The organism is Christensenellaceae bacterium, assembly GCA_031260975.1.
In the GTDB taxonomy this organism is placed as follows: Bacteria; Bacillota; Clostridia; order Christensenellales; family UBA1242; genus JAISKJ01.
Map to the genome: position 1 here is coordinate 1 of JAISKJ010000003.1, position 115343 is coordinate 115343.

The 115343-nt window shown below is 40.8% G+C and carries 102 protein-coding genes, 1 tRNA gene and 3 pseudogenes (1 of these 106 running past the window's edge); 84 read left to right on the forward strand and 22 right to left on the reverse strand.

Annotation, left to right across the window (positions count from 1 at the left end; all coding sequences use genetic code 11):
- The first annotated feature begins 399 nt into the window (after positions 1-399).
- The 5 genes from LBN07_00760 to LBN07_00780 all read left to right on the forward strand — a co-directional run bounded on the left by LBN07_00760 (position 400) and on the right by LBN07_00780 (position 5911).
- Positions 400-879 (forward strand): hypothetical protein, encoded by a 480-nt coding sequence (locus LBN07_00760; protein ID MDR0849998.1) that lies wholly within the window; start codon positions 400-402, stop codon positions 877-879.
- A 29-nt stretch (positions 880-908) separates the two neighbouring features.
- Positions 909-1688, forward strand: a complete 780-nt coding sequence (locus LBN07_00765) for a hypothetical protein (protein MDR0849999.1) — start codon at positions 909-911, stop codon at positions 1686-1688.
- A gap of 10 nt (positions 1689-1698) precedes the next feature.
- Entirely contained in the window at positions 1699-2472 is a 774-nt protein-coding gene (locus LBN07_00770) for a prolyl oligopeptidase family serine peptidase (protein MDR0850000.1), read from the forward strand.
- A gap of 75 nt (positions 2473-2547) precedes the next feature.
- Positions 2548-3237: a peptide deformylase gene (locus LBN07_00775; protein MDR0850001.1), complete on the forward strand. Its 690-nt coding sequence runs from the start codon at positions 2548-2550 to the stop codon at positions 3235-3237.
- A 130-nt stretch (positions 3238-3367) separates the two neighbouring features.
- Entirely contained in the window at positions 3368-5911 is a 2544-nt protein-coding gene (locus LBN07_00780) for an ABC transporter ATP-binding protein/permease (GenBank protein MDR0850002.1), read from the forward strand.
- 81 nt (positions 5912-5992) lie between these two features.
- Here the strand turns inward: LBN07_00780 and LBN07_00785 are convergent, their stop codons facing one another.
- Entirely contained in the window at positions 5993-7138 is a 1146-nt protein-coding gene (locus LBN07_00785; protein MDR0850003.1) for an HAD family hydrolase, read from the reverse strand.
- A 156-nt stretch (positions 7139-7294) separates the two neighbouring features.
- Here LBN07_00785 and cls point away from each other — a divergent pair, with 156 nt between their 5' ends.
- The 10 genes from cls (at position 7295) to LBN07_00835 (ending at position 21422) form a co-directional block, all read left to right on the forward strand.
- The gene (gene cls / locus LBN07_00790; protein MDR0850004.1) at positions 7295-8812 is read left to right on the forward strand and encodes a cardiolipin synthase; all 1518 of its coding nucleotides are present in this window, start codon (positions 7295-7297) and stop codon (positions 8810-8812) included.
- Positions 8813-8876: 64 nt separating this feature from the next.
- Entirely contained in the window at positions 8877-9824 is a 948-nt protein-coding gene (locus LBN07_00795; protein MDR0850005.1) for a nucleoside monophosphate kinase, read from the forward strand.
- An 81-nt stretch (positions 9825-9905) separates the two neighbouring features.
- The gene (locus LBN07_00800) at positions 9906-10721 is read left to right on the forward strand and encodes an HAD-IB family phosphatase (GenBank protein ID MDR0850006.1); all 816 of its coding nucleotides are present in this window, start codon (positions 9906-9908) and stop codon (positions 10719-10721) included.
- 295 nt (positions 10722-11016) lie between these two features.
- Positions 11017-11760 carry a hypothetical protein gene (locus LBN07_00805; protein MDR0850007.1) on the forward strand — a complete coding sequence of 248 codons (744 nt, stop codon included), beginning with the start codon at positions 11017-11019 and terminating at the stop codon, positions 11758-11760.
- A complete protein-coding gene (locus LBN07_00810) occupies positions 11747-12340 on the forward strand; it encodes a dipicolinate synthase subunit B (protein MDR0850008.1) in 594 nt (197 codons plus the stop codon). Before LBN07_00805 ends, LBN07_00810 begins: the two co-directional genes overlap by 14 nt.
- Complete coding sequence (locus tag LBN07_00815; protein ID MDR0850009.1) at positions 12337-13317, forward strand: aspartate-semialdehyde dehydrogenase; 981 nt, start codon at positions 12337-12339, stop codon at positions 13315-13317. Before LBN07_00810 ends, LBN07_00815 begins: the two co-directional genes overlap by 4 nt.
- Positions 13318-13343: 26 nt before the next feature.
- Positions 13344-14222 (forward strand): 4-hydroxy-tetrahydrodipicolinate synthase, encoded by an 879-nt coding sequence (gene dapA / locus LBN07_00820; GenBank protein ID MDR0850010.1) that lies wholly within the window; start codon positions 13344-13346, stop codon positions 14220-14222.
- Between the two features lie 24 nt (positions 14223-14246).
- Positions 14247-15467 (forward strand): hypothetical protein, encoded by a 1221-nt coding sequence (locus LBN07_00825; GenBank protein ID MDR0850011.1) that lies wholly within the window; start codon positions 14247-14249, stop codon positions 15465-15467.
- A 136-nt stretch (positions 15468-15603) separates the two neighbouring features.
- Positions 15604-17418 (forward strand): asparagine synthase (glutamine-hydrolyzing), encoded by a 1815-nt coding sequence (gene asnB, locus LBN07_00830; protein ID MDR0850012.1) that lies wholly within the window; start codon positions 15604-15606, stop codon positions 17416-17418.
- Positions 17419-17594: 176 nt separating this feature from the next.
- Positions 17595-21422: a DUF4011 domain-containing protein gene (locus LBN07_00835; protein MDR0850013.1), complete on the forward strand. Its 3828-nt coding sequence runs from the start codon at positions 17595-17597 to the stop codon at positions 21420-21422.
- Between the two features lie 402 nt (positions 21423-21824).
- Here the strand turns inward: LBN07_00835 and LBN07_00840 are convergent, their stop codons facing one another.
- Positions 21825-32591, reverse strand: a complete 10767-nt coding sequence (locus tag LBN07_00840; protein MDR0850014.1) for an Ig-like domain-containing protein — start codon at positions 32589-32591, stop codon at positions 21825-21827.
- A 326-nt stretch (positions 32592-32917) separates the two neighbouring features.
- Here LBN07_00840 and LBN07_00845 point away from each other — a divergent pair, with 326 nt between their 5' ends.
- Genes LBN07_00845 through LBN07_00860 form a run of 4 tightly spaced genes read left to right on the forward strand, consistent with a single transcriptional unit; the run spans position 32918 to position 39004 of the window.
- The gene (locus tag LBN07_00845; protein ID MDR0850015.1) at positions 32918-35071 is read left to right on the forward strand and encodes an RNA-binding transcriptional accessory protein; all 2154 of its coding nucleotides are present in this window, start codon (positions 32918-32920) and stop codon (positions 35069-35071) included.
- 27 nt (positions 35072-35098) lie between these two features.
- Entirely contained in the window at positions 35099-36154 is a 1056-nt protein-coding gene (locus tag LBN07_00850) for a site-specific DNA-methyltransferase (GenBank protein MDR0850016.1), read from the forward strand.
- Positions 36148-37245, forward strand: coding sequence for a site-specific DNA-methyltransferase (locus LBN07_00855; protein MDR0850017.1), 1098 nt, complete (start codon positions 36148-36150; stop codon positions 37243-37245). The genes LBN07_00850 and LBN07_00855 overlap by 7 nt, the downstream gene beginning before the upstream one ends.
- Before the next feature lies 1 nt (position 37246).
- Entirely contained in the window at positions 37247-39004 is a 1758-nt protein-coding gene (locus LBN07_00860) for a hypothetical protein (protein ID MDR0850018.1), read from the forward strand.
- A 73-nt stretch (positions 39005-39077) separates the two neighbouring features.
- Here LBN07_00860 and LBN07_00865 read toward each other — a convergent pair whose 3' ends face one another.
- The gene (locus LBN07_00865) at positions 39078-39932 is read right to left on the reverse strand and encodes an SDR family NAD(P)-dependent oxidoreductase (protein MDR0850019.1); all 855 of its coding nucleotides are present in this window, start codon (positions 39930-39932) and stop codon (positions 39078-39080) included.
- 235 nt (positions 39933-40167) lie between these two features.
- On the opposite strand from LBN07_00865, the gene LBN07_00870 reads away from it, so the two are divergent.
- Positions 40168-40644, forward strand: a complete 477-nt coding sequence (locus tag LBN07_00870; GenBank protein ID MDR0850020.1) for a CinA family protein — start codon at positions 40168-40170, stop codon at positions 40642-40644.
- 64 nt (positions 40645-40708) lie between these two features.
- A complete protein-coding gene (gene metG / locus LBN07_00875; protein ID MDR0850021.1) occupies positions 40709-42421 on the forward strand; it encodes a methionine--tRNA ligase in 1713 nt (570 codons plus the stop codon).
- 144 nt (positions 42422-42565) lie between these two features.
- Here the strand turns inward: metG and LBN07_00880 are convergent, their stop codons facing one another.
- Together LBN07_00880 and LBN07_00885 are read right to left on the reverse strand one after the other, a co-directional pair.
- Positions 42566-42853 (reverse strand): hydrogenase maturation nickel metallochaperone HypA, encoded by a 288-nt coding sequence (locus tag LBN07_00880; GenBank protein MDR0850022.1) that lies wholly within the window; start codon positions 42851-42853, stop codon positions 42566-42568.
- A 120-nt stretch (positions 42854-42973) separates the two neighbouring features.
- Complete coding sequence (locus LBN07_00885) at positions 42974-43636, reverse strand: hypothetical protein (GenBank protein ID MDR0850023.1); 663 nt, start codon at positions 43634-43636, stop codon at positions 42974-42976.
- Between the two features lie 359 nt (positions 43637-43995).
- Here LBN07_00885 and aspS point away from each other — a divergent pair, with 359 nt between their 5' ends.
- The 4 genes from aspS to gatB are packed head-to-tail and all read left to right on the forward strand — an operon-like array spanning position 43996 to position 48442.
- Positions 43996-45282: an aspartate--tRNA(Asn) ligase gene (gene aspS / locus LBN07_00890; protein MDR0850024.1), complete on the forward strand. Its 1287-nt coding sequence runs from the start codon at positions 43996-43998 to the stop codon at positions 45280-45282.
- A 12-nt stretch (positions 45283-45294) separates the two neighbouring features.
- The gene (gatC, locus tag LBN07_00895; GenBank protein MDR0850025.1) at positions 45295-45582 is read left to right on the forward strand and encodes an Asp-tRNA(Asn)/Glu-tRNA(Gln) amidotransferase subunit GatC; all 288 of its coding nucleotides are present in this window, start codon (positions 45295-45297) and stop codon (positions 45580-45582) included.
- On the forward strand, positions 45582-47006 hold the full coding sequence (gene gatA / locus LBN07_00900; protein MDR0850026.1) for an Asp-tRNA(Asn)/Glu-tRNA(Gln) amidotransferase subunit GatA: 1425 nt from the start codon (positions 45582-45584) through the stop codon (positions 47004-47006). The genes gatC and gatA overlap by 1 nt, the downstream gene beginning before the upstream one ends.
- Entirely contained in the window at positions 47006-48442 is a 1437-nt protein-coding gene (gene gatB, locus LBN07_00905) for an Asp-tRNA(Asn)/Glu-tRNA(Gln) amidotransferase subunit GatB (GenBank protein ID MDR0850027.1), read from the forward strand. The genes gatA and gatB overlap by 1 nt, the downstream gene beginning before the upstream one ends.
- 90 nt (positions 48443-48532) lie before the next feature.
- Here gatB and LBN07_00910 read toward each other — a convergent pair whose 3' ends face one another.
- Positions 48533-53995, reverse strand: coding sequence for a hypothetical protein (locus LBN07_00910; protein ID MDR0850028.1), 5463 nt, complete (start codon positions 53993-53995; stop codon positions 48533-48535).
- A 12-nt stretch (positions 53996-54007) separates the two neighbouring features.
- Entirely contained in the window at positions 54008-54982 is a 975-nt protein-coding gene (locus LBN07_00915) for a hypothetical protein (protein MDR0850029.1), read from the reverse strand.
- Positions 54983-55363: 381 nt separating this feature from the next.
- On the opposite strand from LBN07_00915, the gene LBN07_00920 reads away from it, so the two are divergent.
- Positions 55364-55945 carry a hypothetical protein gene (locus tag LBN07_00920; GenBank protein MDR0850030.1) on the forward strand — a complete coding sequence of 194 codons (582 nt, stop codon included), beginning with the start codon at positions 55364-55366 and terminating at the stop codon, positions 55943-55945.
- A 363-nt stretch (positions 55946-56308) separates the two neighbouring features.
- Here the strand turns inward: LBN07_00920 and LBN07_00925 are convergent, their stop codons facing one another.
- Positions 56309-57100 carry a hypothetical protein gene (locus LBN07_00925; protein MDR0850031.1) on the reverse strand — a complete coding sequence of 264 codons (792 nt, stop codon included), beginning with the start codon at positions 57098-57100 and terminating at the stop codon, positions 56309-56311.
- Between the two features lie 381 nt (positions 57101-57481).
- On the opposite strand from LBN07_00925, the gene LBN07_00930 reads away from it, so the two are divergent.
- The gene (locus LBN07_00930) at positions 57482-61123 is read left to right on the forward strand and encodes a hypothetical protein (protein MDR0850032.1); all 3642 of its coding nucleotides are present in this window, start codon (positions 57482-57484) and stop codon (positions 61121-61123) included.
- 155 nt (positions 61124-61278) lie between these two features.
- Here LBN07_00930 and spoVG read toward each other — a convergent pair whose 3' ends face one another.
- Positions 61279-61554 carry a septation regulator SpoVG gene (spoVG, locus tag LBN07_00935; GenBank protein ID MDR0850033.1) on the reverse strand — a complete coding sequence of 92 codons (276 nt, stop codon included), beginning with the start codon at positions 61552-61554 and terminating at the stop codon, positions 61279-61281.
- A gap of 241 nt (positions 61555-61795) precedes the next feature.
- On the opposite strand from spoVG, the gene LBN07_00940 reads away from it, so the two are divergent.
- Together LBN07_00940 and murC are read left to right on the forward strand one after the other, a co-directional pair.
- The gene (locus tag LBN07_00940) at positions 61796-62617 is read left to right on the forward strand and encodes a class I SAM-dependent methyltransferase (GenBank protein MDR0850034.1); all 822 of its coding nucleotides are present in this window, start codon (positions 61796-61798) and stop codon (positions 62615-62617) included.
- A 63-nt stretch (positions 62618-62680) separates the two neighbouring features.
- Positions 62681-64030, forward strand: coding sequence for a UDP-N-acetylmuramate--L-alanine ligase (gene murC / locus LBN07_00945; protein MDR0850035.1), 1350 nt, complete (start codon positions 62681-62683; stop codon positions 64028-64030).
- An 8-nt stretch (positions 64031-64038) separates the two neighbouring features.
- Here murC and LBN07_00950 read toward each other — a convergent pair whose 3' ends face one another.
- Positions 64039-64785, reverse strand: a complete 747-nt coding sequence (locus tag LBN07_00950) for a hypothetical protein (protein ID MDR0850036.1) — start codon at positions 64783-64785, stop codon at positions 64039-64041.
- Positions 64786-64982: 197 nt separating this feature from the next.
- On the opposite strand from LBN07_00950, the gene LBN07_00955 reads away from it, so the two are divergent.
- From LBN07_00955 to LBN07_00965, 3 genes are all read left to right on the forward strand, one after another.
- Entirely contained in the window at positions 64983-65573 is a 591-nt protein-coding gene (locus LBN07_00955) for a hypothetical protein (GenBank protein MDR0850037.1), read from the forward strand.
- Between the two features lie 108 nt (positions 65574-65681).
- The gene (locus LBN07_00960) at positions 65682-66248 is read left to right on the forward strand and encodes a TRAFs-binding domain-containing protein (protein MDR0850038.1); all 567 of its coding nucleotides are present in this window, start codon (positions 65682-65684) and stop codon (positions 66246-66248) included.
- Positions 66249-66257: 9 nt separating this feature from the next.
- Complete coding sequence (locus LBN07_00965; protein MDR0850039.1) at positions 66258-67880, forward strand: hypothetical protein; 1623 nt, start codon at positions 66258-66260, stop codon at positions 67878-67880.
- 38 nt (positions 67881-67918) lie between these two features.
- On the opposite strand, the gene rpmE is transcribed toward LBN07_00965, so the two are convergent.
- On the reverse strand, positions 67919-68122 hold the full coding sequence (gene rpmE, locus LBN07_00970; protein MDR0850040.1) for a 50S ribosomal protein L31: 204 nt from the start codon (positions 68120-68122) through the stop codon (positions 67919-67921).
- A 204-nt stretch (positions 68123-68326) separates the two neighbouring features.
- Here rpmE and LBN07_00975 point away from each other — a divergent pair, with 204 nt between their 5' ends.
- The 5 genes from LBN07_00975 to LBN07_00995 all read left to right on the forward strand — a co-directional run bounded on the left by LBN07_00975 (position 68327) and on the right by LBN07_00995 (position 72935).
- Positions 68327-69559, forward strand: a complete 1233-nt coding sequence (locus LBN07_00975) for a hypothetical protein (protein MDR0850041.1) — start codon at positions 68327-68329, stop codon at positions 69557-69559.
- 141 nt (positions 69560-69700) lie between these two features.
- Positions 69701-70411: a hypothetical protein gene (locus LBN07_00980; GenBank protein MDR0850042.1), complete on the forward strand. Its 711-nt coding sequence runs from the start codon at positions 69701-69703 to the stop codon at positions 70409-70411.
- Positions 70412-70506: 95 nt separating this feature from the next.
- A complete protein-coding gene (locus LBN07_00985) occupies positions 70507-71001 on the forward strand; it encodes an AbrB/MazE/SpoVT family DNA-binding domain-containing protein (GenBank protein ID MDR0850043.1) in 495 nt (164 codons plus the stop codon).
- A 3-nt stretch (positions 71002-71004) separates the two neighbouring features.
- Entirely contained in the window at positions 71005-72573 is a 1569-nt protein-coding gene (locus LBN07_00990) for a polysaccharide biosynthesis protein (protein ID MDR0850044.1), read from the forward strand.
- 89 nt (positions 72574-72662) lie between these two features.
- Positions 72663-72935: an HU family DNA-binding protein gene (locus LBN07_00995; GenBank protein ID MDR0850045.1), complete on the forward strand. Its 273-nt coding sequence runs from the start codon at positions 72663-72665 to the stop codon at positions 72933-72935.
- A gap of 47 nt (positions 72936-72982) precedes the next feature.
- Here the strand turns inward: LBN07_00995 and LBN07_01000 are convergent, their stop codons facing one another.
- Complete coding sequence (locus LBN07_01000; GenBank protein MDR0850046.1) at positions 72983-73204, reverse strand: hypothetical protein; 222 nt, start codon at positions 73202-73204, stop codon at positions 72983-72985.
- A 222-nt stretch (positions 73205-73426) separates the two neighbouring features.
- Here LBN07_01000 and LBN07_01005 point away from each other — a divergent pair, with 222 nt between their 5' ends.
- The 41 genes and pseudogenes from LBN07_01005 to LBN07_01205 all read left to right on the forward strand — a co-directional run bounded on the left by LBN07_01005 (position 73427) and on the right by LBN07_01205 (position 99207).
- Entirely contained in the window at positions 73427-75052 is a 1626-nt protein-coding gene (locus LBN07_01005) for a Na/Pi symporter (protein ID MDR0850047.1), read from the forward strand.
- A gap of 61 nt (positions 75053-75113) precedes the next feature.
- Entirely contained in the window at positions 75114-76361 is a 1248-nt protein-coding gene (locus tag LBN07_01010; protein ID MDR0850048.1) for a phosphoglycerate kinase, read from the forward strand.
- 24 nt (positions 76362-76385) lie between these two features.
- Entirely contained in the window at positions 76386-77915 is a 1530-nt protein-coding gene (gpmI, locus tag LBN07_01015) for a 2,3-bisphosphoglycerate-independent phosphoglycerate mutase (protein ID MDR0850049.1), read from the forward strand.
- 54 nt (positions 77916-77969) lie between these two features.
- A complete protein-coding gene (tpiA, locus tag LBN07_01020) occupies positions 77970-78719 on the forward strand; it encodes a triose-phosphate isomerase (GenBank protein ID MDR0850050.1) in 750 nt (249 codons plus the stop codon).
- Between the two features lie 91 nt (positions 78720-78810).
- Complete coding sequence (locus tag LBN07_01025; protein MDR0850051.1) at positions 78811-79299, forward strand: L-histidine N(alpha)-methyltransferase; 489 nt, start codon at positions 78811-78813, stop codon at positions 79297-79299.
- Positions 79284-79766, forward strand: coding sequence for a hypothetical protein (locus LBN07_01030; protein MDR0850052.1), 483 nt, complete (start codon positions 79284-79286; stop codon positions 79764-79766). Before LBN07_01025 ends, LBN07_01030 begins: the two co-directional genes overlap by 16 nt.
- Positions 79767-79874: 108 nt before the next feature.
- The gene (locus LBN07_01035) at positions 79875-80096 is read left to right on the forward strand and encodes a hypothetical protein (protein MDR0850053.1); all 222 of its coding nucleotides are present in this window, start codon (positions 79875-79877) and stop codon (positions 80094-80096) included.
- Between the two features lie 384 nt (positions 80097-80480).
- Positions 80481-80786: a 30S ribosomal protein S10 gene (gene rpsJ / locus LBN07_01040; protein ID MDR0850054.1), complete on the forward strand. Its 306-nt coding sequence runs from the start codon at positions 80481-80483 to the stop codon at positions 80784-80786.
- Between the two features lie 17 nt (positions 80787-80803).
- A complete protein-coding gene (gene rplC, locus LBN07_01045; GenBank protein MDR0850055.1) occupies positions 80804-81439 on the forward strand; it encodes a 50S ribosomal protein L3 in 636 nt (211 codons plus the stop codon).
- Between the two features lie 14 nt (positions 81440-81453).
- Positions 81454-82080 carry a 50S ribosomal protein L4 gene (gene rplD / locus LBN07_01050; GenBank protein MDR0850056.1) on the forward strand — a complete coding sequence of 209 codons (627 nt, stop codon included), beginning with the start codon at positions 81454-81456 and terminating at the stop codon, positions 82078-82080.
- Positions 82077-82379: a 50S ribosomal protein L23 gene (gene rplW / locus LBN07_01055; GenBank protein ID MDR0850057.1), complete on the forward strand. Its 303-nt coding sequence runs from the start codon at positions 82077-82079 to the stop codon at positions 82377-82379. Before rplD ends, rplW begins: the two co-directional genes overlap by 4 nt.
- Before the next feature lie 17 nt (positions 82380-82396).
- Positions 82397-83224, forward strand: coding sequence for a 50S ribosomal protein L2 (rplB, locus tag LBN07_01060; protein ID MDR0850058.1), 828 nt, complete (start codon positions 82397-82399; stop codon positions 83222-83224).
- An 11-nt stretch (positions 83225-83235) separates the two neighbouring features.
- Entirely contained in the window at positions 83236-83517 is a 282-nt protein-coding gene (rpsS, locus tag LBN07_01065; protein MDR0850059.1) for a 30S ribosomal protein S19, read from the forward strand.
- A gap of 44 nt (positions 83518-83561) precedes the next feature.
- Positions 83562-83909: pseudogene (gene rplV, locus LBN07_01070) on the forward strand (50S ribosomal protein L22).
- Positions 83910-84184: 275 nt separating this feature from the next.
- On the forward strand, positions 84185-84877 hold the full coding sequence (gene rpsC, locus LBN07_01075; protein ID MDR0850060.1) for a 30S ribosomal protein S3: 693 nt from the start codon (positions 84185-84187) through the stop codon (positions 84875-84877).
- On the forward strand, positions 84864-85319 hold the full coding sequence (rplP, locus tag LBN07_01080; GenBank protein MDR0850061.1) for a 50S ribosomal protein L16: 456 nt from the start codon (positions 84864-84866) through the stop codon (positions 85317-85319). Before rpsC ends, rplP begins: the two co-directional genes overlap by 14 nt.
- Positions 85306-85503 (forward strand): annotated as a pseudogene (gene rpmC, locus LBN07_01085) (50S ribosomal protein L29). The gene rplP and the pseudogene rpmC overlap by 14 nt, the downstream one beginning before the upstream one ends.
- Positions 85504-85763: 260 nt before the next feature.
- Entirely contained in the window at positions 85764-86027 is a 264-nt protein-coding gene (gene rpsQ, locus LBN07_01090; protein MDR0850062.1) for a 30S ribosomal protein S17, read from the forward strand.
- A gap of 17 nt (positions 86028-86044) precedes the next feature.
- A complete protein-coding gene (rplN, locus tag LBN07_01095; protein MDR0850063.1) occupies positions 86045-86413 on the forward strand; it encodes a 50S ribosomal protein L14 in 369 nt (122 codons plus the stop codon).
- A gap of 12 nt (positions 86414-86425) precedes the next feature.
- Positions 86426-86743, forward strand: a pseudogene (gene rplX / locus LBN07_01100) (50S ribosomal protein L24).
- A 449-nt stretch (positions 86744-87192) separates the two neighbouring features.
- Positions 87193-87771: a 50S ribosomal protein L5 gene (rplE, locus tag LBN07_01105; GenBank protein ID MDR0850064.1), complete on the forward strand. Its 579-nt coding sequence runs from the start codon at positions 87193-87195 to the stop codon at positions 87769-87771.
- Positions 87772-87782: 11 nt separating this feature from the next.
- A complete protein-coding gene (locus LBN07_01110; GenBank protein MDR0850065.1) occupies positions 87783-87968 on the forward strand; it encodes a type Z 30S ribosomal protein S14 in 186 nt (61 codons plus the stop codon).
- Between the two features lie 14 nt (positions 87969-87982).
- Positions 87983-88381, forward strand: a complete 399-nt coding sequence (gene rpsH, locus LBN07_01115; GenBank protein ID MDR0850066.1) for a 30S ribosomal protein S8 — start codon at positions 87983-87985, stop codon at positions 88379-88381.
- A 10-nt stretch (positions 88382-88391) separates the two neighbouring features.
- Positions 88392-88934 carry a 50S ribosomal protein L6 gene (rplF, locus tag LBN07_01120; protein MDR0850067.1) on the forward strand — a complete coding sequence of 181 codons (543 nt, stop codon included), beginning with the start codon at positions 88392-88394 and terminating at the stop codon, positions 88932-88934.
- Between the two features lie 17 nt (positions 88935-88951).
- Positions 88952-89320, forward strand: coding sequence for a 50S ribosomal protein L18 (rplR, locus tag LBN07_01125; protein MDR0850068.1), 369 nt, complete (start codon positions 88952-88954; stop codon positions 89318-89320).
- 191 nt (positions 89321-89511) lie between these two features.
- Positions 89512-89964, forward strand: coding sequence for a 30S ribosomal protein S5 (gene rpsE, locus LBN07_01130; GenBank protein ID MDR0850069.1), 453 nt, complete (start codon positions 89512-89514; stop codon positions 89962-89964).
- Between the two features lie 10 nt (positions 89965-89974).
- A complete protein-coding gene (rpmD, locus tag LBN07_01135; GenBank protein ID MDR0850070.1) occupies positions 89975-90190 on the forward strand; it encodes a 50S ribosomal protein L30 in 216 nt (71 codons plus the stop codon).
- Positions 90191-90194: 4 nt separating this feature from the next.
- Positions 90195-90638, forward strand: a complete 444-nt coding sequence (gene rplO / locus LBN07_01140; GenBank protein ID MDR0850071.1) for a 50S ribosomal protein L15 — start codon at positions 90195-90197, stop codon at positions 90636-90638.
- A complete protein-coding gene (gene secY, locus LBN07_01145) occupies positions 90638-91915 on the forward strand; it encodes a preprotein translocase subunit SecY (protein MDR0850072.1) in 1278 nt (425 codons plus the stop codon). Before rplO ends, secY begins: the two co-directional genes overlap by 1 nt.
- Before the next feature lie 20 nt (positions 91916-91935).
- Complete coding sequence (locus LBN07_01150; GenBank protein MDR0850073.1) at positions 91936-92562, forward strand: adenylate kinase; 627 nt, start codon at positions 91936-91938, stop codon at positions 92560-92562.
- Positions 92563-92593: 31 nt separating this feature from the next.
- On the forward strand, positions 92594-93337 hold the full coding sequence (map, locus tag LBN07_01155; GenBank protein MDR0850074.1) for a type I methionyl aminopeptidase: 744 nt from the start codon (positions 92594-92596) through the stop codon (positions 93335-93337).
- Positions 93334-93606, forward strand: coding sequence for a KOW domain-containing RNA-binding protein (locus tag LBN07_01160; GenBank protein ID MDR0850075.1), 273 nt, complete (start codon positions 93334-93336; stop codon positions 93604-93606). The genes map and LBN07_01160 overlap by 4 nt, the downstream gene beginning before the upstream one ends.
- A 71-nt stretch (positions 93607-93677) precedes the next feature.
- Positions 93678-93896 (forward strand): translation initiation factor IF-1, encoded by a 219-nt coding sequence (gene infA / locus LBN07_01165; protein ID MDR0850076.1) that lies wholly within the window; start codon positions 93678-93680, stop codon positions 93894-93896.
- Between the two features lie 85 nt (positions 93897-93981).
- Complete coding sequence (rpmJ, locus tag LBN07_01170; protein MDR0850077.1) at positions 93982-94095, forward strand: 50S ribosomal protein L36; 114 nt, start codon at positions 93982-93984, stop codon at positions 94093-94095.
- Positions 94096-94417: 322 nt separating this feature from the next.
- Entirely contained in the window at positions 94418-94792 is a 375-nt protein-coding gene (gene rpsM / locus LBN07_01175) for a 30S ribosomal protein S13 (protein MDR0850078.1), read from the forward strand.
- A 50-nt stretch (positions 94793-94842) separates the two neighbouring features.
- The gene (rpsK, locus tag LBN07_01180; protein MDR0850079.1) at positions 94843-95232 is read left to right on the forward strand and encodes a 30S ribosomal protein S11; all 390 of its coding nucleotides are present in this window, start codon (positions 94843-94845) and stop codon (positions 95230-95232) included.
- Positions 95233-95247: 15 nt separating this feature from the next.
- Positions 95248-95868: a 30S ribosomal protein S4 gene (gene rpsD, locus LBN07_01185; GenBank protein ID MDR0850080.1), complete on the forward strand. Its 621-nt coding sequence runs from the start codon at positions 95248-95250 to the stop codon at positions 95866-95868.
- Positions 95869-95886: 18 nt separating this feature from the next.
- Entirely contained in the window at positions 95887-96840 is a 954-nt protein-coding gene (locus LBN07_01190; protein MDR0850081.1) for a DNA-directed RNA polymerase subunit alpha, read from the forward strand.
- Between the two features lie 73 nt (positions 96841-96913).
- Complete coding sequence (locus LBN07_01195) at positions 96914-97426, forward strand: bL17 family ribosomal protein (GenBank protein ID MDR0850082.1); 513 nt, start codon at positions 96914-96916, stop codon at positions 97424-97426.
- Positions 97427-97741: 315 nt separating this feature from the next.
- Positions 97742-98251, forward strand: coding sequence for an NfeD family protein (locus LBN07_01200; GenBank protein MDR0850083.1), 510 nt, complete (start codon positions 97742-97744; stop codon positions 98249-98251).
- Between the two features lie 26 nt (positions 98252-98277).
- Entirely contained in the window at positions 98278-99207 is a 930-nt protein-coding gene (locus LBN07_01205; protein ID MDR0850084.1) for an SPFH/Band 7/PHB domain protein, read from the forward strand.
- Positions 99208-99255: 48 nt separating this feature from the next.
- Here the strand turns inward: LBN07_01205 and LBN07_01210 are convergent, their stop codons facing one another.
- The 8 genes from LBN07_01210 to LBN07_01245 form a co-directional block, all read right to left on the reverse strand.
- Complete coding sequence (locus tag LBN07_01210) at positions 99256-100110, reverse strand: 1-acyl-sn-glycerol-3-phosphate acyltransferase (protein ID MDR0850085.1); 855 nt, start codon at positions 100108-100110, stop codon at positions 99256-99258.
- 13 nt (positions 100111-100123) lie between these two features.
- Complete coding sequence (locus tag LBN07_01215; GenBank protein ID MDR0850086.1) at positions 100124-100336, reverse strand: hypothetical protein; 213 nt, start codon at positions 100334-100336, stop codon at positions 100124-100126.
- 134 nt (positions 100337-100470) lie between these two features.
- The gene (locus LBN07_01220; GenBank protein ID MDR0850087.1) at positions 100471-101577 is read right to left on the reverse strand and encodes a dihydrodipicolinate reductase; all 1107 of its coding nucleotides are present in this window, start codon (positions 101575-101577) and stop codon (positions 100471-100473) included.
- A 128-nt stretch (positions 101578-101705) separates the two neighbouring features.
- The gene (locus LBN07_01225) at positions 101706-102914 is read right to left on the reverse strand and encodes a glycosyltransferase (GenBank protein MDR0850088.1); all 1209 of its coding nucleotides are present in this window, start codon (positions 102912-102914) and stop codon (positions 101706-101708) included.
- 21 nt (positions 102915-102935) lie between these two features.
- A complete protein-coding gene (locus LBN07_01230) occupies positions 102936-104093 on the reverse strand; it encodes a nucleotidyltransferase family protein (protein ID MDR0850089.1) in 1158 nt (385 codons plus the stop codon).
- Between the two features lie 115 nt (positions 104094-104208).
- Positions 104209-105033, reverse strand: a complete 825-nt coding sequence (locus LBN07_01235) for a hypothetical protein (protein ID MDR0850090.1) — start codon at positions 105031-105033, stop codon at positions 104209-104211.
- A 59-nt stretch (positions 105034-105092) separates the two neighbouring features.
- Positions 105093-106010, reverse strand: coding sequence for a hypothetical protein (locus LBN07_01240; GenBank protein ID MDR0850091.1), 918 nt, complete (start codon positions 106008-106010; stop codon positions 105093-105095).
- Entirely contained in the window at positions 106003-107478 is a 1476-nt protein-coding gene (locus LBN07_01245; protein MDR0850092.1) for an FAD-dependent oxidoreductase, read from the reverse strand. Before LBN07_01245 ends, LBN07_01240 begins: the two co-directional genes overlap by 8 nt.
- Before the next feature lie 219 nt (positions 107479-107697).
- Here LBN07_01245 and LBN07_01250 point away from each other — a divergent pair, with 219 nt between their 5' ends.
- From LBN07_01250 to LBN07_01260, 3 genes are read left to right on the forward strand one after another with little or no spacing between them, the layout of a single operon-like run.
- Positions 107698-108201: a hypothetical protein gene (locus LBN07_01250; protein MDR0850093.1), complete on the forward strand. Its 504-nt coding sequence runs from the start codon at positions 107698-107700 to the stop codon at positions 108199-108201.
- Positions 108202-108209: 8 nt separating this feature from the next.
- Positions 108210-109592: a zeta toxin family protein gene (locus LBN07_01255; protein MDR0850094.1), complete on the forward strand. Its 1383-nt coding sequence runs from the start codon at positions 108210-108212 to the stop codon at positions 109590-109592.
- Positions 109589-110434 (forward strand): PHP domain-containing protein, encoded by an 846-nt coding sequence (locus tag LBN07_01260; protein ID MDR0850095.1) that lies wholly within the window; start codon positions 109589-109591, stop codon positions 110432-110434. The genes LBN07_01255 and LBN07_01260 overlap by 4 nt, the downstream gene beginning before the upstream one ends.
- A 469-nt stretch (positions 110435-110903) precedes the next feature.
- Here LBN07_01260 and LBN07_01265 read toward each other — a convergent pair whose 3' ends face one another.
- Together LBN07_01265 and LBN07_01270 are read right to left on the reverse strand one after the other, a co-directional pair.
- Positions 110904-111329 carry a hypothetical protein gene (locus LBN07_01265; GenBank protein MDR0850096.1) on the reverse strand — a complete coding sequence of 142 codons (426 nt, stop codon included), beginning with the start codon at positions 111327-111329 and terminating at the stop codon, positions 110904-110906.
- Positions 111330-111430: 101 nt separating this feature from the next.
- Positions 111431-111507 (reverse strand) — tRNA-Arg (locus LBN07_01270).
- Positions 111508-111808: 301 nt separating this feature from the next.
- On the opposite strand from LBN07_01270, the gene LBN07_01275 reads away from it, so the two are divergent.
- From LBN07_01275 to LBN07_01285, 3 genes are all read left to right on the forward strand, one after another.
- Entirely contained in the window at positions 111809-112861 is a 1053-nt protein-coding gene (locus LBN07_01275) for a hypothetical protein (GenBank protein MDR0850097.1), read from the forward strand.
- 10 nt (positions 112862-112871) lie between these two features.
- The gene (locus tag LBN07_01280) at positions 112872-113270 is read left to right on the forward strand and encodes an HIT domain-containing protein (GenBank protein MDR0850098.1); all 399 of its coding nucleotides are present in this window, start codon (positions 112872-112874) and stop codon (positions 113268-113270) included.
- 261 nt (positions 113271-113531) lie between these two features.
- Positions 113532-115343 carry the 5' portion of a SpoIIE family protein phosphatase gene (locus LBN07_01285; GenBank protein ID MDR0850099.1) on the forward strand. It continues 465 nt past the right edge of the window, so 1812 of the gene's 2277 nt are visible here — the first part of the coding sequence; it begins with the start codon at positions 113532-113534; its stop codon lies off the right edge, out of view.

The following is a 115343-nucleotide window of genomic DNA, read 5'->3' on the forward strand; positions in this document are numbered from 1 at the left end:
CAAAAAAACTGCTTAAAGCAGTTTTTGGCTAGAAGGTAGCGTGATGGTTTTTTCAGCATAACAAACGACACCGACCTTAATCAATGTTGGGTTCGTTTTTAAAACCACACGCTCCACCATTCGGTTATAAAATGAAACCCTATGTTTTGCAAAAATCCGTTACATTATATCGTATTTTTTTTCTGTCATTGTATAGCCAAACCCTTTAAGTAATTTTAAAGAAAGTGTTTTGAATTTCCAAGATTTGGAAAAGCGGCAATTAACTTTGACTATAAAACTCATTTAATATATGCATAAATATGAACCTTATGTGTTGTCACAGGAGAAAGCGCGTTGCCGCTTTCTTTTTTGTTTTTTCTATGATATAATATTGATAGCAATGAAGAGGAGAAAACAGAAGTGAGTTGTAAAAAATGTCCTAAATGCGAGTTGAATTATATACAAGATAGTGAGGAATTTTGCAGTTTTTGTAAACCTGATAATTTGAATAACTCCATAGGAAAATCTAAGACCAATAGTACGATAAATGAAAGCATGATAAGCTCTTGCTATGAATATGGAAAACGATATGCATTTGGAGAAATAAGTATAACTGAAGCTGTTGCAAAAGTGGTGTCTCTTACAAAAATGAATGCATCCTCTGCACAAGCCTCTATAGTCAATGTTAAATATCTTTTTGAAGGAAAAAGGTATACAAGAACCATGAGTGAGTTTCAGACGAAATGGATGCTTGAGAAAATAAAAGAAGAGTATGGTTGCGAGGCATTTTATATAGCACTAACATCGGTAGAGAAACATTTAGATTATTATGAATCATTGCCTAACGGCGGCAGAAATAAAGAGTTAAGCGAATATATTTGCATAAACAAAAGAAAATGAATATAGCAATAATTTAAAAAGGAGCTTTAATGATATCAAAACTCGTTGATTTTTATATTGACTACGCTCCCTTTTTTAGTGAGTGGGAAAGGTCTTCTGATTTGTGCTTTGGCGTCAGCAAATATGTCAAGGACCATGACAGCAATTTTGTTTTTGTTAGGGGTAATAATCCGGATATTAAAAAAATTGAAAGTTGGTTTAGCAAAAGAAAAATTATTCCGGCAATCTATGAAATTGAAGACCATTTTATTGGAGTTAAAGAAAAACTAAAAGATTATATCATAAAAACACAGGAAAATTGGTTTGTATTTGACAATATAAAAAAGCTGAAAGATAGGTTTGAGAAATTGGTTGTGCCGCCTGAAATTACATTTGAACGGGCGGACGAAAACAGTCAGGCAGTGGTCCGGATGGTGAGTAAGCTTGGATTTTCATCAGTTTCGTTTGACAATCCGTATTCGGATTTGGGCACGGGCTGGCTCATGGAAATGTGGGAACAATTTACCACCCGCCTTTCAAAAACCACATCAATTTATCTGATTAAATATAGAGATGAATACGCAGGGCAATTGGTACTTTCAACGTATAAAGATATGAGTTATATAAGCGGATTTACTATAATACCCAAGTTTAGGAGAACAAGAGTTGCATTGTCGCTGAAACTCATACTAGACCTACTTATCCAGCAAAAAGTCAAGACTATCTTTTGCAAAACAGCCGAAGGCGGGTATCCTGAAAAACTATATAGACACATAGGGCTTAAAAAAGTATTTTGCGGCAAAATCTGGGTAAAACAAAACAAAAAATAAGGAGGATAATATGCAGACAACACTTGTGCGGTTTCACACAAAAGAAAATATTCGTTTAGATGGTTTATTATTTGAGCCGGAGAAAAAAACAAACAAAATAGTTATTCATTTGCACGGCACAGCAGATTATTTTTATAGGCAAAGATTTTTGGATAGTATTGCGAAAGAATTAACGAATATGAATGGAGGGTACTCTCTTCTGACTTTTGATAATCGCGGCTCACACGAAGAATATGAATTTATTATAGAAAAGAATAATGAAAAAACGGGAGCTGTAGTTATAGGGGCAAAGAATGAGATTTTTGAAGATTGCATATTAGATATTGATGCTGCAATCAAATTTGCAAAAAGCCATGATTATAAACAAATTGTTTTATCCGGCCACAGCTATGGCTGTAATAAAGTTGTTTATTATGCAGCTCAAAAGAATTTTGACGGAAAAATTATCTTGCTTGCTCCGTGTGATATGTTAGAACTTTCAAAAACGGATAACCCAAGCGGTCAATATTGGCAAAGACGGGAAGATGAAAATTTTGATTTATTCAGGTATGGCATTAAGACAGTTTCAAATAAGCTTGTTAAACTTAGAAACGACATACTTATTGAAATCGGCAGCGATGATGATGCAATTTTTCAAACCAACAAGCAGGAATGCATTGACTATTTAAAATCTGCTTTTAAAAATACAAAACTGACCGGTCACATAATCAAAGATGCAGGGCATTGTTATACCGGAAAATATTCTGAAGTTGCGCGCAGTATCGCTAATTGGCTAAGATTGTGATATTGACAGTTTTGGTGCAGTTTGTTATAATGAGTTTAGAAAAATAATATAATAAACCGGATTTAAGGAGCAAATATGGTTAGAAGATTTACTGTTGCTGAGGATTATGATTTTTTAAGGCAAAAATCGGCGCAGGTGCTGTTCCCTGATGAGCAGCTTGAAAATGATATAAATGCTTTGAGAGACTTTTGTTATGACAATAATAACAAGGTTTATTCTATGGCGGCGGTACAAATCGGAATTCCAAAGCGCATAATGTTTATCAGGCACAATCAGGAAGTGGACGCAAGACAGGGAGATCAGCAGGATGTTGATTTAATTTATATCAACCCACAAGTAGTAGGACGCAGAGGGCAAACAAAATATTGGGAGCTTAGTGCTTCACTTCAGGATGGGGATATGCGTTTTATCGCCCATGTCGAACGTCCTTATGAAATTGAGATAGAATATCAGGATGAAGAGGGTCTGGGGCACAGTAAAACCATTATGGGTTTTGAAGCAACGATATTTTTGCATGAATATGATCTTATGAACGGAATTTTGTGCACTGACCGCACTGATGAAATAAGACATATGAGCCCCGAGCAAATTAAGTCTGAAATTAGAAGTCAATATGGCTATGATGTTTTGGTTGAAGATGGTGCTTATATAGAAGGGGAGTATGACAAGTATACAGCATACTATGACCCAAAGGGCCTAATTCAATTAAGACAAATAGACCATAATCAAAATTCGGTTTTGCCGTCATCAGAATTTGAAGGCTAACATAATATTTAAAAGTAGATTGCAGCACAAAAAATCACCTTAATTCATTTTTAAAAACTAATAAATTGTGATAAACTATTACTTGATAGTAATAGTTTTTTACATCTTTTTAAGTTTAGCGGAGGAAAAAATGTTAGAGGTAAAAGGTTTAAGTAAGATATACCGAAACAAAAAAGGTAATTGGGTAAGAGCGCTTAATGACGTAAGTATTAAGTTTGACAAAACAGGACTTACATTTATATACGGCCCTAGCGGAAACGGAAAGTCAACCCTTCTTAATATTTTGGGCGGCATTGAAACATGGGACGAAGGGCAGGTAATGCTCAACGGCGTGGATATTACTACGCTTTCAAATAATGAGCTGGACGCTTATCGAAACAGCCGCATCAGTTTTGTGTTTCAGGACCATAACCTGATAACAAGCCTGAGCGTAAAAGAGAATGTAAGGCTTGGCCGAAGCTTTACGGGGAATGTTCCCACAGATGAAGAGATAAGTGAAGTACTTAAAAAACTGAAGCTTGGAGGTTTTGAAGACCGTATCCCCAACGAGCTTTCAGGTGGCGAGAGGCAGAGGGTGGCAATAGCGCGCACACTTATTCAGTCGCCGCAAATATTGTTTGTAGACGAGCCCACAGGTAATTTGGATGAAGAAAATTCAACACAGATTTGGCAGATTTTAAAAGAAATTTCAAAGACAACACTGATTGTGGGAGTATCTCATCAAAAAGAAATTGTGCTTAAATATGCCGACCGCATAATTGAGCTGGATAGCGGAAAGGTGGTCAGCGACAAGGCAGCACAGGGCGGAAAATGGGTGGCTAAAAACATAAAGAACAACGAGGCCGACAAGCCTACCGACAAATCGCAATTAAACTTAAAAGCGGGAAGAATGCCATTTGACCAGGTGTTTAGCATGGCAAGGGTCAACATGGGTCTTAAAAAAGTAAAGACTGCTTTCGTGATTTTGCTTTCAGCTATGTCCTTGGTGTTTTTCAGTATGTTTATAATTCTGGCTGGATACAGCAATACCGTTGCTCAGTCACGGAATGTGTTTGACAGCGGAGCCACTTATGTGGGGTTTAAAAGAACTGACGATCAACAGATGAATTCAAATGACCGGCACGAGTTTGTAACCGAAATATCAGGCGTTAAAAACTTTTTTAGTGTTAACTTTCCAGTTTCATTCGGCCCGAACTTTTCTACCAGCCCCAACAAAGAGTTTTATATAAGCGGCCTTATTGAAATGGCGCCTGTAGCGGGAGAAAACAGTGCCGGAAAGAAAAACGGTCTGGGGCAGAAGATACTTTACGGAAACTACCCCGACGCCAACAATGTTTCCAATATTGCAATAAGTGACTATCTCGCAAATATGCTCAAAGTATATGGTTTCAGAAGTAGCCCCGGCGGTCCGGTTGAGTATATTGACAGCATTGAAGAACTTGTTTTAATAAAAGATCAGAGCGGCATTATTACATACAGTAAGCCCGTTGTAATAAATGGTAGAGCAATGCTTATTCAGGGGATATATGAAACCGACTTTGAAAAGTTTGTAAATAAAAGCACAATGACACTTAAATCTTCAAACGCAGACCTCAAAAAAGAGTTTGAATATAGACTGAACAAGGTATACGGCGTTCTGCACGGCTTTTCGGAATTTGTAGACTATTATCCTCAAGGGGAAGTAGCTACAACTGCTCATAGCTTCAGTTTTATTAGAGGCAGTGCCATCCGAACGGGCAATCACTATCCCACCGGACTGAATTTTGTAATTCCAGAAGGCTCAACCGGAACCATTATGTATTTATATGCTACCGGCGATACTCCGGCTTCTGGTTTGGCCGACGCAATCGGCAATGAGACGGATGCATTTAAAAACATCATTCTGCCGTTGGACCTGTTTAACCTTTTGTTTGAAGAAAGTCTGACTATCTCGGGCACCGACTATCTGTTTAACGAAAACAACATGGATGTTATTTTGAATATTGGCGGCACCAATGATGTAAGCTTCAAGGTTGTGGGTGTTACTGACGCACAGGAAGTTATTGTAAATAAAGCGTACTTTATGCACAAACAGGTTGCTCAAAACGGAAACAGGTATTACGGAATTTATCAGAAAATAAATTTTCCAAGCTTTGAACTTATTATTCCTGTAAACGGCATGAATGTGGAAGCTCTGGCTGAAATAATAGAACTGTTTACCGACAAAAACTATGTGCTTCAAAGCTTTAATGCCCGTGCAATTGAGGATTTTAGTGACAAGATTTCGGTGTTTAACAGCGCAATGCTTATGGCAAGTATATTTACGGCATTATTCTCGCTAATTTTGATATACTTGTTTGTATCCGAAACCATTGAAAATCGCAAAAGAGATATCGGAATTCTGCGGGCTCTTGGTGCAGGCAATCGGGATATTGCGCATATATTTCTAATGAGCAGCGCAATTTTGGCAACACTTATATTTATAGCGACATTAGCTCTCACCGCACTTGCGGTTATTGTGGCAAATATAGTTATGCAAGCTTCATTAGCGCTTTCGTTCACATTGTTTAACCTTGACACTCTTATATTCCTGTGGATATTTTTAATAAGCTTTGGTATTTCATTTGTTGCAACAGCCGTGCCTATACTGCTATTTTCGCGCAAGTCACCTGTTGAAGTTATTAAGAGATTTTAATGAAAGTTACTATGCTTTGATTCTTTTTGTGTAAATGAAAAAAGACCGCCTTACGGCGGTCTTTTGCAGTGCAGGATACCTTTATTTATCCATTGGGTTTTCGTTGAACAAGCTCTTAACTTTTGCTACAGGAGTTGCAAGCGGGGTGTGTATTGCGCTGATTACTCCTAAAAACTTGCTATCACTTTGATTTTCTATTTCTTCTCTTGCTGTTTTTGTATCGGCATATTCATTGGGATGGCCTCCAGCATGTTCATGTTTTATAATTTTTATGACCTGATCAAATTCTGTTGCGGCATAGTTTCCGCTTTTTGCAGCGGGCATTTTTCTGAAACCGATGGCGCATCCGCCTGCATTTTTAACTGCCTCCAAAATTTTGCAGTCGTTGTTGCCGTCACCTATATACATATGTTTCTCGTTAGGTGTTCCTATAAGCTGAGCGTAGCCCCATTCCTTTCCGTTGCTCGAAATTTCGATAGCGGCACTTCCGGGTGTTATTTTGATATTGGTGCCGTTTGCTTGGTTATATTCTGCGGCATATTTTTTAAGATCGCCAAAGATTTCTTTGCTGAAGGTTTTTGAGATTGAAGACATTTGAATAGTTCTCACCTTGTTTTGTTCCAAATCCTCTTCGAACTGCTGTTTTGACACGGCTTCGGTGGGGAAGTCCGGCTGTACTTTTGTTTTTAGATATTCTACAACTCTATCATACAAATTACGCTTTATCCAACTTTCGGAGTGAAACTCAGATTTATGCTGCACAGATAGTGCCCGCTGCCCTTGAGCATCTCCATAAAGATCTTTGTCTATAGCGGTTAGGTCTATGTCGTCACATACATTAAGGTAGACTGTTGCCATCGGGTCGTGATATTTTGCAATTTCTATAGCACCTTTAATAAAATCAGCGGGCAGACTTGTTGCAGTATACGCCCTGCCGTTGCTTTCAACAAAAACGGCCCCTGACAGACAGCTGTAATTTGGTGCGATTGGCCCCATACCATGCCATGCTAATCTTGAATTTATTTGGTCAACTGCATTTTTTGCATTTTCATAGGGCAAACTTGAGATAATATTTATATGGGCATCAGGGTAGTTTTGCTTGATTAGGTTAATCAGCAAAAGAACTCCGTCGCGGATGTTTCCTTTTCGGTCAATCAAAGTGCCGTCTACGCTAAAACTGAAGTCGGTAAATCGTGGTTGTGGGGATGCTTTATATTCGTTCATCATTTTCATTATCTCCTTAAGATTATTAAGTATAGCACAACTTATTCTAAAAGTCCATATCAATTTTTTTTGGCTTATCAGACAGATTAATTAAAATTTTAGTGTTTAAGCATTTTTGTTTTTTGACATAGTTAGAAGGTTTTGGTATAATTGTTTTGTATGAAAAGAATATTAAGATTTTTTACTTCGTATAAATTTGTGTTGGGGCTCATGTTCTTGCTGAACATGGCGGTTTTGCTGCTTATTGCGGTATATTTCAATATGGCTTATTACGGAATTGTTCAGCTTGTGGCGCTGTTTACCGCCCTTTGTGTGATGGGGTTTAATAAGGATGAGCAAGTATACAAGGCTATGTGGCTGCTGGTGATTTTAATTTTGCCGCTGTTTGGAACAGTGCTCTATCTGCAGGCAAAGGGCATTTATTTTTCTAACCGGCAGCGTAAAAAATGGGCAAAGATTGACCGGGATACGCAGAAAGAGCTTTTGCAGGACCCTAAGCTTATGGATGAGCTTGAAACCAGGAGGCATGCAAACACAGCCAAGTATCTATTTAGTATTGACGGCGCCCCGGTATATGTCAACACCAAGGTTAAATATTACGGTGACGGCCAAAGCTATGTGGCGGACCTGATAGAAGCCATTAAGGATGCTCAGAAGTTTGTTTTGCTGGAGTATTATATCATAAAACCCGGCAGAGTGTGGGAAGATGTTTTAGAAGCTCTAAAGGAGCGTGCTGCAAATGGTGTTAAGGTAAAAATTATCTATGACGATTTTGGGTGTGCCGATAAGTTCAAGAAAAAATACTTTAAAAAACTTGCATGGTTTCATATTGAAGCCGTGCCTTTTAACAAGCTTAGATTAACCTTTAACCAATTTGTAAATTATAGAGATCACCGTAAAATTGCGGTTGTTGACGGCAAAGTAGGGTTTACGGGCGGCATAAATCTTGCTGATGAATATTGCAATATCAAAAGCCCCTTCGGCATTTGGGAGGACTGCGGTCTGCGTCTTATGGGCGATGCTGTGTGGCCTATTACGGTTGCATTTTTCAGAAACTATGAACGTGCCTGCAACAAGAACGTAAATTTGGCGGAATATAAATGCGATTTTGAAAAGGATTTTGAGGGCAGCGGGTTTGTTCAGCCCTTTTGCAGCGGGCCTATAAACGACGGGTGCGTTGCAAGAGGAGCAATGCTCAAGCTAATAAATGACGCCAAAAAATATCTATATATCACAACACCATATTTTATTGTAGACGAAACGATATTGGGTGCGCTGAAAATGGCAGCGCAAAGCGGCGTGGATGTGAAGATTATAATCCCCGGAATTCCGGACCGAAAAATTATTAGCTGTTTATCATTTAGTTATTTTGGTGAGTTGCTGAGAGCAGGCGTTAAGGTTTTTGAATATACCCAAGGCTTTGTGCATGGAAAAATGATTTTGAGCGATGATAAAATTGCTTGTGTGGGTACAATAAATTTTGACTTCAGAAGCTTCTTTTTGCACTTTGAAAATGCTGTTATGCTGTATGATGACCCAATTATTTTTGATATAAAGAAAAATTTTGAAAGACTTGAAAACAGCTCAGAAGAGCTTAATCCTCAGCACTTAAAAGAGAGAAAATGGTTCAGCCGTTTTGTGGGCAGGATTTTGCGGCTGTTTGCTCCAATGATGTAACACTTCGGTGTCTTGACAAACGGCGTTTATCTGGTATAATAAGACCCCAAGGATGGTGTTAAAAATGGAAGAATATAAGCAATATCTTGAGCAGCTCAAAAATAATCCTCCGCCTCTTGCAATAAATGTTGTGGGCCCAATCAATGGCGGAAAAGGTACACAGTGCGCTATTTTAAGCAAAGCTTTGGGCATACCCGCAATTTCGGTAGGAGACCTAATCAGACGGGAGCAGGCAAGCGGCTCTGAGCTTGGTGAACAGTTTAAGTATTATACTGAAAACAGATTGATTGCGCCGGCAAGTATGACTCTTACCCTTTTGGCAAAGAGGCTTTGTGAGCAGGACTGTAAAAACGGATATATTTTAGAGGGGTATCCCCGAACATGGGAAAACGCCAAAGGGATTAGGGGATATATCAACTTTGATATGGTTATGGAGCTTCAGGTGCCCGAAAAGGTTTTGTTTGAGCGTATGGCGGCAAGGGGTCGATCAGATGACAAACAGGATAAGCAAAATGTGGGTTTGAGTATTTATAATGCTGAAACCTTACCCATTGCAAAAACGCTGGTGGATGAGGATAGATATTTTGTGATTAAAGAGGTTGACACCAACTTTGATTTGGTGCGCGATAGCGGTCTTGATGGGTTTAATTTTGGAGAGTTTGCTTCACTTGAGTATTGCAAGGGCAACTCTGCCGAGCGAAAGCAGGAGCAAAAAGAAGCGATATATAAATATGAATTTTGCAGAACTAAGTTTGATGACTATGGCGAATTGGTTGCGCAGGCTTTGGGGATAGACCTAAATGATGATTTAGATATAAAAACAATAACAAAATTTATTAATACAAGGCACACCAATATGGAAATTCTTCAGGCCATAGAGGTTTATAAGACCGAGGAATTTTTGGATGAGGTGTATCCACAGTTGAATGAACTGAAAAATAAGCTTGGTGCGGTAGAGGACAACTTTTTTAAAAATGTAGAAGAGCGGCAGAAAATTTTAGAAAATCGATAGGCTTTTTAGTAATATGTGCTATAATAGGAGTACTTTCACAGGGTGCTCTTTTGTTAGGATAATATGATTTGAGGAGTTTTTATGATATACTTTGGCGATAAGGTAAAAGAGAAATTGGCCAAAATCAAAGGCGGCAACTTTTATGTGCTGAGTGATTATGACCAGACGATAACAAACGGCATGTCTTCATGGGAACTGCCTCCGCATTTGAAATCCTCAGCTCCGAAATTCAAGAAAGAATGTGAGGAGGTCGGCACCAAATTTTTGGGGTGGCTGAGAGAATATAATAAAACAAATGATCCCATTTTGAGAGATAAGATTGTCAGCTGGTGGTATGAAGAAATGGGCTTGTTTGTAAAATATAAGGTAAGCCTAAGCGAAATGAAAGAGACCATTCTTAATGACGGTCTTGTAAGTGTGCGAAGCGGAACCAGAGAATTTTTTGAAAAACTGAACAAAAGTAATATCCCTGTAGTTATTTTGTCGGCAGGATTTGTTGAAGTGATTGAAACTACGCTTTTGCGGGAAAATTGTAACTTTAACAACATTGAAGTATTTGCAAACCGCCTTGAGGTTGACGGCGACAACCGCCTGCTGGGTGTCAGGGGCGAGATGATACATTGGCTTAATAAATCTGAAAACAATTTAATGGCACCCACCCTAGAAAAGATAAAAAATATTCCCAACGTGTTTTTGTTTGGTGATCAGAAGAGCGACATTGATATGCTGCCAGAACATAAAAGAGACGGAGCCATCAAAATAGGGTTTAAGTCTAGCAGGGTTATTATGCCCACCGAAACATATCTGCAGTATTTTGATATTGCATGTGACGACAGCTCGTCCTTTATTGAGCTTATGAATGAACTTAAATCCAAATACGGCTTTGATTTTGGATAGTATTTGTTTCGTTTAGCAATTAATATGGCCTCGTCGTCCGACCGATGAGTTTGTTTCACAAGCCCCTAAAACACACGGTTTTTAGGGGTGTTTTTTTGTGCGGCCAAGCGGTTTGTGTGTGCCGACTATGGGGTCGGGGATAAAAACAAACAGAAAAACACACAGACTTCGGTATTGTTTCACAGAATATGTAAAAAAGCTTATTTCTGTTTACTTTCTATTATAGACTGTCACGGTTATTTTTGCACATACCCTCTTGATTTTTCATACTATGCCATAAAGGGGGTTTAATTTTTTGAAGTATTTTATTGATTTAGCTGACGCCAGAAATCGGGCTTTACACAAACTATTATTTGCTCAGGGTTTTGATGCAGGGCCGCTGGAGTTTGATGAGGCGGGAATATACATATTTTCTCCCGCCAAAAGATTTGAAATCGACGAGGTTAAAAAGCTGCCTCATGGAAGTATGGTGTTTGCGGGTAATATTAAAGAGGACATAAAAAAGGTTTTTGAAGAAAAGGCTTTGAAGTATGTTAACTTTTTGGATTATGAGGATTTTGCTGTAAAGAATGCTGTGCTTACAGCCGAAGGAACGCTGCCCGTTTTGATTGAGCAAACCGATAAAAGTGTCTTTGAACAAAAGGTACTCATTTTGGGTTTGGGGCGCATCGGAAAAGCACTTGCCATATTGTTTGGCAAGCTGGGTATAGATTATAGCTGTATGGTGACAGAAAAGGAGCTTGACAGCGCCAGCATTTATGCAAAGGATTATTTTACAAAGAAGGAGCTTTTAAAAAACATTTCTAAATTTGATGCGATAATTAATACCATTCCCATAAAGGTATTTGAAGATGAGGACTTGAAGCATATATCAAATAAAACGATGTTTATAGAGTTGGCCTCCGCCAAATGCTTTGACGACACTAAGGCTGAGTTCAAGTTTGTTTGGGCGCTGGCTCTTCCCACCAAATATATGCCTATGAGCGCGGCCGGACTTATGAAAGAAGTAATAGTGGGGGTAAAGCATGAAACTGAATAAGATAAATATAGGATTTGCAATAACGGGCTCGTTTTGTATGCATCAGGTCGTTTTGCAGGAAATTAAAAAACTTAAAGAAAAAGGACACAATGTTTTGCCGATATTTTCACTGAATACAGCAAGCCTTGATACACGTTTTGGCAAAGCTGTGGATTTTAGGGCACAAGTGGAGGAAATTACCGGCAATAGTGTTATTGACACGCTGATGCTGGCAGAGCCCATTGGCCCCAAAAATATGATAGATATTTTGGTTATAGCTCCTTGCACGGGAAACACGCTCAGCAAGCTTGCAAATGCTATAACCGACACCGCGCCTACTATGGTGGCCAAGGCGCATATGCGCAACAACAAGCCGGTTGTGGTAGGGATATCCACTAATGATGGGTTGGGTCTTAATATGACAAATTTGGCTAGACTTATGGCTACCAAAAATATATATTTTGTGCCGTTTCGTCAGGATGATTATTTAAACAAGCCAAAGTCGCTTGTAGCAGACTTTACGCTCTTAGATAAGACTATAGAAAGTGCACTCAGCCGGCAGCAGCTGCAGCCGATAATTGCAAAAGGAGCAGACCTATGAAAAAAAACATCGCCATCGTAGGGGTAACGGGCCTTGTGGGGCAAAAGATGATTGAAGTGCTGGCCGAGAAAAAGATGGACGCCAACTATTATTTTTATGCTTCGGGGAGAAGTGCAGGAAAGACTATCCTATTTTTAGGCCGGCGCAAAAAAGTGCTGGAGCTTAGTGAAGATAGCATAAAAGGAAAAGAAATAGATTATGCGCTGTTTGCAATAGACGGTGAGCTTTCAAAAAAGTTTGCGCCGCTATTTGCCGAAATTGGTGCTACTATTATAGACAATTCAAGTGCGTTCAGAATGGATAAAGGCATTCCGCTTATTGTGCCCGAAATAAATTTTGATGCTATAAAACCGCATCATAAAATTATCGCCAATCCAAACTGTAGCACAATTCAGGCGGTAGTTGCACTTGGTCCGCTTCATAAGAAGTATAAAATAAAGAGAATAATATATTCAACCTATCAGGCGGTGAGCGGGGCGGGTCAAGCGGGCATGGACGACCTGAAAACGGGGAGTGCAAATAAGTTTGCTCATACAATCTGCAACAATATTCTGCCGCATATAGACACTTTTGAGGCTGACGGGTATACCAAGGAAGAACATAAGATTATAAATGAGACCCGAAAGATTTTGAAAAGTGATAAAATTAAAATTTCCGCCACAACCGTGAGGGTGCCCATAACAAACTGTCACAGTGAAAGCATATTTGTGCAGTTTAAGAAAAAATGCAGCGTTGAGGGTGCCGTTCAGATACTGCGCGGCTCTCTGGGCGTGGTTGTTCTGGACGATGTTAAAAACAACATATATCCCATGCCTATAGTTGCTGACAATAAAGACGAGGTATTTGTGGGAAGGATAAGAAAAGATAAAACAGTTTCAAGCGGACTTAACTTATGGGTTGTTGCGGACAATTTAAGAAAGGGGGCTGCTTCAAATGCGGTTCAGATAATGCAGAGACTTATTGAGACAAGAGAATAAAACAAAAGAAGTACTAAGGAGGAAATATGATATTCAAAGGTTGTGCCACTGCTATTATAACGCCGCTCACAAAAGACGGCAGCGCAGTGGATTTTGATAGTTTTAAAGAGCTTATAAAGTTTCAGTTAAAAGGCGGCGTAGATGCTCTCGTATTTTTGGGTACGACGGGAGCTGCCTCTACACTAAGCATGAGCGAGCGTGAAGAAATTGTACGCTTTGCCCTAACTACGGTAGACGGCAGAGTTCCTGTGATTGTAGGAGCCGGCAGCAACAACACCAAAGACGCTATAGAAAACAGTATAAAGTATCAAAAGCTTGGTGCGGACGGACTTCTGCATGTGACGCCGTATTATAACAAATGCACGCAAAAAGGATTGGTGGAGCACTTTGGCAGTATAGCCGAAGCTACAACGCTCCCGATAATTTTATATAATGTGCCTGAGCGCACAGGGCTTAATATGCTTCCAAAAACCGTGGAAGCGTTGAGCCGAAACAAAAGCATTGTAGGATTGAAGGAAGCTAATTCCAACATTGAGCAGGCGGCGGAAATTATTAAGCTATGCCCAAAGCTTATGCTTTATAGTGGAAACGACGGTATGACACTTCCGATTATGTCGCTTGGCGGCAATGGTGTTATCAGTGTTGCCGGTAATATTATACCGGATATTATGAGCGGACTCTGTGAAGATTTCTTTGAAGGAAAATATGAACAAGCGCAAAAGACACAGCTTAAGTTGGTCCCTCTTATCAAAGCGTTGTTTTGTGAAACCAATCCTATACCCGTTCAGACGGCGCTTAATCTTATGGGTAAAACCTCAAGTGGGTTTAGACTGCCCCTGACAGATATGAGCGAAGAAAACGAAAAGCTGCTTAAAAAAGAACTCAAAAGCTTTGGACTTATTTGAAAGTTTATATACAAAAGGTGAAATATGAAAGTTTTAAAATTTGGAGGAACCAGCCTTGCAACTGCTCAAACCATAAGCAGGGTTGTTGATATAATAAAAAAAGATGCTGATATTGGGATAGTGGTAGTATCCGCCCCCGGCAAGCGGTTTGATGATGACCAGAAGGTGACCGACCTGCTATATACATATTTTAAGCAGTATATTCAATTTAAGCAAGGCATCAGTTTGAGTGCTGATTATAAGCATACTCTAAAAAATATCAAAGGGCGGTTTTCTGATATTATCGAGGGCTTCAGTCTTCGCTTTGACCTAGACGTGGAATTTAACAAAATTGAGAGTGACATAAAACAGGGTGCAGGTGTGGATTATGCGGCATCGCGCGGAGAGTATCTTATGGCAAAAATTATGGCGGCGGTGCTGGGAGCCCGGCATATAGAATCTGCGGAGGTTTTTAGGTTTAAAAACAAAACCTTTGATGAACACGCCAGCTTGAAACTTATTGCAGGGGCAATAAAAAACAAAGGGCTTTGTGTTATGGGCGGGTTTTATGGAGCGACTGCTGAGGGGAAAATTGTTACCTTTTCAAGAGGAGGGAGTGACCTGAGCGGGGCTGTTGCGGCAAGGGCCATAGGAGCTTCTGTATATGAAAATTGGACGGATGTTGAAGGCTTTTTCGCTGCAAGCCCAAGAATAATCAAAGACCCTAAAAAGATATATAATATAAGCTATTCTGATATGCATAAGCTTTCGTTTTATGGCGCGCAGGTTCTTCATAAAGACAGCGTCTCTCCGCTGTGCGGGGTAAACATTCCCATCAATATCAAAAGCGTGTTTAGCGCACGCGGCAGCGGCACAGTGGTGGGCGGCAAAAGTGAGGAAGGACTTATTGGGCTAACCTGCAAAAAGGGATACAGTCTGATTAAAATGAGCAGCAGTATGTCTCAGGCCATTAAGTTGTTTGACGATGCCGAGTTTATAGTAAGCAGTGCGGAACAGGTTTTGTTGCTCACGCAAAAGGGCGGGGTTGCAGACATAAAAGCCGAGGAGATTAAAAATATTAGTCGCATCGCTCTTGTAGGTGGTGTAAAGCCAAAGGATATAACATCTGTCATAAAGGCAGCCGAGAGCGTTGCTGAGATTATATTTATGAGCTTTGAAGGCAGGACGCTTATCTTAGGTGTTGAGGACCGGTTCTGTGAAACAGTAATTATCGCTATGTATAAGGCTCTTTTTGAGACAAATTAGTAAGTGGCCGACCGGTCGGATAATCCGACCGTACGGTTTGCTGGCTAAAACTCTGTGAAACACAGAAAAAGAACACATTTAAAATGTTTCACGAACCATCGGTCGGAGATGAAAATAAAAGTTTTTGGAGGTATATATGTGCGGAATTGCAGGTATAACAAGTAAGACAAAGGCGAAAATCGGAAGAAAGCACGAGCTGATGAAACTGTCACTTAAAGACAGGGGACCAAATCAGGACGGAATTTGCGCTGAGGGAAAGACGGCTTTCGTTCATACGCGGTTGAGTGTAGTTGATATTGAAGGCGGCAAACAGCCTATGCAACTTGTTTGGGGAGGCAGGCACTACACCATGGTTTATAACGGCGAGCTTTATAACACTGCCGAAATAAAGGCGCAGCTTTTAAACCTAGGTCATAAATTTGAGGGGCACAGCGACACCGAAGTTTTGCTTCATTCATACGTCGAATGGGGCGACAAATGCCCGCAGCAGCTTAATGGTATTTTTGCTTTTGCGGTGTATTGTTTTGAGTTGGATAAACTATTTTTTGCAAGAGACCGCATAGGCGTAAAACCATTTTTTTATACTGTTAAAGAAGGTGAGTTTATTTTTGCTTCCGAGATTAAAGCGCTTTTTGCTGCAGGCATAAAGCCGCAAATGGATAAAAACTCGGTAGCAAATATTGTTATGCTTGGCCCCGGTCGTGTTCAGGGTTCGGGGGTATTTGCTGGGATAAAAGAGCTGAAACCTGCCGAGTGCGGATATTTTAAAAACGGAAAGCTTAATATATTTAGCTATTGGGGACTTAAGGATAAAAAGCATATGGACAGCTTTGACGATACAGTTTTTAATGTAAGGACACTTGTCATTGACGCCATAAAGCGGCAGCTTGTGGGGGATGTCAGAGTCGGAACTTTTTTGTCGGGGGGTCTTGACTCGAGTATTATTTCATCGGTTGCAAGCAAGCATTTTGATGAGCCGCTGCATACATTTTCAGTGGACTATAAGGATAACGACCGATATTTTGTGGCAAGCAAATTCCAGCCTAATAAAGACAGTGATTATATAGATATTATGAACGAATATATCGGCGGAGTGTCGCACAAAACAGGACTTGAGACAAAGCAGCTGGCGAGTGCGATTTTTAATGCAGCTGACGCCAGAGACCTTCCCGGAATGGCGGACATTGACAGCAGTCTCCTGCTTTTTTGCCAAGAAATAAAGAAGCATGTTACGGTTGCATTGTCAGGTGAATGTGCGGATGAAATTTTCGGTGGATATCCTTGGTTTACGGACAGTGAAATAAAATCCAGATATGGCTTTCCGTGGGCACAGAATACAACAGAAAGGTTTGAGCTTTTGAATAATCATTGGCGCGGCAAAATTGACGGAGAGCATTTTGTTAATGAATTATATGAAGCAACAATAAAAAGTGCCGATGTTTTAAGTGACGCAACGCCCAATGAGCGGCGGACAAAAGAGATGGCAATGTTAAACTTTAATTGGTTTATGCAGACGTTGCTTGACCGCAAAGACAGAATGAGTATGTATAACGGATTGGAGGTTAGGGTTCCATTTTGTGACCACCGCATAGCGGAGTATTTGTATAGCGTGCCGTGGGAGTATAAATATCATAACAACACCGAAAAAGGGCTTTTGAGGCAGGCTCTCAGCGACCACCTGCCGCCCACAATTTTGCAGCGCAAAAAGAGCCCCTATCCAAAGACGCATAATCCGGAATATCTTAGTCTTATGAAAGAAAGGCTTCAAAAAATTTTGGATGACCCGAGTGCAAGATTGTTTGATATTATTGATAAAGAAGCTTTGCAAAAACTGATGAGCGCAAAAGATTTTAAGTTTTATGGTCAGCTTATGAATGTACCTCAAACTTTTGCCTATTTTGTGCAGCTGGAATATCTTTTGAAAAAACATGATGTTGAAATAATTTATTAAATAAAAGCCATTATTAAAAACTCACTGCCATAATTAAACGGGAGCACCCCCGCTGTTAAAATTTTCCTTGATTTTCTTGTTGTAAAGAGCGTGAATATATTATATAATGAGATATACTCAAAAGTCCATATGAGCTTTGGGGTATTACTTTTAACTTCAGACAAAAGGAAAATTTTATGAAAGGCATTTATAAATATTATAAAGACAGACTAATTGAAATAAGCGGGCGAAACCGCAGTTTGTTTTCAAAAAAAATAAGCAAGAAATATTCATATGACATAGGAGCAAACCTTGATGGTGACTATGAAGAAATAGAAAAGTTCATAGATTTTTTGTGGCGCGGCAGACGGTCAAATTTTGTGCTTATCGGCAAAAATAGCAAAGAGCGGCTGTATAAGAACTTGCGTGTAGAAGATAAGGTTGTTGGGCAGTATAAAGACCCGTCACTTTTGGATGCCGATGGGATTAAGGCTGAAAATCTGAGGCGTGAACGAATAAAAAAGGATGAAACCAAAAAAGCACTTTTATCCCAGCTTAATGACTTGAAAACCCTTAAGCGTGAGATAGAGGAATTTGCAAAGGAAACGGGAAGATATGAAATGTTTGTGGGCTATCCTTTTGTGGAAGGTGCCCTTGGACACGAAACGGTGATAAAAGCGCCTCTGCTTTTGTTTCCTGTTGTTATTAATGTTGAAAATGAGCAGGCCGAACTTGAGCTTAAGACGGACGAGCCCATACAGCTAAACAAGGTGTTTATTCTGGCTTATGCAAAGCACCATAAGCTGAATATTGATGAGCTCAATCTTGAGTTTGACAACCTAATGGATTATAAGCTGAAAAATATAGAAAGCGTTGTTGAATATCTTAGAGTACAGGGCATTAAAATAGGTCATTCGCCAAGAAAGGGACTATTTAACTTTGAGCGCGGAAAAGAGCCCAAGCTTGGTGACAGTCTTGAGGTAAAGTATTATGCCGTTGTGGGAAGATTCCCCCTGGCCAATGCTATTTATAACGACTATAATGTTTTGGAGAAAAAGAAGCTCACCACAAATGCTATAAATGAGCTGCTTGAAAGCCGTGAGCTGGTATCGGTCAAAAAACCTAATGCCAATACCTATACCATAAGCAATCTTGACTATGCTCAGGAAAATGCTATTGAGAGTATAAACAAATTTGGTAATATGGTTATATACGGTCCTCCCGGAACAGGCAAAAGCCAGACGATAGTTAATATTATTACCGACGCGCTCTGCAAAGGAAAGCGCGTGCTGGTGGTTTCGCAAAAGAAAGCGGCACTTGATGTTGTATATAACCGTTTGGGAGTTTTGAACAATAAGGCTATGTATATAAATGACGCCGAAAAGAACAAGACGGAGTTTTATGAGCGTGTAAAAAATGCCCACCTTGAACTTAATCAATATAAAGAGACACCTGACCTGCAGCCCAAGTACAATGAGACTGATACGTTGATTAGGCAAGAAACGGCACTTTTAGAGATGATATCGGATACGCTGTTTAATCCTACGCCTTTTGGACTAAATCTTCAGCAGATGTATGCAAATTCATATATGATAGGAAAAAACACCAATGAATATGCTATTTATAAGGAGCTTATCAAAAATACTCCTATTATGAATTTAAATTATAACGAGCTTAGCAACACCGTCAGAATAATAAAAGAAAAGCGCAAAGCAGAGCTGTATTATAAACATCTGGAGATGCAAAAGAATAATCCTCTTATTGATCATATAAAGAGGGACCTTGACGTGCATGTGATAAACAGTATGAGAGGGTTTTTAAATAAGCTTAAAACTAAGCGTATTGCGCCTTTTGATATAGGCAAATACCCAAATGCCCGTCAGCTTCTGGCGTTCTATCTTGAAAACGGAATAGAGGAGCCAAAGGACTTAAAACCTATTGTAAAATATATTGCCGGCATTGAAAATCCTGGGCTTAAAGAAGCCGTTAAATGGAGCCTTATATTGCCTCCGTTATATCCGTTTGCAAAAGCCAAGATGATAAAAAAGCAGAATCAGATTGCTGATAATTTCAAGACAACATTGATTTCGGTTAAAGAATATGTTAAGGAATATGAATCGTTGCAAACGGTTCTTGACAAAAAAGGGTATGCCATAATAATAGACAATATTTTGGGCGGCAACATGCTATTTTTAAACCTTCTTGAAAGTGCTCTTGACAACTATGTGAATATAAGGGATATGCATATTAATTTGCGTGATATGACCCCTACTGAAATGATGATTTTAAACTTTGCTTACGCAAATAGTAATTCAGTCAAAACATTTAAGGAAGTTGTTGACAAAATAACTGTTATTCGAATTTATCACGAGATTGTTTTGAGCGAAGAAAAATATAAGATGCAGCTTTCTAAAATTATGGAGTTTGAAAACATAAAAAACAGGATAATGTCGCTTAAGAATGATAAAGAAAGCATAGTGCAGCAGATTTGTCTTGGCAAGTTTAAAAAAGAGTATGCCGAACTTTATAACAAAGACCCCAACAACAAAAACTTTTTATATCAAATATCCAAACCACAGAACCTATGGCCCATTCGCAAGATTATCGAAGTATATGAAGAATTACTGTTTAAACTATTTCCATGCTGGCTACTTTCACCTGAGAGCGTTTCAACGATTATGCCGCTAAAAAAAGAGCTGTTTGATCTTATTTTGTTTGATGAGGCATCACAGATATTTATCGAAAGCACATTGCCCACAATTTTTAGGGGTAAATATATAGCAATAGCCGGCGATAACAAGCAGCTGCGCCCAACTACTACATTTATGCGAAGGTATATGGGTAATGATAATGATGAGCTTGATTTGGATACTCAGGCTGCGCTTGAGGTTGAGAGCCTTTTGGACCTTGCCACAAGCAGATATAACACAGCAAATCTTACTTATCACTATCGCAGCAAAAACGAGGAGCTGATTAACTTTTCTAACTTTGCTTTTTATGACGGCAGACTGCAAATTGCGCCAAACCTAACTAAAAATGTAGGCAGTCACCCGATTGAGGTAAGCAAAGTCAACGGCAAGTGGCTGAACAGCCGAAACCACGAAGAAGCACTCAGAGTTGTTGAAATAGTCAAAAAGATTTTTAAAACCCGCAAAAATAATGAAACGATAGGCATAATCACCTTTAACGCTGAACAGGAACAACATATAGAAGATATGCTTGACTTTGAGAGCGAGCGTGACCCTGTGTTTAGAAATGATTATCTGAAAGAATGTAATCGCAAAGAAAATGGCGAGGATATAAGCCTATTTATCAAAAACCTTGAAAATGTTCAAGGGGACGAGCGTGATATTATAATATTTAGTATAGGATACGCCAAAAACGAATATGGTAAAGTTGTTTCGCACTTCGGCCCTCTTAACTTGGAAGGCGGCGAAAATCGTTTGAATGTAGCAATCACGCGTGCCAAACAAAAGATTTATGTGGTGACCAGCATAGAACCCGAGGAGCTCAATGTAGAAGCCAGCAAAAACCTGGGACCCAAACTGTTTAAGAAATATCTTGGTTACGCAAGAGCAGTATCTAAGGGCAGCAGCAAGGAAGTTGGTATAATACTTGAAAGCCTGAAGCAGACCAATGAAGTGTCGGTTAAAACAAATGAGCGCGGTATAGAGGCTGAAATTAAGGAAGCGCTTGAGAAAATGGGATATACCGTTGAACTTAATCTGGGAAACAATACCTATAAGCTTACGCTTGCAGTATACGACAAAAAATTGGATATCTATACTGTTGGCGTGGAGTGTGATTATTCGGCATATAAATCATCGTCATCCATAATTGAGCGCGATGTATTCCGCTCCAAGTTTATGGAAAGCCGCGGATGGAAAATTATAAGAGTTTGGAGCCGTGACTTCTGGCTCAGTCCGCAAAAAATTATTAACCTGATTGCCAGAACTGCCGACAGAAATCGGGAGCGGATAATGGCCCAACGCAGCGAATTTAATAAACAAAGATTTCCGCAATAAAACAAATTAAAAACACTGAATTTATCAGTGGTTTTAATTTATATGAAAAAGGTCACCAATAATGTTGGTGACCTTTTTGGTTTTCGACCCTACAGTCGCAAACTATGCCTATAATTCGCACTAATACACGCAGAAGCACGGTTTTGAGGCCCCGTTTTTAAAGCGACTGAGAGGTCTGATTTCTCAGACCCCCGAGTCGCCATGAATATCAGCCGGCTGCCCTATGTTTCACAGAAATATAAACCGAATGACAAGATATGCCAAAACTCCCAGCAATATTAAATTTATGACACAGCCGGTTCGTGTGTAGAAGGGTTTAAAAAACATAGTTTCCTCCTTAGCGCAAGGCCCGCGTCTTTGTGATAACATTTGGCCTTGTTACTTCATAATAAACCGTAAGGGTTACCATACTGTTATATAGAACACATCGGTGTTTATGTCAAACTGCATATTATTGCTGTTTGCATAACTATTTAGTGAAGCTGTAAGAATGAAGAGAGATATGTAGTTGTTTACTCTATAACTATAAGCTGATAATATATCCAAAGGAGAGTAACTCGGCGTGCCTCTGTTTGTATAAGTAAAGATATTGCCTTCGGTTGAAATGTTTATCAGTGACGAACCGCTTATGATTGCAACCGGAGCTGCTGTGTTGCCGTTAAATATATATTTAAGTCTGCCAAATTCAAAGAAGTTAGCGTGTTCATAGGGATCGTTGAGGGGATCATAGGGGGTGTATGTATGTGACTTGAAAGTTATGTCATTGATATCAACTAAGGTTTGCCCATTGTTTGACACAGAAGTATCATACATAACTTTTACTGTCGATTGGTTTATCTTAAAGTTAAACATCAGCGAGCCTGTATAGTTTGTGTGAATACAGGTTATTGTTGCTTGATATGTCTTTACATCTTGTATAAAACTACCCCATGTGCTGCTTGGGTTGACAGTTAAATTGAAGTTCAGGCTGTTTACGTTTAGTGTATCGCCTGGAATAATTCCCCCTATATTAAATGAGGCATTGTCCAAAACCGTTGTCCATGTTATATCCGGAAGCCAATATGCTTCAAACTTTGTTTGAGAGAGGGTGATTTGTTTTTTCTGTATTACAAATTGCACTGATGTTGTTCCCACAAAGTTAGCATCGTTTATTGTGGCGCTTACAGTATAGTTTCCTGCAGCCACAACAGAAGCTCCGATTGATGAGGGAGAAACGAATACTGCTCCTGACCAATTGAGATTGGGCTTTGTAATAATGCCAAATGCTGTTTCGTAAGCTGACCAGTCAACGGTTACTGTTTTGTTAGTGCCGTCATATGTTGAGCCGTTTATACTGCTTGCACCAAGAGTAAAGCTTACGGCATATGGAGCTATTGTAAACTTAAAGATATATGGCTCATAGTTGGTTGCATATCCGCTTATAGGCGCAATTGTTATTGTGTATATTCCGGCATTTTGCATAGATGCAGGTAAGCCTGAAGAATTTGCGATTGAAACAGTGTAATCGGTATTGAGCACGAGGGAAGTATCAAACACATTCTTTACGTATACAATGTTATGATTAATTACGCCGGTGTTATATGTCGCCGAAACCGAACCGGTGTCTACATCAAAATATGTTTTTTGTATGACCATGGTGGTGTCTCTTGTAAGTAACCCGATATCAGTATAATAAGGTTCACTGATGAAAGTAACAGTAATGACAGCTGCGTAATATCCCGCGTCTATTATTGGGTTAAGACCGGTGTTTATCGGACTGCCGCCTAAGTAATATATAATATTTATTGTGTAATCTGTGCTCGCTATAAGTTCAGAGATGGCATCACCATTCATAAGCACTGCATTTATTGCTTTTGCGCTTCCGTCATAAACATGCACGGTGTTTGTTATTTCTATCCAGAGGTTGTATTCTTCGGGGTCAATCGGAGGCTCGGGTGGAATAGAATATCCGATGCTGAATGTTGCCGGCAGGAAGTTGTCGTTATAAGTTACTCCTTTGTTTATGTTTACGACAACTATATAGTTGTTTCCGGCAACAAGCGGCAGGCCTTGCGCAAGACTACTGCCCGGGATGTAATTTTCTGCGTCAAAGAATTGTGCATTTATCCCCGAAGGTAAGGCTGAATATGAATAAGACACATTGTCTATTTTAATTTTCGGCTCAGTAGGGTCAAGCTGGCTACCGCTCGGGTCAACCATAACGGTTGGCGTTATCGGCAGGATGGTCAGCGTTGCGTAAGTTATTCCTGTGTAGTTGCTGTTTCCGGTCCACTCAGCTTTTATTGTATACTTGCCGGCATCTGTCGGCATATACGAAAGTCCATTCCAAGTATAAGTGAAGTTGCTGCCCTCAGAAGAGGTTGCCCAGCCACTTGTCGAGAAGTTGTCACCATATGATATAGTTTGGTTTGTCATAGTAATGGCTAAGGGTTGTTTTTCTATTACAAACGGCACGGTTAGACTATATGGTTGGCCGTAGTTTCCGCCCGGAGTATAAGTTGCGGTAGCGGTGTATGAACCAGCATTAATGTGAGGTGACTGAGAATATGACACGCTTACATTATTTCCTATAGAAGCTCCCGACATTGACACAACGGTCGCAGTGCCGCTCAAATTTGACCCGCCGCTATTTGTATATTTAAAGCCTTGTCTAAGCACATTAAATTTTGTTTTATCCGGCCCTTGTGACACGCCGCTGCTATAAACATACGGTGTGTTGTCGTTGTAGGTTATGGCGAAGTCAAAATATAACGTAAAGCTGACAAGTATGATAACCTCTCCGCCTCCTGTAAAGATCATTCTGACAGGCATATCTACAAAGTTAAGCGTGCCGCCTGTAGCCAGCGAGTGAGAACCCCCACCGCCGTTTAACCCGAAATAAATGCCGTCAGTAGTTAGATCCCAGTATGTGGCATAGCCTGCGTTTATCAAATCTTGAATAGTGGTGCTGGTTCCAATATCTTCAGCAATAGCGTCCTTTTCTGTATTTTTAAGATATGTGTAATATAGAGGAGCAACAGACAGGGGAGATATAATATAGTTTGTTCCCAGCAGATAGTTGTTGGTATTAGTATAGATTGTTCCGCTGCCACCTGTTTCCAGATATGCGCCGCTGTTTTCATAGAAGCTATTGAGCCATTCGGCCGAATCCAGCTGCCCGTCGGTGTAGTTGTATGCATTTTCAAGCTTGCTGAGCAAAGCTCCTGAACTTAGACTGTCGCCAAAGAACACCGCACCAATATCTTTGGTTATGTCCATAGCATTGTCAACAACAAATGGTATGGGCATAGTTGTTGGGGAGGCTGAACTCGTCCCGAAAAATATTCCGCTGCTCATGCCAAAATTTGCGGGTATTGTCAGCCAATATGTGCCGTTAGGCAGAGCAGAGGGATTGTTTAAATTAAACACATATGTCCACACGCCTGCGTTGTAATAACAGCTTTGAGTTAGAATTGTAACTGACGGTGCAGTTGAGTCAGCGACAGTTGCACTGTCCAAAACAGTTGACAGAAGCGTTGGAACTAGAGTATCCAGCCCCAAATCGGCATCCAGCGTGCTCACAATATTAAGTGTTACGGTCAGCGGAACATTGGTGTCGGTTATGATGCCTGCTGACAACACAGGGTTTATAATAAGCGGCTCTATTTCATATGTAATCTGTAAATTGGTAGTTGCATAATATTGGTTTCCGCCAAACACTGCTATGTAGGTGTATGTAGCGGGACTTATATTGCCGGCTATATGTGCAACATAAAGACCAGAGGTTGATTCATAAGTGAAAGTTACTCCTGATACAATATTCGCCTTTGCATCAGCATTGACATTGGGTGCGTAGAACAGCTTATCTAGCAGGTTTGTGTAATATGTACTTGCTATTACGTCATTAGTAAACGGCCGTGACAGTTCGGCATTATAGAAGAGTGTTTCAAGTCCAGATTTATTAAGGTTAAAGCTCAGTTTAATCGGGCCTCTGTAGTTTTGGCTTTCAAAGTCTAAAATCAGGCTGGATGGGGTATAGATGGTTCCGTTATTGTTGAATGTAGTAAAAATATTATATGAAGTTATGGTAAACAACGAAGTAAATTCTATGGTGGATTCACCCAGAACAAGACCTGCTATGGTGCCTAGGCTTATGGCCTTTTCTCCGCTGAGCGAAATGTCATCATAGGTATATGTCCAACTGCCGCCGGATTTGGTTATACTGGTAAGAGTTACATCATTTATGTTAAAAGTCGCAATTGAGCCCGATAAGTCAATATACTTTTTGTTTACGGTACACTCAAGCGGCACAAGCAGTGCCCCTACATCGGGATCGTCACACACAAACACTGCGTATAACGTATACGTATGAGTGTTGGCACTAAGGCTGTTTATTTGTAGGAGAGACAGAATATTAGCATAAGTTCCGTCGCCGTTACTGAGGCTGCTTATATAAGTCATTGCAGTGCCATAGTCATAAAGGCTCATAGAACTTGGTTTGTCTGTTAAGAATGCATTAATATCTTCTTCGCTAAACAGCCACCAGCCGGACAGAAGGGTGCCTTCATAATGTATTAGAGGTGCCGAAGAGGCGGCGTTTTGCCAGTCATAGAAGATAATTGGGAAATATGTTCCGGTGTCTTCATATTCGGCATGTGCAAAGTCGCCGTAGTCAAACTCTATAGGCGAGGTGACTATCGAAAGCATAGTTACAACAAAAGTTATTCCCGTCTTATATTCGTTGATACCGGTTTGATACCATCTTGCATTCAGCGAAATTCTTATATCATATTGCCCTACGCCTGTGGGGGCGTTGGGGGTCCATTTCCATTCGTTTGCGATAAAGAGATAGTATTCAACAACAAAGTCACTAGCTTCCGCTTCGGGCAGTGTGGTTACGCTGAGTTTAGTTTTATCTACTTCAACGGGCTGGCCGCCGAAGTAATAACCGGTTATTTCATTGCCGGATATATATCCGCTGTCAATGGATATATCGGTAGTGAGAACAGTCTCTTTATTCAAAGTTATGGCAACGGCCGTACTCTCAGCAATAGAAGCGTGAGAAGATATTATTCTAAAGTATATTGTACCGGCCGTTACGTTCGGGTCGTCATAAACGCTTTTGCCGCCTGTTGTGTCTATAAGTGAAGCAAATGGGTCATTGTCATCGTTGTCAGTAAAGTATGCTATAGAAAGTGTGCCGGTAAAGTTGTCAATAGCGTTGTTGTAGGGCAGGGCATTGAGTGTTATATTCGGGTTTGTCGGATAAGTAAACGCAAACGGGGTGTTTTGTATGTGATCCAAAACCTTTTGGGTGGTTTCGCCCAGACTTAATTTGTCTATAACAAAATTGAAGGATATGCGGAAGGGGGAAGTAATATCTACTATATTTCCTCCGAAGTTTCCAACAAGCTCAAGATAAGCTATATACGTTCCGGCATCGGTAACTGACGGGGAGTATGAGTTGAAAAATACTCTGAATGTCAGACCGTTTTGTGCCACTTCAGGACTTGCGGACGCGCTGAAAGTCAGGTTATAGTTATCGCCGCTTATTCCGGTTTTTATGTTATAGGTTTCAAATACTTCATACATATATGTTGCATTATAAGGCGCGTTTTTAAAGGGTGCATGAACGGTTGCAGGAATATCGCTGACGATTGTGCTCGGAATAATATGTATGGTGTAGGAGTATGTCAGCGAACCCGAGTCGCTTATGATATAGTATGAGGTTGGGGGTGATGTAACTATTGCAGTGACAGTATATGTCCCCACTTCTCTTGGAGCGTGTGTCATTGTTGTTCCGCCCTGACTGTAGCTATACCTTATTGTAACAGTGTTTGCTTCCTGATAGGTCACTTCATTTCCGTTAAAGGTTGGTTCCGGTGTAAAGTTAACACCGGAAGATATCGGACTTGAGGCACCTCTTTGAAGCGGTGCCCATATGTCTGCGTTTATAAAGTTATATGAAGCTCCGTGGGGTTCAACAAAATGAGACCGTTCCAGAGTGATACGGTTTACTGTAATTGTGCCGGTCAGGTCTATCTTCCTGATATTTCCGCCCACAAAGTTTATGCTGAGCGCCAGCGTTTTGGTGCCGATACTCCCATTGATTGCGTTATACCAAGCGGTTCCGTTGGTAGGGATAAGAGCAAGCCCGTCCATAATACTTATATTAATATATATAAACTCACTTGTTGCAATAAGGGGTGTTGATGAATTGTTATCATCATCATATAGATAAGTTACTTCAAACTTGCGGTTTGCTATATCTGAGAGAATAAAGCCTTGAGAGTATATCTCTTTGAGGATGGCTTTAATATCCGTCATCAGGCCCTTTTCAGCCGATACGAAGGGTGAATTTGTGACAATCATGCTGTCTATAATGTGTGCATATAGTGCAGAATCGTTTGCCATCTTATCTTTTGCCACATTGGTCGGCACAAAGGTTATGCCAAGATCGGGGGAATTTTTGGGGTTGATATAAAATCTCTTGCTGTCAGCGGGCAAGTCACTGTTTCCGCCTGCAATATTTGAGCAGTTCAGAACGATATTCATAATGTAATTACCCGCATTTTCAGGAGCTGCTGAGCCTGAGAAAATTGTTCCGTCATTTTGAGTACCGCCAAAAACTATCGAAATTGCGGCAGGGGTTGACGGGGCAGTGATAATCTCTTTTAGTATAATTGCCTGTTTTATGTGAGAAATCTGAGAGGTTAAATATAAGTTTATTTCGTCTATCAATGCTTGACCTTCATTTTGCCAAACGGTGCTCGGAATTGTCTGACTCATCAATTCGGCGATTTGAAGAGATGTTATGAAAACCTCTCCCCACACAAGCCGATAATTGGGTTGGTGCTGAATTCCATCATATCCAAAGTTGGTGGGTGCCAGCAGGGTTGCCGAGATGTGAGCTTTGTCTATCTTAAACTGAAAAACATCAGTTGAATAATGATTTGTTTGATTTGCTTCAAGCTTGACGTAGTAGGTACCTGCATATACATAAGCAGTGCTGTTAAAAGGCCCTGCCGAGCTTAAGCTGTATCCGAGTGTGGTTATAAGAACGCCGCTGGGGTTTGGAGTTATAACACAGGTTTCAAGATTTAGTGCAGTCAGATATTCAAATTGCAGGGTGTTGGGAGTAAAGCTTGTGAACCCTGCCTTTTTTATTGTATATCCTGAAAAGAAGCTTTGACTTACTTGACCTTCAAGGGTAACATTGGCATTGTTTGCCGTCAGTGTGGCGGCGGAAATATAGAATCCGGCAGCTCTTGGAGATGCGGCACTTGAATATATATTGGCAATATCCCATTCGTTGGCACCGTCATAATATCTGGCGTTGAGTATGCCAAAAATTGACAGGGTGATTTTTTTGTTGTTTGGATAGGTCGCCACAAAGCTATCGTTTTCAATGGTAAATGTGGGCTCGCCTAAACGCTCTAAGAAAATTGTAGGTTCTGAAGGATTACTTGTGGTTATTGAACCGTTTGAATTAAAGGTAAAGCCGTAGTAAGCATAACTTACGGCAAAAGCACTTACATAGGCTTCGCCCAATACCGCTTTGAGGTTGGTGATGGTGTTTGGATAGGTTGAATTAGTATAAGTCGGGTGAGTGTCCGTCCAAACGTATGAAAAACTTATGTTTTCATTCATAGTTATTGAGAAGGGGTTTATAGTCAGCATAAGGTTCATAGTATAGTTGTTGTAGTTCTTAAACTGACCGCCTGTGTCGGCAATTGTATCCGGCACAAAGGTTACGTTTATGCCGGAACTGCCTACAGTAAGGGCGGAATTGTCAAGGGTGTAATATGTTCCCGGAACATTAAAACTGCCGGTTATCTCGGTGCCTATAGCAAAGTCATGTTTGCCGTTAACATAGGTGTAAGGTGTGCCGTATATAAGAGAACTTAGTGTGTGAGGCGTGGTTATTGTTGGGTCAATAGGCGTGATGCTTACTGTAACGGGAGCAGACACCATGGGTGAATAGAGAGCTGTTACATCAGCATCGCCGCTTGAGCTGTCTCTGATTATAAGACTGCTTATATCTAAAGTAACAAGATAGCTGCCTGCATTTTTGGGAGCAACGCTCAAAAGCTGTCCGCTTGGATAAAGATATCTGAAAGATATTGAGCTCGGGTCAATATATAATCCGGCGGGGGGGCTTATGAGAGTAGCATCGAAAGTCCAGGGAGTGGAGCCGCTAAAAGGCTTGGTTGTTGTGTTGTCACCAGATATAGCCGTTGCGATTATGCCGACATTAAGATTTGCTACACCTTGGGCAAACACTATGTTCATGGCATCGTTGAGCGAAATATTATAGCTACTCGTAATATTTGTCCCGCTACCGTTTTGAATAGTTATAGCAATGTCGTTTATGTTGTCTATATAGTGGAGAGTGGGAGGTGCATTTGTTAGCGTTAAAACCAGACTGCTTACCGCGTCGCTATAGGCAAGTCCGTTGCCGCGGCTGCTGCTAAACACTACAATTGCCTCACTGTCGCTTGGCAAAGACCCAGTGAATGTTTTTGTAATAAAGCTCAGCGTAACGGGCAGTGGAGAGACAATAAAGCTGGAGCTTGATGCATCAAACTGCAATTGGAAATTGCTGCCGAGAGCAAGCGTGTTTTGGTCAAAATAATAGGTTCTCGCAACAAGCGGCGAGGTTGTCGGAGTGTAACTGCCTGAAGTTGCAGAAAGCCTCATAGTGCCCGAAAGACTGAGAAGCGGGCTTTCAAGATTATAACTATAGGAGGTTGTATTTACCTGAGCGGTATATAAGAGCTCGGGCACACTATCGCCGTAAACTATGTTGAGGTTGAGAGGTGCCAGCGTTACCTGCCGCTTTGTGATGGTGTATTTTTTGGCTGTGTATAATATGTTGTAGTTGGCGTTTTTGATGAGTGTAGTATCTAAAATGTTATATACTCCCACATTTTCTCCGCTTGTAGGCGTACCTCCGGGCAAGCCGTCAGCAGTGCCGCTTAGTGACTTTATCAGACTGCCTGTTGCAACATTTGCATCAGTGTCGCCATACGGCAGAGTAATGTCAGGTATTTCGTCATTGTCTACGTCAACAAAACTATACCGGAAATCAGGAACAACTGCTCCATAGGGTCTCGTGTAGTCTATTGTATTTAGAGAAATATCCATAGGAGTGATTGTCAAAACTCCCGGCACAAAGACGGGTTTATAATAAGCTTTGTTGATGCCGGCGGATGAAATATTCACTGAATATTCACCCACGGTGTTGTTTGTTTTGGTGCCGCTGTCAGTTCTGGTGTAAGTTACGCTCGTTATGGAATTGATGGCTGTGTCACTGCTTATAAAGCCGCCGGCAAGATAGCTGAACGCCGGATCAACGTCGCCGTAAACCTTGGTGGATAGATTGACAGTAAGAGTAAGCACTATCTTTTGAATAAACATTTTTGATGAGCCAAAGTATATATCATATTTATTTATATCTAAACTTCCGCCGCCGCCAACTGTGAAGTTATCCTGAAAGTTGGTAAACTTTTGTGCCACTGTCGCGCTGTATATTTTGTAGGTGTCGTAGGACGGTGTAGTGACAAGGTCCTCGACTCCCAGAAGCGACATAATACTAAACCTGTCGCCGCTGACAAGCTCTATGCCGCTAGAGTTTATATTTGGGTTCATCTGCACTCCGTTTATAAACAGGGTATAAGTTATTGTGCCTGTCAGAACGGTGTTTTGAATATAACTCTGTAGCGGGTCGTAGGTTTCATAAAGATTACTCATCCCGATTTGCACCACATTCTGAAGAATGCTGAATATGTGTCCGGTGCTGACTAGCTTCAGAGTGTAATTTTGATATGCAGCACTGTTGATTTCTTCGCCGTCAACAATGCTTCCGCCTGTCAGGTGATAGGCATAAGTTCCGACAAGTTCGCCTGCGGAACGCAAAAGAAGATTGCCGAATACAACTCCGTCGTTAACGGTGTTGTTGCCGAGAGAATATCCGAATACGGGGTCAGCGGCCCCTGCAAATTTCTGTCCGCCTGCACCCGGATAAACGCTTATTACTCTCTTGGTGACTATGTATGAAGCGTCCTCTGTTGCGGTTATATCAAGATTATTTGATGTTAGGCTGCCGGTTGATATGGTATATGTTCCGGCACTTGGCATAGCTCCGCCCGTGTTAACGGTTAGAAGCCCCAGCACGCTGCTATAAAATCTTGAATCATTAAGAAGAGTATTAGTGCTGTTATATATTTCAAATTCAAGCGGAGACAGAGCCTCGCCGTATATGCTGGTTTTAGCTATAGCTTTAATTCTTATCGGCTTTTTAGCTATGGTGAGCGTTCCGTTTGAAATGCTTGAAAGGGTATAGTTATATTTGCCGGCAGAAGTGTCGACAAGGCTGGTTATATAATTCTGTTCGTCAAAAGCGAATATTTGGGTTTGGGGGCTCAGGGTATATATTGCTACGTTTTCGTTGGTGCCGCCAAGAATTTCAAATATTAGTTGCTCACTGCCCACAAGTCCGGTGACATTATAGTTGAATGTGGGGTTGGGGTCAAGATATTCTTTTTGAAAGTTTCCTATGGTGATGCTTATAGGCTTAGGCAAAATTTTAAGCGTGGTATAGTTGCTGTCGGCAGTGCCTTCAAGCTCTACATAAACTCTGTAAATTCCGGCATCGGTAGGGGCGTCTCTGGTCGGTTCATTGCCCGAGGTATAATATTCGCCGCCAGACAGTGTTCCGGTAAATTTATAAACCAAATTACCATTTGCAGTCGACCACCCATCTACATAGGTTTGATGAGCATTTCCGTCATATGTCACAGTGAGGGGGTTCATTTCAAGCTGACGGCTTAAATTTCTCACCGAAAAACTTATTGATGATTTTACATTGGAGGTATCCTTGCTTATAGCGGTTATGGTTACAAAACCTGCGGCAACAGGAGTTACTCTTCCGTTTGAATCAACGGTTGCAATATTTTCATTACTTGAATACCACACAAGCCGCCCTTTGTCAGCATTTTCCGGTTCAAGCGCTGCGTTTATATTAAACGGTTCGTTTATATAAACATATTCAACGTTTATTTCTGGCTGAAGCCTTATCGCTGTTATGGCGGGCGCTTTTGGCACTATAAAATAGATGCCGAGCCCGATGGCCACAAGTGTCGGAATAACAATTAAAAGTGAAATCAATAATTTTTTCTTTATTGTCATTTTGCAACTCCTTTGGTAATTTTGTGCATCTCTTGTGGCAAGTGTGAAGCACAGAAGCCCTCTAAAGTAGTATATATAATATAATAACATATTATAGGCCTCTTTAGCAAAAAGTTTGAGGCACTTTGTTGTTTCAAAACCCCTTTTAAACGGTTGATTTTATTAAAATTTTGTGCTAACCTTTTATTTGTCAGCATTTCTGCGTTTATTGCTTAAGTTTTATTAAAATTTTGAGCAATAAACTTGAAGGCTGTCTTAAGCAAGCAGGCTGGGAATTTTTTGAAAAATATACCGCCAAACATGTTTGTTTTGTAAAGGAGTAGAGTATGACGATAGAAGAACGGCTGAGTGCTGAGTTTGGGGTCAAACCACAGCACACCGCCAATATAATAAATCTGATAGATGAGGGGTGTACAATTCCGTTTATAGCAAGGTATCGAAAGGAGTTAACGGGTAGCTGTGATGACCAGATTTTGAGAGAATTTAATGACCGATTAAATTATCTGCGAAACCTTGATAAACGAAAGGAAGAGGTCACAAAGTCTATAACCGAACAGGAAAAGATGACGGATGAGATAAGTAAGGCAATTGAAGCTGCTGAAACTCTTACTGAGGTGGAGGATATTTATCGGCCCTTTAAGCCCAAACGCAAAACCCGGGCAAGCGTAGCTATTGCAAGAGGATTGTCTCCGCTGGCGGACGCTATTTACACCGGCAAATTTGACGGCGAGCTGGAGGATTTTGCTCAGAATTTTGTAGACCCCGAAAAAGAGGTAAATAACAAGAAAGAAGCCATTGCGGGAGCTCTTGATATTATTGCCGAAAATGCTTCGGACAGTGCCGAAATCAGAAAGGTATTGAGAGAGTTACTGTTTAGAATAGGCAAGCTGGAAACGGCTCTTGTTGAGAGTGAAAACAGCAAGACATATGAAATGTATAAGGAATACAGCGAAAACGTAAACAAGATGCCCAGCCACCGGATTTTGGCCATAAACCGCGGTGAAAATGAGGGATGTCTTAAGGTTAAGCTTGTTATAGACAGCGCAAAAGCTATTTCCACCATTGAAGACATGTTTTTAAACAAAGGAATTAAGACTGAGGAGCTGGTGAAGGGTGCGATTGCCGATAGCTTTGAGCGGCTGATTTTCCCCTCAATTGAGCGTGAGATAAGAACTATGCTGACGGATACTGCTAATGAGCAGGCAATCAAAATGTTTGAAGTAAACCTCAAACCGCTTTTGCTGCAGCCGCCGCTTAAAGACAAGGTAATCATGGGCTTTGACCCGGCGTATCGCACAGGATGCAAGATTGCAGTCATTGATGGCAGCGGAAATGTGCTTACTACCACGGTGATTTATCCTACTCCGCCGCAAAGTAAGGTGGCAGAAGCAACCGAAAAAATGATTGAAATGATTGATAAATATAAGATTGACGTAATTTCGATAGGCAACGGAACGGCTAGCAAAGAATCGGAGATTTTTGTAGCTGAACTCATTAAAAAGACGGGAAAAAAAGTAAACTACGCCATGACAAATGAAGCCGGAGCGTCGGTATACAGCGCTTCAAAACTTGGTGCGGAAGAATTCCCCGACTTTGATGTGGCGCTGAGGAGCGCGGTGTCAATTGCAAGACGGTTGCAGGACCCATTGGCTGAGCTCATTAAGATTGATGTTAAGTCGATAGGAGTTGGGCAATATCAGCACGACATGCCTCAAAAACGCCTCACTGAAGTTTTAGATGGTGTTGTTGAAGACTGTGTTAACAGCGTGGGAGTTGACCTTAACACAGCATCGGTAAGTTTGCTTAGTTTTGTGTCGGGGATGAACCAGAGTATAGCTAAAAATGTGGTGGATTTCCGACAGAAAAACGGTACTTTTGATAATCGTGAGCAGCTTAGAAAAGTGAATAAGTTGGGCGATAAGGCCTATGAACAATGCGCTGGTTTTTTGCGTATTGTAGGCGGAAAAAACATACTTGACAATACCGCTGTGCACCCTGAAAGCTATACGCCAGCTAAAAAACTTATGGAGCTGTTTAATATTGATGAGGATGCCATAAAGAACGGCGAGATAGCAACGCTGCCGTCAAAAGTTAAGCTTATGGGCGAAGAAGAAGTGGCAAAGAAATGCGGCATTGGGGTGCCCACCCTAAATGATATTGTAAACGAGCTTATCAAGCCCGGGCGTGATATTAGAGAAAGCCTTCCGCCTGTTGAGTTGCGAAGCGATATTCTTGACATTAAGGACCTGAAGGAAAGCATGATTTTGACAGGAACAGTGCGTAACGTTATTGATTTTGGTGCTTTTGTTGACATAGGTGTGCATCAGGACGGACTTATTCATATTTCGCAAATAAGCGACGGCTATGTCAAACACCCGTCAGACGAGCTCAAAGTTGGACAGGTGCTTAAGGTAAAGGTTCTTAGCGTTGACCTTGACAAAAATCGAATAGCGTTGACGCTGAAAGGTTTTGATAAATAATGTTATGGTGCTGTATCTGAGTTTTTGATGAAACGTAGAAAACGCAAGAAATTTCTTAGCGTTTTTTATTTATTGTGCTATAATAAAAAAAGAAAAAACAAAGGCGGACAAGGTTTTACGATGAGAAAAAAACATCAAATAAATTTTTTAGATGAGGATATTGACTCGAATAATTCCAAGCTCTTAACAGAGGCAGAAGAAAGTGAGAAAGAACTTATGTTTAAAGAGGCAGAGCAAAGAGGAAAGACATTTAACGGCTTGTCTGCAAAAGAGTGGGCAGGATTTAGCCGCAGTGTATGGAATGATGTTTCATCAGTACGGGCAAATCGTCATTTAATGCATGGGGCGACCTATCCTGAAAAACTTTGTGACAGGGTTATTCGTATGTATTCAAAAGAAGGAGATATTGTTTTAGATCCCTTTCTCGGAACGGGAACAACCTCGTTAGCGGCCATAAAAGCTAAACGCAATGCAATAGGCATAGAACTAAACGACAAGTTTTTTGCTGTGTCAGAGCAGGAAATAAATAATGTTATGGTGGGCAGCAGCACGCTTTTTGGTGAGGTTAAAATAACATCTCAAACAATCAAAGGTGATTGTACAGAAAAATTGGATGATTTGGATGATGAGATTATTCAGATCACCTTTACATCTCCGCCGTATGCGGATTTGATACATAAGGTTGAAGAGGATAGAGCAAAGAGGCATAAAAACTCAGCCTTTGTTTTTGAGAATAATTCAAAAACCAAAAAGTATTCGGATGATGAGCGTGACCTTGGCAATATGCCGCTTGGTCAATACTTGGATGCTGTTGGCGCTATAATGAAAAAATTATACAAAAAAACCCGAAAGGGCGGATATAATATTTGGGTAGTAAAGGATTATAGGGATATGCAAAACGAAATCCCGTATGTTGATTTGCACTCTATGATTGCAAAAGCGGGAGTGGATGCAGGATTTAAGTATCACGATTTAATTATATGGGACCAAAATCAGCACAGGAAATTGGTTTTGCTGGGCTATCCTTCAAGGTTTTATGTAAATCAAAATCATTCTTATTTGGTGGTGCTCAGAAAATGGTAAATACAGAAAATGCCAGAAAATTGGATAAAATCCATTCATATCCCGCCAAGTATACAATAGAAATGATTGAAGGGTATATCAAAGAATACAGCTCGGTTAACGATATCGTGTATGACCCTTTTGTTGGCTGCGGAACAACGCTTCTTGCTTCTAATATAAACGGCAGAATAGCATATGGAAGCGATATAAACGGTATAGCAATACTTATATCAAAATTTAAGATTACACCTTATAACAATAAAGACATTTTGGGGCTTAACACTTTTATAAATACACTAAACCAAAAGTGTAAGACAGAAACTAACTGCCTCAAAAAACATTACGTGTCAATAAATCATTGGTTTAATAATGAAGCTATAGATGCTCTTTCGCTGTTGCGTCAAATTATGGAAAATGAATTTAAAAATAATGACAGGGCATTGTTGTTTGCAAAGGTTGTTTTCTCGTCGATTTTGACGTCCGTTTCAAATCAGGAAAGCAATACGCGTTATGCCGCCAAAGATAAAAAAATTACGTTTGATGATGTAATAAATATATATATAAAAAAGTTTAGACAAATTTTAGAAATCATTAGCAGTATTAAATATAACGACTGTGTTTTTAAAAGTGCAGCAGTGCAGATTAATTCTAAAGCATCAAGCAAAAATTTTGGCGAAAATTCGGTTGACCTAATAGTCACTTCGCCGCCCTATCCCAATACTTATGATTATTATCTCTATCATAAGCATCGTATGCTTTGGCTTGATTATGCTGTTGAAGATGTTATGGAGCAGGAAATAGGTTCCAGAAGAGAATTTTCAAGCCTAAAAAAACCTTCGGAGAAATTTACGCAGGACATGACAGAAGTGTTCTTGGATTGTGATAAGATGCTTAAAGCGGGTAAGTATGCTGTAATAATTATTGGAGACGGGCAGATAAGAGGAAAGAAGTATGACAGCAAAGAAAATATTATTAAAATCGCCAAGGATATCAATTGGCGGCTGGTGTCCGAAAGCTGCACAAGCTTGGACGAAACCAGCAGAACCTTTCAGCAATCTTTCAGAACAAAAGGAAAATTAGAACATGTGCTTATTTTTCAAAAAGAAGTATAGAATGGAAATTGATAAGATAAGAATTTATTGCGAAGTTTTCGAACAGGGCCTGGATTTAAAGCAATATATTTGCGCTGCAAAGAAAATTGCAGAACAAAATATTTTGATAGTTTATAACAAAAAGACCAAGGGCGCTATCGTGCCCTCTAACTCAGTTGTTGCCAGAATAAGAAAAAGTAAGGATTATGATATTTTAGTTACCGTGATTTCAGGAGCAAAAGAGCTCCCGCTTTTTGCTGTAGAGTATTCTACCGCAGCACCTCCGGATGACCATAAGATGCAAAGGTCAGACACTTATTTTTGGGGACAGGTTTATAAATTCCCTGTGATAAAAATCAGTCCGACGTCTAAGGGTATGAATAAAGAATTTGGCGGAGGGAAAAAGATTACTGATTCTTTTGAAAGACACATTGCAATAAAAAACGGTTCCGTTGCTTATTTTATTGCATGGGAAGAAATAAGTAACGAGCTGCTTAAAGTTGATGCTGAGCGGCCGTCATGTATGCTGTATTCCGCTGAGATAGAAGCGCTTATTCGGGGTTTTATAAACATATATGAAAACAGTTTGAATGCAGAGGATTATTATAATAAATGCTTGGCCGAATATAAAAGCAAATATAATGATTATCAAACGTATGGTCCTGCTGATTATAAGAGGATATTTGAAGATTCGTTAAGGTATCATTGGTACCAGGATAAGCTGGCGGCAAAGATAAACAGATTTGGGCATGCAATGGACCCTGACAGAGGCGTTTTGTGCTTTATTTCTATGATGCTTGGAAGTGAAAACTGCATAGCGGAGTTTCAGGTTGGCAGGGATAGTCAAGTCAGTTATAAATCGTTGTTTGATGGAACATCGCGGGAAGCTGAAATGATGGAGTTTATAAAAGACAAAGAAGTATTATCTGCCGAAGATGCCATACATATTTTTAAACACTCACTTAATCTGGGTGCCCATTTGAATTTAACGCAACCGAACGAAAAGGAGTATTACTTTTCGGATGAAGCATTGCATAATTATTTAATAAATGGTTCATCAATTTCAGTTAAGAGCTTATTTTTACTGACTAGTGAAATCGTTTTTACTGATGCAAGCAGACAAAGAATTTGTTCTATTAAGTGGAACTTGGCCATTTCAAAGCGTTATAAAAACACTTTTTATGTTAATGACTTTGCTCCAATAAGTATTGGTTTAATTGACAGTGCCGGCATAGGGGAGGATATAATTACTTATTGTACATTTAATTTATATAAACAAATGTTACATGAGATTATTGGAGTGAGTTATCCCGGAGCTCAGGGCGACAAATGTATTTTAGTCGGAGAAGGAAAGGGGAAGAAGGTTAAAAGGATTTATGCAGATAGTATTTCTTATAAAGTATTGAACGGAAAGGCTGCGGTTTTTTTAACCGAGGCCAAGGATAATTTAAAAAAATCTAGTGAAGACGCTGAAAAATTAAACACAATAATAAGGGACCGGGAATGTGTCGGGGGACTTAGAAAACTTTGTGAGAAGGCAGCAGGGATTAAAGTTTCAAAGATATTTACTGCTCTGGCCGGCAAGCAAAGTAAGTCGGAGACTAAATTTCAGGTAGATTGTGTGTTTATGTTTAGTCTAAAAACTAACGATACCAATACAATCATTGGGTGGCAAATTGTTGTTAACAATAAAAAAATAATACCATATTTAGAAGGAGTGGGTGAGGGCGGAAAATTTAGCGGGACAATGGAGTTAGAGCTGATATACCGAACGCTGTGATTAAAGACCTCAAAAAGTATTTCGATTATTAAGCAAGAAGAAAAAGCACTGCTTTTAAGTAGTGCTTTTTTGTTTATTTAAGATATGATTTATATACCTTATCCTGAAGACCGTCCGGCAGGCTGCTTATCAGCCACATAGATTTTGAGTGGTTGATGCTGTAGGCAAGCTTTGGCTTTTTGTCGGTGGCAGCTTTAATAAATACTTTTGCAAAGAGAGCTGGGTCTTTAGCGCTGTCTATTTCCTTATCCATCATACCGCTCATGCTTGTTAAAATATCCTTAAAGTATTCGGATTTTTCTACAACTTGGTTAAATTGTCCGCGCACGCCTCCCTGCATATTTGTTCTGAAAGCCCCCGGGCGGATTTTGACTACTTGAACTCCGAGCGGCCCGATTTCACGACGCAACCCGTCACTATAAATTTCAACGGCGTGCTTCGTTATGGTATAGAAAGTGTTGAAAGGCACGGCGTCAAAAACTCCGCATTCGCTTGAAATGTTTATAATTCTGCCTTTGGTTTTTAAAAGATAAGGGAAGGCTGCTTTGTTTATGCGATACATACCAACGACGTTTACGTTTAGAATTTTTTCAAATTCCTGAGTGCTGCGCTCAACCAATGAACCTATCATAATAATTCCGGCAAAGTTAGCCACCAAATCCAGCCTGTCTGTGAGCTTGTCAATTTCGCTAAAGGCACTTGCAACGCTTTCTTTCCCCGTAACATCGCAAATGATGGGCACAATCTTTGTGTCATCTTTATATATCTTTGAAACATCCTTGTTTATATCCAGCGCAAAAACTGTAAAGTCCAGCGCCCTCAGTTCTTTTATCGCCGCCGCCGCCAGGCCTCCTGCGGCGCCTGTAACAAGTGCGTATTTTGTTTCTTGAACTATATTTTCTTTGATATCTTCTTTTTTGTCTTGCATATAAACCTCCGAATTTAAATTAGTATACCACACTCACAAAAGATTTAAAAATGTTTTGACGAAGCAATTATAAAAAGAAATTGTCTGGTTATTCCTTGACTTACCTAGGGCTGTGCCCCTATAGCGACTTTGATGAACCTGCGGATTTGGCTGATGGGACTGCTTCTTTGCAATGACGGATTTAAATTACTTCTTTTTCTTTGCAAAAATGGTGATAATAGGATATAATAATCGCATGACTGAGATTTTAGGTGAATTAGTGCAGGATATATTCAGACTGTGCCGAAACAAGTGCAAAAAGATTGCTGTATGCGAGAGTATTACAGGAGGGCTTGTTGTGAGTGCTCTCATTGGTGAGGACGGTGCCAGCAAGTGCGTTGAAGAGGGGTTTATAACTTATTCAAACGACGCAAAGCAAAACAGATTGAAAGTTGAGTCTCAAACGCTTTCGAAGTTTGGCGCAGTGAGCGCTGAAACAGCAGCGCAGATGTGTGAGGGAATTTGGCGTGATGGTTTTGTGACAGTTTCCACAACCGGAAATGCAGGCCCCACTGCCATGGACGGCAAACCCGTTGGAAGGGTGTATGTGGGCGTGTGCTGCGGCACAACCTCGGTATATGAATTTAATTTTGAAGGGGACCGCAACCAAATAAGAACACAGGCCGCAACGGCCGCGCTTGAAATTTTGAAGACTGTGCTTGAGCGGGTGTGAAACGGATAAATGCAGTGTGGTACGCCTTAGGCTTTTAATGACAATTATAATCAAGAGGTGAAGAATGAAGGAAAAAAGACTTGTGACATGCGCGCTTGCGTATGTAAATAATATACCCCATGTAGGTCATATTGTGGGCAGTCACCTGCCGGCTGATTTGTTTACGCGTTTCAGCCGCAGCGCGGGACACGAGGTTTTGTTTGTGGGCGGAAGTGATATGCATGGCACCCCTGCGCTTATTACTGCGCGCGAGCTTAATATGGACGTTGAGGATATGACGATAAAGCTTCATCATATTCATGACAATATTTATAAAAAGCTTGGCATGAGCTATGATATGTTTTCTCACACTCACACACCCGAGAATAAAGAAATTACTCAGAACTTTTTTTTGCGTCTTTTGGAGCGCGGATATATTAAAGAGCGGGAAATGGAGATGTTTTTTTGTAATCATTGCAATATTTTTCTGCCTGACAGGTTTGTGAAAGGCACCTGCCCGCATTGTGGTTTCGACGGTGCTGCGGGAGATCAGTGTGAAAAGTGTGATAGTCTGTTTGGCACCAACGAGCTGAAGAATGCCAAATGCACCATTTGCGGCGGCGGGGCAGCTCTTAAAAAAACTAAGCATGTGTTTTTGGACTTGGGCAAAGATGTGAAGAAGCTTGAAAAATGGATAGAGGGCTGCAAAAAGGTATGGCGGCCTTATGTTTATAACGAAGCAAAAAAATGGGTGAGCGAAGGACTTAGAGACCGATGTATTTCACGTGACATAACATGGGGCTTTCCTGTTCCGATGAAAGGCTATGAAAATAAGGTTTTGTACGTTTGGTTTGATGCACCGATAGGATATATCTCTATTTCCCGTGAAGCGGGAGAGGATAAGTATTTGTGGTGGAAAGACAAGTCAGTTAAGGTATATAACTTTATTGGAAAGGACAACATTCAGTTTCACTCGATATTTTTCCCTGAAATGATAATTGAGGGTGATGAATATATTTTGCCATATAATGTGGTAGGGCAAAACTTTTTAAACTTTGAAGGGCAGAAGATAAGCAAGAGTAAGAAATGGGGCGTGTTTTTGGGTACCTATGCCGAAGGCAAAGAAGAAATTGACATTGATACATTCAGGGCATATCTGACAACCGTTATCCCAGAAAACAAAGACAGTGACTTTAGGTGGGAGGATTTTAAGAACAACACTAATTCGGAGTTGGTAGGCAAGTTCGGAAATCTGTTTAACCGCACAATAAGCATGGCAGACAAAAACTTTGGCGGAAAATTAAACTATGAAATCACTAAAGATACCGCACTTGACCAATTTGACAAGGATATTTTGCAAAAGATAGAAACCGTGCCGGAACAGATAGCAGAGCTTTTTGACAACGCCGAGTTTAGAGAGGCATATAAAAAAATTATGGGTTACGCCGTTTTTGGAAATCAATATCTTGAACAAAAAGCGCCGTGGCAATTGATTAAGCAAGGCAACATGGATGAGGTCATAAAAACACTTTATATTTGTGAATGTCTTTGTGCCAGCTTGTGCATTGTGGCAAGCCCTATCTTGCCCCACAAAACAAAACAGGCGTGGACAGAACAGCTGAATCTGAAGGATGACCCAACCGCGCCCAATATGTGGAAAAAAGCAAGTGAGCTTATTATCAAAAAAGATCATGTCAGCCTGCCGCCTAAGCCCTTGTTTGAGCGCGTGGACGACGACAGACTGAAGCGGCTTATTGAGATATTTTCAGAGCCGTATGAGTTTAAAAACAACGGATGATTTTGTATAAATCTATATTTCGCGACCGTTGGGCCGCATAGAGGAGATATGGCTGAAACCCTAATAAATAAAGGAATTGCTTTGTGATAAAAAAACGCGACCAATCGGTCGTATTTTTTGTTAATCATCATTTTTAGCGGTGGGTTAATCGGTTTTCCCTGAATTCTTAGCAGTAGGCTGGTTGGTGTTTTCTTTGCCTTTTTCAACACCGTTTTTAATGCCGTTGCTGATTTCGTTATAAAGCGGTTTTATGGCTTCGTCAAGGGGCTTTAAGGCCTTGCTAATATCGTTTAAAAAGCCATTAAGGGTGACTGAAAAAGAGGAGGACTTTGCTACCTCCGTCGGCTGAACATATGTTGACCCGCAATAGGGGCAGGTCAGGGTTTTTAGGTCAATGTTTGCTCCGCAGTTATGGCATTTATTGCTCTTCATAATTCTTCTTTATCCTTTTTCTCTTTACGGGACAGGATTCACATGTATGTCACTGAACATTTCTGCAGACCAAGAAGTGGTCGGAACCCTAGTCAAGTTATATGTGCCCTTTATTTCTTTCTAATGTCTGTGATGGCCGCCGCCAAAATGTATCGTTGTGTTTGTGGATGAGCCGGTATTACTTGGCGGTGCGGTGACTTTTATGTTGAAGTGCTGCAAAAGCTGTGACACGGCAGCTGATTTTGATGCAGCGGAATAGAGCGAATTGTTTGAGGCAAGCAATAATTTTTGATTGGCCTCGTCATCGCGATAATATCGGTGGAAGGCAATCAGTGCCCATGCGATTTTGTAGTTATCTCCGCTTTTTGTTTCGCACATCTTAAAGGCTTCGTCATATCTTTCGCTTTGCCAAAGTTTTAAAATTTTTTTTGTTCCGCCGCTCAATATTGACGAAACAAATATGCTGAACACAACTACGCCAAACAGGCACATGCCAATCGGTATCAGAGCCATAATGGACGCGGTGCCGTCACCTATACTTAACATAGTAATGCCGCCGCTGAGTGCTCCGCCGCACCACAGGCAGGCAAAAATTATTATCGGCAGTGCCATAATTTTTGAGGGTTGAAGGTCTTTTAGAACATGACCTATATCAGCGTCTTTCAGTCTAGGTGTGTTTTTTGTAGAAGTTGAGGTTGAGTCCTGATAACTGCTACCGCAAAAGTCGCATTTATTTTTATTATTCATCGCAGCTCCGCACTGCGTGCAAAATTTTCTCTCCATATGTTTCTCCAAAATTATTATACAATACATTTAAGTTTAATGCAACGTTTATGTCAAAAATATTATTTTGTGTCATCTAACATATAGGGCAAAATGCTGCAGAAATCATTAAAAATTTTCCGGCGCAGTTTATGTGCCCGATGATTTAGAGGTTATTAGGCTTTGATGACACAATATTGCACAATTCACTTGACAAAATTTGTTGCAAGGGTATAATTAAAGACATGAAAACAATTCATTTTAGCAGCAATAATGGCAATAATGTATAAGCTTTGAAAAACGGTTTTGTTGCCCTGCCGTGTTGCCTACACTTCTTGGTGATAAAAACCGGGAAGTGTTTTTTGTTAAAGGAGAAAAATATGAGAACATTGATAAAAGAACTGAAAGCAGGCTCAAAGCAGCAGATTGCCGGATTTGTTGAAAAGGTGAGAGACCAGAAAAACATCGCCTTTATAATACTTCGGGATATTTCGTCTGCCATTCAGGTGACTGTGTTAAAAAAAGAAGGAGATGCCCTCACCAAGTCAATAGAAGGGTTAACACCTTATTCGGTCATAAAGGTTGAAGGAGAGCTTAAGCAGAATCCGGCCGTAAAGCTTGGCGGGGTAGAGTTTATGCCATCAGAAATTGAAGTTTTAAGTGCGGCCGAAACCCCACCCATTGATGAAAAAAGCAGCATTGACCAGCGCCTTGACTATCGGTGGATTGACCTGAGGGCACCCGAAAAAGCGCTTATCTTTAAGGCACAAACGGTGCTTGTTGACGGCATGAGAAGATATCTTCTTGACAATGGTTTTGTTGAAATGCATTCGCCCAAAATTATAAGCGAACCGAGTGAATCGGGCTCGGATTTGTTTACTGTAGATTATTTTGGTGAAAAAGCTTATCTTGCTCAATCTCCACAATTCTATAAACAAATGGGTATAGCAAGTGGTTTTGAAAGATATTTTGAGATAGCTCCGGTATTTAGAGCCGAAAAGAGTTTCACCAACAAACACGCAACCGAATTCACAGGCTTTGATGTGGAGTTTGCTTATATTGACAGCTACAATGATATTATGAAACTTGAAGAGGAAATGCTGGTTGCCGGAATAAAAGCAGTCAGTGAAAAGTATGGCACTGAAATTAAGGAGTTGCTGAATATAGAAATTGAGGTGCCCAAGTTGCCGTTTAAGAGGATAACCTTGAGCGAAGCTGCCAGAATCTTAAGAGAACAGGGCCAAGACATAGAAGACGGTGATGACCTGAGCACCGAAACAGAGCGTGCGCTTGGTGAATATATGAAAGCTCAGGGCCACGAGTTCTATTTTGTAACAGATTACCCCGCTGATATAAGAGCCTTCTATCACATGAAAGACCCCAAAGACCAATCTAAAGCTCTTGGCTATGACTTATATTTTAAAGGTATGGAAATTACTACAGGAGCTCAGCGTGAGCACAGATACGAGCAGCTTAAGACACAGGCAATCAGCCGCGGGCTCACACAAGAAAAGATACAGTTCTACCTTGACTTTTTTAGGTACGGTTGTCCGCCGCATGGAGGCTTTGGAATTGGAGTTGAGCGCATAACAATGCTGCTGTTAGGTGTCCCTACAATCAAAGAAATGCAATATATCTTCAGAGGACCGACCAGAATAAAACCATAAAGAGGAGAGTGTATGGAAACCGTAGATTTGGAAGAAGTGAGGCATTTGGCCAGGTTATCTGCGCTGAAATTTGGTGAAGCGGAGCTTAAAGAGTTTATTCCGCAGTTTAATAATATTTTAAAGATGGTGGGCCAGATTGCAGACGCTGAGGCTAAGGGTGAGCTGGAATATCCGGATGCCGTTGATGTGTCTCAGCTGCGAGAAGATAAAGTAGGTGTGAGCATGCCGCAGAAGCTGGCTCTTATCAATGCACCAAAACAACGCAAGGGGCAATATAACGTTCCGAAGGTGGTGGACTGATGGAAAATCTGACTATAACTCAAGCTCGAAAGCTTTTGAAGGAAGGCAAAATTACGAGTGAAGCGCTCACAAAATATTATGTTGACAGAATAAAAAAGTATAAGGATAAAAACGCTGTGTTAGAGGTGTTTGACGACGCACTGACACAGGCTAAAGAATGTGACAAACAAATAAAAAAAGGCAAAGACCTTCCGCTTTTGGGTGTGCCTATCCTTATCAAAGATAATCTGCTTTATGAGGGAAAAACCACTTCGTGTGCTTCAAAGTTTTTAGAAAATTATAAAGCTCAATATACTGCAACTGCAGTACAAAAGTTGCTTGATGCCGGTGCTGTGATTTTAGGGCGTAGCAACATGGACGAGTTTGCCATGGGCTCATCTACGCGAAATTCAGCTTTCGGCATTTGTAAAAACGCCTATGACGACACTCGTGTTCCCGGGGGCTCTAGCGGCGGCAGTGCCGTGGCAACGGCGCTTGACCTGTGTGTTGCAGCTCTTGGCAGTGACACCGGCGGGTCTATCAGACAGCCTGCGAGTCTTAACGGTGTTGTGGGTCTAAAGCCAAGCTACGGAAGAGTAAGCCGTTATGGACTGATTGCTTTTGGCAGTAGTCTTGACCAGATAGGTCCCATCACCAAGACCGTGGAGGATGCGGCAATATTATTAAAGGTTATGGCAGGCTCTGACCCCAAAGACCAAACCAGCTCGCAGGAAAAAGTTGATGATTATTGTGCCTTGGTCGGCATCAAAGGCAAGAAGATAGGTATAATCAAAGAGGTTGATCAAATTACAAAGACGCTTGAGTGTTATGACAAATATAAAGCCGTTTTAGAAGTTTTAAAGCAAAGCGGTGCCGAAATTGTTGAGGTATCTGTTCCGAACTACAAGCTTTCACTGCCGCTGTATTATATTATTTCACCGGCAGAGGCCGCCAGCAATCTTGGCAGGTTTGACGGAATAAAATATAGCAGACGAAGCGAAAAGGCCGGCAGCGTAGAAGATATATATATTTTAAGCCGCACTGAGGGCTTCGGGAAGGAAGTTAAGCGCAGAATTATGCTGGGTAACTTTGTTTTGAGCAGCGGATATTTTGATGCTTATTATGTAAAGGCCAAGCGTATTCAGCAGCAGCTCATAAAAGATACTGAAAAGGCATTTGAAAAGTGCGATGTAATAATGTTGCCTACCGCACTTGGTGAGGCGTTTAAGCTGGATAGCGTTATGGACCCCGTTGAAGAGTATAAAGAGGATATGTTTACCATCTTTGCAAACTTGGTGGGCATTCCCGCCATAAGTATTCCTTTTGCAAAAGGCAAGGCAAACTTGCCGCTGGGCCTTCAGCTGATGAGTAAAAAGTTTGATGAAAAAACACTTATTTCCGTTGCTGATTTTGTGTTTAGAAAATACAAAGGAGGCGGCAGATAATGAGTATAAAAGATTTTGACATAACAATTGGTCTTGAAATTCACGCTGAGCTTAACACCAATACTAAGGTGTTTTGCAGCTGTAAAAATGAATTTGGGGCAGAGCCTAACACTAATGTGTGTCCGGTGTGCATAGGTCTTCCGGGAGCGCTTCCGGTAATAAATAGGAAAGCAGTGGAGCTTGCTGTCAAAGCAGGTCTTTGTATGGGCTGTAAAATTTCGCCTCTGACTATATTTGAGAGGAAGAACTATTTTTATCCTGACCTCAGCAAGGCTTATCAAATAAGTCAGCTTCAGAAGCCGCTGTGTCTTGGCGGCGGTATAACATTGGACAGCGGAAAGTTTATACGGCTTAACCGTATTCATCTTGAAGAGGATGCGGGAAAGCTTACGCACGTAAACTCTACTGTAGGGTCTTTGATTGATTATAATCGGGGCGGCGTGCCTCTTATTGAAATTGTAACTGAACCTGACATAACTAATGCTGAAGATGCAGTTGAGTTTATGATGAAGCTGCGAAGCAATCTTGTGTTTGGCGGGATTGCCGAGTGCAGAATGGAGCAGGGCGGCATGAGATGTGATGTAAACCTGTCAGTAAAGCCTGCGGGTAGCAAGGTTTTGGGCACGAGAACAGAAATGAAAAATCTCAACTCCTTCAAAATGGTTGGAAGGGCTATAGACTATGAGGCAAAACGTCAGGTTGAAGCCATTGAAAATGGAGAGAAAATCATACAGCAAACCCGTAAGTGGGATGATAACAAGGGTAAAAGCTTTGCCATGCGAAACAAAGAAGAAGCAAATGACTACAGATACTTTCCGGACCCCGACATTTTGGCCATTAAGGTCGGAAACAAACTTGTTTCAGAAACCAAGCTTGGATTGCCGCGGCTGAGCGAGCAGCGTAAGAACTATTATGTGACCGAACTGAAGTTACCTCTTTATGATGCAAAAATTCTGACAAGCGAGCTTTTTATCTCCAACTATTTTGAAGAGGTGTTAAAGCAGTTTGACAACGCCAAGATTGTATCTAATTGGATTATGACAGAGGTTCTTAGAAAGCTTAAGGAAAAAGAAACGAATAATCTTAATGACATAATTTTGGTGAGTAACCTTGTTCAAATTATCAAAATGGTGGAGCAAAAGGAAATTACGAGACTAAGCGCTAAGGAGCTGTTTGAAAAAGTGTGCTTCACAAAGCTTGACGCAAAGGAAACCGCTAAAACCGGGGGCATACTGACTGGAATTTCGGAAAACGAAATTATAAAAATTATTGACGAAGCACTTGCAGCCAACCCCAGAGCAGTGGAGGATTATAAAACCGAGCCTGATAAAGTTATTAAATTTTTTATGGGACAGGTTATGCGAAAAACTGCGGGAGCTGCCAAAGTAGAAGTTGCCATGCCCATTTTGCAAAAGAAGCTTAGTGAGCAAAAATAAAAACAGATTAGAATATGTAAATCATTTGCCGCGCTTTTGGCTTGCAATAACAAAAAAACCTCTCATATGAGAGGTTTTTTTTGTTGTTTATCATGGATATTTAATGTTTCCGAAGCTGGTTGGGTTAAGAGCATACATAGTATTGAAATTATAGGCCACGCCGTATTTATTTTGGTCAAAGGCTATGTTTCCGTATATGTCCACCTTAGCTTCAAGTGAGCCCGACTTTGCATTAATCCTGATTTTATCAATAAACAGATTGTTCAGCAAATACTTTCCGTTTTTAAGAGATGTAGTTGCCTTGAAGTGAGTGTAATAAGTTGAGTCATAAGGGTTCATCATCTTAACTAAAGTCAGCTGTTGCAAGTCAAAGTCTACTCGATATTCTTTGTTGCTTCCGTTTTGAGTGTAGGTATAGTTTTTGATTACTTTCTCAATCTTGGTCGGTCCGTCTATATATTCAACATCCGCTCTAAATTGCTCCATAATGTCATTGGTGAAGCCGCAGATATCCTGAATAAGCACAAACACATCCATGTTACTTGGGTCGTGACGGGCTTTTATATAATCTGTTGCGTTCTTAGCTCCAATACCTAAGAAACCGCCCGTTTTATATGTTGTTGTTCTGTCTACATATATCATCGGTCTGCCCTCAAGCCTGTCGGTGATATATATTTTTACGGAGTGGTTTGTTGTGTTGGAGTTTGCATTACTTGGCTCATTTATGTTTTGAACACCGATAAGCCCGAACAGGCTGACATTTCTTCCGGGAAGTGTAAGACTTATCATAGCCTCAAAGCTTCCGTCCTCGTGCAGTTTAAACTCTGCATTTTGTATTGTAAGCCTCAGTTCACAGCTTGCTATGTTATATGCGTTAAGGTTAATGTTTATGTAACTGCCGCTTGCTATACCCATGTTGTAACTTTGCTCAGAGGCATTATAGCTGGTCTGAATTGTGTCATCAACCTCACCTAAGAAGTTTGCAAGGGTTGAGAAGTCCATATAATTTCCAGGATCTGCGGGTGCGCGTGCAATTGAAGGTATCGTGTCAACAGTAATGCCGGTAAGGTTCATATAAATGCCTTCGCCCACCTTAAGTCCATACATGTCAAGCTGCAATTTCTGACCGTTAAATTGTATTTCAATAGTGATGATGTTTTCTCCCCACTGATAGTTAAGCAGGCTTCCGATATCAAGGTCAAGCGAAATCTTGCCGGTTTGGTCCATAGTGAGGCTGGTGATAAGAGGAGCGTAATTGCGCAGAATTCCAAAGATATCTATGCCTTCTTCACCCATTTCTTCCATACCACTGCTGGCAAGTGCCAAATCTATCATCATATCGTGGTTGTCATTAAACAATACCGCATCCAGAATTTCTTGGAAGCCTGAAGTATCGAGATAGTGGGGCAGGGCGAACTTGGCTGTTTCAAATACTTCTCTTATATTGGATTTATTCATTTGTCCCTTAAGTCCGTTGGTATTAAGATACAGGTGTCCGTCTCCCGGTGCACTTGTCTGCGGGTCGGGAGGATTGCTGTAATACCATGCTTCAAGGGTCTGAGGGTATCTTACCCATTGGTCATATAATGCACCACGTCCTGAGGCTGCAATGTTTATGTGCAAAGCTTCAAGAAGTATGTTTTCGGGGCCAAACAGTTCGAATGACAAGTCTTGAATGTCAAGCAGAACGCGACTGAGAGCATTGTCATAAACGCTTGCGCCATAAGATACACCGTAGTTGTCGCGTGCCTTGTTTGTTTCAGAAGCATAGTTCAGATCGGCTTCGTATATGCCTATCTGACCAAGGAACTGATATTGGTCGGTTGCTTCATTTTTAAAGTCTTCAATAAGCTGTGATATTTCGTCCATATACTTTGTAAGCTCAACATACCGCAGATAGCCGTCTCTTGAAGCCTGGTCTATGTCGGGTATGGTTATACCCCCCACCTGACTTATAAACAGAGTAGCCACAATGTCGGTGTATACAAAGTTTATTTCACTGATAAGCCCGCCCTGATTTTTAATCTGAAGCATTGTGCTGCTGTCAAAGTTAATAGTAAGCGTGCTGCCGTTTGCAGTCATACTTTGCAGGAAGCTGACATTAATATCCTGCAGGCTCAGTTTCTTTGCCATATCAATCAGCTGGTCGGGTATTGAAAGCTCTGTTCCGAACTTATCGTTTATGTATGTTACAAGTTCTTTAATATCATCATAAGTGGCCTGAAGTTTTACGCCGTCAAGCTCTATAAAGATGATACCGTCCTGCAGGGTGATAATAATGCTGTGTCCATACATTTGCATTGAAAGCTGAAGAATAAGGTTGCTGTCAACAAAGCTTATTATATAATCAAAGTTGAATGTTTCTTGTGAGCCGTTGTAAACAAATGATATTTGTCCCGTTCCGCTAACAGTAAGGTTTGCAAGAGTGTTGACCAGCGCCTTAATGGTGGGGAATAGGTCATCCCAATTTGTGCAGTTTAAAGGAGCGGATATCGCTGGCTGACGTGAGGCAACAGCTGCGCTGATTGCTGCATCTTGGGTATTAACATTTATGTCGGTGATTTTTCCGTCTGAAGTTGTGAGCTCAAAACTTATGTCTCTGAACGCACCGCTTATTATGTCACCAAAGGTCATAGCCTTAAGTGCATTATAAATTTCCATGACGGTGAGCTCTTCAGTATTTTCAAAGGTGTCGGTGATTTGTTCGAGCAAATCGTCTATAGCTTCAAGGTTCATGTTGGTCAATGTGTCAAACAATTCGTTCTGGGCGTAGTCTAATATCTCGTCAAGCTGACTTAGCGTGCAGCTGATTTTGATTTCGCCAAACACCAGATATATAGTGTCGTTGATATAGGTGATATTGAGCGGACTGCCAAAACTATTTGAAGTAATATTTACTTTTAAACCATCTCTGAAGTCAATGTCTATTGCCGCTTCGATTGTGTAACTGTCGTATTGAACTGCCACATCAAAAGCGAGTGTTTTTGAACTGACAGTAGCTTCAATTGTTTCAAGCAGGTCAATAAAGTTGTCTGCGTTGAGATAGTCGCTGTTGTCGGTTGGAAGCGCATCAAACGCTGAAATTTGTTCAATTGAAACCATGCTGTCAAAAGCATTGATAACAATGTTGTCACCCAGAGTAACGCTGATTGTCTGCCCATTTATATTGAGTGTCAGCACCAGATTTCCGCTGTTTGTGAGAGTTATACTTTCAATCTTTTCTATATATTGTTCAAACAAATCAATTTGTGAGCTTAATGACTCAGGAATTTCATCAAGCAGGGTGCTCGGGTTTTGCAGAAGTGAAATATATTCTTCAAAGGGTTCAAGCAAGGTAGAATAGTCGTAATAATTTGGTAGCTTATCTGCAACAAAACTTAATAGTTGTTCTATCTTGCCTGATGAAACGCTGACCTTATAGTCACCGTACTGCACATAGAATACACCGCTACTGTAATATAATGTTGCATTGTAGGTTGTGCCGTCGATTATTACGTCAACTATGCTCACACTGTCATAAGTTTGGATATTTATTGAAGTAATCAGGTTGATTGCAACCGCTGTGCCGTTGGCGTTGAAACTGAACTGCCCCGAAACCTTTAGGTTGTCGGCGCGTGCCAGATCAATGAATTTGCCGATTTGCTCAACGATTATACTATAGTTAATATACTCATTTTTGTCTATAACAGGAAAGGTTACATTATTTGTATTTATTGAAAGACAAGCGTTGATACCTCCGTTTATAAATGAAATGTTGCTGAGAAGTCCGCCTGAATGGTTAAGAGTAATTCTTGTGCCGTCGCTAAGGAGTATGCTAAGTCCGTTTATTAATGGTTTAATTTCGCTTATGAACTGAACCGAGATGTCTTTTAGGTATAGTTGTGTCAGCATATTGATATCAGGCAGATTTACTTCAAACCCAAAGGTAGAGCTAAGAAGTCTCATCAGACCTCCAAAATCCTCCGGAGAGCTTACGTATACCTTTATTCCGTCAATAGCAAAATATACTGCACTGTCGGTATAGGTTAAGTTAATTGTTTTGCCGCCGAATACGGTGCTGAGGTTAATCACAGGCGCGCCGTTTTGCCACTTTGCGCTGTAGTTAAACTCAAGGTTGCGTATGTCATTTTTAATATACAATGTTCCGCTGAAAGTAAGCTTGTTTGCGGTGTCAGCAGCAGCCTTAAGGGTGGGGTAGATTTCATTAAAGTTAAGATATTCACTGCCGTTTACGGGATTTAGATTTCCGGTGTTTTTGATATTACTCAGGGTTACTGATACGTTGTCTGAACTAATGATTATCTGAGAAATATTTTCGTCAGAAGTCTCTATATGTATTGTTGCAGACCCTACTTCCAACATAAACCAGTTGTCATATATGTCAACGCTATAGGCCAGAGCAATCAGCTGTGTGATTTGTTCTAGGGTTATGTTGCCGGTGTCAATGTTGATATTCAGCATATCAAGATATTCGTCAATGGTTGAGAGAGCATCGTTTATTTCGGGTATATTAAGTTCACCCAATGTTGACCCTATGCTTTGATATAGGTCCAATAATTTAGTAAGGTCTTTAACACTGCTTTTTATTTTAATGCCGCCAAACTGAGTGTAAACCATTTCATTTGCGTATGTAAAAGAAAGCAGATCGCCAAAGCTGTTGCTAGTGACGGTTGTCTGAAGGTTTTTAAGGTCAACCTGAGCGTTAAACTTAATGCTTTGACTGAACAGATTTATGTCACTTCCGTAGTTTACGGTTGCAATAAAGTCTAAGAAGTTGTTCTTCACAAGATTTTTAAAGCAGCCCAGAAGTTTTGAAATATATTCTCCGTCTTTATAAGATGCAAGCTGGGGTGTTGCCACTTGATTGGTTTCAAGCTTGCTCAGTTCTGCCTTAAGGTCTATGCTAAGGCCGCCCTGCTTTATGCCGGGAATTATAATTTCGGTTATGCTATAGTCATTATCCAGCTTCAGCATTACGTCAATGCCGAATACGCTGAACGACACACTTTTTTCTCCGTTTTGTTCAAACTCCTGATATTCTTCAAACATAGCGGCTATCATGTTCATATCAAAATTGTCAAACGAAGGAAGTGTTATAGGTTCAAGCCCCAGAAGCTCGGTAATCATGCCCACTGCACTCATAAGATTGTTTGTGGTAAAGTGCATCTTGCTGCCGTCAATATCCAAAAACAAATCGGAGTCAATCAGAATAAGCCCTACCGTCAAACTTTGACCGTCTAAAACAACAGTGGCGGTTCCTGAGGCATCAAGCTCGCTGAATGTGTTTCGGGCGTTTAGGTTGAGGTCCAGCAATATTTTAATATCCTGTGAGCCTTCTTGTTTTATGTTGATTTCAGCGTTTATGTTATAGTTTTCGTTGCTTGTCAGGTTTGTAATTGCGTCGGTGATGAAAGAGGTTTCAATTTCCGGATTTGTCGGCCGCATATTTGAAGGAGCGTTTGTAGGAGTAAACAATATAACACCTACGGCAGTGACTGCAGCCATTGCCAGATAACATAAAAAATATCTTAATCCTTTTCTCATTGTTTTCATATCTGTACTCCTTTATCTTGCGGGCATAGCAACTTCACTTATGAAGTCAAATGTCTGTGTGAGAGTTGCGTGGCACCGCGGAGAGATTGCGCCGAACTTCATGTTATAATATTCATCAATTTTAGTTTGATAGAATACAATTTTTCCGTCATCAAGAACGGTAAGAGTGATATCTAACACAATATCTTGAGTAAATGTAGGGGGGTCGGTCAGTCCGCTTACCGTAACCATCTGGGTTGCATATTCTATAACTGAATAAACTCTGTCGAGTGTCAGTTTGAAGTTATATCCCACTCTGCCGTTGTTAAGAGTTATTTTTTTAAAGGTTTCTATGTCCGCAGTTTTGTCTATCAGGGTTGCACTGGATACTATATAAGGACAAAGGTTTGTTATAGGAAGACCATATTTGTCAGCGTATTCCGATTCTGCATAGGTGACCGATTCTCCGCCGGAATAATTCCCCAGAGTCCCGCTCATAAAGTCTTCAAATCGGTCCTTGTTTGTAAAACTTCCCAAAGTTACTGAAATTTGATTGAGGTCATTATAATGGGTCAGCTCCACTACGTCCTTGGCACCCTTAGAAAAACTTTCAGCATAAAATTTATAGCCCGTAGTGCTGCTTGCGTCATATTTTTTATAGCCTCTGATTTCTTGCTTTGCAATAGTGTCAACAAGTCCTACTGATTTAAGGGTGTATTTATTGGCTGTTTCGCTGTTTCGCTGCGCTGCCAAAAAGAGCTGCTGAATGTTATTCTTGTTAAGCTGCCCCTCACTTGGCGTCAAAAATGACTGATAATAGTTAAGGCTTAGGCTTCCGTTTTGCTGCCTGAAATAGACAGGATCATAAGCCGAGTAGTCTATCATCTCTCCTCCTGCCAAATTTTTGACCCACCACACGCCTATAAAAATGCCCGTTGCGGCTCCAAGAACAATCATAACCACCAGCGCCGTGAGGCCTTGCTTGGTCATCTTAACAGCTTTTGCCATATATTTTTTCTCCCGTTATTTTTTTAATTTTTAATTAATGTCACACATGCATTAATTGTTCACTCATTATAATACATTGTGGTTGACAAAGTCAAGAGAATATAATAAGAAGTTGCCGGGCTATGAAAGTTTCATAAAAATCAGGCCAAATTTTGCTTCATAAAATCACAGACTTTTTTAAAATAGCATCACTATTTTAGCGAGATAGAGCATATTTTGGTTGATATAGTCAATGAATTAACTTTGATTATAATTTTTAAGATTTTGCGGTCAGAATGTCCTCTCAAATCCTGTAAGAAGACTATGTGAGGAAGTGTGATAATTTGTTGCAATTAGGGATAAATTATAGTATAATATATGGCGTAAGGAGATGAAAATATTATGAATAAAAGTAAACGCAGATTACAGCTTGCTGCGGGAATAATCAGCATACTTATGGCGCTCGGTTCGGTGCTGATAGGTTTGCTTGTTGCAGCCTTAGGAACGTTTATGTCATGGATGATGTTTGGGTTGCTTGATGCGCTGGCAGGGTCTAACATAACCGAAATGGGTGCGCTGATATTTTTGATGATAGGCATTGTGATGGTGTTGATTATAGGTATTCCGCTGTTTGTTTGCGGAGTGCTGCTTTGCAAAAACCCTGTTAACAGAGACGGTACCGTTTCAAGTCAGGCGGGAAGGGTAATCACTTCAACGATTATAGTAGGATTATACTTATTGGCTTTGATTGGAGTAGGATTTGCGGCTCCGCCCATTCTGTTGCTGGCAATACTTCCGGGCATAGTATTTATATGTCTGGTTGTGAGTTTAACAAAAAAACACAATCGGCCCGCAGAGCAGCCAAGTGGGGGAGGAAATACCAATACTACAAGTGTTAATGTGACAATAGGCAGCGGAAATGCCGATGAATCAGCACCTGTTGTTGAAGTAAGCGATAAGGGTGACAATTCTCCGTCACAATAATTATTAGAAGAAAAAACAGCCTAAGAGCTGTTTTTTGCTGTGCAGGGAAAAACTGCAAAGTCTTTATACTGCCAATATTTTGTGATATTTATAATGATTATTGTTTTGTGAAACAGAGTATTTTATGTTGGATTGGATATGCTAAACGAGAGGTGGTAAGTATGCAAGACAAAGATAAAAAATCAACTAAAAAGTCTCAAATGCGCTCAAAACAGGACTTGCACGGCAGCTATACGGGGGTGCCAATGGGTGACGCCGACGAAATTATTCAGGATGCAGATGATTTGTGAATATCTGCAGCTGATTTAACATCTCAGCTGCATACAGTAGATAGGAAGAAGACGGAGGTTTTTATAGTGCAGTTTACGTTGTAAACTTCTTAAAAGGTGTATTTTTATCCGGCTCAAAAAATTGGAAGATTGCGTTGTTTATATGCGGTGCGGCCTTATTTAGCTCTGATTGACTTTCGATTGTCCAGCCGATGACGGGCAGGTTTTTGTTTGTTATTAGTTTTCGTGGGAGAGAATCATATAAATGCGCTATAAAGTGCGGGTTGGCTTTTTTAAACAGCCACATATTGCGTGTGGCCAAACGCACAAGCGGATTTTTGGGTCTATAAATATCAGTATTGGACCAGGTTGAAACAAGCAGCCCACGCATAATTTCGGGAGCGTTATTTTTGAACCATGCAATAATATTAGGGTCAAATGACTGAACGGCAAATTCGCCCTTATAGTCTTTTAGGATATCATATACTGTTTTGGCGACTTTATCGTTGTTGTAGCCTATACTTTTATAATCTGCCGGTTTAATTTCGACCAGAAGCGGCGCTTTGCCGTTTACAAGTTTTAATACTTCAGGCAGGCTGGGCGGGTGCTGGTCGGTTTTGCATAGAGATATATTTTTTAGGTCTTCTTTTTTGAGTTTTAAAATATCAAAATCCATACCCGTGAGCTTATGTGTGTCGAGCTGGTGGTGAAACACAACGGTTGAACCGTCGCTTATTACGTATACATCAAATTCTATGGCGTAGCCCTTTTCTATAGCAATTTCCATGGCTTTCAGCGACTGCTGGGGAATGGTATGGTTATCCCAAAACCCGCCCCTGTGAGCAATCGGAACATTCAGTATAAAACTGTTTTTTAAATCTTTCATTTGTTGTTATCCTTTTTATTATTGCAAAATTATAGCATAAAGTGTTGAAATTCAACCTCGCTCTAAAATATTCGTGCAAGAACAGTTTTCGCTTCAGTTGAATTATAACACAATCTTTTATCAGCTGCAATTAAAACAAAAAATATTTTGTTGTGTTGAAATCCTGCCTTATTCGCGTCCATCTTGCAAGCAAGTTTTCAGCTAACTTCATTGAATTATAACACAAGTGTTTTAGAAAACCAAGCGAACAGAGTGCTTTGCGGGAGGGAGCTTAGGCAGTATCTTTGACTATGAAAAACGGCGTCATTTTTTTGATTTGCTATTGACAAGCGGCGTAAACTGTAGTAAAATGTGAGTGTATAAAAATACGGAGGGTAGAATATGAAAAAGTTTTTGATATTTCTGGCGGTGTGTGTGGCCCTTGCAGCAGTAGGGTTCTCTATCTATTACTTTACCAAAGACAATGAAGTAATAAGACTAAACTACACTACAATACCGGTAAATAAAGGAGCTACAATAGAGGCCAAGGGGCTTTTGGAAATAGAAAACCCCAGTAGGTATACTACTATTAGTTATGGGTCAAATGACTCAGGGATATTGGAGTATAATTCGGCAAACGGTTTGTTTTTGGCCAAGGCCGGCGGAAAGACTAATATTGTTATTGAAACCAGAAACAACAGATATAAGAGAATGACCATTGAGGTTGTTGTCAGAGACGGAACTGAAGAGTTTCCTTATATTATATCTAATGAGGCTGACTTGCTCAGAGTGGGCAACAGCGCAGACTTTACTTTGGATAAGCACTATAAGGTAGACACCAACAACACGGCTAAGGAAATTGTTTTGACTGCAAAATGGATTCCCATCGGAATAGATAAGGAAACCGGCACTGAAACGGAGTTTACGGGTGTATTTGACGGAAACGGTCACAAAATTTCATATGTAAATGTTTCTGCATACACTCACGACGAAATTATAGCAGTTTGCAAAAAAGTGGATACAGGCACTGCCGGACCTACTGATGTTATTGAATATAGTGACGGCACATTTGATTATGTTTCAACCAACGCAAGCAATGCAATGAGGGAATATAACAATCTTCTGGCTACAAAAATCAAGAATGCAGGATTTATGTATGCTCTTGGCGAGACTGCTGTTGTGCACGACCTGATTTTGGATAGAGTTACATTATTTGGTGATTTTGACAAGGCGGGAGGTGTAGCTTCACAGAGTGCCGGCAAAATTATCAGTGTTGAAGTAAGAGGCGGCAAGCTTGATGGCAGCATAGCCACGGGTGGCTTTATTGACAGTATTAGGACAACGGCATATATCGGCGGAATTGTAGGCAGAAACGTAGGCAGTTCGCAAGGTTCTATGGCTATTATTGACAGATGTGCTGCAATAATCGCTATCGGACATATAGCCGACCAGGTTGTGGGCGGAGTAACAGGGCGCAACGAAATGGGACTTGTAACCGAAAGCTACTTTAGAGGCGTGTTGTCACAGGATACTGTTACCAAAACCTTTGGCGGTATTATAGGTGAAAACTACGGATATACAAATGCTTTGGGCACAAAGGTTTATTATGCAAACGCAAGAGACAGTTTTGCTCTTATATATATAGTTTCAACGTCGTCCACTTTCGGATCGCATGATACAAGCAAAATTGCCGGAGCTATCGGAAAAAACGTAGCAGATACAACCAAAAGTAACAACATATTCGGGTTGCACTTTGCTCTTGTATATGTAACAGATGGCGGAGACCCGCTTAACAGCATACTCGTAGGCGGATTTAAAATAGGTCTTGACACAATAAAAGAAGCAACGGGTGCACAGCCCGATGTGGATGCGGGCAACGGCGGATTTAACAACGCAAGCGAAATGTCTAACCAGACCAAATATATTTCAAGATCGACCAGAAATGGCTGGAATTTTGTGGAAGTATGGCAGCTTGACAGCGGAAACTCAAATCTTACATTTCCTGTTTTGAGAAAAGGTGCAATAGGTTCCAACTTTGACAAAGACCCCAATGAGGGCGGAGGAGAAATTGAGCCTCCAGAGCCTCCTGCGTTCAACTATCAAATAAGCGACGCACAAGACCTGTATAACAAGCTTAGTGCTCCTGCAGGTACACTACATGACGGACAAGGTCCTGACGAGGTATATACTATTATTGCCGACCTTAATCTTAGCACAATCAATAGTAACAACGGATGGACGGTAATTGCACAGACCTTTACCGGTGGACTGTATGGTGCAGTGCCTGTATTGGGCGGAACCACCAGAGCAGCGGTTTTGACAGGGCTTAACATTAAAAAGACTGTTCCCGATGTTGGTGTGGGTATGTTTAGAGAATCTAACGGCGGAGTGTTCAGCAACCTTGTTATTGACGGCGTAACTATAACCGGTGTTTCTGACAGTAGTTATATTTCACGTGTAGGTGTTTTAGCCGGAAAAGCGAGCGGCACAGATGTGATATCCGTTGAGATTAAAAATGTTATATTAAGCATTGAAGGCTATGCCTTTGGCACCATGTTTGGAGAAACAACCGGCGGAGAAATCAAGAACAGCAAAGTGAGCAATATTGACGGCTCTATCGGAAACCAAATATATAATTATGCCGGCGGAATTGTGGGCCTGAACGGTGACAAGAATGCAGAAAAACAGGGCGCAGTAATCAACAATGTAATTATTGAAAGCGTTAAGCTTGTTGCTTACAGACTTGGCGGAGTTGCAGGATATAACTACAGACAGACCATAAGCAATGCAGATGTCAGCGGACTTGTATTGTTGCAATACAAAGACGGAGCAATCATTGCAGGTGACCCTAACAGATTTATCGGAATTATATCAGAAAATCAGGGACTTGACTTTTATAACGTGTTTGTGGGCGGAATTGTAGGACAGAACTATGGCATGGATGCAAAAATACTTAACTCATACGCTTCTTCAAACATACAAGTTTCAACTTTTACCAGCACAATCAACAGAGAGGTATATATTATTATCGGCGGTATAGCAGGTAAGAACGAAAAGGGAACAATCCAAGATGTTTATGTATACAGCACTCTGATTGAGACTCACGGAAACTCTGATGCTAGAATTGGCGGAATAGTGGGTGAGCACGATGGAATTGTTCACAACGCACTTGTAAACAATGACGTAAACATAAAGTCTTCAACCACATACGACAAGACAGGACACCGCTCTTTGGCTGGAGGTATAGCGGGAATAACATGGGGCGACACGCTTAAGACCGGCCTCATCAGAAATTCAGCAGTATATGCAGCAAACATTACGGGCTTCTATGCCGGCGGACTTGCGGGTATGTCTTATGGTAATATTGAGACTTCATATGTAGGTAGCACAAGCAACATAACCACAATCAAAGGCTTCTATGCCGGAGGTGTTGCCGGAGCAATCCTCGGAAACTATCAGATAGACAGCTCCGGAGTGGTTACTAAAAGATATGGCGGACAGGTATCGACAGTATATGCTCATGTTGAGCTTATAGCCGAGCTTTCTAAGACAGACGCTGCCGGTCAGGCAACGGTAGGCATAAATGACGGCTCTATGTTCCAAAACGGAATTGTTTGGGAAAACATAAAGAACCTCAACAAAGGAATTGCTGCTGGAATTTCTCCGTTCATAATGGGTGAAGCAAAAGTAAGCCAAGGGTATACAGTTGCATCGTTCAACTCGGGCGACAATGCAGGATACAGATTCCAGACAACCTTCAGTCAGTGTGCAGGAGACCTTACACTTCGAAGATATTGGACAGCCGGCACAATGGACAGAGTTATATATGTAAACGAACAAAGCGTAACCTTCCAGACTCCGCCTCAGTCAACTGAGCCTGGAATAAAGAAGACAGCCGCACAGCTTAAGACTGACTTCGGTACATTCGGCTGGACAGCTTCACATTGGGCAGCAGGTGCTGCAGGTGAATATCCGGTTATTAACGGACTTAACAATATCCTAAAAAATATCGTTAAAGTCGGAACCAACCCGATACTGGTATAAATAATAAAAAACACTTCAACTTGGTTGAGGTGTTTTTTTTGTTATTGCTTTTGTCAAAGCTTTCTCACAATGACGGCAGTGATTAGTTTTGTAACTATCTAAAGAATTTTGCTTTAAAACAAAAACTGCCAAATTGTTGGCAGTTTTTTTATTGTTTATTCGTTGTCCGCATTTTTAAGAGCAACTTCAAATTCATTTAGAATTGCAGTTCTAATTTCTTCTCTTGTCTCAGTGTTCAGCGGGTGAACAATGTCTTTGTATTCGCCGTCCGGAGTCTTTCTGCTAGGCATAGCAATAAAGTACCCCTGGCTTCCTTCGATGACTTTAATGTCATGAACTACAAAGCATTCGTCAATAGTGATAGATGCAACTGCCTTAAGCTTGCTGTCATCTTTTTTCACTACTCTTACACGCACATCAGAAATTTTCAAGTCTCATTTACCTTCCTTTTTGAAAATTACTATTTGTGGCCGCCGAAATTTGAAGTATCTCTTTTCCGCATCCTCATAGTTAGATATATTTTATTACATTTTAAACTTTTTAGCAACCGTTTTTTGTTATATTTTTCCAATTTGGGCTAAAGGCAGGAGTTTTTGAGATGAAAATCGCTTAAAAATAGGTACATAAGTGAAATGAATAGCATTTTGGGGTAGTATTTGCTATAATATTAGCATGAAAAAAGTAGAAAATAAAAATTATGAAAGTGTAATTCCGACGGCAACAACCACACTGTATCCCTTAATGTTTACGGATATTCCTTTTGCCAGGGAGACTTTTGAATTTTTACAAAGCAAACAAAAAGTGGAATATTTGCCGGATAAAATCTTGGCAGTTGAGTTGGAGGCCAGACATAAGTTGATTGACAAATTGCTTATCAAGGAAAACATAACTCAGGTGCTTGAACTTGCCAGCGGTTTTTCATCGCGCGGAATTGAATTTTGCAAGAATGAAAAAGCAAAATATATTGAGATTGATTTGCCACAGGTTATAACACTTAGAAAAGAATGTTTTAAAAACTTTTTGCCTGAAAATTTAAAAATATTGAATGGTAATGCTTTAAATAATTATAATTTTTGTGAAAAATATTTTGCTAAAAATCAAAAAGTCGCCATAATACATCAGGGGCTCTTGAGATATCTCACATTTGAAGAAAAGGCCATTATTGCTGAAAATGTTAAGAATATTCTACAAAAGTTTGGGGGAGTTTGGATAACTTGTGATTTTACGCCTGCAAAGTTTATTCAAAGCCAGAACCAAAACTTAAAAGGGCTTAACGAGGGATTGAGTGCGCTGACCGATAGAAACAATCTGCCGCGCTTTAAGAACTTGGAGCACGTGAAGGAATGGCTTGGTGAGAGGGGTTTTTATGTTGAGGTTCATGAATTTGCCGAAGCTGAGCCGCTTTTGACTTCACCTCAAATTTTAAATATTACAAAACAAAAGACAAAAAAATTATTAGAGCACGCAATAGTGTGTGTGATTAGATTAAAATAGTAAAAGAAGTGCTTGGGTGATTCTTTTTCTCACTTTTTGGGCATTTGCCTCATATAAAATAGTATGATAGCAAAGGATAAAAAAAATAAAGTACTGTTTTTTGTCGGCATCGGCGGGGTGAGTATGAGTGCTCTGGCGGGGCTTGCGATGCGTGAGGGCTGCGCGGTTTTTGGCAGCGACATAACAAGAAATCAATTTTGCGCTGAGCTTGAAAAGCTTGGTGTCAGAATATTTTATGGGCACAGCAAAAATAATTTGAAAGTCAACCCAGATATGGTGATTTATAGTGCCGCCATAAAAGAAGATAATATAGAGCTAAAAACCGCCAGAGAGAGTGGTATTCTCACGATTGCACGCTCACGGTTTTTGGGGGAGATTTCAAAAAATTATCAGAAAGTGATTGCTGTCAGCGGCATGCACGGCAAAACCACAACCACCGCTATGATAGCGGCAATTTTAATGAAGTTTGACACTCCGACGGTACATATCGGAGGGGATTTCGGAGCTCTGGGCGGAAACCTCAAAATAGGCGACAAACAATATTTTGTTACCGAAGCGTGCGAATATGCTGACAGTTTTTTGGCTTTGTACCCTACACATGCGGTGATTACCAATATTGAAAAAGAGCATATGGATTACTTCAGGTCGTTATCCCACATAAAAAAATCCTTCAGTACATTTGCAAATAAGGCAGGGGTTTGTTATATTAATCACAAATATTCAGATTTGATTATATCCGGCAACAAAAAAACCTTTGGTATAGACTGCGGTGACTTAATGGCAAGGAATGTAAAACAAAACCAAGGGCGCTATAGTTTTGGTGTTTTTAAAGGCAACCAAAATCTTGGGCAAATACATTTGAGGTGTGCCGGCAGGTATAATGTGCTGAACGCTCTTGCGGCAAGCTTTGTGTGTTTGGATTTGGGTGTGCCGATGAGCATAATTTCAAAAGCACTGTTTGAGTTTGAAAACGTTAAACGCCGATTTGAGAAAGTGGGTGAGGCCGTGGGAAATATAATTATCCATGATTATGCCCATCACCCCACGGAGATAAAAAACGCAATAAAGACAACCAAAGAAACATATAATTTGCCCATCATATGCGTGTTTCAGCCGCATACCTACAGCCGCACCAAAACATTGTTTAAGAGTTTTTTAAAATGCTTTGATGAGGTTCAGGATTTATATATTATAGATACATATTCCGCACGCGAGCAATATGATTATGAGGGCAGTGCCGAAAAACTGTGTCTTTCACTGAAACGAACTGTAAATTGTTATAAAATTTACGGCCCGTTTATTATGGATAAATTTGACAGTAAAAAAATATTGAAAAAATATAGCGGCTGCGTAGTTTTGTTTTTGGGTGCAGGGGATATTGAAACTCTGGCACATGAGGCGGCGGATAAATAAAAAACCACTTAAAAGTGGTTTTCTAATATATCATTAAGAGTATGTGCGGCAGGTTCATCAATCTGTGTTTGTACCTGCTGAAATTTTTTGTTGCTTGCCTGATAAGTGTTTTTGTCGATATAAGTTCCTTCTATTGAGCTTAGGTAATTATACCATTCTTCCAGAGTATCATCTTCTTCACCCGAAAGATGCGGATGAGCATCGCCGCATAGCTTAATTTCAAATGGCTTATTATTTTTTAGGCACTGTCGTATAATATGTTCGGTAGCACCGCAAGGCTGTTGGGCAACAATCAAGTCATAACTGCTTATATCTGTTCCTATGCTGTCGGGTGAAAACTCATCACATCTGAAATAGTCTTTTGTGACAATAAAGCCTTTTTTGGCAGCACGATTTTCATCTATCAAAATCTGTGGGTCCATACTTGTTACATAGTAGCCCTTTTTCACCAGAGTTTTAGACAACAAGCATTGTTTTCCCGCGCCGATTTCAAGCACTCTTAAAAACCTCTCGGCAGGATATTTGGATGCTATATCATCAGCAAATGTTGTATGACGAGACGGCACAAGCTTGCCAAAAGCAAAAAAGTCATAAAGCAATTCACTCGGCACATCTAATTCTCCGCTTTTGATGGCTTCAAAATCCTCTATGAGCACTTGTATTTCGGTTTCGCTTAGCTGCCTCGGATTTATATTTATGTAAGCGTTTAATATGTCGGCAAGTGTAAATTCTTCTTCAATATCTCTTTCTTCCATATTTTTATTATATCACAGAATGTAACAAAAAGGAAGAGGGAAAAATGGGGGCGGCTATCAACTCAACTGTGGACAACCCGATTTGAAAAAATTGGGTTGTTTTTTATTTTTTATGAATTTAGGGCTTGACAAGAGCGAGCGAGGTATAATGTAATTGTCCACATTATCAGCAAATGCTGTGGATAGAGGAGGAAATTATGGAAAACAAGAGAATTCATTTTACTTCAATGGATTTAAAAAAATATACCGACATGGATATGGATTTTAGGGTAATACAAAAACCCGCCGAGGCTTTGCCTTATTTTACGGATTTGAACAAAGTTGTTGCCACAAAGGACTGTAAAATTTCGGCGAGGCGTGCGGTGGAAGGTGAAAAGGTTACGACGGGGCCCATCGTTGAAATAGGCGGCAAAAAATACAGGTTTGTTGAGGCTGAAAAGGTTATCACAAAAGAGATGGCAGATGCCGGAGCTATGATAATAACCAATCCTGACGGAGAGCAGTATTTTAACAAAACTAAGGCGGATTTTGAAAAGAGATACGGAGAAATAAAGGCAGGAGGCAAGCAAGCTGAATATCAGACTTGCGGCGATCCTCAGTCTTTTTATACGGCAACCGAAAATGTGTTTATTATGAAATCCGAATGGGGCGAGGGTGCCTTTCAGGTTGTGCCTGCCGGCTCAAAGGTTAATGTTACTGAACCGGACAACCCTTATAGCGTAACTAATTCTGCTTTTGACGCAACGTATAAGGTTAATCCGGTGCAAGGAACGGGTCAGAATTTTTAAATTAGTAATTTAGGCTCGCGTTTTCGCGGGCTTATTTAACTTTGCTTAAAAATTGTCCGGCATCGCAGTGCATAAAATGGCGGGGCACCCCGCTTTGGGGAGGGTTATATGGGTGAATACTATTTTTCGGGGGTGGGCTTTTATGACCTGCAGGAGAGCAGAAAGAAAAATCAGGAGTATGCTTTAAGACAGCAGGAGTTTAATAAGCAGGCAGGCCGCATAAAGTCATTTGAAAACAAAAAAGACAGGACGGCTTTTTTGAAGCAGCAATTTTTAGAGAAAGATGAGTTTATTAATACTGCCACTAACAGTCAGTTGATGCGGATATTTGTCGCTTTCAGGGATTTGGGCAACTTTGATGAAATGGTTGCTTTTTATGACAAATGCACCAATGAGACTTTTAAAAACTCGCTTATGGTAAACGAACTGCTGATGGTGGGATATAATAAATCCGGGGTTCCCGCACCTGACAAAACTATTGAACTTGCAAACAAATTGATTAAAGAAAACCGCGTGAGCGGGGATGTTTACGGGGCTTTGGGAAAAGCCTATAAAATCAAGTCTAATCAGGCAGCCTCTCAGCAAGAGAGTATTATGTATCTGCAAAAATCGGCTGACGCATATGAAGCGGGCTTTGCTAAGTTTGCTGAGTTTTATCCGGGTATTAATGCATAATACCGAAACGTGGAGCTGGCTTTAAAAAAAGAAATGCTGACCGGCCGGATTGAAGCCGGACAAGCCAATAAAGATAGGGCCAAACAATTGGCGGAACTGACTTATCTGGCATGTCTTAAAGAGGGTGCCGAGGGAACAAAGGATTATTGGTGTGTAGCAACCAAGCTGGAGGCTGCCTTTATTGCGGGCGTGCCTCCAGACCAGATTATAGACAGCTTGGACGCAATTCTTAAAATGAATGTCCCCGATTGGCAGATACAAACAACGAGAGATTCTATTTTGGGTGTTGCCGGTTATAATAACCCGGAAACAGTAAACATTATTGTTGAAAAACTAAATGAAAAAATAGAAAATGTAGTTCAAAATCAAGTTGCTTCTGAAAAAAATCAAACTAATAACTCGGCAGGCTTTAAAAAAGCTGAGATGCTCAAAACATGGAGCTATAACTACAGAGGTTTTGCTTCCAACTTTGAAGGAGCTAATTATATAGGCGGAAACACTAAGTTTGGCGGACAGTTGCCGGACCATTCGATTTCACGAAAAGATATTGAAATATTTGACGGTCTTTTGGGCAAACCCATAGAGCAGCTCTTTCCTGAAGGAAAGGTACCTGACAAACTGAAAGAATATGGTTGTCTTAAAGATATTAATAATGCAGAAGAATTTTTAGATGCAACAAATTCTTTTATAAGGTTTCACTTTGGAACGGAAAACTTTGCCGGCACAGGTCTTAATCTTGAAAATAACGCCGAACATAAAGATGCCGACGGTACAAGCGCTTATGACAGAACGGTGAAATCACTGTTTTATGTTGCCGGCAAAGAAAACAATAAAGAGGCAGATTCGCGCACAAGTATTTCGGCTATGTTTGCGTTGGGTCTGGGGGACTGCCGTCACCATGCGCAGGTAAAGCAGCTTATGTTTGACAGGTGGCAGGGCGAGCAGATGAACGGATTTCTTATGGATGCTTATGAAGCTTCAAATAAAGGGGATACGGCGGCGTATAACAGCGCGGTGGAGAAGTTTTATGATACATGCTATACGGAGTTGCGCACAATTGATGTATGTATCTGCGCACCTGTAGAAATTGATAAGATATATGAGCCCAACAAAACAAGCGACGGAAAGTATATAAAAGGCAGTTCTGGTTGTCAGTTGGAAGATCATACCATGAATATTCTCATAAAAACAAACAGGGAAGGAGAGCTAAACGACTGTAAGATTGTTGACAGTTTTTATCACAACAATTATGATTGGGCAAATCATGATGTGGGCATCGGCGGAGTTAATATAAAGACAATAAAAGAAAAACAATGGGACGGCACCTTTGCCGAAAGACAGGTATTTGAAATTGATGCCGGTAACTTAGACGGTAGCAAGGTTGATACAGATGAGAGTCTGCCGATAAAGATAATTCCTACCGTATACGGCAAGGGACAGCGTGAAGAACAAAGCCCGGATACGGGCGACCATCTGACTATTCTGGGCACTCCCACCAAGATAGACAGTGTTGAAGATATAACAAACATTTTGCAGAACCGTGAGGATATGGAGAATATTTTGAACAGGTTTAGAAGTTTTCATATGCAGCAGCTGCAGACTGCCGACGGCCCGTCGCAGCAGATGATATAAATAAAAAATCCCCGCGCTTTACGTGAGGATTTTTTTAATTACATTTTGTATTTTTTCTGGAACTTTTCTACACGGCCGCTGGTGTCGACTATCTTTTGTTTGCCGGTATAAAACGGGTGGCATTTGTTGCAAATTTCCACCTTTATAACTTCTCCCGCTTTGGTTGAACGGGTTTTAAATTTTTCGCCGCAAGCGCAGATAACTTCAACTTCATGATAATCCGGATGTAAATCTTTTTTCATAGTCCTTCACCTCTATCTAAAATTTGTTTTACAAGTATACTATATAGTTTTGCTTTCGTCAACCCTTTTTGAGAGTTTTGCCATATATTTAGGCCCTAAAGCTCACTGCATTAAAGAAAGAGCCTTTTTCTTATGTAAATTACTTGACAAAATCCGACAATTTTATTAACATTATGTCGACTCTCTCAAAAGGAGGCTTGGAGTATGAGCAAGACATGGCGGAGTATTTTATATGCCATGGGCTCTCTTTCAGCCCTTTGTATTTTTATAGCGATTATGATTACGGTTGTTCCTCAAAACGAGGAACGTTTTTTGATTTTTTCAACCAATAAAATAGAAATTAACATAAACAGTGAGGTTGACCTGAAAAACATAAAAATTCAAACTAATCTGCCGCATAACGCAATAGAATTCAGCTCAGAAGATGAAAGCATTTTTATGATTGAAAACAACAAAATCAAACCCGTGGGAATTGGCAGCGGCAAGCTTTTAGCTCAAGCGTCTGTGGGAGATAAGGTCTATCATAATTCTGTTTTGGTCGAAGTAAAGTCGCTGCCGGCAGACGACGATGACATAGATTTTGGCGTACAGTTGTGTTATAAGGGTTCGGTCTATGATTTTGCCGGATTTAATCAGGACATAAATTTATATTTGCCGGGCGGAACTTCTGCGGAGCATCAGGCAGCTGAGGCAGCAGGTTTTTTCAGGAGTTTTTATTTTGATATGCCGTCTGGTGTTGATGTTTCGGCTGACGGCCTGTGTGTAAGTGTCACAGAAAATATTGTTACTGCTTCAGGTGTAGGAAACTGTCTTATAAAGGTTACCAACAAAAACATAGGAAAGTTCAAAACCGTAAAGGTTTTTGTTTCAGGAATTCCGCTGACGGATGTTGTGCTTAGCTGCGATAGCAGCCTGACGCTTGAAGTAGGACAGTCAATGACATTGCCTGCCGTTCAGTTTACTCCGAGCTTTGCAAGTGATTTTTATAAAACTTCTTCGTTTGATATAAAAAATTCTAACATTGTATATTTTGATACAGACCGCTTTGTTGCCAAGAGTGTAGGGCAGACTCAAATAGTTTTTAAGTACGGCGAAATCGAAAAGACCGTTCAGATAGTGGTGATGCCCAAAGCACAAGAGATTGTTGCTGAATTTTTAATGATTGACCATCTGGGCAGAGCGACAATACGGGTTCAGTTATTTTTAAACGGTGCTCTTGTCGGAATATCGTCCGGCGCTGTAAGCACAAAATTTATAATAGACGGCACGGAGTATGATACTCTGAATTATATGAGCTGCGGGCAAGACCTGAGTGCTTCAATGGTGTATGACTATGTATATAAAGTGAGCGGAGCGCTGCCTAATGAGTTTGCCGTCAAGTTTTATTTGACAAGCAATCCCGAAATATTTGAGATTGTTTATATTGTGATAAGCTGATGCTTCATGTGTATAATCATGAAGTTATTTGTCGTTTTTGAGTAAACCTGTTTAATCGGTTGCCACGTCAGATAAAACCTAGTATAATTAGCATAGAGAATGATAGAAAATTATATTACATTGACTTTTGTGGAGTGAAATATGGGTATTTTTGATGAAGAAATTTTTTATAACAGAGACGATTATGATGAGCTTGATTTTGCAGAACATAGGGATTTGTTTTTGCGTCTGCGAAGCTGGGTGGTTGATGCCGACAAGCCTACGAGATATAACAGAGACAAATATCGCAAGCTTGTTACTAAAAAAATTGAAGAAATAGCAGGCTACGCCTGCATGGGGCATATTCCGGCACAGGATTATATGGGGTATATTTATAAGCGGGGCTTTGGCGACTTTTTTCCGATAAACTATAAGCGAGCGCTTGAGTGGAACATAATGGCTGCCAGAAACAGCAGCAAGCTCGCTCCGCAAAAAATGAAAGCGTTTTTAAATCCTGCTATAGATAAAATTTTTGAGAGCCCAAGATTTGGTCAGGTTGTAAAGGCCAACGGGCTTAATTTACGCAACTATTATTGGTTTTTAAGTCAGTATATTTGCGACATTCTATATGATGAGATGAAGCTAAATCCACCGGATATGGCAAAGAAAGAACTCATTGAAGAAGATTTGAACGAAACAGGAACAATTATATCCTTGGACCGTATGAGAGACAGAAGCGTTGACAAGGCGCTGGAGCGGCTCATCAAGGAGCTTCCTGCAGATATTAAGGATGACGGCGATATAATCGTGTCGGCGGATGACCTAAAAGACCCCGATGAAATTGATATAGAAATTGATACAAGTAAAATATAACATAACCTTTTATCAACTGCAATTAAAACAAAAAATATTTGAATGTAAAAGTTATGTTTAGGCATAACTTTCTTTTTTGCATGCAAACTAACACTATGAAAAAAGTGTCAGGAATTGTCCGCAAGCTTGACGAGCTGGGGCGAATAGTTGTACCAAAAGAAATAAGGCGCACGCTTAACCTTAGGGAGGGGAGCGATATTGAAATCATTCTGTCTGATGAGGAACTGATTTTGCGCAAGTTTTCAAGAATTTTTAATATCAAAAGCCAAGGCGAGCAAATTTTGGAAAGTCTTTATGAAATTGTGCAGTGTCCATGTATTATGACGGATAACGAAAGAGTAATTCTCGCCAAGGGTGCCGGTAAAAAAGACATGCTCGAACAAAAACTCACCAAAGAATTTTGTGACATAACAGTTGCCGGAGAGTATAAGGATATACAAATTATTTCCGGCAGAAATATAGACGGATTTGTCGCTCCTGTTTTTTCGCAGGGGTTTTGGTGCGGTAGCATCGCTGTGCTGGGGGATGTTGGGGGCAAGGCTGAAGTAATCAATTTTGCTGCAAATTATCTGTCTGGGCTTTTGGTGTAGCCTATGAAGAAGCAATCGTTTGTGCTGGGAGCGCTTATCTTAAGTGTGAGCGGAGTTATCTGCAAAATTTTGGGCGCTTTTTATAAAATTCCGCTTACCAACATTTTGGGAACCGGCGGGATAGGCATCTATTATATGGTTTTTCCTGTTTTTGCGCTTATTCTGAGTCTTACTTCAACCAGCATGCCCGCTGCAATTTCAAGACTTATAAGCCGCGAAATTGCTGTTGGCAATCCTTCAGGGGCGCGGCGTATTTTTAGGGGCGCACTGCTTATGCTCATGATTTTGAGCGGAGCATTTGCTTTGGTTTTGATGCTTCTTTCAGGTGTTTTATCTAGGCTTCAAGGTGCTCCGGATATTGCCTCAGGATATCTTGTTGTGGCCCCTGCAATATTTGTTGTGGGGGTGCTTTCGGCAATAAGAGGCTGGTTTCAGGGCCATATGGATATGGTACCAACGGGCGTTTCGCAAATTATTGAACAAATCTTTAAACTGTTTCTGGGTTTATTTCTTGCCGTAAAGCTTATGCCCCAAGGCTTAATTTACGGTGCCGTAGGAGCACTGCTAGGCATTACGCTCAGCGAGGTTTTTGCGCTGCTTTATATAATAATCCATTATTTGTTCACTAAAGAAAATATACCTGTGTCACGCTCTGATAAAGCTCCGATAAGAGAGACTATAAGAGAGGTTTTTCTGGCGTCAGTTCCGTTTGTGCTGGGCTCGTCCATCTTTCCGCTGTCGCTTATGCTGGATAGTTTTTTGATAGTTAATCTTCTTGAACGCATCGGACTTTCAAACAGTTTGGCGGTGAGTCTGCTTGGCATAAACAGCGGAATTATCAGCACCATGATATCTTTGCCTACTATCATTTCGCTCTCGCTATCGTTTGCTATCATTCCGACTCTTGCGCGCAACAAAACCCAAGAGGATAGCACTAAAAAAGTTTCGCTTGCAATTAAGCTTAATTTGTTTTTACTTTTTCCGTGTGCACTTGTATATTTATTTTTTGCTCCTCAAATTTTGGGGCTACTGTTTGGCGCGGTTGAAGGGCTGAATATAGCTGCCGTACTTTTGCAGGTGTCGGCGGTAAGCGTGCTGTTTCTGGGTTTTTTGCAGCTTGTCACGGCAATCCTTCAGGGTATGGGAAAACCCTATGTGCCCGTCATAAGTTTGGGTATTGCAATCGTGGTTAAGATTATTTTGGAGGTGATTTTGCTGGGCATACCCGGAGTCAATATTCTGGGTGCAGTGATTTCTAATATGGCGTGCTTCTTTGTGGGGCTTGTGATAAATCTAATATATTTAAGAAAGCTCGTAAGGTTTAGGGTAGGGGGTCTGACTCCAATGGTGCTTTCAAGCCTTGGGCTTTTGAGTGCATGCTTTTTAGGCCTGCGGCTGTTTGACTTTTTGGGCGGCACCGGTTTAGTTTTGTCGTTTTTACTTGGTGCGACAGTTTTTGTGGGCCTTGTAATTTTGGGCGGAACTTTCAGCAAGCAGGAGTTGGGTTTTTTAATAAAGAAAAAACAGAATATCACTCAGAGTTCGGATGGAGTAGAGCTGCCGCCGGAATGAAATGTAACAAAGCATCTGAAAATAATCGGATTTTTTGAATAAAACTTTTTGCTTGGGTAATAATTGAGGCAACAAGGAGAAACATAAATATGAACAAAAAAGAATTGGTAAAATCGGCCAGCGCCAAATCGAAGCTTACTCAAAAAGAAACGCTTAATTGTCTCAATGCCATAACTGAGATTATTTATGATACGCTGAAACGCGGCGAGGCGGTAAGGCTTTTAGGGTTTGGTAAGTTTGAGGTAAGAGGCCGTGCTGAGCGGGTGAGCGTCAATCCGGTCACCAAACAGAAGATGATAATCCCTCACAAGCTTGTTCCGTCGTTTAAAACAGGCAAGGCCTTTAAAAGCGCAATAAGATAACAAAAAAGACTGACCGTTCGGTCGGTCTTTTTTGATGCGGATATTTATTAGGTTTCGTTCGGCTTTATTCCGGTCATTTTGGTTACCCAATAAGACAGCACTTCAGAGTGGTTCATCTCGTCGCTTATTATCTCCTCGACTTGTGCTATAAATTCTTTTGGAGCATTGTTACGTTTTGCTTCGTCAATCAGAAGGTAATAGCCTTCAATTGCTTCCTGTTCGCTTTTGTTGTTTTTGGCAATCTCACTTGCCATTTGTTCAATTGTCATAAAATCACCTCTTTTTTGCGTAGTATCTTTGGCATGCGGTTAAGTCTGTGCCTGCAGCTTCAGTGCCCCTTGCGCGCTGTTTTGTGAAAGTAATATATGCCGGTTGTTAAAAAAATGTGAAATGCACATACTAAACCCTGAAATTTGTCGCAAAATCATTTATTTTGATATACAACTTTGTTTAAATCTGATAGAATAGCACAAAAGGTAACCAATTAATTTATGGAAATATTTTTTGGGATAGTAACTTTTTTGGTGGGGCTCGGAGTTATGCTGTTTGGCGTAAAAATGACCAGCGAGGCCCTGGAGCGCACCACCGGAAGCAAGTTTAGAAATGTAATAACAAAAGCCACAAGAAATCCTTTTGGTGCGGCCGGTATTGGATTGGGTTTTACCACCATTCTTCAGAGTTCTACTGCCTCTATGGGGCTGTTTGCGGCGCTTTGCAACGCAGGCGTAATAACTCTTATTCAGGCTGTCGGAATTGTGTTTGGCGTCAATGTGGGTGCAGCCGTTGTGCACGGACTTATTGTTATAGGGTCATTAAAAGTTTTGAAGGTTTTAAGCCTTGTTATAATTGTAGGAATGTTTGTGCTTTTATTTTCAAAGTCTATCAAGGTTAAAAACTTTGCTAGGCTGTTTGTCTTTATAGGATTGTTGTTTTTGGGTATTACCATAATGTCTGACGGTATGGGCATGCTTAATGATTTGCACTTGTTTGACGGATTTGCTAATTTTATCAGCCATCCTATACTAATATTTCTAACATTTACAGTTCTTACCTGCCTGCTTCAAACCTCGCTTGGAGCCTTTGCTGTGCTCATAAGCTTTTTGACAGCGGGCATTATATCGGTTGATTTGGCACTTTGGGGTGCAATCGGTCTTAACATAGGTACTGCTTTGTCATCAATGCTGGTAACGCTGGGCGGAACACTTACTGCAAAGAGAATGGGTATGGTGCATGTGCTGTTTAATGTTGTAGGCGCTGTAGTCTTTAGCATAATGCTTGCGTGCGTGCCGCTTTTGGGGACATATATGGAGCAGTGGGTAGGTTCGGCTATGTTTGCGGTGTTGCTGTTTGATATAATATTTAATATTGTTATAGCCCTTACGCTTATTCCTTTAAGAAAACATGTTACAAATTTGGCAGCGGCTGTGTTTAAGGAGAAGCAGAGAAGGCATCATCAAAGTGCACTTCCTGCTGTTGCCGAAATTACTGCAGCAACGGCGGTGCCGGTTATGCTAAATAGCCTGATAGATATCTATACCAAACTCAGCGGGCACTTCTTTAAGAGTGTGGAGTGTGCCTTCAGCGATGATGAAGAAGAAAAGAAGTTTATTGAAGATGATGTTGCAAAAATAAACAGTTACACCTTTGAAATAGAAAAGACAATAATGAATGTGTCCTCCGGCGTAAGTGAAGGGGATCAGGCCAAACTTTCAAAGATTTTAGATATTGTTCATAAAAACCGAACCATTATCAGAAAGATACAAAAGATAATATTTTTTAGCCTTAGAGCAGAAAATCATAAAAAACATTTTACACGGGCGCAAGAAAAGAGTATAAAAGAAATGACCGACAAAGTGCTTCTTATAAGTGTAGCTTCGCTTACGGCTCTGCGTATGTTTGACAGCACGGCCGAATTTGACCGAAATGCTTTGATGGTAAGGGTGCTGGAGCTTGACAGCGATGTTGATAAAATTAAGGCGCAGACCAGAGAGGCGGCAACAGCTGCTCTTAAAAATAAAACTGAGAACGCCGAAAACTTTACTATACACAACAGCATGATAAACGCTATAGATGACATCAGTGAAACGTTTGCGACAATTGCTATGATAGCGTCTTAAAAAGTATACAAAAACATAAGTTTTGTAGATATAATGATATAAAAGAAGAAGGAGAAAAAATATGAAAACAACCATAAAAGATATCAATGTAAAAGGTAAGACAATACTTTTAAGAGTGGACTTTAATGTTCCGCAGGACGAAAAAGGACAGATTATTGACGACAACCGCATAATGGAGAGTCTTGCTACAATAAACTATCTGACCGAACAGGGGGCAAAGGTTATTGCCTGCTCGCATCTCGGGCGCCCCAACGGAATTGACCCCAAGCTTACGCTCAGACCTGTGGCCGAGAGATTATCTCAGTTGATTAAGGCACCTGTAGTTTTTGCAACCGACACAGTTGGCAAGGATGCTAAAGAAAAGGCCAAGGCCTTAAAAAGCGGCGAAGTATTGTTGCTTGAAAACCTGAGGTTTAACCCGGGCGAAGACAAAAATGACCCCAAGTTTGCCAAGGAATTGTCGCTGCTTGCTGACATTTATGTAAACGACGCATTCGGAACAGCACACAGAGAGCATGCCTCAACCTATGGTGTAGCAAATCTTCTGCCAAACGCTGTAGGCTTTTTGATGGGCAAAGAAATAAAAGTAATCAACAGTATTCTGAGTGAACCCAAACGCCCCTTTGTAGCTATTTTGGGTGGGTCTAAAATAAAGGATAAAATTCAGGTTATTGAAAATCTTTTGAGAGTGGTCGACACACTTATTATTGGCGGAGGAATGGCTTATACTTTTATTAAGGCTCAGGGCGGCAGCATCGGAAAGTCGCTTTTAGACGGAACTAATATTGATTTTGCAAAACGTATGCTTGATGAAGCAAAGAAGAAAGGCGTAAAGGTACTTCTGCCATATGACACTATTGCAGCAAAAGAATTCAGCAACTCAGCTAAGCGCAAAAAGTTTTTGACAGCTGCTATACCTGACGACTATCAAGGGCTGGATATCGGACCTAAAACAACAAAAATGTTTATTAAAGAAATTAAGGGCGCTGGAACCATTATATGGAACGGACCCGTTGGGGTTTATGAATTTAGCAACTTTGCAAATGGTACTTTAAAAGTGGCCAAAGCTGTAAGCAAATGCAATGGGTTTACCTTTATTGGTGGCGGCGACAGTGCTGCGGCTGTTATAAGGCTCGGGTATGCTAAGCGCATAGACCATATTTCAACAGGCGGCGGAGCAAGTCTTATGATGCTTGAGGGAAAGACCCTTCCGGGCGTGGACGTTATCAGAGACGTTGAGGACATGATCGTTCCTAAGAAGGCTGCCAAGAAAGCTCCGGCAAAAGCCGCAGCTAAGAAAGCAAAATAAGTGCGGCCGGTCGGAGAGAAAGAAATGCGGACTGATTTTTGTGTTCTTTTAATATTGGACGGATTTGGAGAAAATCCGCGAAAAAAGGGTAACGCCGTAAAAGAGGCGGGTACTCCCTTTTTGGATTATTATAAATCAAAATATCCTTATACTTCAATTTCTGCCAGCGAAGAACCCGTAGGTTTGGTTAAAGGTCAGATGGGTGACAGTGAAGTGGGGCATATGAACATAGGGGCAGGCAGAGTGGTATATCAGAACTTGCTTAAACTTAATCTTGAAATTGACAGCGGAATTTTTTTTAAGAACCCCGAAATCATAAAGACCATGGAGCATGTGAAAAAGAATAATTCAGCGCTCCATTTAATGGGTCTTATTAGCGACGGCGGCGTGCACAGTCATTATAAGCATCTTTTGGCTTATCTTGACATGGCAAAAAAGATGGGGCTGAAAAAGGTGTTTGTTCACGCTGTAACCGACGGACGGGACACCTATTATAAGAGCACCGAAAAATATTTGCTTTTGGTTGATGCACATATGAAAAAGATAGGTTTGGGTAAGTTTGCTTCTGTGTGCGGCAGATTTTTTGCCATGGACAGGGAGCACAACTATGACAGAACTAAAAAGTTTTATGATATGGTAATTTTTGGTAAGGCTACTCCTGTTGTCAGCATATATGACGGCATAAAACAAAATTATAAAGCAGGCATAACCGATGAATTTATAGAGCCGTGTATTGTTGATGACGGCGGCGGAGCTCACACTTTTAAAGACAACGATGCGTTTATTTTGGTAAACTTCAGAAAAGACAGACCGATTCAGTTTTTGGAAAGCCTAACCGACACCAAGTTTAAGGAATTTGAAACAAAGAGGCTTAAGAATTTCAGAGTGCAAACAACCACGGAAATTAGCGCAAAATTTAAAAACATTGCTGTAGCTTATGCAGATGTTGTACCTCAAAATACACTGAGCGAAGTGATAAGCAAAAACGGATTTTCTCAGCTAAAAATTGCCGAGACTACCAAATATGCCCATGTGACATATTATCTTAACGGAACGATAGAAAAACCATATAAAGGTGAGGATAGAAAGCTGTTTGAGAGTGATAAAATTCCAAACTTTGCCGTGCAACCCAAAATGCAGGCACAAAAAATTTCACAGTTTGCCATATCCTCCATAAAGAGCCATAAGTATAAATTGATTACCATTAATATTGCAAACGGAGACATGATTGGGCATACGGGCGATTATAAGGCTGCGCTTGAAGCGGTTAAGGAAGTTGACCTTAGGCTTAATGAAATTGCTGAAGCTGCTCTTGAAGAAGGGGGTACCTGCATTATAACCGCCGATCATGGAAACATTGAAGAGATGTTTACCCGTGACGGAAAGGTATCCACTCAGCATAGTATATTTAAGGTTCCGTTTGTTGTGATAGATGATGGTTTAATAGGGCTTAAGCTTAAAGAGGGCGGCAAGCTGGGTGACATTGCTCCAACGATTTTAAAGATATTAAAAATTAAGCAGCCCAAGGAAATGACAGGTATTAGTTTACTGTGATATTATTATATGAACGCATTTGCATGCCGGCTGTGTGGCCACAAGGAGAGGATTATGAAAGCAGTTATCGCAAATTTTAAGATGAACAAAACTACCAAAGAGGTGGAGGGTTATATTGACGAAATTATACCGCAGGTCAAAACTAAAAAAGTCAATATCGGGATTTGTCCGTCGTATGTGGCGCTTGGTGCTGCCTGCAAAAAGGCCAAGGGCTCAAACATTATTGTTGGAGCTCAAAACGTGAACGAAAACGACAAGGGGAGTTTTACCGGTGAAGTCTCAGCCGATATGCTGCTTGACACAGGAGCGAAATTTACGCTTGTCGGTCACAGTGAGAGACGCAGCAGAGGTTATGAAACCGAAAGTTCTATAAACAAAAAGATGCTAAAAGCTCTTAGCCGCGGTCTGGGTGTTGTGTTGTGTATTGGTGAAAACCGTGCTGAGCGGGATGAGAATATCACTCAGGAAATCTTACAGGCTCAGGTGTCGTCGGCTCTGCTCGGTGTTTATAAAAACGAGCTTAAGTCCATCACGATAGCCTATGAGCCCGTGTGGGCAATAGGCACAGGCGTTGTAGCTTCAAATGGTCAGATAGAGGACGCGATTGAATTTATAAGGGGAGTGGTGGCTACTCTTTATGATGAAGAGGCTGCTGAAACTATCGGAATTTTGTATGGCGGCAGCGTGACTGAAAATAATGCTGACGGCATAGCCAAAATAAAAGGCGTAAACGGCGCACTTGTGGGCGGAGATTCTCTGATTGTAAGCAAATTTATAAAAATAATCAGCGCATTTGACAAATAAACTAAATTGTTAGTTATGTTTTGAATTTTAGGGATATTGTTTTAAAAGATTTTATGCTTAAATGAGTTAAATAAAAACTTGGGGTAAAAATATGAAAGAAGCGGAAACTAAGGAAGTGTTAAACAGGCTTAAAGAGGCGATAAAGAAAGGTGAACCGCTCAACGACAGCGCGTTTTGGTATTTAAGTAATGATGGCATAGACGGACTTTTTGCAATTGAACAGGACGAGGAATACAAAAAAGTAGCTATTCCAAGCGTCACTCAGGATATGTTGGCAATTGCCAAATATATCGCTGAAAAACACGCTGACAAAAAACATATAATTTTTACCGATTGGGGCTGCGGCAACGGACAGATTTCCAAAATAATAACGGAGTATTTGATTAAAGAAGGCTTTGATTTGACATATATGCCTATAGACATTAGCCAAAAAGAACTTGATGTTGCTTGCATTGAGCATAAATTCGAAAATATAGTACCTGTTTTGTCGCTGTTTGAAAATCTAAAAGATTATTTTCCGCTGAAATCTGTGGGGGGGGGCAGACCGTCACGGTACATGGCTTTTTGGGTAGCACTGTAGGGAATTTTGACAAGAATAAAATAAATGAAATTATTAAGAGCGTCAAAGAAGAAGTTATTGTGCACATGGGTATAGTAGAAGTAAACTCCAAGGAATATGAAGAGGGAGTCATTGAGGGTTATGAGAACAAGATTTTTGAAAAATTTGTGCTGGGCCCCATGGTGTTCTGCGGTTTTAAAGAAGAAGATTTTGTGTTGGATGAGAGTACAGGTTTGAGGTATAAAGTAAGATTTGAAAACGGAATGGTAAAAGAATCCGTTTGCCTTGCTCATGATATAGATTTTGAAGGATGCATGCTGTCTCAGGGGGCAACATATGATATTGTTGAAAGCCGAAAATTCAGCCTGAGTATGTTTAAAGAGTTTATTGCCCCAAGCTGTGGTGATAATGTTGTTATGTTAAGTGAGTCTGGTGCCATGGCAGTGTGCAGGGCACAGGAGCAGGCAAATGCTGTTGAGCAAACATGATACAAAGTGATACATATTGCCTTTGTCCTATTGACTTATTCTGTAAAGAAGGTTATAATAAAATGCAAGTCTTAACAAACATTGCGGCGGATAGACTTGGGGGGCACTATGAATTGGTTTGAAGAAACATGGAATACACTGACGAATTTCTTGCGCGGTATTGACCCGCTTACGAGATATATTATCATTGCCGCCCTTGCCATTGTTGTTTGTATGTGTCTTATTAAGTTTATTAAAAAGAATACCAATAAAACCAGCATTATGTGGATTTATGCAGTGCTCGCTCTTTTGTGCATCGGTGTGATAATTCTTCTGAGTGTTTTTGCTTAAAACAATCTAAGGGGTTGTTTTTTCTTTTTTAGAGATGAATGTTTGTACCATTTGAACAATCTAGAAATCTTTGTTAAAAAAGCTGAAAAAGTGGTTGACTTGATATGAATAATAGTGTATAATCATAGCACTGTGAACATGGGTTGAAACATAAAGTTACCGTGTTTAGCAACAAATAACGGAGAATTTATGCCGACAAGTTGAGGCGTGACCTCAGCGACCGCTGACAAAAATAAGGGGACAGTACGTTTTTTTATTTCTCTCTCACAGTGCGACACACACGGGGACGTGTATTAACCACAAATGGTGGTTAGAATATGCTTGATTCCCAATATATAGTGGTGTCACAGAGTTTAAGGCGGATTTGGGTTAAGGAGGAAAATTATGGCAACTCAAAAAATCAGAATTAAGTTAAAGTCGTATGACCACAGTCTTATTGATATCGCTGCTGCCCGTATAATCGAGGCGGCCGAAAAGACAGGGTCAAGAATTGCGGGACCTATTCCGCTTCCGACCGAAAAGGAAGTGGTAACAATTTTAAGGTCGCCGCATGTCAACAAGGACAGCCGTGAGCAGTTTGAACTGCGCACACACAAAAGGGTGATTGATATCTATACCACTACCAAGGCGCTGGACTCACTTATGAAGCTGGATTTGCCTGCAGGTGTTGATATCAACATTAAGTTATAAGGAGCAAGGAGAAGAACATGAAGAAAGCAATTTTAGGAAAGAAGCTAGGCATGACGCAAGTGTTCGCTTCAAACGGTGAGGTTATACCCGTAACTGTGATAGAAGCCGGTCCTTGCGCCGTTGTGCAGAAGAAAACTGAAGAAAAAGACGGATACAAGGCTGTTGTTGCGGGCTTTGACCAAAAGAGAGAAAAGCTTTTTAACAAGCCCGAAACGGGAGTGTTTAAAAAGGCAGGGGTGACACCCAAAAGATTTTTGAGAGAGCTTGACTTGGATGAATATGAAACGCTGACAGTGGGCTCAGAAATCAAATGCAGCATATTCAAAGTTGGCGACATTGTTGATGTAACAGGTATTACGAAAGGACATGGGTTTAGCGGAAGTATCAAAAGACACAACCAGCACAGAACCCGCATGTCACACGGAAACGGACCTGTGCACAGAGAGGTAGGATCGCTCAGCAGCAGTAGTGATGCTAGTAAAGTATTTAAAAACAGACAAATGCCGGGGCATTTTGGAGTAGACCAAGTTACCATTCAGAACCTGACGGTTGTCAGGGTTGACGAAGCGAGAAATGCACTTTTGATAAAAGGTGCAATTCCCGGACCTAAGAATGGACTTGTTGAGGTCAGAAGTGCCATAAAGGCTAACTAAAGGGAGTAAGTAACATGCCAAAAGTTAAAGTTTATAATCAGAAAGCGGAAGTTGTTGGCAACCTGACACTGAGTGACGAAGTGTTTGGACAAGAGTATAACGAACCACTAATACATCAAGTTATTGTGGCATACAACAACAACCAGCGCCAAGGCAACAAAAGTGCACTTACTCGCAGCGAAGTGAGAGGGCACGCCAAAAAGCCCTGGAGACAAAAGGGAACAGGAAGAGCCCGTCACGGCTCATCAAAAGGTCCTCAGTGGACAGGCGGAGGAGTGGTGTTTGCACCCAAGCCCCGCGACTTTAGTCAAAAAGTTAACAAACAGGCAAAGGTTGCAGCCTTCAAAAGCGCACTTAGTGCCAAGACTGCCGACCAGGAACTTATTGTTTTGGACGAGCTTAAGATTAAGGAACCCAAAACACAGAAGTTTGTGCCTGTAATGGAAAAATTTAAAATCGAAAAACGCGCATTGTTTGTGCTTGCTGACAAAGACGAAAATATCTTAAGGGCTACAAACAACATTCCTAACATATCCGTTACTTTTGCCGACGTTTTAAACACTTATGACGTAGTGGCAAACGCTAAGGTATATATTACGCAGGATGCCGTTAAGAAAATAGAGGAGGCATACAAATCATGAACGCCTACGATATTATTAAAAAACCGCTGCTGACCGAGAAAAGTTATGCCGACATAGCAAACAAACGCTATACTTTTGTGGTTGATAAAGACGCCAACAAAATTGAGATTAAGCAGGCGGTAGAAAAGATTTTTAAAGTCAAAGTAAAACAGGTTAATACACTAAACGTAAGGGGCAAAGAAAAAGCTCAGAACACGAAAAACGGCAGGACTGTAGGGAAAACATCTTCCTATAAAAAAGCTATTGTGTGGCTAGCAAGTGATAGCAAGCCGATTGAGTTTTTTGAAAGCCTGAACTAAGAGAGGAGGAAAGAATAATGGCTGTAATAAGACATAAACCAACAACTCCTGCGCAAAGACATCTAACCACCGCTGATTTTTCGGTTTTGACCAAAAAGAAACCCGAAAAATCATTGCTTGCGGTTAAAAACAAGTCGGGCGGAAGGAATGCCAATGGAAGAATTACCGTAAGGCACACCGGCGGAGGAAACAGACAAAAATATAGATTGGTTGATTTCAGACGTAATACGGATGAAGTTCCTGCCAAGGTAACCGCAATTGAATATGACCCCAACCGTACTGCTTATATAGCACTGCTTACATATGCCGACGGCAGAAAGTCATATATATTGGCTCCGGTTGGCCTCAATGTTGGTGACACTGTGGTTTCAGGCGTAAATGCCGAAATAAAGGTGGGAAACAACCTTCCGCTTGAAAACATACCTGTAGGTTCGGTTGTTCACAACATTGAAATTTATCCGGGAAGAGGCGCACAAGTAGCACGTTCTGCCGGAATTTCGGCAAGGCTTATGGCAAAAGAGGGCAAATATGCCACTATTAAAATGCCCAGCGGCGAAATGCGTATGGTTCCGATTGCCTGCCGTGCAACTTTGGGGCAGGTGGGGAACATTGAACACGAAATTATTAACCTCGGAAAAGCAGGAAGAAAAAGACACATGGGTGTCAGACCTACTGTCAGAGGAAGCGCGATGAACCCTGTTGACCACCCGCATGGTGGTGGTGAAGGAAAGGCACCGATTGGAAGACCCGGTCCTGTTACACCTTGGGGCAAGCCTGCATTGGGTCTTAAGACCAGAAACCGCAAAAAGAGTTCGAGTAAACTTATTATAAAGCGTGTTAATTAGGAGAGTGAATTATGAGTAGATCATTAAAGAAAAAGCCGTTTGTGGAGCAGAGACTGTTTAACAGGATTGCCGCAATGAACGAAACAAATACCAAAAAGCCCGTAAAGACATGGTCTAGGGCATCGGTTATATACCCAGAATTTGTAGGTCACACTATTGCTGTTCACAACGGCAAAAAGCATATGCCGGTATACTGTACCGCTGAAATGGTTGGCCACAAATTGGGTGAGTTTGCTCCGACACGAACTTTCCATGGGCACGCCGCCAGCAAAACCAAGGGCGGGAAGAAATAAGGAGAAGTGAAATGGCAAAGAGAATAAGAGAAAAGGCTGCAAAGATAGAGCTAAACAGAGACAAACGCCCTGTTGCGCACGCCAAACACATAAGAATAAGCCCCTCAAAAGTGCGCCTTGTGGCCGATCTGGTGAGAGGTAAAAGTTATAACGAAGCCGTTGCTGTTTTAGAAAACACTCCTAATGGTTCGGCTATAGCTATTTTGAAGGCAATAAAATCTGCTGCTGCAAACGCTGAAAACAATCAGAGTATGAACAGGGACGACCTGTATGTGGCAGAAATTTATACCGGCCCCGGACCAACTCTTAAGAGAATTAACATCAGAGCCCGAGGCAGAGTGGACAGAATTGCTAAAAGAACAAGCCACATTACTGTGAGACTTGACAGCAAGGATGCGCCGGTAAAGGAAACCCCTGTGAAGGTAAAAAAGCCTGCAGCAAAGACGGAAACAAAAACCACAGTTAAGCCTGCAGCAAAACCAGCCGCAAAGGCGCCAAAGGTTGAAGCAAAGAAACCTGCCGCAGTTAAAACAGCGGCGAAACCGGCAGCGAAAGCAACAACAGAAACCGCAGCCAAGCCTGCAGCAAAGCCCGTTGCGAAAACTGCAACAAAAGCAGCCACCGGCGGCACCGCTGGCGCCAAGAAAAAATAAGGAGAAGGCAGAATATGGGACAAAAAGTTAGCCCGGTAGGGTTTAGAATGGGTGTCAACAAAACATGGGAATCGCTTTGGTACGCTAACAAAGGCGATTTTGCCAAGTTTATTAAGCAAGATAATGACATCAGACGCCACATAAAAAAGAAATATTACGCTTGTGCCATCTCTAAAATTGGTATTGAGCGCACTGCAAAAAGATTGGTAGTAAATATTACAACCGGAAGGCCGGGTGTTTTAATTGGGCAGAAGGGCGCCGGAGTTGAGGCTCTTAAGAAGGAAGTTTGCAAAATTGCAGATACCGACGCAGTTTCTATCAACATTAAAGAAGTGAGAAACATAGACCTTGATGCAGTTTTGATTGCCGAAGGTATAGCCAGTCAGCTTGAAAAGCGCGTAAAATTCAGAAGCGCTATGAAGCAGGCTATGCAGAGAGCAACCAAGGCGGGAGCCAAGGGTATTAAGACAATGGTAAGCGGAAGGCTTGAAGGGGCAGATATTGCACGAACAGAGCACTATCACTTAGGAAATCTTCCGCTACACACACTCAGAGCCGACATTGACTACGGCACAGCTGAAGCGCACACCACATTCGGTATTATCGGCGTTAAGGTCTGGGTTTATAAGGGTGATATCTTGGGCAAGTTCAGCATAACACCAAGCGCAAACTCCCGAAGAGGAGGTGGCGACAATGTTAATGCCTAAAAGAGTGAAACACAGAAAACAGCAGCGTGGAAGAATGACGGGTAAGGCCACCCGCGGAAACAAGGTTAACTACGGTGACTTTGGTTTGGTGGCTACCGAGCCGTGTTGGATTACATCCAACCAGATTGAGGCTTCACGTATTGCTATGACCAGACACACAAAGAGAGGCGGACAGGTTTGGATAAAAATATTTCCGCACAAACCCGTAACTAAAAAGCCCGCCGAAGTTCGTATGGGTAACGGAAAGGGTAACCCTGAGTTTTGGGTTGCGGTAGTAAAGCCCGGCAGAGTACTGTTTGAAATAGCAGGAATTGCTGAAGACACCGCAAAAGAAGCTTTGAGACTTGCCAGTCACAAACTGCCTTGCAAAACTAAGATAGTTAAGAAGGGTGAAGAAGTACCGGCGGACGCAAAGGAGGTAGTGGCAAATGAAAATCAATGACATAAGAGGCATGACGACCGAAGAATTGAACACAAAGCTTATTTCTAGCAAAACCGAATTGTTCAACCTTAGGTTTCAGCATGCTACGGGGAACTTAAACAACCCCATGATGCTTAATACGCTTAAAAAAGATATTGCAAAAATCAAAACTATTTTGACGGAGCGTCAGTTAAATGTTCATCAGGAACAAACTGTGAAAGCAGAAAAGAAACCTGTAGCTAAAGCTACAAAAACCACAGCAAAGTCTGCAACCAAAGCGCCTGCCAAGACAGCGGCTAAGGTTGAAGCGAAAGCTAAGCCTAAGACAGAAAAAGTAGCTGTGAAGCCTGCTGTAAAAAAGGTTGAAGCTAAGGTAAAGCCTGAAGTAAAAACAGCAGCAAAGCCGGCAGTTAAAGTTGCCAAATCTGCTGCAAAAACTACTAAGGGAGCGTAAGGAGGAGAGTTATGGAAAACACAGAGCGAAATTTGAGAAAAACCAGAATAGGTGTTGTTGTAAGTAACAAGATGGACAAAACTATCGTCGTTGCAGTTGTTTCTAACAAAAAACATCCTCTATATAAAAAAGTCGTAAAAAGTACAAAGAAGTTTTTTGCTCATGACGAAAACGATGAAGCTGGGATTGGTGATACCGTAGAAATTATGGAAACTAAACCCTATAGCAAAAACTGTCATTTCAGACTTCTTCGTATTATAGAAAAAGCCAAATAAAAGGGAGAGCGTAGATTATGGTACAACCACAAACTAAACTTAAGGTTGCTGACAACACCGGTGCAAAAGTTATTATGTGCATAAGGGTGTTGGGCGGCTCATTCAGAAGATTCGGTAACATCGGTGATATTATAGTTGCTTCCGTTAAGAAAGCTATCCCGGGCGGCACTGTAAAGAAGGGTGATGTTATCAAAGCAGTTATCGTAAGAACTAACAAGGGCGTTCAGCGCAAGGATGGGTCTTACATAAAATTTGATGACAACGCGGCCGTTATTATTGACAACGAAAAACAGCCTAAGGGTACCCGTATTTTTGGACCTGTGGCAAGAGAACTGCGGGAAAGTGGATATATGAAAATTGTTTCGCTTGCTCCCGAGGTTTTATAAGAGAGGTGAGACATGGCAAAGATGAAAGTAAAAACAGGAGATAAGGTGCTGGTGCTCACCGGCAAAGACAACGGCAAGGTTGCCGAAGTTCTGGCTACATATCCGCAGGACAACAGAGTTGTTGTCAAAGGCGTGAATGTTGTGAGTAAGAACAAAAAAGCCAGACACGCAAGAGAAAAGGGCGGAATTATCAAGTTTGAAAGCAAGATTGATGTTTCAAATGTTCAGATAGTTTGCCCGGGATGCGGAAAGGCTACCAGAATTGGGGCCGGCATCAACGAAAAGGGAGTAAAACACCGCGTTTGCAAAAAGTGCGGAGCATCCCTTGACAGCGGCAGAAGGGTTGCAAAAAAGAAGCCCACAGCAGCTGAAGAAGTAAAATCTGCATCAAAAAAGAAAGAAGAAGAAACAAGTATAGGCGGGGGCACCCCAGCTGTAACAAAATCAACTATAAAAGACGCTGAAAAGAGTCAGGCAAAAATTAAAACTTCGACTGCAAAATCTTCTACGCAAGTAGCAAAATCAAAGACTGCAGCCAGAAGCGGTAAGTAAAGGAGGAGATTATGGCTACAACAATAAAAACACCGACAGCAAAGGCGGCAAAACCAGCCGCAGAGTCTGCCGATAAGACTAAATCAAAAACTGCCAGCGGCGGCACCGCCGCAAAATCTGCTCCTGCTACTAAAGCAGTTGCAAAGCCTGCTGCGGCAAAGACAGAAGTGAAAACCGCTGCTAAACCGGCAGCTAAACCAGCCGTGAAAGTTGCTGCAAAGCCCGCTATTGCAAAAGCAAAGAAACCCACAACAGTATCTAAGAAGAGCAGACTTCATGACTATTATCTTAATGTTGTTATACCTCATTACATTAAAGAAAAGACTTATGGCAACGTTATGGAAGTCCCCAAGATTTCTAAGATAGTTTTGAACATGGGCCTGGGGCCGGTTAAAGATAATTCAAAGAGTTTTAACTTGGCACTTGAAGAGCTTGCTCAAATAACAGGACAGACACCGGTGGCTACCCTAGCCAAAAAGTCAATATCAAACTTTAAGATTAGAGACGGACAGAAGATTGGAGCTAAGGTAACTCTTCGAGGCGAGGTAATGTACGAATTTTTGGACAGACTGATTTCGATTGCGCTGCCTAGAGTGCGTGACTTTAAGGGTATCTCAAAAAAAGCATTTGATGGAAGAGGCAACTATGCTCTGGGCATAAAAGAACAGTTGGTTTTTCCGGAAATTTCTTATGAAAAAGTCGAACATATTAGAGGTTTTGATGTGATAATTGTCACTACCGCTAAAACGGATAAAGAGGCATTAACGCTGCTCACTCTAATGGGACTTCCGTTTAGAGAAAGATAAAGAGGTTTAATATGGCAAGAAAAGCATTATTAGTAAAACAACAAAGAAAACAAAAATATGAAACCCGAGAATATACCAGATGTTCTATTTGCGGGCGTCCTCATTCAGTTTTGCGCAAATACGGAATATGCAGGATTTGTTTCAGAAACCTAGCGTATAAAGGCGAAATTCCGGGCGTTAAGAAGTCAAGTTGGTAAGGAGGAGAATTGTTATGATAGTTACAGACCCAGTTGCAGACATGCTAACCCGCATCCGCAATGCACTTACTGCAAGGCATAGCGAGGTTTTGATTCCTGCATCAAAAACAAAGAATGAAATAGCACAGATCCTTCTTGGCGAAGGCTATGTAACCGCCACTGAACTAGTGGACAACGGCAATTTTAAATCTATTAAAATTGTTCTTAAATACGGCCCTAACAATGAAAAAGTTATTCAGGGTCTTAAGAGAATTTCAAAACCCGGACTTAGGGTTTATGCCAATGTACAGGACCTTCCTAAGGTTTTGAACGGACTTGGAATTGCTATAATTTCGACCAACAAAGGCATTATGACCGACAAACAGGCCCGCAGCCAGAACGTAGGCGGCGAAGTGCTTGCGTTTGTATGGTAAGGAGGTAGGTATGTCAAGAGTAGGAAGACAGGCGATAGCAATTCCGGCAGGCGTTAGCGTTGAAATAGGCGCAAATACCGTAAAGGTTAAGGGTCCCCTTGGGGAGCTGAGCCGTGACATTGAGAAAATTGTTAGCGTCAAGATTGAAGGAAATGAAGTTGTTGTGTCGCGGCACAATGACCTAAATGAAAGCAAGGCGAAACACGGCCTCTATCGCCAGCTTATTGCAAATATGGTTGAAGGCGTAAGCAAAGGTTTTTCAAAATCTTTGGTTATTAACGGCGTGGGTTACAAGCTTAACCAGAGCGGAGACAAAATCATTATGAACATAGGGTTTTCACACCCTGTTGAAATAGTTCCGACAGTTGGAATTAAACTGACCGCTAAGGGTGACAAGGAAGTTGTTGTAAGCGGCATAGACAAAGAAAAAGTCGGCCAATTTGCTGCCAAGATAAGAGACATCAAAAAGGTAGAGCCATATCACGCATATGGTATAAGATACATTGACGAAGTTGTTGTTAAGAAACAAGGTAAAACTTCGGGCAAGAAATAAAGGAGCGCAAAAGTTGTATGATAAAGCAAGCTAATAAGAATGAACAAAGACAGCCCAGACACCTAAGGGTGCGCGGCAAAATAAGCGGAACCAAAGAGTGTCCGAGACTTAACGTATATAGGAGTACCACTCACATATACGCTCAGGTCATGGATGACTCTAAGGGTGTAACACTGATAAGCGCTTCTACAGTCGAAAAGTCGATAGCCGATGCAATTGCCGGAAAAAACAAAAAAGAACAGGCTTTTATAGTTGGCGAACAGGTTGCAAAGAGAGCAGTTAAAAAAGGCATCAAGAGTGTTGTGTTTGACCGGGGCGGATATATCTATACCGGAAGAGTGCAGGCTTTGGCTGACGGCGCTCGAAGCGGCGGACTAAAGTTTTAGTGGAGGGAATTATGGCAGAAATAAAAAAAGAAGAAGGTGTTGCTCCGGCTACGGCTCCGGCTGAGGCTAAGAGCAGCAAGTTTAACAGAAATGATAGAAAGCCTGGGGATAAAAAGTTTGGCGACAAGAAATTTGGCGACAAGAAGAGAGAACCCAGACGTGAGAGAGAAGCCAGCGAGTTTGAACAGAAGCTGGTTGAAGTCAGACGTGTAGCTAAGGTTGTTGCCGGAGGCCGTACAATGAGATTTAGTGCGCTGGTTGTTGTAGGCAACAAAAAAGGTTTGGTCGGCGTGGGAACAGGCAAAGCAGCCGAGGTTCCGGACGCTATTGAAAAAGCAGCTGCAATGGCAAAACGTGGTTTGATATCAGTTCCGACCGTAGGCACTACTATTCCGCATGACGTAGTAGGAAAATTTGGCGCAAGCAGTGTAATTATGCTTCCTGCCAAAGAAGGTGCGGGTGTTATTGCGGGGGGATCAGCAAGAGCTGTTTTGGAACTTGCCGGTATTCGTGATATAACCGCAAAGGCACATGGGGCCAGCAATAAAATAAACTGTGTCAGAGCAACCATTGAAGGGCTGAAATTGCTTAGAACCCGCGAACAAATTGCGGCACTCCGCGGCAAAGCGGCAGAAGAAATTTAGAGGTGCAACTATGGAAAAGAAAACAAAAACTAAAAAATCAGCAAAGCAGCTTAAAGTAACCTATCTCAAAAGTGCCATTGGTTTTGACAAAAACCAGAAGGCAATTATTGAAGCATTGGGATTTACTAAGCTTAACACCACAAAGGTTTTTCCGGACAACGCGTGCATCCGTGGCAGTTTGTTTAAAGTAAAACACTTGGTTCAAGTGGAAGAAATTAAGGAGTAAGACTATGAATATACAATCTTTGAGCCCCGCTCCCAACTCCAAAAAAGGCAGAAAACGCCTTGGTAGAGGTGTGGGTAGCGGTTTGGGCAAGACAAGCGGTAAGGGTACTAAGGGTCAAAACTCCCGCAGCGGCGGAGGTGTTAGGCCGGGCTTTGAAGGCGGACAGATTCCTCTTATCCGAAGACTGCCTAAGCGCGGTTTTACTAATGTATTCAAAAAAGAATACAGTATAGTAAATGTAAGCGAACTTGAAACATTTAAGGACGGAACTGTTGTTGATGCAGCATTGCTTTTGGAAAACAGAATTTTGCGCAAGGTTGAGCCTTATGGCCTGAAAATTTTGGGTAATGGGAAACTAAGCAAAAAACTGACAGTTAAGGCGGCAGCGTTTACGCAGTCGGCTAAACAAAAGATAGAAAAAGCAGGCGGTAAGGCCGAGGAGGCATAATGTTTAAGAACATCATTGAGGCTTTTAAAATAAAGGAAGTCAGACGCAAAATCTGGCTCACTCTTGCCATTTTATTAGTCTACCGAATTGGTTGTTGGATTCCAACTCCAGGCATAGCTCTTGGCACCTTTGCCGGCAATGTTCAGGATGGAGGTTTCCTGTCAATAATAAGCGGTGTGAGCGGAAACGCTCTTGCCAACGGTGCGCTGCTGGCACTTGGTGTGTTGCCGTATATTAACGCGTCTATTATAATGCAGCTTTTGACTATAGCGATACCCAGACTTGAGCGTTTGGCCAGACACGGCGGCGAAGAGGGAAGAAAGAAAATAACTTTCTATACCCGTATAGCGGCTTTGGTGCTGGCTTTGGCGCAGTCTATCGGTATTGTGGTGAGTTTTGGCGCAGCAAGTTTGGATACTTCAGCAATCGCAAACCCCCTTATAGTGGGAATTATGGTTGTTTTAGTGCTAACGGCAGGTGCTATGTTCACTGTATGGCTGGGTGAAAAGATTACTGCAATCGGTATAGGCAACGGACAGTCTTTGCTTATATTTGTAGGTATCTTGTCAACCGCAGCGCAGGCAATTTCTACCGCAGTTGTTGATGTAGCAAACGACATTGACCGTATCTGGACCTTTGGTGTGTTCCTGGCGGCAGTAGTAGTTATATTTGGCTTTATTGTACTGATAGACTTGGCCGAGAGGCGGGTGCCGGTGCAGTATGCTAAACAAATCAAGGGCAGAAAAATGTATGGCGGACAGAGTACTTTTATACCCATAAAGGTGAACTCGTCAGGGGTTATGCCCATTATATTTGCGATGGCTATTATATCATTCCCTCAGCTTATAGTAAGCATGGTTTCACCAACTACGGCTTATCCGTCATATCTTGCGATGGGCGGATGGTTATATACCATAATCGTGGCGGTGCTAATACTGTTCTTCAGTTACTTCTATTCGCAGGCAACATTCAATCCGGTTGATGTTTCAAGGCGAATTCAGCAAAACGGCGGATTCATTCCGGGTATCAGGGCGGGTGCGCCCACTGCCGAATATTTGACCAAAATTTCAAGGCGTGTAACCTTATTTGGTGCAATATTTCTGGCTATAATCGCACTTGTTCCGGCACTTGTGTTTGGATTTGTTGGAGGCGGAAGTTCAATTGTAAACGCGTTTAGCGCAACAGGACTTATAATTGTAGTATCAGTTGCCCTTGAGTTTAACAAACAGCTTGAAGCGCAGCTGCTTATGCGTAACTATAAAGGCTTTTTGAAGTGATAGCAGGAGGGGGTAAGTTTATGAATATTATTTTGTTTGGAGCGCCCGGCAGCGGCAAAGGAACACTGTCAAATATGCTTGAAAAAGAGCTGGGTGTGGTGCACATTTCAACGGGTGATATGTTCAGAAGCGAAATAGCTTCTGACACGGAGCTTGGCAGAAATGTTAAAGGCTATTTGGACAGCGGCAGCCTTGTGCCGGATGAAATTGTAATAGGGGTCATAAAAGAAAGACTAAGCAATTCTGACACCAAGAAAGGAGTTTTGTTTGACGGCTTTCCTAGGACGGTTTTTCAGGCTAAGGCTCTTGACAAGATTTGTAGCATAGACAAAGTAATTTTAATAGAAATAACCCCCGAGGCTGTTATTAAAAGACTTACTACAAGGCGCATGTGTAAGCAATGCCAAAAAATAACAAACCTTAGATGGTTGGTTAACGGCAAATGTGAGAAATGCGGCGGAGAAGTTTATCAGCGTGATGACGACAAAGAAGAGGTCATAATAGACCGACTGAAAAATTATGAAATGCTTACAAAACCGCTTGCTGAGTATTATACTAAAGCATGCAAGTTGCTTATGATGGAAGCAAAACAAGAGGTGAGCGACAATCTTAAAGACGCGTTGGCTTTGATTAACAAAAAGAGTTAGAGTAATGAAAGTGTTGGTGTTGTGAGGTATTATGATAGATATAAAAATTGCAGACCAGATAACTAAGATGCGTGCAGCCGGAAAGCTGACGAGGGAAACATTGGAGTTTATTGAAAAAAACATTAAACATGGGGTTACTCCCAAACAGTTGGATAAGCTTGCGTATGATTATATTATCCATAACGGCGGATATCCGAGTTGCCTCGGGTTTGAGGGGTATAAATACAGCACTTGCATGTCGGTGAACAACACTATAGTGCATGGAGTGCCAACTGATGAACCCCTTAAAGAAGGCGATATCATCAGCGTTGATCTCTGTGTTGAACTTAACGGTTTTAACGGAGACAGTGCCCGAACATATCCGGTGGGCAAGATATCAAAAGCAAGGCAAAAACTTATTGATGTGACTAAACAAAGTTTTTTTGAAGGTATAAAAAACATTAAGGATGGCAGCACAGTCGGTGACATTGGGGCACAGGTACAAAAATACGTTGAAAAGCATGGCTTTTCAGTGGTGCGTGACTTGTGCGGGCACGGAATAGGAAAGACTATTCATGAAGAGCCTCCGGTGCCAAATTTCGGCAAAGCGGGTCTTGGCCCTAAGCTTCACGCAGGCATGACCATATGTGTTGAGCCTATGGTGAATGCAGGCGACTGTCAGGTAATATTTGACAAGACCGACGGCTGGACAGTGCGTACTAAAGACGGAAGCGATGCGGCACACTATGAAAACACAATTCTCATAACCAAAGACGGTGTGGAGATTTTAACATGAAAAATCTAACATATGTTTTAAAAAAAGGAAGCTTTGTTGTGTCTTTAACAGGTCACGATGAGGGACGGACATACGTGGTTACGGAGGTAATCAACAGCGACTTTGTGATGCTTGCCGACGGCACCTATCACAAGTTGAAAAACCCCAAACGCAAGCGTATAAAACACATAAAAAATACAGGTAAGGTATCAGACCTTATAGCAGTACAGAAATTTAATGACAACAATATTCATGCCGAAATAATAAATTTTGGCAAAAGCGGTAAATAAGAAAATAAATTTTCTTACGTACCTAAAGAAAAATAAATTTTTCTTAGCATCCTAAAGGAGAGAAGATTAAGATGGCAAAATCTGACAATCTTGAAATGGAAGGAATAGTGAAGGAAGTTCTGCCCAACGCAACGTTTAAGGTAGAACTGCCCAACAAGCATAGTATTACTTGCTATATTTCCGGCAAGCTTCGAATGAACTACATAAAGATATTAGAAGGCGATACAGTCAAGGTGGAGATAAGTCCATATGACCTTAGTCGCGGCCGCATAACTTATCGAGTTAAGTAATAAGCAGATAGTTGCGGGTTTATTCCCCAACAATAGAAATAAAAAGTAGCCCGCGGTGATACACCGCAGAATAAGGAGAAAGATCATGAAAGTTCGTCCATCAGTGAAACCTATATGCGACAAGTGTAAGGTTATAAAAAGAGAAGGCAAAGTAATGGTTATTTGCAAAAATAAGAAACACAAACAGACACAAGGTTAAAACTTGTGGATTTTTGCTGTTAAAAGCAAGACTAGTATTGAAAATAATCGCTAAAGGGGCGGCTGGTGTATTCGTTACACTCCCTGAGCGTTTATTGTGAGCAAGCAAGGTTGTGTGCAAATTTGTTTGCATAAGACTTAGCAAGCGAACAACGAAGGTTTTATCATGCAATGTTTGTTGTCGTATCTATAAGGGTAAATCCCGAATAGATTAAAGGCTTTAGCCTAGGACATAAAACCTTTGATATATATAAAAAACTAATAAGGCCCACATCTCCTTGGGAGTAAATGGCCTTACATTAAAATAAAGGAGAAAAAACAATATGGCTCGTATTGCAGGTGTAGACCTACCCAACGAAAAGCGTGTGGAGATAGGACTTACTTATATAAAGGGTATAGGCAGAGTAACTTCCAATAAAATATTGGAGGCTACTAAAATCAGCCCTGACCTTAGAGTAAAGGACTTGACAGAGGCCGATGTTGCTAAGTTGCGTGAATTCATTGACCGCAATGTTGTGGTTGAGGGTGACCTTCAGAGAGAAGTTTCGCTCAATATCAAAAGGCTTGGCGAAATCGGATGTTATAGAGGTATCCGTCACCGTAAGGGACTTCCCGTGCGCGGACAGAGCACCAAACAAAACGCAAGAACCCGTAAAGGTCCTAAGAAAACTGTTGCCAAAAAGAAAAAGGCAGTTTAATAAATTATAAGCAGAGCTTTAGCTTTGCGTAAAAGGAGAATAGAGTTAAAATGGCTGTTGTTAAAAAAACAAGAAAGAGAAAAACAACAAAAAATATTGACAAGGGTGCAGTATATATACAAGCATCTTTCAACAATACAATGGTTACTTTTACCGACACTGCCGGCAATGCTATTGCGTGGTCAAGTGCCGGAAGCTCGGGCTTTAAGGGTTCCAGAAAAAGCACACCATTTGCGGCAGGTCTTGCCGTAGAAAAGGCTGCCAAGGCCGCCAAAGACCAAGGAATAAAATCAGTCGAAGTTTATGTTAAAGGACCGGGTAACGGCAGAGAAGCCGCTATCCGTGCTATTGCCGCTGCTGAAATAGACGTTACAAAAATAAGTGATGTTTCGCCTATTCCGCACAACGGCTGCCGTCCTCCAAAACGAAGAAGAATATAAAAGGAGTTTTAAGTTATGGCTAAATATATTGATGCAGATTGCCGTCTGTGCCGCAGAGAAGGATGCAAACTGTTTCTGAAAGGCGACAGATGCGTATCTTCTAAATGTGCTATGGAAAAGCGTCCGGTAGTTCCGGGCCAGCACGGAGCAGCCAGAAGGAAGGCAAGCGATTATAGCTTGCAGCTGCGCGAAAAGCAAAAAGTAAAGCGTGCTTATGGGTTGCTTGAAAAACAATTCCGCAGTTATTATGAAGAAGCTGAACGCATGAGCGGCGTAACCGGTGACAACATGCTGTCACTGCTGGAACGCAGACTTGACAACGTTGTATACCGTATGGGTATCGGCGACAGCAGAGCTGAAAGCAGACAGATTGTTACTCACGGTCACATAACCGTTAACGGCAAAAGTGCAAACATTCCGTCATTGATAGTTAAAGCGGGCGATATTATTGCAGTTAAGGAAAACAAAAAGAACATTGAAAAGTTCAAACAGCTTAAGGATATCAAGCTTACTCTTCCGAAATGGCTGGAGTTTGACAACAAAGCTCTGACAGGCAAGGTAAACGCTCTGCCGCAGAGAGATGATATTGATTTGAACATTCAGGAACACTTAATTATCGAATTGTATTCTAGATAACAGGGAGGAAATTTTTCTATGATGGAAATCGAAAAGCCAAGAATCACTATCGAAGAGCAGGATGGCGGCCATGTTGCAAAATTTGTGGTAGAGCCGCTCGAAAGGGGTTTTGGTATTACGCTGGGGAACTGCTTGCGAAGAACACTCTTAAGCTCGCTCCCCGGGGCTGCCGCAGTAGCCATTAGAATTGCGGGCGTTCAGCACGAGTTTTCAAACATACCGGGTGCAACCGAGGATGTTACGGACATTGTGCTTAACATAAAAAATCTTTCAGTAAAGACAAGTACTTTAGAAAGAGATTTCAGAACAACTCTGCGGCTTGTAGCTAAGGGGCCCAAAACAATTACCGCTAAGGATTTTGAAACCAACAGCAGCGTGGAGATACTTAATCCCGATTTGGTCATCTGTACGCTTGACGAGGGCGGCAAAATTGACATGGAAGTGATTATCGGCAGAGGCCGAGGTTATGTTGCAGCAAGCCAGAATAAGAGCGAGGATGACCCCATCGGCTATATCGCAATAGACTCTATCTTTACCCCCATAAAGAGTGTAAACTACAGTGTAGAGAGCACACGTGTGGGCCGAAGCATAGACTTTGACAAGCTGACGATTGAGGTTAGGACCAACGGCACAATGACGGCCAGAGAAGTAATCAGCCTTTCGGGCAAGATTATTCAGGATCACATTGCATTGTTTGTAAACCTTGTGGGTTTTATGAGCGGGCTTGACATTTTGGTAAATAAAGAAGAGAGCAAGCAGGTTAAGGTTTTGGAGATGGCCATTGAAGATATGGATTTGTCGGTGCGAAGTTACAATTGTTTGAAGCGTGCCAACATAAACACTATTGAAGATTTGACCAGAAAATCTAAAGACGATATGTTAAAGGTGCGAAACCTGGGGCTGAAGTCTTTGGAAGAAGTTATTCAAAAATTGGAAAGTATGGGGCTGGCCCTTAGGAATGATGAAGAATAATAAATAAACAAATATAACTTGCGGGGCAAGAGAGTGGGGCACCCCACACCCGCAAAATTTTAAGGAGGAGAAAATGGCACAGAAAGTAAGACTCAGTTTGCCTACCAAAGAAAGATTGTCGCTTCTGCGCTCACAGGCTACCGACCTTTTGTGGTATGGCAGGCTGGAGACAACCGAAACGAGAGCTAAGGCAACTGCCAGATATGCCGAAAAACTTATCACTCTTGCGATGGATAGTTATGACGACACTGTAAAGGTTTTAAAAAATGAACTTGACAGCAAAGGCGTAAAAATCAAGAGAGAAGTAATTAATGACGGCGCAAAAAAACTTGCGGCAAGGCGTAAAATTATGTCTAAGCTTTATGACAAACAAGAGCAGCGTAAGGAAAAAGAGCCCAAGGCTACTTTTGACGAACGCATAAAAGACATAAACCACCCGCTTATCGAAAAGATATTCAATGTCTATGGCCCGAAGTACGCTAAGCGTGCTGAAGAGCTGGGGCAGCGCGGCGGATATACAAGAGTGCTCAAAATCGGCAAGCGTCGCGGAGATGCTGCTGATATGGCAATTGTTGAACTTGTTTAAAAAGACCGAAAAGGTCTTTTTTTTGTTGAAGGGGCGGTCTCCTATGCGGATAGCTCACATTATAAAGTTGAGTCAGTTTTTTATTTTTCTTAAAAATACCCCTTGACAAGAGCGAGCGAGATATAATGTAGTTGTTCACTAATAGCAAAAAGTCTGTTGATAAGTTAATTGTGCGCAGGAAGTTATGAAAAGCGAGTCAGTGTCTTTTTTAATAAAGGCTGACATATAATTATATTATTTAAAAACAAAACATTATCAAATTTCTTTACATTCTGCGTGAGTGTGATATAATTGAAATATTGAAAGGAGGTAGATATGCAACCTTGGATTTGGGCGATTATTATTGCCGTATTGCTGATTGTTGAATTTACAACAATGGGGCTGGTTTCAATCTGGTTCGCTCTTGGTGCCGTTGTAGGTTTTGTATTATCATTTTTTGGCATCCCATGGTATTGGGAGGTTGTTGCAAGCCTTGGAGCGGGGTTTATTTTGCTTGCTTCAACACGAAAGTTTGTGGTGAAGTTTTTGCAGATAAAAGCTGTAAATACAAATGCTGATAGCATGGTAGGAAAAGAAACGCTACTTTTAGAAGATGTTGATATAGATAAAAAGGGTAGTGTAAGACTTAACGGAACAACCTGGACGGCAGCCGGTGAAAAGGCAATTGCGCAGGGGGTCAGAGTGAGAGTTGTTAAGCTTGAAGGCAACACTGTTTGGGTTGAAGAAATCATTGAACTCAAGACAGAAGCCAAGCAAGCTGAACCTGAAAAGCCTGCTGAAATAAATATTAAAACAACAAAAACAAAAAAAATAACCAGCGGGTGATATTCCGCAAAAAGGAGAATTAAAAAATGGGTTGGATTATAGGAATAATTATAGTATTGGTGGTGATTGCTATTATTTTGATAGCATCTATCCGAATTGTTAAACAAAGCACCGCAGTTGTGGTGGAGCGTCTTGGTGTGTATAAAAGAACCATGCAACCTGGACTTAGATTTTTGGTTCCGTTTATTGACAGGCGTGTCAAGACCATATCTCTTAAAGAAATGGTTGCTGACTTCAAACCGCAGCCGGTTATAACCAAAGATAACGTAACTATGCAGATTGACACGGTTGTATATTATCAGGTGACTGACCCCAAACTGTTTACGTATGGGGTAGACAGACCTATAAGCGCAATTGAAAACCTTACAGCTACTACGCTTAGAAATATTGTTGGTGAGCTGGAACTCGACCAGACACTTACCAGCCGTGATACCGTAAACGCTCAGATGCGTATAATCATTGACGAAGTTACCGACGCATGGGGTATAAAGGTTAATCGTGTGGAGCTTAAAAACATACTTCCTCCGAGGGATATTCAGGAAAGCATGGAAAAGCAGATGAGAGCGGAGCGTGAGCGCCGTGAGTCAATTTTGAGAGCTGAAGGAGAGAAGCAAAGTCAGATTTTAGTGGCCGAAGGTGAAAAGGCTGCAGCGGTTTTAAGAGCCGAGGCTAAGAGAATATCACTTTTGACTGAAGCTGAGGGTCAGGCTGAAGCCATAAGACGTATAATTGCAGCAAAACCCGACGCAGCGTATTTGACACTTCAGGGGTTTGAGGCACTGAGACACTTGGCCAACGGAGAGGCTACAAAGATTATTGTGCCAAGCAACATTCAGGATGTGGCAGGACTACTGACAAGTATGACAGAAGTGTTAAAATCACCCTCGCCAGAACCATCAAAAAAGGTTGTAGTTGCTGCAAAACCCGCAGCCAAACAAAGTCCTGCTAAAAAATAATTCTATAAAAAAAGAGCCTAACAGCTCTTTTTTATTTGGAAGTTATTATTAATTGGTTTCAGTAATGTTGCTCAGTGCGGGAGGCAGCTGATACCAATCAAGACTGTTACGCTCCAAAAATATCTTTTCCATAACCTCGCGGGTTTCAAGCATCAGACTTTCGGCGCTTCTCAGCTCACCTCCTTCAGTTTTGGGGCTTATGGGTTTGCAAACAGTTAAAACTATGGTAGGTTTTTTGCGTCCTAAAAATTTATTGAATCGTTTGGGTTTTTTAAAGCTCAGCACAATGGGAACAATAGGTACTTCGGCACGCACTGATATGCTGAATGCGCCCTTTTTAAAAGTTCGCAGCTTGTTGTAATAGGGCCACATGCTGCCTTCAGGGAAAATTATCATTGTGCGCCCGATCTTAAGGCCCCTGTCGATATCATCAAAAAACTTAGCTTTGCTTTTGAGGTCAAAGGGTACAGGTACGGCATCCATAAGACGAATTAGTCTTCGCACAACGGGAATTTGATATATAGCCGGATTGCAGATATAGAACGGTCGTGTCGGAAAAAGAGCGGAACCCTGCAAAACGCATTGGTCGAGCACTATGCTGTGATTGCAGCATACAATTTTGCCTTGCTTTTTTAAAGCTCTTAGGTTCTTTTTTCCATAAACCTTTACGCCGTGCTTTATTTTTACAATCGGCCCCACAATAAATACTGCAAGGCAGTTGAAGCAAAAGGCAAAAAATCGATGCAGGGGTCCGAACTTTAAAAACTTGAAATTGGGTGAAAATGCGCACTTTTTTAGAGGAGTCCAATTTGCAACAAGCTCTTCTGCTTCGTTGTCTGAAAATGGTTCGTCCTGAAGTTCAAACGGATTTTTCTTACCGTACTTCACTTTTTCTTTTTTCATTATTATCAAATTCCTATATATGTTTTATGATATTATATTCAATTGGCATCCATGCAACTTCATTTGCTAAAACCGCTTTGATTGCAATAGGAATATATGAGAGCATAAAGAACGGATTTATGTCGCAATCGCCGTTGTAAATATAAGTTCTCCCAGCAGTAGGGCTGTTAGCAGCACATTCATTTAGATTCTTAAAAAAACGTTGCTTGACTAAGTCAACGAACATAATTATGGTAACTTATATAAGAGTTTTTGTCAATCATTTTTGTAGAATGTATTTTGACTTTTAGTAACGCCCCTTTTTACTGATTGCATAACTTTGATTTTTTGAAACAAAAAAACGGCCCAGGCCGTTTTTATTCAGTGACAGTTGCAATCTCCTTCGCAGGCACATTCCTCAATGTAGTCATTTATATCACCGAATCTGATTTCGTTGGCAGGTAGTTTTTCGGTGGTGAAGAACCCCGGAGGAGCTGCCATAACCTCGGGTATTCGGTTGATGACTGTGGCGCAGGTAAGTTCGACTGTGGAGGGTCGCTCAATCACAACGCGGGTAGTAGGCTCGCCTTCGATTGTCCAATCGTTTGCGTCAAACTCAGTTTCGTCATAAACCTTTCCGATACATTCTGTTTCAAGCGTAATGCCTTCTTTGGTAGTTGTAGTCACCACTGCGCTCATACCGGTTGCACTGCCCTTGGGAATGGTAATTCCGAGCGTAGTGCTTTTAATATCTTTTTTAGCAATCTGCGGCAGGCATTTTTGAGTCTGGTTTTTTATGGTCAGCCCCAGCTGACTGCAAAGCCAGCCGTTTACATTCCACATGTAGCTTGGTAAGAATTCACCGTTTTCAATAAGCTTTTGACGTTCTTTTTCGCTTATGTTGTCGGCGGCGGCAATTTCTTTTTCAAAGTCTTTTAGTGAGAGCCCTGCTCCATGCGCCCGGGCCAAAGCAATTCCATAATCTTCTACATTATAACTGCTTTTGCCTTTTATTTTCTTGATTGTATGTGTAGCACCTGCCAGCACGGTTATTAGATTTCCCCAGAAAACATCCTGATAGCCACTTCCGCAAAGAGTACAGTTGTTTGCCTGAGCCAGCGTATTGAGCCGTGCGAACAAACCGGGATTGCTGTTTTGTGGAAAGAAACTTTCTTCACAGATGGATATAGCGTTAACTCCATTTTTGGCGCAAATTTCAAAAGCAGGGTGGACATCTTTAAGCAGGCTCATGGTGGTGATGATTGCAATATCAGGCTGGTTCTTTTTTAAAAAGTTGTCAAACTCTTTGGCATCCTGAATTTTTACGCCATATTTTTTTTGGCCGTGAATTTCCATTATATCTTTACCTACAACCTTGGGGTCAATATCAAATCCCCCTACAATCTTTATGCCTTTTTCGGCGGCGTAGCGCATGGTATAGGCGCTCATTTTTCCGCATCCATATTGAACCATAGTGATTTTTTTCATATTTTTCTCCTTAAATACACCTCAACATATTATTGACGGGTTTATTTATTTAGTATACCACCAAACCCCGTTTTTTTAAAATGTTTTGAAGTCAAAGAATTAAAAAAATGACGGATATCCGTCATTTTTCAGTCTTGCTCAATTTCTTCGGGGATTTCAATTTTGTTTTTATAGTTTTTTAAAATTTCCAGATATTTTTCTATCAAGAGCTCGCTCGATTGTTGCCAAGTAATATAGTGGTCTTCACCTGCTTTTTGCGACACTTTTTTTAGAAGCTCTTTGTTTGAGATTGCTTCTTTTATTACTCTTGCAATATCTTGGATATCGTCTTCACAAAGGTATCCGTTGACATTATGTTCAACATCATAGCCCGCCATGCTGCCGCGTACAAATACTCCGGCGGTTTTGTGAGCAGCGGCCTCAATTTTAACCAGGCCAAAATTGTCATAAAGTGACGGAAATAAAAGTAAATCGGCCCGGGCATACAACGCCTTAAAAGTTTCAAAGTCTTCAACAAAGCCTGTAAAAATTACATCGTTTTCAAGTCCGAGTTTTTTTGCTGTCTTTTTGAGATATTTTTCGTCCATGCCTTCGCCCGCAACAAAATATTTAAAGCTCTGTCCGCTGTCTTTAAGAATTTTAAGTGCTTTCATAGTGAAGTCAATTCTTTTCAGCTTCATAAGCCTGCCAACAAACAGAAATACGGTGTCGTCGTCTTTGAGGCCATATTCTTTATTTATTTTTTGTTTGTATTGTTCAATCAGGTCGTCAGAAGCTTTTGGAAGGTTTGTTCCGCGGTCCCTAAGGATAGTAATATTGTTTTTGACTCCAAAAGACTCTGCCTGCTTTTTTACTCCGCCTGATATAACCAATATTTCGTCAAGCTTGCTCAGACGTTTTCCAATGTTTTTGATTATAATTTCGGCAAGCGGACCTATAATTTTTCGCATAATAGGTCTGAAGTTGGTGTGAAATGTGGCCACAATGGGAATATTACGTGCTTTGGCGTAGTTTATCATAAACTTGCACATATTGAAAGGGGAGTGCATATGAATGATATCCCACTTGGTTTCATCAAGTTTACGCTCAAATTCTTTGTCTCCCACAGGTTTTCCATAATAGCCGCCGTAAAAAGGGAGTTTGATTGCGCGTGAACGTATTATCGGATAAGACTCGGTATCTTTGTAATTTTTGCCCGCTCCCGGTGCCGCGGCTGCAACATTATGTCCCATTTTTTTCATACATTTAAGATAATTTTGCATGGTGGCTATTACGCCGTCCATCGACGGCAAATACATATCCATAGCCATTAGTATGTTAAGTTTTTTGTTTTCCATTTTTTTGTTTTCCTCCGCAGGTTAGTTTGATTTTTTAATAATTTTTTGAATAATATCTGAAGTCCCGTGTTCGTTGCTCACAACATGGGTCGTTATATTTAGGTTTATGTTTTTGCAACGTGCCAGAAAATGAGAAGTTTTTGGTTCAATTGAATATTTTTCACATGCAAGCTTAATGTTTTTTTCAAGTGTGTCATAATAGAAATAATCATCAAAAAATACGCCTGATTCACCAAGCCGTTTTGAAAAGTTTTTATATATTGCTTCTAGTTCTTGAGACTCTCGTGCATCTTTGTCATCTGTTGCGATGATTAAAAAACCTGCTGAGCGCAGCTGTTTAAAGCAATTAATAATGTTATCTGTGAATTTATCTCCGATTGCTATATTTTTTATGTCTTTGTTGGTCAGCACTTCAGCAGACAGAAAAACTGCCTTTTGAGGGTTGGTGAGACATCGTTTGTTTACTACTTTGCTCTCGATATCTTTAAGAGCCGCCGTATATCGCTCAGGTGTGCCCACGTCCTGTATATATTCAGAAGACTCATAACCAAATACTTTGTCGGTGTTTTGGATATAGAAGTTGATGAAATCGTGCTCCATGCCTACGGGCTTAAGCTCTTTAAAATATTTTAGGGCTTCTTTGTTTATGATAAAAAATCCGAGATTGGCTTGATTGAAATAGTCATATGCTCTGGGCTGGTTTTTTTTGTCAAAACCCAGCACGCGTTTGGTTGTTTTATCCAAGATTATAAGGTCGCAGTCGTGCGGGTGGTTAGTGGGCTGTGTCAGAAGGGTTATAAGCGCGCCTTTCCCCTTATGAAAATCGAGCATCCTTTTAATATCTATATCAAATATTACATCGCCGTTTGCCACAATAAAATCGCCATCAACTTTATCCTTTAAATAATATAATGCTCCGCCTGAGCTTAGGGGAGTGTCTTCAAGGATATAATTTATTTTAAGGCCGAACTTTTTTCCGTCGCCAAAATATTCTTCTATTTTTTGGTGCAGGTGACCAACCGAAAAAAAGATTTCGTCCACCCCGTTTTTCTTCATCACGTCAACTGCATATTCTAAAATTGGTTTGCCCAGCATTGGGGCCATAGGTTTTGGGATTTCGTCGTGTGTAATTTCTAAAAATCGTGTGCCTTTTCCTCCGGCACTTATATATGCTTTCATAAAGTCTCCTTATCAAAAGTTTTCATCATTGTCAGAGGGCTGCGTGTGCCAAGTTTGCTTGGTCGTGTATACCGCACTGAAAACTTTTTGGTGTGGATGCCTCCGCCTGATTGGTTTAAAAACACTGCGGGTTTTGGGCTTTAATTTTGTCGAATTCGTCGTATATCCAGATATATTGAGGCTGAAGCTTGCGCATGAAGTCGGTTTCGTCAATCTTAATGCGGTGCCACCATTTTTTGGTGAAAGGGATTTTCCCTTCGCGAAGAGCGCACACATGATGAGCGATGCAGCCTTTCCTCCATTTGTAAGGTATGAGTTTTTTACTGATTAATTTGCGTTTTTTGCAGGCGGTATTCATTGCGCTCATATCTATATAACATATATATTTTTTGGTGGCCACAAGCTCAAGTGCTCTGTCAAACACACCGTTTTCTCTGATTTTTTTCATGTTTAAAAGCATGACTCCGCTTTGCATATATCTGGTTATTCTGAAGTCGTCACGCCTGCCGGCGATTTCTACGTTTGAAATGTCAATATCCCAAAGCTTTTTTATGTCGTCATTCAAAAAAACGTCGGCATCAAGATATATTATTTTGTCAGGCACTTCGCTCACAAGATGGGCTAAAAGGCGTACTGACACATAAGCCGAGTATTTATAATATTTATTTTGTATGTTTGGGCCCTTTAAAAGATATTCTTTCATAAGACCGCTTACGTCAACAGAGCGGAAAACACTCTGGGGGTTTGATTGCTTCAAAATTTTTGTGAGCAGTGCATCCTGCGCCGGAGTGGTTGAACGTCCTTTGGGGTTATACTCCCTCATTTCTCCTGTGAGATTTATTACGTTGAGGGGCTCTTTGGTATATTTTGCAAGCGATATTACGCTGAGTAGCTGCTGAACGAAAAACTTATTATCGGTGCAATAGAGTATGTTTATCACATAGACCTCCCAAGGCTTGAGCCTAATAAAGTCTATCATATTTTAAGCTTTAGTGTCAATTAAACGGCATGAGACTGTGAAACAAACTCATACGCCGCTTGAAAACTGAAAGAGATTTTTAAGCCTCTTACACAAAATGTGCCGCACATCTCGGCGCTGAGGCTTTCGGTTATGGCGTCTTTCATTTTGCCTCCTTCAGCCGGAGCCGGCAGGATGTGACCTTTGGTACTATTTTTAATATCAAACTCAATATAGTTTTTTCCTTTTTTGAGTTTTGCCTTAAAGTGTTGCTCACTTTCTTTTGTAATGCTAAGTTTTGCTAAGGTATAGAGCGAAAAATTATACTGTTTTCCTTTATGAAGAATAATACACAAAAATCCGCGCATCCCCAAAGTAAGCGGATGGGCGTAGGCAAACATTATGCTGAGCTCATTATTCATTCCGTGCGCCCACACATAGTTTTTGGGAAAGTTGCTTCCAAAATCCTTTTCTATGTATCCTAAAGAATTTACTTTGGTTTTCTGGTTATTTAATGCAATCGTTCCGCTAACATTGTGTTTTAGTGAAATTACAGCATGGTTGCAACGCATTTTAAGGTATCCGAACGGACCCATCACAGAAGGTGAGTAAATGCTTTTTTTAAATAAGCTGTGATTTGAAAGCTTTAGATGGGTGCAGAGAGTTATGCCCGCATCTTGTAAGTCTACTGTAATTTGGTTGAGACTGAATATATTTTTTGCTATGGTGATGGTCATATTTTGCTTGTCAAATTTAAATTCACTTAAATCAAATCTGAAATAATGACTGAACGCCCGGCTTATAAACATTATGAAGCTGTGCGGGTCCGCCATGTTTTTGCTCACTCCGGCAATAAAAGAAAAAGGATGGTCTCTCGCAGTGCGAAAATACCACCCTTCAAAATAGTCGGTTTTGTTTTTGCCCAAATAGTTTTGTGTGTTAAAAGCTTTTTTAAACATTGTCTTTTTTCTCCAGATTTATTAAAGCCGGCCCGTTTAGCAGCCGCCCATCATAATCAAACCTCGAACCGTGGCATTTGCAGTCCCATGAAAGCTCGTCTTTGTTCCATGTAAGTGCGCAGCCCATATGTGGGCACGCTGCTAAAACACAGTGCAGCCTTCCGTCATCATCTCTGTATGCTCCCACGCGATGGCCCTTGACTTTTACTATCGCTCCTTGACCGGGTCCTATGTTTTCAAACTTCTTCCGGTCGGTGTTAAAAACCAATTGCGCAAACCCTGAAATGACATCACTCAGATTTTGCGCGGCTTTAATGGGTGCCATAAGCATGCTTGCCCTCTGCGGGCTGAAAATGCTGTCTGATATTTTACCATCTATCAGGTCTGATATAATCTGTGCCGCTGCAAAAGAGTTGGTAAATCCCCACTTATTAAAGCCCGTTATCACATATACATTATCCCATGATACGCTGTATTTGCCTACAAACGGCATCAGGTCAAAGGTCATTACATCTTGAGCGGCAAAACGGGTCATTATGTGATGGGGCATAACTTTGAGGTGCTCTGACAAAAACTTTTCCATCTTTTTAAATCTGCTTTCATATTTTCCGGTTCCTGTACGCCCGGCTCCGCCTCCGCACAAAATCCCGTCTTTAACAGGGCGGAATTCATACCATTCGTCATCAGTGCCTTCATATATGTTATTTAATTTTATTCCGTTATTAAAGGCAATATTACAATTTCGGTGCTGGTATAGCTTTAAAAAATAAAATCCCGGCATAATGTTTATATATGGGTAGTGACTTGCAATTATCAAATGCTTAAAACCGATTGAACAGCTGTTTACTTCCACATGGTTTTCTTTGGGTTCAGACTTTACGTGGGAGTTTTCATAAATTTTTCCGCCAAGCTTTTCAAAAGCCTTAGAGAGCCCTGCAATAAACTTGGCTGGGTTCAGATGTGCCTGATTTCCGATGGCAAGCTGTTCAATTATGTTAAGAGGCAGCTCGGGTTCAAGTGAGGAAACAAAGGGCTCATTCAGTTGTTTGAAGGCTTCTTTTTCCTGCCGTATTTGTTTAGCTCCCTTTTCGGTGGCGGCAAACATAGTATAATTGGCCCGGGTATATTCGCAGTCGATTTTGTTTTTCATTATGATTTGCTCAAGCTTTTGAGCTCCAAGCTTTTGCAGGCGCAAAAACTCGGCAGCGGTTTGGGTCCCGTGCTTTTTTATAAGCCTGAAGTAAATCGGGTCATGAGCAAAGGTGATAATGGCGCTTGAGCGGCTGGTTTCACCCGAGCCCACCCGCGCCGCTTCAAGTATACAAACCTTGTGCCCGCGCGACTGCAGCTCATATCCGCACGCAAGCCCTGCAAGGCCGCCGCCCACAATCACAATGTCATAATCTGCACTTGCCGAAACCGCAGGCCGCTCAGGCATCTGCGGCAATTTAAAATAATTGTTTTCCATATTTTTAATTATTAACATATTTCTGGTGTATAAACAAAAATCGTTAGGTAGGCTAACGACTTTTGTTTGCTTAAACTAATTTAAGACTTAAAGTAAATGTTTTGTGGGGGTAGCCTGTTTTGTACAAATTGAAAGAGGCTTGAAGTAAATGTTTAAACTTGCTAAAATCTACTTATTATGCTAAAATAAAAACGTAAGAGCAATAACGGAGGTAACACTATGACCCCAAACCAGATAAGAGACTTTAATGATAAGTGCGAAGATTTCTGCGACAAGCATAACTTCGACTATAATTTGTTTGTTGCAAGAATACTCAAAGAAAATGTAAATGCCTATGGGAAATTTGTGTCCACTCCAATTGAAACATTTGATGCAGGTGCTATATTGGGCGAAGATCGAGTTAATGAGATAAGAGAAGCTTATGAAGAAGATCTTAAAAATTTTAAGGTAAGAGTGGAGTTAATAAGTAATTGGTTGGGAATGGAAGAGTTGTATGTCGGCCTCTTCTGGCACATGTATACACCTGAAGGAATAGATAAAATATTTGAAAAAGATTCTGACCATTATAAGCAAGTCCAATCAGACTTTAAAGAAAAAGAAACCAAACTAGATACGGATAGTATAAAGGCAGAAAAAGAAAATATTGCTGTTGAATTAATAGGACTTACCAAGTATGAAATACCTGCCCTTAAGGAAGAGTTGCAAGAAAAAACCTTTAGATAGGAGTACATATGGTAGATTGGAAGAAAGTAGAACCAAGCACGAAAGAAAGCTTTTCTTTGGAAGAGCAGAAAGCCTTGTTGTCTCTTATTTCTCTGCCCGATAAATATGTGCTGCTGAACCTAATAAAAAAGTATTCCGGAGAGAAAACCTCTCTGCCGATTGTTAACGAAGAAAGCATTAAAGATACAAGAACAAGAGTTAATTCAATGAAGAAGAATGACAATTTCCCGACCGAGGATGAAATTAACAATTGGAAAAAGGAAGAAATTAATAAAATTATACAAAAGCAGCTGAATGACCCTAATGTTTCCAGACGTTCAAGGCTTACATTAGTTATTGGTTCGGCCGGTGCCGGAAAATCAACTACGAGTGAGCATATTTCAAAAGACAAGCGTGCGTTCCATGCAGATGCCGACCACATTAAAAAGCGTATAGCTGAGGATTTTGATTGTGACATTAATCATGATAACATGCATAACATAAGTACAGACATAATTAAGGAAGTGATTGCCGCAGCCGCGCCACATAAATTGGATGTTGTATTAGAGAAAATCGGAGAGAAACCGCACAAAATCTATAAACAGATTATGGAACTTGAAGCCCTGAAGTATTCTATTGGATTAAACTTGGTTCATGTTTGTGAAGAAATTGCAAGAACAAGAAACAATGACAGAGCAAATGAGTTGATGGCTAAAAATGAACCGCCTAGGTTTGTTGAGGATGAATTGCTGAAAGAATTCGGTGAAGGGCCTTTCTTCTCGTATCTTTTTTTGGCAGTCAGATGCCCGGAAAAATTCTCATATTGCAAAGCATTTAGCAATGAAGGACCGTTGCGTGAACTGCCTATACCGCTTCATACATTATCCGTCAAAGACGGAAAGATATTGGGACCAGCAAATGACCCATGTGCAAAGAAAGTTGATGAACAAATATCATCCATATGTTTAAAAAGCACCGTTCGGGCACTTAAGTCGCTAAATGAAGAGCGGGAAGATGCAAGTATAAAATATTTAACAAGTAAGATGGAAGTATTATGTTCAGACGATGAAAAGGCAAAAAAAGAAGTAAAAGATTCTATTGAAAGAATTCGTGTGAAAAAAGATTGTGGTGTGGAGTGTATGCCTGAGGAAGCAAAACTGCTTGACTTATATGACAATGTGCAGACAAATAAGCACGGAGCGTTAATGCGGATTTATGACCCGCAGAATATTGACGACAGAGAATTGTTAGAGAAAAATGAAGATGGAGGTTTGGCAATAACCTTTGTCTTTGAAAGTGTTGTAGGCAAGCCCCACAACACAGATAGATATAACGAGCCGTATGAATTGGTAAATGCAACAAAAGACAAAGTTGGCACCATACTAGGCTTAAGTAAAGAGGTTTCACAATGATAGATTTACATATTCATTCCAGCCATTCTGATGGTGATTATGAGGTTAATGAATTAATATCGAAAATTCATTCGGCGGGAATTACCGTCTTTTCTATAACTGACCATGATGAATTTCGGGCTTGTGTTGAAATATTAAACAATAATCTTGTTCCTCAAGGGATGAAATTTGTAACAGGGATAGAATTTTCTACAATTCATAATAATAAAAAAATGCATATTCTGGGCTACGGATTTGATATTAAAAACAAACAATTTGTGCAAAGAGTTGCAAGGCTTCGAGAGATGCGTAAGGAAAGGGTATCTAAACTGCTTGTTTTCTTAAAGCAGGAATTCGGGATTGTAATTGAAGACAAGGAAATAAATAACATATTGAAAGTAAGACCTTGTATCGGCAAGCCGCATATTGCTCATATACTAATACAAAAAGGTTTGGTGAGTTCAGTTAAAGAGGCATTTGATAAATATTTAAAAAAATTTTCGATGTCTGAAATGAAAATAAAAGCAGTTGAGGCTATACAAATAATCAAACAAGCCAAGGGCTTTGCTTTTGTTGCTCATCCAAAAGAAATAATGTATGACTATAATTTAACCTATAGCCAAATAGATTCTATAATAAGAGAGCTCGCGGCCAAGGGGCTGGATGGTATTGAGGCTTATTATAATACACATACCGAAAAAGACATTAAGGAATTTCTGCAAATTGCCGATAAATATAATCTTCTGGTTTCTTGCGGAAGTGATTTTCATGGCGAAAAAACTAAACCGAACATAAAGCTGAGTTCGGTTGGAAAAGAGGGTTTGACAGAAAAAGAAGTAACTCTTATTAATAAATTGAAGTAATGCAGGGTTTACTAGATGTTTTTATATACTCAATAAAGAAGTGCCTTGAGCTATTTCTATTCATCCCTACATCAGCGAAATAATTAATTTGCTCTTCTGAAAGTTTCTTTCTTTTTCTTCTAGATAACCAGAATAATTTGTGCTGTAAATTATTGCTTCTCCGTTGTCAATTTCCAGAATTTTATTACTCATTCTGTCTAAAAAATATAAGACTTTATAGCAAAGTAGCTAAAAGTTTGATGCTGGAATTCTAAAAGGAACCTCACAAATGAAAGATTTTGATTATCGAGAGCTTCGACATGAGGGAGCTATTAGGTTTGACAAAGTAAATACGACAAGAGAGGGAATAAACATAAAACATAAAGTCACTTGTAATGTCAAGTGACTTTTTATATTTTTATCACAATATATTTTGGTTTTTGGAATATATAATCAATAACACGCGTTTTTGAAACGCAATGAAATTTTCTTACGTTATAAAATATTTTGAAAGCACAGTCTTTGATTGGTTTGCGGCACTAAGACCATGTGCCGAAATACGATAGCTTTTTGATTTGCCGTGTTCAATGCATTGCCATATAATATCAAAAGTTTCTTCTTTATTTTGTGATTTTGTATAATATTTAACAACAACCTTATAACCTTCTGTTATTTTTGCGCCTGCCGCAAGTGCCCCCGATTTTCTCATAGTAAGTGCATCAAGCTCATTATAAAATTCCTGTAAAATTACTTGGTCGGTAATCACAATCTCATCATGAGATATACTTATTATTTTCGCCTGGTCAACACCGGAAAAAACACTTGTCCAAACAATGGGTGCTTCACCGCAAGCGGAAAAAAAGACTGCAGTAAACATAAATGCTAAACTCAACACACCCATTAAGATTTTTTTCATTTTTTTCTCTCCCTTAACTTAATAAATTAATATTTGTAATATCAACTAATTTTAGTATGTTTCTTGATTTTGCTAAGACGCGTCTTATGTGTGTGTTGTTGTGGTGCACCCTAACGGATTCGAACCGCTGACCTTCGGTTCCGTAGACCGACGCTCTATCCAGCTGAGCTAAGGGTGCATAAACAGTATTTGATTTTATTATTCTATCACACGCGGGGGCTTGTGTCTAGTATTTATTTGAAAACCTCTGAAAAATTGATATAAAATTGAGTTTTTGTTTGTATTTTATGCCTCAAAGGTTGCATTTTGGAAAATATTATAGTATACTGAATGCGTGATAGGTTTTGTTTGGGCAAAAATGTAAATATTTATATACAAAATCATATTTTGTGGGCAAGGGCGAATTTATATTAGAGAATGGGGGAGTATAAATACCTCAGCTGACCAAACAAATTTTATAAACATAAGGAGGGATTTTTATGGCAAAACAGGGAGGTTCGTGCTTAGGCACATTACTAAAAATACTTTTGGGGATTGTTATAACCGTTGTAATTTTGGTGGTTATAGCATATCTTGTTTTGAGGTTTGCATTTGGTATAGATGTTATTGATATCTATAAAAAAGTGAACGCTTTAAGAAATTATGATGAAAGCAAGATAGTTGACAGTCCTTATACCAGTCAGGATTTGAGAAGCACTGCGGACAAATTGGATGCCGCGGGGCTGGGATTTTTGTATACTGAGGACGCAGAAGGCAATATCAGCATAGACATAAATGCACAGTATTTTGATGAACTTGAAGATGAATCACAATGGCAGGGGCTTTTTGGAAATGACCTTAAGCTTAGTGGGCCCGAGCTTGCTGCAGTTGTAAACAATATTATGAGAGGCATGAGTGAGTTTACTGATTTTGAAATTATGGGGCTTAATGTCAACGACCTTAACTTTCAGCTAAAGCAAGTTAAGTTCAGCGACCTTGTGACGGATGAGGTTACAGGTTATGTTACAGTTAACTTTAATATAGTGGCCAGCGTAGATATTGCGCCGATAAAAGAATTGATAGAAGAACACGGGTTTGGATTTGCCAACAGATGGCTACCCGACAAGTTGTATATCAGCTCTACCAACACCATAACTCAGATTGGTGATTGTGACTATACCGTTGAACACGCAGGAGTGGGTCTTAACAATCTTGACGCAAAGGGTACTCAGGAATTGTTTGACCTTATTGGCAGGTATGCAGATATCGGTAATCTTGCTGACCTTAATCAGCCAATCGGTGAATTGTTTGCAAATATTCTTATCGGAAATACCGAAAACCCAGCCGGATTTGTATATCTTCTGACCCAGCCGCAAAGTGATGACCCCATGTATGCAAACGCCAGCAGGCTGGCAGACGGGTTCACCTTTGAAGAGATTGACGGTGTTGTGAACTTTGTAATTAAGCGCAATCCTGAGGTCGGTCAGATAGGAGTTCTTATCTCTCCGGGACCGCTGTTTGCCGTAGCGCCTTTGAATTTGCTTGCTGCCTGAGTGAGGACTTATGAAAGACTGTATTTTTTGTAAAATTGTGGCGGGGGAGATTCCGTGTTACAAGATTTATGAAGACGACAATGTGCTTGCGTTTTTGGATATTGCGCTCGACTGTTTGGGGCACACGCTGGTTATACCCAAAAAACATTTTGTAAATGTAACTGATTGTGACCATAATATTCTGGCGCGTGTGTTTGAAGCCACTAAAAAAATATCAAAACACTATATAGATAATTGCGGCTTCAGCGGTGTCAATGTTGTGACCAATGTAGGCACCCAGCAGATAGTAGGGCATTTGCATGTGCATATATTCCCACGAAAGCCCGATGAAAATTTGCTTATTCTCTTTAAGAATGGTTCGGTAAAGCAGTCCCTTGAAGAGCAGCATAAAGAACTTAAAATGTTTTGAGTTTTTGGCAAAAATCTTTTTTAAAAAACATAAATCCGCAAAATGCGCTTTTGCGGATTTTTTTTATTTTTATATAATTAAATTTAAGCGGTTAGGGGCTTTGAATATATATCTCTTCACTTAGGCTTAAAACTTCGTAGCAGCGAAACTTTCGGAAATAAATATACACAGCCCTTGTAAGGGAAGAGGAAAGAGGTGAGTAGTGTTTGCCTGTTGATATAGATGGAATTGGAAAAACAGTATAAGAGATGAGGTGAAGTTATGGTAGAAGCTTTTAATAACAAGATATTTAAAACCGTGCTTAAATTTTTGGGGTGGCTTTTGGTGTTTTGGCTGCTGGGGTGCGCCGAAATAAGCGGACTGTATCCTTTTTGGCTGGGGCTCTATATTGCAGTAGCAGTTCTTAGGCGTGATATGCTGTTTATAACCATACCTTTTATGCTGGGCGGAGTGCTTAGCAATATCTCGGTTGAAACAGCGATTATTTATTGCGCAGCAGCAATAATCGGAATTTTGATATCTATAATTCACAAAAGTCACAAAAAGCGTGTGGCGTGGCTGCTGCCCCTATATTGTGCTCTGGCGAGTATACCGTTTTTATATTTTGGGTTGGGTAGTGACTTGATATACAGCATAATTTCAACAGCATTTAATATGATATTTGCACTATCATCCTTTCATTTTATAAGAGCTTTAAATAAACGCAGAAACTTACGTCTTAGCACTGACGAAGGCATTTGCGGAAGTATAATTTTGATGGGCCTTTTTTGCGGCCTTAGCGGGTTTATTATCGGAGATTTCAACCTACCTTTACTTGTGGCCGCAAGCGTGATACTTCTGGTTACTTATACTTGCCCCACCGGATATGCTGCTATGCTGTCGCTGAGCATAGGGCTTGGGCTTGCGTTTGGGTCGGGGGAACATGCATATATATCACTGATTTGCAGTATGGGGCTGCTTAGTACAATCTTTAAAACACGCATAAGGCTTTATTCAAGTATAGTCGTAACTTTAATTACCGTGCTGATGGGGCTGTATTTTGGAGCGTTCTCAAATTTTGGTATTCTTGATATTGTAGCTGTGATGGTCCCATGCTCGCTCATTTTGATTGTGCCTGAAAAATGGCTGCAGCATTTGAGTGTGTTTACTAAAAATGAGGGTAAAAACTATATCACTCAAAATATCGTTTCAGACAACAAAGTTGCAGTGAGCAAAACTTTGAAGCAGACTGCTGATGTGTTTTATGAAATGGACAGGGTTTTTAGGAGCCTTGTCAAAGGCAATCTGCCGGCTCAGGATGCTAAAAAAATGCTTACATGCGAGCTTATTCAGGGTGTGTGCGACAATTGTCCCGAAAAATCCAGGTGCCTGCGACAGATGAACGGCGAATTTAACGACGTGTTTATAAGCCTTATTAACACCGGCTTTGAAAAGGGTAAGATAACTTTGTTGGATATACCTCAAACTCTCACCACCAAGTGCGTTAAGGTCAATACGCTTGTGAGTGCAGTAAACGGACTGCTTAACAGTTATAAAGAGTATAGCAGCACCATAACAAATCTTGACAGCAGCAGAGTTTTGATTGCTGAACAGCTTCTGGGAGTTAGCAGGGTTTTGAATAATCTTTCTGACGAAGTTGGCAGCAGGTTTGAATTTGACTACGATTTGGCGCAGAAAATAAAGGATGAACTTGAATATCTGGGAATTACGCTTAATGAAGTGTTTGTCTATAAGAAAGGCGAAAAGCTTGGTATAAATATAGCCATTAAAAATACTGACGCTGAAAACAGTGAAATCCTAAAAACTGTTAATAAAATATGTAGGGCCAGCTTTATGCTGACAGATATCAGACCCACTGAAGTCAGCGGACTTAGCACTATGATTTTTGAGGTGGCTCCAAGATATCAGGTGGCCTTTGGGCTTGCTCAGGCGTTTAAAAATAACGATGCTGTGGGCGGGGATACACATTCGGTGACGAATATAAACAATCAAAAATTTTTGCTGGCTGTTTGTGACGGCATGGGAGCAGGGGAGGAGGCACAGAAAGTAAGCAGCCTCGCTATCGGGCTTATT

Coding starts and splice junctions, on each gene's coding strand:
- LBN07_00765 (MDR0849999.1), top strand. CDS start 909: ATGATATCAAAACTCGTTGATTTTTATATTGACTACGCTCCCTTTTTT.
- LBN07_00770 (MDR0850000.1), top strand. CDS start 1,699: ATGCAGACAACACTTGTGCGGTTTCACACAAAAGAAAATATTCGTTTA.
- LBN07_00775 (MDR0850001.1), top strand. CDS start 2,548: ATGGTTAGAAGATTTACTGTTGCTGAGGATTATGATTTTTTAAGGCAA.
- LBN07_00780 (MDR0850002.1), top strand. CDS start 3,368: ATGTTAGAGGTAAAAGGTTTAAGTAAGATATACCGAAACAAAAAAGGT.
- LBN07_00785 (MDR0850003.1), bottom strand. CDS start 7,138: ATGATGAACGAATATAAAGCATCCCCACAACCACGATTTACCGACTTC.
- cls (MDR0850004.1), top strand. CDS start 7,295: ATGAAAAGAATATTAAGATTTTTTACTTCGTATAAATTTGTGTTGGGG.
- LBN07_00795 (MDR0850005.1), top strand. CDS start 8,877: ATGGAAGAATATAAGCAATATCTTGAGCAGCTCAAAAATAATCCTCCG.
- LBN07_00800 (MDR0850006.1), top strand. CDS start 9,906: ATGATATACTTTGGCGATAAGGTAAAAGAGAAATTGGCCAAAATCAAA.
- LBN07_00810 (MDR0850008.1), top strand. CDS start 11,747: ATGAAACTGAATAAGATAAATATAGGATTTGCAATAACGGGCTCGTTT.
- LBN07_00815 (MDR0850009.1), top strand. CDS start 12,337: ATGAAAAAAAACATCGCCATCGTAGGGGTAACGGGCCTTGTGGGGCAA.
- dapA (MDR0850010.1), top strand. CDS start 13,344: ATGATATTCAAAGGTTGTGCCACTGCTATTATAACGCCGCTCACAAAA.
- LBN07_00825 (MDR0850011.1), top strand. CDS start 14,247: ATGAAAGTTTTAAAATTTGGAGGAACCAGCCTTGCAACTGCTCAAACC.
- asnB (MDR0850012.1), top strand. CDS start 15,604: ATGTGCGGAATTGCAGGTATAACAAGTAAGACAAAGGCGAAAATCGGA.
- LBN07_00835 (MDR0850013.1), top strand. CDS start 17,595: ATGAAAGGCATTTATAAATATTATAAAGACAGACTAATTGAAATAAGC.
- LBN07_00840 (MDR0850014.1), bottom strand. CDS start 32,591: ATGACAATAAAGAAAAAATTATTGATTTCACTTTTAATTGTTATTCCG.
- LBN07_00845 (MDR0850015.1), top strand. CDS start 32,918: ATGACGATAGAAGAACGGCTGAGTGCTGAGTTTGGGGTCAAACCACAG.
- LBN07_00850 (MDR0850016.1), top strand. CDS start 35,099: ATGAAACGTAGAAAACGCAAGAAATTTCTTAGCGTTTTTTATTTATTG.
- LBN07_00855 (MDR0850017.1), top strand. CDS start 36,148: ATGGTAAATACAGAAAATGCCAGAAAATTGGATAAAATCCATTCATAT.
- LBN07_00860 (MDR0850018.1), top strand. CDS start 37,247: ATGGAAATTGATAAGATAAGAATTTATTGCGAAGTTTTCGAACAGGGC.
- LBN07_00865 (MDR0850019.1), bottom strand. CDS start 39,932: ATGCAAGACAAAAAAGAAGATATCAAAGAAAATATAGTTCAAGAAACA.
- LBN07_00870 (MDR0850020.1), top strand. CDS start 40,168: ATGACTGAGATTTTAGGTGAATTAGTGCAGGATATATTCAGACTGTGC.
- metG (MDR0850021.1), top strand. CDS start 40,709: ATGAAGGAAAAAAGACTTGTGACATGCGCGCTTGCGTATGTAAATAAT.
- LBN07_00880 (MDR0850022.1), bottom strand. CDS start 42,853: ATGAAGAGCAATAAATGCCATAACTGCGGAGCAAACATTGACCTAAAA.
- LBN07_00885 (MDR0850023.1), bottom strand. CDS start 43,636: ATGGAGAGAAAATTTTGCACGCAGTGCGGAGCTGCGATGAATAATAAA.
- aspS (MDR0850024.1), top strand. CDS start 43,996: ATGAGAACATTGATAAAAGAACTGAAAGCAGGCTCAAAGCAGCAGATT.
- gatC (MDR0850025.1), top strand. CDS start 45,295: ATGGAAACCGTAGATTTGGAAGAAGTGAGGCATTTGGCCAGGTTATCT.
- gatA (MDR0850026.1), top strand. CDS start 45,582: ATGGAAAATCTGACTATAACTCAAGCTCGAAAGCTTTTGAAGGAAGGC.
- gatB (MDR0850027.1), top strand. CDS start 47,006: ATGAGTATAAAAGATTTTGACATAACAATTGGTCTTGAAATTCACGCT.
- LBN07_00910 (MDR0850028.1), bottom strand. CDS start 53,995: ATGAAAACAATGAGAAAAGGATTAAGATATTTTTTATGTTATCTGGCA.
- LBN07_00915 (MDR0850029.1), bottom strand. CDS start 54,982: ATGGCAAAAGCTGTTAAGATGACCAAGCAAGGCCTCACGGCGCTGGTG.
- LBN07_00920 (MDR0850030.1), top strand. CDS start 55,364: ATGAATAAAAGTAAACGCAGATTACAGCTTGCTGCGGGAATAATCAGC.
- LBN07_00925 (MDR0850031.1), bottom strand. CDS start 57,100: ATGAAAGATTTAAAAAACAGTTTTATACTGAATGTTCCGATTGCTCAC.
- LBN07_00930 (MDR0850032.1), top strand. CDS start 57,482: ATGAAAAAGTTTTTGATATTTCTGGCGGTGTGTGTGGCCCTTGCAGCA.
- LBN07_00940 (MDR0850034.1), top strand. CDS start 61,796: ATGAAAAAAGTAGAAAATAAAAATTATGAAAGTGTAATTCCGACGGCA.
- murC (MDR0850035.1), top strand. CDS start 62,681: ATGATAGCAAAGGATAAAAAAAATAAAGTACTGTTTTTTGTCGGCATC.
- LBN07_00950 (MDR0850036.1), bottom strand. CDS start 64,785: ATGGAAGAAAGAGATATTGAAGAAGAATTTACACTTGCCGACATATTA.
- LBN07_00955 (MDR0850037.1), top strand. CDS start 64,983: ATGGAAAACAAGAGAATTCATTTTACTTCAATGGATTTAAAAAAATAT.
- LBN07_00960 (MDR0850038.1), top strand. CDS start 65,682: ATGGGTGAATACTATTTTTCGGGGGTGGGCTTTTATGACCTGCAGGAG.
- rpmE (MDR0850040.1), bottom strand. CDS start 68,122: ATGAAAAAAGATTTACATCCGGATTATCATGAAGTTGAAGTTATCTGC.
- LBN07_00975 (MDR0850041.1), top strand. CDS start 68,327: ATGAGCAAGACATGGCGGAGTATTTTATATGCCATGGGCTCTCTTTCA.
- LBN07_00980 (MDR0850042.1), top strand. CDS start 69,701: ATGGGTATTTTTGATGAAGAAATTTTTTATAACAGAGACGATTATGAT.
- LBN07_00985 (MDR0850043.1), top strand. CDS start 70,507: ATGAAAAAAGTGTCAGGAATTGTCCGCAAGCTTGACGAGCTGGGGCGA.
- LBN07_00990 (MDR0850044.1), top strand. CDS start 71,005: ATGAAGAAGCAATCGTTTGTGCTGGGAGCGCTTATCTTAAGTGTGAGC.
- LBN07_00995 (MDR0850045.1), top strand. CDS start 72,663: ATGAACAAAAAAGAATTGGTAAAATCGGCCAGCGCCAAATCGAAGCTT.
- LBN07_01000 (MDR0850046.1), bottom strand. CDS start 73,204: ATGACAATTGAACAAATGGCAAGTGAGATTGCCAAAAACAACAAAAGC.
- LBN07_01005 (MDR0850047.1), top strand. CDS start 73,427: ATGGAAATATTTTTTGGGATAGTAACTTTTTTGGTGGGGCTCGGAGTT.
- LBN07_01010 (MDR0850048.1), top strand. CDS start 75,114: ATGAAAACAACCATAAAAGATATCAATGTAAAAGGTAAGACAATACTT.
- gpmI (MDR0850049.1), top strand. CDS start 76,386: ATGCGGACTGATTTTTGTGTTCTTTTAATATTGGACGGATTTGGAGAA.
- tpiA (MDR0850050.1), top strand. CDS start 77,970: ATGAAAGCAGTTATCGCAAATTTTAAGATGAACAAAACTACCAAAGAG.
- LBN07_01025 (MDR0850051.1), top strand. CDS start 78,811: ATGAAAGAAGCGGAAACTAAGGAAGTGTTAAACAGGCTTAAAGAGGCG.
- LBN07_01035 (MDR0850053.1), top strand. CDS start 79,875: ATGAATTGGTTTGAAGAAACATGGAATACACTGACGAATTTCTTGCGC.
- rpsJ (MDR0850054.1), top strand. CDS start 80,481: ATGGCAACTCAAAAAATCAGAATTAAGTTAAAGTCGTATGACCACAGT.
- rplC (MDR0850055.1), top strand. CDS start 80,804: ATGAAGAAAGCAATTTTAGGAAAGAAGCTAGGCATGACGCAAGTGTTC.
- rplD (MDR0850056.1), top strand. CDS start 81,454: ATGCCAAAAGTTAAAGTTTATAATCAGAAAGCGGAAGTTGTTGGCAAC.
- rplW (MDR0850057.1), top strand. CDS start 82,077: ATGAACGCCTACGATATTATTAAAAAACCGCTGCTGACCGAGAAAAGT.
- rplB (MDR0850058.1), top strand. CDS start 82,397: ATGGCTGTAATAAGACATAAACCAACAACTCCTGCGCAAAGACATCTA.
- rpsS (MDR0850059.1), top strand. CDS start 83,236: ATGAGTAGATCATTAAAGAAAAAGCCGTTTGTGGAGCAGAGACTGTTT.
- rpsC (MDR0850060.1), top strand. CDS start 84,185: ATGGGACAAAAAGTTAGCCCGGTAGGGTTTAGAATGGGTGTCAACAAA.
- rplP (MDR0850061.1), top strand. CDS start 84,864: ATGTTAATGCCTAAAAGAGTGAAACACAGAAAACAGCAGCGTGGAAGA.
- rpsQ (MDR0850062.1), top strand. CDS start 85,764: ATGGAAAACACAGAGCGAAATTTGAGAAAAACCAGAATAGGTGTTGTT.
- rplN (MDR0850063.1), top strand. CDS start 86,045: ATGGTACAACCACAAACTAAACTTAAGGTTGCTGACAACACCGGTGCA.
- LBN07_01110 (MDR0850065.1), top strand. CDS start 87,783: ATGGCAAGAAAAGCATTATTAGTAAAACAACAAAGAAAACAAAAATAT.
- rpsH (MDR0850066.1), top strand. CDS start 87,983: ATGATAGTTACAGACCCAGTTGCAGACATGCTAACCCGCATCCGCAAT.
- rplF (MDR0850067.1), top strand. CDS start 88,392: ATGTCAAGAGTAGGAAGACAGGCGATAGCAATTCCGGCAGGCGTTAGC.
- rplR (MDR0850068.1), top strand. CDS start 88,952: ATGATAAAGCAAGCTAATAAGAATGAACAAAGACAGCCCAGACACCTA.
- rpmD (MDR0850070.1), top strand. CDS start 89,975: ATGGAAAAGAAAACAAAAACTAAAAAATCAGCAAAGCAGCTTAAAGTA.
- rplO (MDR0850071.1), top strand. CDS start 90,195: ATGAATATACAATCTTTGAGCCCCGCTCCCAACTCCAAAAAAGGCAGA.
- secY (MDR0850072.1), top strand. CDS start 90,638: ATGTTTAAGAACATCATTGAGGCTTTTAAAATAAAGGAAGTCAGACGC.
- LBN07_01150 (MDR0850073.1), top strand. CDS start 91,936: ATGAATATTATTTTGTTTGGAGCGCCCGGCAGCGGCAAAGGAACACTG.
- map (MDR0850074.1), top strand. CDS start 92,594: ATGATAGATATAAAAATTGCAGACCAGATAACTAAGATGCGTGCAGCC.
- LBN07_01160 (MDR0850075.1), top strand. CDS start 93,334: ATGAAAAATCTAACATATGTTTTAAAAAAAGGAAGCTTTGTTGTGTCT.
- infA (MDR0850076.1), top strand. CDS start 93,678: ATGGCAAAATCTGACAATCTTGAAATGGAAGGAATAGTGAAGGAAGTT.
- rpmJ (MDR0850077.1), top strand. CDS start 93,982: ATGAAAGTTCGTCCATCAGTGAAACCTATATGCGACAAGTGTAAGGTT.
- rpsM (MDR0850078.1), top strand. CDS start 94,418: ATGGCTCGTATTGCAGGTGTAGACCTACCCAACGAAAAGCGTGTGGAG.
- rpsK (MDR0850079.1), top strand. CDS start 94,843: ATGGCTGTTGTTAAAAAAACAAGAAAGAGAAAAACAACAAAAAATATT.
- rpsD (MDR0850080.1), top strand. CDS start 95,248: ATGGCTAAATATATTGATGCAGATTGCCGTCTGTGCCGCAGAGAAGGA.
- LBN07_01190 (MDR0850081.1), top strand. CDS start 95,887: ATGATGGAAATCGAAAAGCCAAGAATCACTATCGAAGAGCAGGATGGC.
- LBN07_01195 (MDR0850082.1), top strand. CDS start 96,914: ATGGCACAGAAAGTAAGACTCAGTTTGCCTACCAAAGAAAGATTGTCG.
- LBN07_01200 (MDR0850083.1), top strand. CDS start 97,742: ATGCAACCTTGGATTTGGGCGATTATTATTGCCGTATTGCTGATTGTT.
- LBN07_01205 (MDR0850084.1), top strand. CDS start 98,278: ATGGGTTGGATTATAGGAATAATTATAGTATTGGTGGTGATTGCTATT.
- LBN07_01210 (MDR0850085.1), bottom strand. CDS start 100,110: ATGAAAAAAGAAAAAGTGAAGTACGGTAAGAAAAATCCGTTTGAACTT.
- LBN07_01215 (MDR0850086.1), bottom strand. CDS start 100,336: ATGTTCGTTGACTTAGTCAAGCAACGTTTTTTTAAGAATCTAAATGAA.
- LBN07_01220 (MDR0850087.1), bottom strand. CDS start 101,577: ATGAAAAAAATCACTATGGTTCAATATGGATGCGGAAAAATGAGCGCC.
- LBN07_01225 (MDR0850088.1), bottom strand. CDS start 102,914: ATGGAAAACAAAAAACTTAACATACTAATGGCTATGGATATGTATTTG.
- LBN07_01230 (MDR0850089.1), bottom strand. CDS start 104,093: ATGAAAGCATATATAAGTGCCGGAGGAAAAGGCACACGATTTTTAGAA.
- LBN07_01240 (MDR0850091.1), bottom strand. CDS start 106,010: ATGTTTAAAAAAGCTTTTAACACACAAAACTATTTGGGCAAAAACAAA.
- LBN07_01245 (MDR0850092.1), bottom strand. CDS start 107,478: ATGGAAAACAATTATTTTAAATTGCCGCAGATGCCTGAGCGGCCTGCG.
- LBN07_01250 (MDR0850093.1), top strand. CDS start 107,698: ATGACCCCAAACCAGATAAGAGACTTTAATGATAAGTGCGAAGATTTC.
- LBN07_01255 (MDR0850094.1), top strand. CDS start 108,210: ATGGTAGATTGGAAGAAAGTAGAACCAAGCACGAAAGAAAGCTTTTCT.
- LBN07_01260 (MDR0850095.1), top strand. CDS start 109,589: ATGATAGATTTACATATTCATTCCAGCCATTCTGATGGTGATTATGAG.
- LBN07_01265 (MDR0850096.1), bottom strand. CDS start 111,329: ATGAAAAAAATCTTAATGGGTGTGTTGAGTTTAGCATTTATGTTTACT.
- LBN07_01275 (MDR0850097.1), top strand. CDS start 111,809: ATGGCAAAACAGGGAGGTTCGTGCTTAGGCACATTACTAAAAATACTT.
- LBN07_01280 (MDR0850098.1), top strand. CDS start 112,872: ATGAAAGACTGTATTTTTTGTAAAATTGTGGCGGGGGAGATTCCGTGT.